The sequence below is a fragment of the Microbispora sp. ZYX-F-249 genome, from assembly GCF_039649665.1.
Taxonomy (GTDB): domain Bacteria; phylum Actinomycetota; class Actinomycetes; order Streptosporangiales; family Streptosporangiaceae; genus Microbispora; species Microbispora maris.
Map to the genome: position 1 here is coordinate 170,315 of NZ_JBDJAW010000005.1, position 112,625 is coordinate 282,939.

The following is a 112,625-nucleotide window of genomic DNA, read 5'->3' on the forward strand; positions in this document are numbered from 1 at the left end:
TCTACGAGAACCTGACCGCGATCCTGCCGTGGCGCGCGGCCGGCCTCGCCGTCTACGGCGGGTACGCGAACACGTTCAGGAACATCTACATCGCGGACACGCTGACCTACTCCGGGATCACCATCAGCTCGCTCGACTTCGGCTACCCGATGAACGGCTTCGGCGCGAGCCCGCCCACCGTGTTCGACAACATCTCGATCGTCCGCGCGGGCGGCCATTTCTGGGGCCAGCAGACCTTCCCGGCGATCTGGCTGTTCTCCGCCTCGAAGGTGTTCCAGGGCATCCGGGTCAGCAACGTGGACATCGTCGACCCGACGTACTCGGGGATCATGTTCCAGACCCAGTACCTCGGCGGCCGGCCGGTCAACCCGATCAAGGACACCGTCTTCACCAACGTCTCGATCTCCGGAGCGCGCAAGAGCGGCGACGCGTTCGACGCGAAGTCGGGCTTCGGCCTGTGGGCGAACGAGATGCCGGAGCCGGGCCAGGGCCCGGCGGTCGGGTCGGTGACCTTCGACAACCTGAGGCTCAGCGACAACTACCAGGACGTCAGGAACACGACGTCCACCTTCGCCATCGACATCAGACCCTGATCACATGAAAGGCGCCGCCGGAGAGACTCCTCTCCGGCGGCGCCTGCTTCGCGGAAACGCTTCTCAGGGATGTGTCACGAGCAGCGGGTGCCGTTCAGCGTGAAGCCGGTCGGGTTGCCGTTCGAGCCGTTCCAGGTGCCCTGGAAGCCGAACGAGACGTTGCCGCCCGCCGGGATCGAGCCGTTGTACGACAGGTTCCTCGCGGTCACCGTGGACCCGTTCTGGCTGACGTCGGCGCCCCAGTAGCCGGTGATCCTCTGCCCGTTCGGGAAGGAGAAGCCGACATTCCAGCCGTTCACCGCGCTGGAGGAGGTGTTGGTGACGGTCACGTTGCCGGTGAACCCGCCCTGCCACTCGTTCTTGCTGTAGCTCACCCGGCAGGCGCCGCTGCCGTTGCCGCCGGTCGGCGAGACGGCGGGGGACGGCGAGGGGTTCTGCACCACGCCGCCGATGCTGTAGGAGAAGTTGTTCACCGCGAGGCCGGCGCCGCCCACCCAGGGCTCGAATCCGGCCTGGACGCTGGTGAGGTACCACGACCGCTGGGCGTAGCCCCGGTTCACCATGTCGTCGAAGAAGGTGCGTACGGCGAAGCTGATGGAGTTCGTCGCTGAGGTGCGGACGTAGGAGACGACGTTCCAGCCGGTGTTGCCGTACCAGACGTCCCACGTCCCGCCCGCGAGGTTGACCGTGCCGACCTTCGAGCCGACGGGCTGGACCGAGCCGGTGTGGTTCAGCCAGACCATGAGCTCGGCGCCGGTGTTCTGGCCGTCCCGGCGCGCCGTGGGGTCGAACCAGATGTCGTACGCGGCGTCGTAGACCCCCGAACCCGGGTAGCTCATGCTGACGCTGGTCTGGACCGTGTTGAACTGGCTGTTGCTGACGGCGAGGGGCAGGCCGCTGCCGCTGGAGCAGTTGGCGTAGTGGCAGCCGGCGTAGATCGCCGGATAGGACGCCGGAGCGCCGTTCTGCGCCTTGTTGTGCCCCGCCTGCGTCACCGTGAAGCCGGTGTTGGTGACGTTGATGCACTGCTGGGCGTCGCTGCCCCAGACGTTGTTGATGACGACGTACTTGCCGCCCTGGATCGTGGTCGATCCGTACTTCTCGCAGATCGTGGTGTCCGCGTGCGCCGCCTGACCGACGACGAGCGACGCGGCGACGGAGGCCAGCATGGCGAGGCCCGCCGTGATCATTCGCATCCTCATGTTCCGGACCATAGACATCGGGCCAAGACGGGCGACATGGGACGTTTTAATCGACAACGCGGACGAAATCCCGACCAGCGACAACACCCTTACCGTGAGTGAAACTTTCACTTACACGTCTTGTCCGGCTGCCGGACGACCGGCGTACGCCGTCCCCCCGCTGGGGAGGATGGCCACAGGAGGAGGTGAGGCGATGGCCGTCACGGTCCGCCGCGTGTACGAGGACCCCGCGCCCGGGGACGGAACGAGGGTGCTGGTCGACCGGGTGTGGCCGCGCGGCCTCACCAAGGAGGCCGCTCATCTGGACGAATGGGTCAAGGACGTGGCGCCGTCCGGCGAGCTGCGCTCCTGGTACGGCCACGTCCCGGAGAGGTTCGCCGAGTTCCGCAGCCGCTACCTCGCCGAGCTCGGCGACCCCGAGCGGCGCGCCGCCCTCGACCGGCTGCGCGGGCTCATGGAGGACGGGCCGCTGACCCTGCTCACCGCGACCAGGGACGTCGAGCACAGCCAGGCCGCCGTCCTCGCCGAGGTCCTGTCCGAACCCGGCTGACCCGCCCCACCCGAGCTGGGGGAAGCCCTCCCGGGTTCAGTGGGTCGCGCGGGTCCGGTGGCCGCCGGTGAGGTGGAGCCGGACCATCGCGGGAAGGCGGCGCAGGCCGAGCGTGGTGCGCAGGTTCGGGACGGCCTCGTCGTGCAACCGCGTGACCAGGGCCCCGATGTCGGCCGGTTCGACGGCGGAGACACCCAGGTCGAGGCGTGGGTGATCGGACGGGCCGCGCAGCACGGCGTGCGCCCTGCGCACGTCCGGATAGGCGCTGACCTGCTCGGCGAGGGCCTCGCTCGCGGGATGCGCGTCGACCTCGGTGACCCCCGCCGTGCCGGACTCGAGGCGCAGTCTGCGCAGCCGGTCGACTCGCAGCAGCGCGAGCAGCCAGGCCAGTCCGATGAGCGCGAGCACGACGCCCACGGCGGCCAGGACCGGCCAGAACCACGGCGTCGTCGCGGCGAAGCTCCTGGTCCCGGCGTCCAGCACGGGCCGCCGCGCGGCGGCGCCACCGAAGGCGCCGAGCGCCCGCGCGAGCGCGAGGCCGCCCGCGACCAGCGGCACCAGCCCGCACAGAGCGAGCCCGATGCGGTTGCCCTTGCCCGATCTCGTCCTCACAGCCGATCTCCTCCAGCCTCTGCCCGCCGGAGTGCGCGGCGGGCCTCATGCGCCAGGGCGCGTGAGCGCTCCATCTGGGCCCATTGGGCCCTCGCGGTCAGGTCGGGCCGTGGACCCGGACATGCAGCGAGACGCGGTGGGCGGGGGAGAGCCGGGCCAGCTCGTCGCCGACGGCAGCCCGCACACGCTCCCCGATCGCGGCCGTGTCGCGCAGGTCGGTCCGGACCGAGACGTCCGCGTGCCAGCCGCGCATTCTCGCCCCGGCCGCGCGCACCCCGTCCACCGCGTTCGCCCTGGCTCTGAGCGCCCGCGCCAGCGTGCGCCGCGGCAGGCCGACCATCAGATCGGGGTCCCCGGTGCGCAGCGCGATCATCCGCCCCCGTCCGGGTACCGCCGCGATCAGCATCAGCACCAGGCCGATCAGGGCCAGCGCGGCGGCCACCGCGAGCGCCCGGTTGTCGTCCCAGGCCGTGGTCCTCGCCCAGCGCGCCCAATCCTCGTACGGCACGATCCTGATGGGACGCCCCAGCAGCGCGGAGACCACATGGGCGGCGGTCAGCCCGCCGATCCCCAGCAGCGCGAGCGCGGCGACCGCGGCGGGCAGCCCCCGGCTGGGCCGGAAGGCCCGGGCGGCCTTCGCGCCCTCGAACCCCCGCATCGGGACGAAGAGCGGGAGCTTCTCAGACGGGTCTCGTCCTTCGGTCATGCCCCCTCCTCGGCCCGGGCCTCTGTTCGGGCACCAGCTCCACGACCTCGATGTCCACGTTCTCCACGGCGATGCCGGTGAGCTCCCGCAACCGCCGCCGCACGTGGTCGCGGATCTCGGCGGCCAGCCGCGGCACCGGCGCCGGGTAGCGCACGGCCAGGTCGCAGTGCACCGCCGCGACCGCCCCGCTCACCGACGCCGACACGTGGGGCCGGCCGGTCACGTGCTCGTCCTCGCTCGCCAGTCTCTCCGCGATCTTCGTGAAGGCGCGGTCGGAGATCGTCGTCGTGCCGCGCGCCGCCGGCACGCTCACTGCCGCCTCGGGTGCATCTGCGGCATGTGCACGCCGCCTTCGAGCACCATGCCGACGAAGAACCCGACGATCCCGAGGACCAGGACGATGAGGAACGCGCTGAGGCCGCCGAAGGCCCCGACGACCCCCAGCACGACGCCGAACAGCAGTCCGACGAGGGCCCAGACCGGATACCCTTCCATGATCAATCATTCCTTCCACTGTCGTCAGTGACCACGTCGGCGATCGTCACGTCCACCCTGCGGCCGCCCGCGAGGCCGCCGATCGCGTCGCGGACCAGGTCGGCCACCTCCGGCAGCGGCCTGCCGTACCGGGCGACGACGTCGACCTCGATCGCGTCGTCCCGTACGGCGACGCCGGGGACCTGACCACCGGGCAGGTAGGTCGCGACCACCCCGAACGGTCCCCGGGACAGGCCGGCGACGTCGGGGCACGACAACACGCGGTCGGCGAGCCTCCGGGCGGACACCTCGCGTTCCTCGCCCTCCGGCGCCACGTCCGCCCTCTCCGGAACGGTGCTCACAGGACTCGCGGCTCCCCTTCGGACGGCTCCCGCGTCTCCTCCTGCCTCGGCAGGTGGACGTCGTCGACCGCGATGTTCACCTCGGTGACCTCCAGCCCGCACATGCGCTCCACCGCGCGGATGACGTGGCTCCGGACCGCCTGCGCGAGATCGGGGATCGCGACGCCGTACTCGACGATGAGGTGGATGTCCACGGCGGCCTGCCGCTCGCCGACCTCCACCGCCATGCCCCGGGTGACGCCGTCCTCGCCGCCGAACGCGCCCTTGATCGCGCCGAACGCGCGGGCCGTGCCGGTGCCGAAGTCGTGGACCCCGTCGATCTCGCGGGCCGCCATGCCGGCGATCTTCGCGACCACTCCGTCGGCGATCGTGGTGCGGCCCCGCTCGGTCACCAGGCCGGAACCGCCCTGCACCCCGAAGGATCGCCCGGACGCCTGCTCGACGGTCGCGGTCGACGTTCTGGTTTCGGTCATGTGACTCCCCCGCTTCGTATGCGCGGTTCGTGCCGCTTACCGCCGATACATGCCCGTGATACCCAATTTGCGCACAGTAACCAGCACAGGTAGGGCGAGGTTGGGTCAGCGGAACTCCTTGAACCTCCCAAGACGAGCGAGCCTTTGGCGAGACAGGGCCGATAGCCCTAACGCGGAGATCAAGCCGGACCAAAACTGCCCGGTATGTCCGAGATCGAGTTTTTCTGTGCCCGTCTAGGGCATTCATACCGTTCAGTCGGGTCGCAGCGCCGCGCGGCGAGCCGGGCGGTCGCCCGGAGCCGGCGCTTCGGGGGCGGGCCAGTAGGAGGCGCGATCATGAAAGACGGACTGAAGGTGGCTTTGGCGGTCATCGCGGGCTACTACCTCGGCCGGCACCAGAAGCTCCGTTTCGCGCTGATGCTGGCGCTGGCCATCCTCGCCGCCCGCCTGAAGGGAGAGGGAGCGGCCGGCGCCCTGCTGGAACAGGTCCCCAAGATCCTGGGTGGAGCCGCCCCCGACGTCGGCAAGATCACCGAACGCGTGCGCGGCGACCTGCTGGACATCGGCAAGGCGGCGGCCATGCGCGCCACCAGCAAGCAGATCGACAACCTGAGCGACAAGCTGCACGAACGCGCCGAGGCGCTGCGGCACCCCAAGGGCAAGGGCCGGGCCGCGGAGGAGGAAGAGGAAGAAGCGGAGGAGCGGCCGGAGGAGAGCCGCCGCCGCGCTCCCCGCCGCCGCCCGCCGCAGCGCGAACCCGAACCCGAAGAGGCCTACGACGAGGAAGAGGAGTACGAGGAGGAGCCCGACGAGGAGGAGGCCGAGGAGCCCGAACCCGAGGAGCGGCGCCGGCCCCGGATCCGTCCCACCCGTCCCGTGCTGCGGAGGAGGTGAGACCGATGACCGAACAGACGCGAGAGCACGACCAGGGCACACGGGCGCCGGACGAGGGGACGCTGCCCACCCAGCGGCTCGGGCAGGAGTTCCAGAACCTCGCCACCGCCGTCGCGGAGCGCGCCCTGTCCCGGGTCGCCGAGAAGATCGACGGCCTGGCCGGCCGTCTCACCGACTACGTGGAACACGGCGGCTCGGGGCTGCTCAGCGCACTCACCGGCAAGGAGGGCGGCGGACGGAACGCGCTCGGCGGAGTGCTCGGCGCCCTCACCGGCGGCCGGGACGCCCGGACACTGCTCAAGACGGTGACCGACCGGCTCGGCGCGACGGGCGGAGGCGGCCTGCTCAGCGCGCTCACCGAGGACGGCGGGGGCAGTCACCCCGTACGCGCGGCGCTCATGGCGTACGGCAAGGAGAAGATCAAGGGCCTGTTCGGCGGCGGCGGTGGCGGGGGCAAGGGCCGCAAGGGCAAGAAGCTCAAGGTCACCAACATCGTCGAGTCGCTCGACATCGGCGCGCCCATCCGCCTGGTCTACAACCAGTGGACGCAGTTCGAGGACTGGCCGAGCTTCATGAAGAAGGTCGAGACCGTCGAGCAGAAGTCCGACGAGAAGCTCGGATGGAAGGCTCAGGTCTTCTGGTCCCACCGCACGTGGGAGTCGACCATCATCGAGCAGGTCCCCGACAGCAGGATCGTCTGGCGCTCACAGGGGCCGAAGGGCTTCCCCGACGGCGGGGTGACCTTTCACGAGATCACTCCGGAACTGACCCGGGTGCTCCTCGTCGTCGAGTATCACCCGCAGGGTCTCTTCGAGCGCATCGGGAACCTGTGGCGCGCCCAGGGCCGCCGGGTCCGGCTCGAGTTCAAGCACTTCAGACGGCACGTCATGACCAACGCCCTGCTGAACGCCGACGGCATCGAGGGCTGGCGGGGCGAGATCCGCGACAGCCAGGTCGTCAAGGACCACGAGACGGCGCTGCGCGAGGAACGCGAGCGCGAGGAGGGCCCCGAGGAGTCCGAGGAATTCGAGGAGCACGAGGAGGAGCCCGAGGAGGAGCCCGAGGAGCAGGCCGAAGAGGAGGAGCCGTACGAGGAAGAGGAGGAGGAAGAAGAGGAGGAGGAAGAGCCCGGGCGGGCACGCAGGCCCGCCTACGCGGGCGCCTCGACCGGCGGGCAAGGCGGACCGGCCACCCGCAGGCGCGGGGCCGAATCCGGGGAGCGCGGCACGCGCGCACCGGACCGTCGGCGCGAAGCGGAGGCCGGGCAGGGCCGCGGCGACGAGCCCCGCAGGGGCGAGCAGACGCGCAGAACCGAGGAAGCCGAGGAAACCGAGGAGCCGCGCGGGCAGACGCGCGGGGACGAGGAAGCCGAGGAGACGGGCGAGCGGCGGAAGCAGGCGCGCCGTCCGCTGATCCGGCGCCGCCGGCCCTCTCAGTAGCGGACACGAGCGGCGGCGGAGGCGGCCAATGATCGCAGACATCACACAACCGAGGAGGGGAAACGCATGACGGTAGCCGTTCCACCAGCGGGTGGCGGCGGACTGCCGGGCCGGTCATCGGGATCGGGCCTGGCCGACGTCATTGACACGATCCTGGACAAGGGCCTCGTGATCGACGCCTACGTACGGGTCTCACTGGTCGGCATCGAGATTCTGACCATCGACGTACGCGTCGTCGTCGCGAGCGTCGACACCTACCTCCGTTTCGCCGAGGCGGTGAACCGGCTGGACCTGGCATCCCAGCAGCAGGGGCTGCCCGACCTCCTGTCGAGCGCGCCCCAGAGCATCGCCCGCGGGAAGTCCAAGGGCGTGGCCCAGGGCGTGCTGGAGGCGGCCGGGGAGAAGCTGCAGGACATGTTGGCGAGCTACGCGGAGGAGGAACCCGCCCCGCGTACCCGCCGTCGTCGACGGGAGGATGACTGAGATGTCGGGCTCCATCAAGCAGTCCGGGGCGGGTGACCGGGCCGAGGCCGCCCGGCCCAACACCGCGTGCTACGTCTACGGCATCCTCCCCGAGGACGTGGAGATCAGCGAGGACGCCGTCGGCGTGGGCGAGCCCCCCGGCCGGGTCACGATCATCCGCCACGGCGAGATCGCCGCCCTGGTGAGCGACGTGGACGTGGACCGTCCCCTCGGCCGCGCACAGGACCTGGTGGCCCACGAGCAGTTGCTCGACGATGCCGCGGCGGAGGTCCCCGTGCTCCCCCTGCGGTTCGGCGCGGTGATGACCACACCCGAGGCGGTCGTGGAGGAACTGCTGGCCCCGCACCACGACTCGTTCGCGGCCGCCCTCAAGCAGATCGAGGGGCGCACCCAGTTCGTCCTCAAGGCGCGGTACGCCGAGCAGCCGGTGCTGGTCGAGGTGCTGACGGAGAACGCCGAGGCCAGACAGTTGCGCGACCGGATCAGGCAGTTGCCGGAAGAGGTGACCCGCAACGAACGGATCCGGCTGGGCGAGCTGATCACGCAGATCATCGCCGCGAAGCGCGAGGCCGACACGCAGGCCGTCGTCGAACGCTTCGAGCCCTTCACCGCCGGTGTGGTCGTCCGCGACCCCAGTCACGAGCGGGACGCCGCGCACGTCGCGTTCCTCGTCGAGAACGACCGCCAGACCGACTTCGAACGCGCCGTCGGGGAGTTGCGCTCCGAGTGGGGCGACCGGGTCGAGGTCCGCCTGCTCGGGCCGATGGCGCCGTACGACTTCGTCACCACCTGACTCATGAGGGGAGGCCGTCGTGGGACTGATCAGTGCGTTGTTCACCTGGCCGCTCGCCCCGGTCCACGGCGTGATCCGGCTGGGCGAGCTGATCCAGAAGCAGGTCGAGCATGAGCTGAGGGACCCCGCGGCGGTCCGGCGGCGGCTGGAGGCCATCGAGGAGGCCAGGCGCTCGGGTCAGATCTCCGAAGAGGAGGAGGCCCAGGCCGTGGAGGAGATCCTCAGGCTCATGAGCGGCTCGCGGCGGGGGTGAGCATCCCATGCCTCCCCGGCGGAGAGCCCGCTACGACGAGGACGCCAGGCCGTACGGGCGGCGGGCCTCCTCCGGCGCGCCCGCCGGGGAGGACGGGCCGTACGACGAGTCCGCGGGCGACGACGAGGACGAGCGCAGGGGTGAGCGCGGGGCCGAGCCGCGCCGGCGCAGGGCCGCGCTGAACGCGGTGTCCGCCGGCCGGCTCGGCCTGCGTTACATCGCGGACCTGACTTCCAAGGACACCGAGGGGGTCACGTCGGTGGAACCCGTGGAGAACGGCTGGCTGGTGGACGTCGAGGTCGTCGAGGACCGCAGGATCCCGTCCACCAGCGACATGCTGTCGATCTACGAGTGCCAGGTGGACGACGAGGGCAACCTCACGTCCTACCGGCGCACCCGGACCTACCGGCGTGGCACCGGCGCCTACGGCGGTGGGCTATGACCGATCCCCGCTCGCGTCCCGTCCTGCGCGAGTCGTACGCGCCGCCGCCCGTGATGGGCCGGGAGTCGACCAACCTGGGCGACATCCTGGAGCGCGTCCTCGACCGGGGCATCGTGATCGCCGGCGACATCCGGGTGAACCTGCTGGAGATCGAACTGCTGACCATCAAGCTGCGGCTGGTCATCGCCTCGGTGGACACCGCGCGGGAGATCGGCATCGACTGGTGGGAGCGCGACCCCTGGCTCAGCGGCAAGGACCGCGAACTGGTCGAGGAGAACCGGCGGCTGCGCGAGCGCCTGAACGCGGTCGAGGAGCGCCTGCTCGCCTGGGAGGAGCGGACGGAACTCGAAGCGGGCGAAGGGGCGAGTGAACGTGCCGGCGAACGTGCGGGGGAACGGGGTGCGGGCGAGCGGCGGGGCGACCGCCAGGCGGAGGCCCGCGACCGGCGGCCCGGCCGTCCCCCCGGAACGGAGCCCGGCTATGAGTGAGAACCAGACGGACGCCCGCGGGCAGGGGGTCTACCTGTACGCGGTGACGCCGGGCGGTGAGCCCTCTCGTGACCTGCGTGGCGTGCTGGACGGGGTGGTCCGGCCCGTCTCCCACGGCGGGCTCGTGGCCCATGTCAGCGACGTGCCCCTCGACCGGTTCGGAGAGGAACCGCTGCGCCGCTCGCTTGAGGACCTCGACTGGGTGGAGGGAGTCGCCCGCGCCCACCACCGGGTCGTCGAGGCGCTGGCGGCGGCCGGGCCGACCGCCCCCGTGCGCCTCGTGACCGTCTACACCGGCGAGGAACAGGTCCGCGACCTGCTCGACCGGCGGCACGACGACTTCACCGCCATCCTGTCGCGGGTCGCGGGGCGGCGGGAGTGGGGCGTCAAGGCGTACCTGCGCAGGCAGACGCCGCAGCCCGCACCGGTGCCGCCCGCCACGACCCCGGCCACAACCACAGCCACAGCTCCGACCGGCGGCGACAGTCCCGGCATGGCGTACCTGCGCCGGAAGAAGGAGAACCTGCGCGGCAGGGAGGACCTGTGGCGCGCGGCGGCCGAGCGGGCCGAGCACCTCCACGCCGAGCTGGGACGGTTCGCGGTGGCGAGCCTCCGCCACCGCCCGCAGGATCCCCAGTTGTCCGGGCGGAGCGAGGCGATGGTGCTCAACGGCGCCTATCTGGTGGATCCGGCCCGCGAGGAGGAGTTCGCCGCCGTGCTCGACGGCTTCCGCGACCGGTTCCTGGATGTCGAGCTCACCGGCCCGTGGGCGCCGTACTCCTTCACGTCGGTCGACCTCGGGGCCGGCCGGGCCGGAGGTGCGCGATGACGCCCGGCGGCACCCCGGCGTTCCTGCCGGAACGGCAGAGACAGTCCTCCCTCGCCGCCGGAAGCCGCCTGCCGCCCGAGCGCGTGGCGCTCGTCGACCTGCTCGACCGGCTCCTCGCGGGCGGCGTGGTGATCACCGGTGACATCGTGCTGTCGATCGCCGACATCGACCTCGTCCGCATATCCCTGCGGGCGCTGCTCGGTTCCGTACGCGGCACCGAGCCGTTCGACCCGCTCGGCGAGCCGGACGCGGAGAGCGGGCGATATCGGCCCCGGCAGGAGGGAGAGCGAGGATGACCGGCGCCGGTGGTGGGACCGGGAACGGAGCGTGGGACACCGCGCGGGGACCGTGGCGGATGGGCGTGCCGGACGGCACGGAGGGCACGGAGGGCACGGAGGGCACAGACGGCACGAACGGCATGGACGACACGGAGACCGCGCGGGCGGGCCCCTGGCGCCTGAACACCGACCCGGATGCGGTGCGGCGCGACCTGAGCCGCCTGGTGCTGACGCTCGTCGAGCTGGTGCGCCAGCTCGTGGAACGGCAGGCCATCCGGCGGATGGACCAGGGAGACCTGTCGGACGAGCAGATCGAGACGCTGGGCGTGACGCTGATGCGCCTGGAGGAGGCCATGACCGAGCTGTGCGAGCGGTTCGACGTCTCGCCGTCCGAGCTCAACCTCGACCTGGGACCTCTCGGCACGCTGCTGCCCACCGACGCGCCGTGACCGGAGGCGTGTACGGCCAGGTGGCGGGGGTAAGCGGAGGAAACGACCGGGGGCGGAAACCATCGGGGCGGAAATCGATCGGGGCGGAGGAGTCGTCATGAGTGTCGTCGGCCGGGACGAGGTCCGTGCGCTGCTGGAGTCGCCGTCGCCCGACGCGACGCTGGTTCTGGTGGGCGGGCGGTGCGAGGTCGCGCCGGAGGAGCGGGCCGAGGGCCTGGTGATCGCCAGCCGGCGCGACCTGGAGAGCCTGGTGGGGGACGGACCGGTGGACGACCTGCGGCTCGGCGAGCTCGCGGACCGGCTCGACACGGTGGCCCGCGACCTGGGGGCGTGACCGGACCGCCGGGTGGCCCCCGTGACACAGGGGGGAACGTATGGGGGAGTTCGATGCGGCCGCGTACGGGCGGACCATCGCGGACATCTACGACGAGATGGTGGGGCACGTCCCCACCGGACCGGCGGTCGAGCGGGTCTTCCGGCTTGCGCAGGGAGGGCCCGTCCTGGAGTTCGGGATCGGCACCGGCAGGCTGGCGCTCCCTCTCGCCGCCCGCGGCCTGACCGTGGCGGGCGTCGACGGGTCTCCCGACATGGTGGCGATCCTGCGGGGCAAGCCCGGCGGAGACCGCATCCCGGTGACCGTGGGCGACTTCTCCGAAGTGAACGTCGAGGGACGGTTCGCGCTCGTCCTGCTGGCCTTCAACACCGTCTTCGCGCTGCCCTCCCAGGACGCCCAGGTGCGGTGCTTCCGCAACGCGGCGGCCCACCTGCGGCCCGGGGGACGTTTCGTGATCGAGACCTGGGTGCCGGACCCGGCGGCCTTCCGGGACCGGACGGCGCTGCGACTGCTGTCGCTCGGCGAGGACGAGGTCGTCGTCGAGGCCGCCCGGCTGAGCCCGGCCGAGCAGTTCATGCACACCACGAAACTGCGGATGACCACGGACGGCCTGCGGCTGTTGCCGGCCAACCACCGCTACGCCTGGCCGTGCGAGCTGGACCTCATGGCCCGCCTGGCCGGAATGGAGCGGGAGCACCGCTGGGCCGACTGGTCCTGCGCTCCGTTCACCGACGACAGCCGCGCCCACGTGTCCGTCTACCGCCTGCTGGAGAGCTGATGCAGTTGCCCGCGCCCCGAGGCCCGCTGACCGGGCGGCTCTTCACGGAGCTGGTCCGGCCGCCGCACGCTTTCGCCCCGCCGCCCACCGGCCCGTACGACGGCCCCTACGGCGGCCCGTTCGACGACGAGGACGCCCAGCTCGCGTTGTTCGCCTGTTACGAGCTGCACTACCAGGGCTTCGACGGCGTCGACGACCGCTGGGAGTGGAACCCGTCGGTGCTGGCCCTGCGCGAGCGCCTGGAACGCTGGTTCGGGCGCTGGCTGGCCCGGCGCGTGCCCCGCCCGCCCGCTCCGCCGCCGCGGGAGGTGCCCCGCGCCCTGGCGGCGCTGGTGGCGGCCGACGACGGCCCTTCGCTGTCGGCGTTCATGCGGGCCGGAGCTGACGCGGAGCAGTTCCGCGAGTTCGTGATCCACCGCTCGATCTACCAGCTCAAGGAGGCCGACCCGCACACCTGGGGCATCCCGCGCCTGCTCGGCCGGCCGAAGGCGGCGCTCGTGGAGATCCAGGCCGACGAGTACGGCGGGGGCAGGCCGGAACGCATGCACTCCGAACTGTTCCGCGCCACCATGCGGGGGCTCGGCCTGGACGACGCCTACGGCGCCTACCTGGGCAGCGTCCCCGGGGTGACGCTGGCGATCAGCAACGTCATGTCGCTGTTCGGGCTGCACCGCCGCCACCGGGCCGCCCTCCTCGGGCACCTCGCGGCGTTCGAGATGACCTCGTCGATCCCCAACCGCCGCTACAGCCAGGGCCTGCGGCGGCTCGGCGGGGACGCCGGGGTACGCCGCTACTACGACGAGCACGTGCAGGCCGACGCCGTACACGAGCAGATCGCCGCGCACGACATGTGCGGAGCCTTCGCCGCCGCGCATGCCGGCCTGACCGGGGACATCCTGTACGGCGCCGCCTGCGCGCTCACCCTCGACCGGCTCTTCGCGGAGCACCTTCTGGGCCGCTGGCGGGAGGGGCGCACCTCCCTGTGGCACGCGGACGCCGAGGTGACGACCCGATGACCACGCTCGGCCGCCAAGGCCACGTCCCGCCGGCCACACTCGGCCCCCGGGACGACGACCCGGCCGGCACGCTCGGCCACCCGACCGACGACCCGGCCGGCACGCTCGGCCGCCCTGGTGACGATCCGATGGACGGGCTCGGCCGCCTCCCGCCCGCGCCAGGCCGTCTTGCGCCGCCGTCCGCCTCCGCCACGGCCGAACCGGGCCGGGTCACGCCGGAGATCGATTACGTGCTGCCCTTGCGCTGGAACGACGACGCGGGGCTCGCGGAGCTGACCGGTTATCTGCGCGGCCTTGCCAGGCATGCCCGGATCGTGGTGATCGATGGTTCCCCGTCCCCGCTGTTCGAACGGCACGCGCGCGAGTGGCGCGGCATCGCCGAGCACGTGCGGCCCGACGACGACCTGACGGTCGCGAACGGCAAGGTCGCGGGGGTGCTGAGCGGCATGCGCCGCGCCCGGAACGAGCACGTCGTCATCGCCGACGACGACGTGCGCTACGACGCGGACGCACTGGCCAGGGTCCACGCCCTGCTCGGCCACGCCGACCTCGTCCGCCCGCAGAACCACTTCCACCCGCTCCCCTGGCACGCCCGCTGGGACAGCGCCCGCACCCTGCTCAACCGCGGCCTCGGCGCTGACTACCCGGGGACCTTCGGCGTGCGCCGCTCGGCGTTCGAGAAGATGGGCGGCTACGACGGCGACGTGCTGTTCGAGAACCTGGAGCTCATCCGCACCGTCCGCGCCCACGGCGGCCGCGAGGCCCGCCCGCTCGACCTCTACGTGCGGCGCCTGCCGCCCGACACCCGCCGGTTCTGGTCCCAGCGGATCCGGCAGGCGTACGACGACCTCGCACAACCCGCCCGGATGGCGGCCTTCCTCGCCGTCCTCCCCTGCGTGGGCGTGGCTCTGTGGCGACGCCGGCCCGAATCGATCGCAGCGGGCGCCGCTGCGGTGGTGGCCCTGGCCGAAATCGGACGCCGCCGCGCCGGCGGCCGCCGGGTCTTCCCCGCCACCTCCAGCCTTTTCGCCCCGGTCTGGGTCCTCGAACGCGCCACCTGTAGTTGGGCGGCCCTGACCGCCAGGTTCCTGCTCGGCGGCGTGCCGTACGCCGGACGACGCCTGCGCACCGCCGCCCACTCGACCCGCCGCCTCCGCCGCCGCGCCCTCGCGCTCGCTTCCGAACTCCCGACCGCCGTGCCCTCGCAGCCGAGTTGAGCGACATCGGCCTGATGGGCCACGGCTTCCGTCAGGCGGGCGGGTCGGGTTCGCTCGCCGCCCGGAAGCCGACCACCTTGTGAGAGCCGTCGCAGAACGGCTTGGTCGAGGACCGGCCGCAGCGGCACAGCGCGACCGTGGCCCTGCCCGGGTCGATGCGCCGCCCGTCCTGCGTCGTCAGCGTGAACGGCCCGCGCACCAGCAGCGGGCCGTCCTCGCAGGGCGTCACGGTTACTGCCGCCACCGTGCCCGGGTCCTCCGCCATGTGCTCCATGCGGAGCAGCCTGCCCGGGGACGGTGACGGCGTAACACCTGGTCAGCGATGATTGGTCACTCCCATCGCGCGCAGTGTGCGGAGGGACTGAAGGCCCAGCACCCGGCCCGGCCCACGGCCGGTTCCCGCGCCGCGAAAACCGCTCCGGCGAACGGCGCCCTGACCGCGCCGGGTACGCCCGACGGGCTGGGCACGTCCGCCTTGACACTCGGCGGGGCGAAGGCCCAGCGCGGCGTCGCCGTGCCGCCCGCCTGCTCGCCGCCGGGGACGGCGTGCGAGTGCCCGGACGTACGGCTCCGCCAGGGCGCCAGGCTCCAGCAGTCGGCGGTCCCGTCCTCCCCGCACCGGTCCTGCGTGTGGGCGACCAGCGGCGGCAGCGGCAGGTATCCCGGAATCACGAGGGGCGCGGCCGGCGGCTGTGCGGCCGCCGGAGGCGCCGCCACGGCACGACCGGTGAGCGACGGCACGGGAGTCACCCACGTCGAATCGTCCGGAGGCGCCGGAACGGCCGTGACATCCGTCGTCGGCGTCACGGCCGGGAAGGCCGTCCGCGCCGATGTCGCGGTGCCCGGTGCCGTATCCGGCGCTGTGGGAACGGCGGGCGGGGTGGTGGGCCGGCTGGTGGGCGGGGCGGCGGTGGGGAGCGCGGTCGAGGTGACGGCCGCGCTCGCCCTGGGCTGCGGCGGCTGCTGCTGCGGCGGCCTGTGTGCCGGCTTGGTCGTGGGCTTGGGTTGCGGCGTGGACTTGGCCGTCGGCTTCTGCGTCGGCTTGTCCGTGGGCTTCCCGGTCGGCTTGTCCGTGGGCTTGCCGGTCGGCTTGTCCGTGGGTTTGCCGGTCGGCTTGTCCGTGGGTTTGCCGGTCGGCTTGTCGGTGGCCGTGGGGCTCGGCTGGGTGCTCGCCGTGGCGCCCGGGTCGGGTGAGACGCTCACCGCGACGGTCGCCGCCGGGGTGGCCTGCGGCGTCGCCGCAGCGGTAGCCCCGCTCGGTGTGGGCGCGGGAGCGCCGCTCCCGGCCGGTGCGGGGGTCGCGGTCGCGGTGGGCCCGCTGCTCGCGGTGGGCGCCGGTGTCCCCTCACCGCTCTGGCCGGGAGTCGCCGTGGCTGCGCCGCCGGTCGTCGGCTGGGGAGTCGGGGCGGTGCCCGGCCCGCCGTTCGGCCCCGGCTTTGCCTGTCCGCTTGGCGACGGCTGGGCCTTCGTCAGAGGACCGCTGCCCGGCCGGTCGTCTCTGACGCGGCGATCGTCGCGGTTGTGATAGCGGGACGTCCGATCGCCCCTGTCGCGGCTGTGGCCGCCGGCGTCCCGATCGCGCGGCTCGTGGGCCGTCCGGTCCCGGGTGGAGGCGCCGGCAGAACCGGCGCCGGGGAGGACTCCGCCGGATCCGCCGGAGTCGTGCGACTTCCCTGACGTGCCGCCGGGACCGTCGGCGGAGTCATGGGCGGCGCCGGACGAGCCACCGGGAGAATCGGGGCCGGCCTTGTCCGTCGCTTGGGAGTCCGGCCCGGCGTCGTTCGGCGCGTTCGCACCGGCGCCGGGCCCGTCCTCGCCGTTCGATGCCTTCGCACCGTCACCCGGGGCGTTTCCGGCGCTGTCGGGTGTGTCGGCGGGGGTGTTGCCGGGGGTGTTCCCGGTGCCGTCCGAGGAGTCGTCGTGGGCCGTACCGGACGGGCCATCCGGACCACCGGACGAGTCCTGCGGCGTGTTCGGCACGCCAGTGGAGTCGCCCGACGAGTGATGGGCCGTACCCGGCGAATCGGGGCCTGCCTTGTTCACCGTCTGCGTGTCGGGCGCGGCCTGGTCCGGTGCGTTGCCGGAGCCGCCCGGGGAGGATTCCGACGCGGAATCCGATGAGGACGACGAGGACTCCGCGGAGCCGTCCGCGGAGCCGTCGGAGGTGGGCGCGGCAATGGGACCGGCGCCCTCTACCGGTGGAGGGGCGTCCCAGCCGGGCTCGGCCACGGCGGCCCAGGGCTGCGCGACCACGGCGCCGCCGGTGGCGGAGACCGCGGCCAGGAGCAGGCCGGAGACCAGGGTGGCGCGCCGGGTGGACATTCGGGGGGTCATTGAGAGGCTCTTCCTCGATCTAGGGAGTGGGCCGGGGACCGATGAGGGACTTCCAGCCCGCCGCGGCGAACTCGGGCGTCCCTGGGAGAGCGGCTGCGGGCACGGACGGAGGAGTCGGGTCGGGGATGTTGACCCAGTCGCCCTTGTCCGCGCCGCGCATATCGGGTTTCCACGCCATGAGCAGGCTCATGGCGTAGGGGCTGGAGTAGACGGGGCCGGTGGCGCCGGCGCCCGTGGTCGCCGTCACCTGGACCAGGACGGAAACCTGCACCTGGTCCTCGGAGCGGACCTTCCACTGGACGCCGATCGTCTGCGTCCGCAGCGCCGCCCCCGAGGGAAGGTCGCCTTCGGCGGGAAGGCCGAGGGTCTCCCGCCAGCCGCGTACGGCATCGCGCGCACCCTCGCGTGCCTCCTTGCGCTGGTCCGGCGGGGCGTACAGCGCGGCCGCCTGTTCGGCCTGGCCGACGTCGAGCGTCCAGGCGGCTTCCAACGCGGCGGCCGCGGCGGACGCCGCCCCGATCTCCGTGTGGGGGAAGCCGACGGGGTAGCCCCCGTCGCCCTCGTGCCCCGCGGGCGCCGCCAGCGCGACGGTCGGCGCCGCCACGCGCACCGGCGTGGACGGCGGCGCCTCCGCCTGGCGCGTCTGCAGCACGATCACCGCGACGGCGATCACGGTGACGACCCCCGCGATGGCGACGACCAGATGCCGGGGATCCCACCGGCGCGGTGGTCCCAGGTCCCAGTCGAGCGCCGGATCGGGGATTACCGGTCCCACTACTTGCTCCGGTCCGGCCGCTGCCCGAACGCCTGCCCGGCCGCCGCGGCGAGGCGCAGGTACGCGCCGCGGGTGGTGGGCCGCAGCCGGGCGAGGTCGACCTCCGCGCCCTCTTTCAGGTGCGGGTCGAACGGCACCCGCACCACCGTGCGGCAACGCCCGGCGAAGTGGCGTTCGAGCAGGTCGACGTCGACGTGCGACTTGGGCTCGACCGCGTTCAGCACGACGATGGCGTTCTTGACGAGATGGCCGTGGCCGTGGGCGGTGAGCCAGTCGAGGGTGGCGGCGGCCGAGCTCGCACCGTCCACCGCGACCATGGTGACCAGCACGATCTGGTCGGCGAGCTCCAGCGTGGCTCCCATGGCGCCGTGCAGGAGCCCGGTGCCGCAGTCGGTGATGCAGATGGAGTAGTAGCGCTCGATCAGATTGGCGACCGTACGGTAGTCCTCCGCGTTGAACGCCTCGCTGACTGCCGGGTCGGTGTCGGAGGCGAGCACCTCCAGCCGCGCGGACGACTGCGAGGTGAACGCGCGGGCGTCGGCGTACCGCACGATGTGCGGCGCCTCGGCCAGGAGGGTCCGGATGGTCGCCGCGGTCTCCGACTTGACCTTGATGCCGAGCGTCCCCCGGTCGGGGTTGGCGTCGATGGCGATCACCCGGTCGCCGCGCAGCGAGGCGAGCGTGTTGCCCAGCGCCGCCGTCGTCGTGGTCTTCCCCACCCCGCCCTTGAGGCTCATGACCGCGATCCTGTGGTGACCGCTGGCGACGGGCGTCTGGGCGTGCGCGATGAGCGTGCGGCGTTCCATCTCCGCCGCCGACTCCGAGGGGATGATCCGGCCGCCGGAGAGCTGGTAGACGAGCCGCCGCCAGCCTCCGGTGGGCTCCACACGGCGGTTGGTCAGCAGATGTTCGGCCGTGAGAGGCACGCTCTCCGGGAACTGCTCGGCGGGAGTAGGCACCGAAGTGTGGATCTCGGTCATGTCGGGTCCTTTCACCGAGGACGAGAGGATTCGGGGGCGGCGGTCAGCAGGTGCTCCATCGCACGGTGGCGGTGCCTTTCCTGCCCTTCGGGCCGTGCAGTTCGAGCGGCGCCGTCACGGGCGAGGGGACCCCGCACCAGTAGCGGACGCGCAGCGCGCGCACGGTGAGCACGTCGGTGTGCCCGGGCTTGAGCGTTCCGCTGGACGGCTCGACCACCAGGCCGGGCGCCGATATCCGCCATTTCACGGGCTTTCCGGAGGTTGTCGAGAGAGTGAGGGTGCCTCTCCCGAACGCGTCGAGGGTGATGACGGACGGCGTCTGAACGCCCCAGGCGCCCATCAGGAAGACGCCCGGGGAGGCGGGGGTGTCCTGAGCGGCGTTCTGGCCGCCGGGTTGCCCGGCGCCCGCGGTTCCGCCGTCTCCGCCGGGCTGTGCGGCGCTCCCCGCCGTGCTCTGGCCGCCGGGCTGCCCGGTGCTGCCCGCGGTGCTCTGGCCGCCGGGCTGCCCGGCGCTCCCCGCCGTGCTCTGGCCGCCGGATTGCGCGGCGTCTCCGGTCGCGGCGGTCGCTGTCACCGTGGTTTGCGGCGTGCCCGAGGCCGTACCCGCCCCGGCCCCGCCCGCCGCCGCGGCGCCGTCCGCCGCGCCGGCTGTCGAGGGGTTCGCGGCCGTTCCCGTCCCCGCTCCTGCGGGGTCGGCGGACGACCGCGCGATGTTCGCCTCCAGCGCCCCTCTCTGGGACTGGGGGGCGGGGGCGAAGAGGTTGATCCCCGTCACGGTTCCCGCCGCCCCCGCGACGACGACGATGACGATCCGCAGGGCGGTCGCCCGTAACAGCGAGCCGACCCGTGCCAGCACCTCGACGATCCTGATCTGCGCGCCGGCGAGCGGCCTGTCGGGAAACTCCACCTCCCCGGGCGCGTCCGCGACGTTGCCGGCGCCGGCGCGGTCCGCTGGGGCGCGGTCGGCGGGGGCGGGGACCGCCTCGGCGGCGCGTGCCAGGGCCTCCCTGGCCCTGATCTGCGAGAGCAGCGCGTTGTAGAGAGGCGTGTCCTGCCCCGGCGGCAGTTCGGCGGCCGGTCCGAGAGCCGGGTGCGGCTCGCCGGCCGTCCCAGTCCCAGGTCCAGGTCCAGTCCCAGTCCCAGTCCCAGTGGTTCTGGGCGTCCCCGTCGTCGCGGCCTCCGGCGACCCCGGCGAGCCGGCAGGACCCGCCCGCCCGGCGGGGCCGGGCGAGGCCGCTGACGTCGCCGGGCCCTGCGACTGCGGTGAACGCGTGAATCCGGCCGGACCGGCGGCGCCGGAGGAGCCGGGGGACGGCGCGGGCCGTTGCGCGGCGCGTGACTTCGACCCCCTCGACGGCCACGCCAGGCCCGGCTGGGTGTCCTCCTGGGAGATGGCCCGCACCGGACGCTCCGGCAGCTCGGGGCCGGCCGGAGCGCCGGAAGAGGCGCCGGAGGGAGCGTCGGCGGGACGTGCCGTTCCCGGCTGCGGGGGCGGGGCCGGGCGGGGCACGGCCGTCGACAGGCCGGAGTCGGGCGGCACCAGCGGCGGCACCGGTGGCGTCGGGGTCACCGGGGCGACCGTCCGGGGCGGCGGGACGGACGCCGACGGCGATTCCTGCCGCGCGGCCGGGGCGGGGGCGGTGTTCACGGGAGCGGCGAGCGGCATGCCGAACGACGAGGGGGGCCGGTGTGCCGGCCGCTGCGCCCGGGCGGTGGCCGCCCTGTTCAGCGCGTCCAGGAGTCGCTGCCTGGTCTCGGTCGTGAGGTCGGCCACCGGGGGACGGGAGAGGATCTGCGGAACGGTGTATCGGATGTTGATGGGCCGCTTGCAGACCACGCAGGTCACGATGTGCCGGAGCAGGGCCGTGCGTGCGGCCCCGAAGTCGGCCGCCTCGCCGTGCTCGTCGGGGAAGACGGCGGCGGCCAGCGGACCGAGCTCCGGGCAGATCGGACGGCCCCGGGCGAGGCCGTCCAGGCCGCTCACGAGGATCTCCACCACGTCCTGGGTACGCGCGATCAGCCTGCCGGCCTCCTTGACCGGCAGGGCGAGCACGTACACGAGATCCCGCAGCGGGAGTTCGTGGCGGTAGAGAAGGCGCAGCGCCTCGGCGCCCAGGGGATCCGCCAGGCTCCAGGCACGCCGTACCGCCCGGGGGTCGGGTCCGCCGGAACCGGGCCCGGGCAGGAATCCCCGTCCCGGGCCGGTGGCGCACTCACGGCGCAGCGCGGACAGCAGCCAGGCCCGGTCTGAAACGTTCCCGGGCAGTTCCCGGGCGGCGCACGACTCCAGCGCGGCGATCACCGCCGCGAGCATGGGGGCGGGCTCGAGGTGGCAGGAGGCGTAGTCGACGAGGTGGGCGCCGTGCTCGTCCACCCATGCCATCCCCCGGCCGGGGTCGAGCGTCACATCCCCGGCGGGCGGATTCATGCGCACCGGAACAGGGAGAGGGTGGCGACGGCGGCATGTTCGGCCAGAGCATCACTGTGACTTAGGCGTCGCACTTGCCTAACAGGAAATCTTGATGCATACCGATACATAGAACGAGATCTTAGACTGACTGCGATGTGTTGGGAAGGAAAAGAACCATAGAAATCACGAGTTGAGGATAAGCCGCAAATAACACCGATATGGTCATCCGAAAGGGACCCAGAAGAGGTGCCCGTTATCTTCTCTCCGCTTGTCTGGAGAAGTGCCGGATTCCATCTGGCCCGACCGTCCCGACAGCCGGTTGACCTGGTGTTTCATTCTGCTTTCACAACATCGGACGCGTCCGGTGGCGCACGGGTTCCCATGCCCGCCTTTCCCCGTCCACCCGATAGACACATCCGATGTGAATAGCCTTCATATACCCGGGGAATAACCAGCGTTCCGCACTTTTCCGACATTACAGCATGCGTACGACCGGTCTCGGGGTGAAGCAGCCCCGGCCGCCCGGCGAAACGATCTCGCGATTTACCCGGGAGGCGCAACCGCGGGCGTGATCGGCCGCGAAGAGGTACGCGTGGAGACCGTCGTCGTGCTGTTCAACCGGGACCTGCGAATTCACGATCACCCGGCGCTCTGCGAGGCGTCCGCCGTGGCCCGGCACGTCGTTCCGATGTTCGTGTTCGACTCCGCGATCGCGGCCCGGCACCGCCGCGACTTCCTCCACGCGTCGCTCCACGACCTGCGGTCGTCCCTGCGCTCGCTCGGCGGCGACCTCGTCGTGCGGCACGGCGATCCCGTGGCCCATGCCGTACGCGCGGCCGCGGCGGCGGGCGCGTCGGCGATCTGGGCGAGTGAGGACGTCAGCCCGCTGGCCCGGCGCCGGGAGCGGCGCCTCGCGGACGAGTGCCGGGCCCACCGGCTGGAGTTCCGCCTCTTCCCCGGCGTGACCGTGGTGCCCCCCGGCGCGCTGCGGCCCGGCGGCGGGAGCCACTACCGGGTCTTCTCGCCGTACTGGCGGGCCTGGTCGGGCACCGCGAGACGACCGGTCCTCGGCGCGCCCCACCGCATGCGCCTGCCGCCCGGCATCGACCCCGGCGTCCTCCCCGAGGCGTCCCCCGAGCCGTACGGGGTCGTGCGTGGCGGGGAGAGCGAGGCCCGGCGACGGCTGCTGCGGTGGGTGGGCGACGGGCTCGCCGCCTACGCCGAGACGCGCGACCGGATGGCGGGGCGCACCTCGATGCTCAGCGCCTATCTCCACTTCGGCTGCGTGTCGCCCCTGGAGGTGGTGGACCGCTCCTGCCGGCGGCCGGACGGCGAGGAGTACGTCAGGCAGCTGTGCTGGCGCGACTTCCACTACCAGGTGGTGAACGCCTTCCCCGAGATGGGCCGGCGCGACTACCGGCCGGGAGACGTGGAGTGGCGGCGCGACGAGGAGGCGGAGGCCGCCTGGCGGGAGGGCCTGACCGGGGTTCCCATCGTGGACGCGGGCATGCGCCAGCTTCTCGCCGAGGGCTGGATGCACAACCGGGTGCGCCTGGTGACCGGCTCCTACCTGACCAAGCGGCTCGGCATCGACTGGCGGGCCGGGCTCGAGCACTTCGCCGAATGGCTGCTCGACGGCGACATGCCCAACAACTGCGGCAACTGGCAATGGGTCGCCGGGACGGGCAACGACACCCGGCCCTACCGCAAACTCAACCCCCTCCGGCAGGCCAAGAAGTTCGACCCCGAGGGCGAGTACGTGCGGCGCTACGTCCCCGAACTGGCGTCCCTTCCCGGCGACCTGGTCCACGAGCCGTGGAGGGCCCGCGGCGGGGTCCCCGGCTACCCCGCCTCGCCCCTCGGCGGCGAGCTCAAAGCCTGACGCGCCGGGCCCGCGGATGCGGCGTAGAGACCGTCCTGTGCACGCGCCCGTCCGGTGGAGAGCGACGGCGCGCGACCCGAGGAGGTCTGCTCAGAAGACCAGGACGAGCTTGCCGGTGGTGTGGCCGGACTCGATCAGCGTGTGCGCCCGCGCCGCCTCCTCGACCGGGATCGCCTCCTGGATCCTCACCTTCAGGTCGCCCTTCTCGTACAACGCGGTCAGCCCACCGAGCCGGGCGGTCGAGCGCTCGGCGCCGAGCCGCTGGACGCCGATCCGATCGGCGGCGGGCTGGTAGGCGATGGTGCCGACGCGCGTGCGGTCGGCCACGAGTGCCGCCGAGACCTCCAGCGCCTCCACGGTCCCGGCCGCGTCGAGCGCGGCGTGCACGCCGTCCGGGGCGGCGGCCCGCACCCGCTCGGCCAGCCCCTCGCCGTACGCCACCGGGATCACGCCGAGGTCGCGCAGGTGGGAGTGGTTGCGTTCGCTCGCGGTGCCGACGACCGTCGCCCCGAGCGCCCGGGCGATCTGCACGGCGAACGTGCCGACCCCACCGGCCGCCGCGTGCACGAGGACGGTGTCCCCGGCGCCGACCCGCAGCTTCTCCAGCGCGGTGTCGGCGGTCTGCCCCGACGCGGACAGCACCCCGGCCTCCGGCCACGGCATCGACGCGGGCTTCGGCGCCACCTGGTCCGGCGGGACGACGACGTGCTCGGCGTACGACGCGAGCATCGCCCAGCCGAGGACCTCGTCGCCGACGGCCACACCGGTGACGCCCTCCCCGACGGCGTCGACCACGCCCGCGAACTCGTTGCCCAGCCGCTGCGGGAACGTCGCGGGCACATGGGCGTGGGCTCCCCCACCGCGGAACAGCGCGTCGAAGGGCTGCACGCCCGCCGCCCTCACGCGGACCCTGATCGTCCCCGCTCCGGGCTCGTCCGGCTCCAGGTCGACGATGTGCAGCACCTCCGGGCCGCCGTAGGCGGAGAACACGACCGTCCTGCTCATGAGCGTCTCCTCGTCATCGCGGCGAGCTGGCCGGCGACCCACTCGCGGTAGTCCTTCGACAGCGGATCGGCGCCGACGATCCCCTCGACCATCCGGGGCAGCGCGATGGGCGCGAAAGCCAGGGCGTAGGCGACCAGCAGGACGAACTCCGCGTCCAGCTCGCCGGTGATCTCGCCCTCCTCCTGGCGCCTGCGGGTCCGCTCGACGGCCTCGCGCAGCCGGGCCCGCTGCGCCTGCGCCCACTCGTCGTCGCTGTCGGCGCCCGGGCCGTCTCCCAGCGCCTGCCAGATGACCAGCCGGGACCAGTCCGGGTTGTCCAGCGTCGCGTCGAGGTGGGCCGCCACGCTCTCGGCGTACGTCGCGGCCGGCGGCGTCCTGCTTTCCTGCGCCCGCGCCCACCTGCGGCGCAGCTCTTCGACGAGCCCCTGCTTGCCGCCGAAGTAGTACGAGATGAGCTGCTGGTTGACCCCGGCCCCGGCCGCGATGGCGGCCGTCCGGGCCCCGGCGTAGCCCTTCGCGCCGAACTCCTCGACCGCCGCCTTCAGGATCCGCTCGCGGGTCTGTTCGGCCGCCTTCCCACGTTCCTGTGGCGCGCGCCGTGCTGAAGAAACCATGCGCCGGACTCTAGCCATTCAAGTGCTTGAGTGACAAACATCAATCAGCCACTTGATTATCATGAGGTCATGATCTTCACAGAGCGCGAAATCGAGTACCTCGACGGTCAGCGGATCGGGCGGCTCGCCACACTCCAGCCGGACGGCACGCTCCAGGTGAGTCCGGTCGGGTTCCGCTACAACCGTGAGCTGGGAACGATCGACATCGGCGGGCGCGACATGGCGGCCAGCCGCAAGTTCCGCAACGTGCTGGCCAACGGCAAGGTGGCGTTCGTCGTGGATGACGTCCCGTCCGTCGACCCCTGGCAGGTGCGCTGCCTGGAGATACGCGGGTACGGCGAGGCGCTCACCGACCCCGCCGACTCGAAGGCCCCGCTTTCCGGCCCGATCATCCGCGTGCATCCGCGGCGGATCATCAGCTTCGGTGTCGACCCCGGCAACCCCGCCGCCGGCAAGCGCGACGTCGCCTCACGATGACCTCGACCGGCGGTGGACCTCGTCCACCCGCTCGGTGAGGCCTCCGCGGTCGAGATGCTCAAGCAGCGGCACCGCGACCCGGCGGCTGGTGCCGAGCGCGCTCCTGGCCTGGCTGACCGTGAACGGCTGCGGCAGCCGGGCCAGCAGCGCCGCCGCCCGCGCGTCGGCCCCGGGCGCGAGGACCACTCCGTCGGCCACGCGCAGCAGCGCCCCGGCGCGTACGGCGGCGGCGAGCTCCCGCGGCCCGAGCCCCAGCTCGGCCAGCCGCCCGGCCTCCGGCGCCTTGAAGGGAGCCCCGGCCAGGTCGTCCAGCAGGGTCCGCACCGCGCGGGCGACCGGAGCGGGCAGCCCCGCCGCCCCCGCCGGGACGCGGCCCGTCGTGGTGATCCGCCCGTCGGCCACCGCCAGCGGCGGCCGTACGAGCGCCGCCACGAGCCTGCGGTCGGGCAGGCGGAGCTCGTGGCGGGCGGCCTCCACCGGCATCCCGGGCTCCAGCGGGTGATCGGCCGCGTACCGCCGTACGACCTCCGGGAGCCGGGCGGACAGCGCCGACCAGTGATCGGGGTCGACGTGCCAACCGGCGGCCACCGGCCGTCCCCCGGGCGGGCAGCCCATCGCGACCAGCTCGCCCTCGCGCAGCAGCAGGTGCGTACGCAGCAGGGAGGCGGCGTCCACCGACGCGTCCGCCAGCGCCCTGGCCCGCTCCCTGGCCGCCCCCCGGCGGCGCAGCTCCGGAGGTCGCACGTCGAGGACGGTCGCCCGCGCGAGCACCCGCAGCTCGCCGTGCCCGCGGCCCGGGTCCCGCAGCAGCAGCGCGTCTCCCAGGTGCAGGGGAAGCGGCCGGGCCAGGCGCAGCCGGGCCGCCGTCCCCTCGGCCTCGGCGGCGAGGGGCCGCACCTCGCACGGCACCGACGCCGAGCCGATGTGGGCGGTGAGCCGCGCGGGAAGCGGCCCGCGGGCGCCCACCGCCATCGTCACGCGCACGTCGACCAGGTCCGTCGCCGTCCAGGCGCCGGGCGTGACGAGGGCGCGGCCGCGTTCCGGCGCGACCCGCCCGCGCAGGTTGAGCGCCACCCTCGCGACCCCGGTGACCGACTCGACGTGCTCCTTCAGCGACTCCAGGGCGCGCACCCGCACCGGCTCCCCGTCCAGCTCCAGCTCGTCGCCGGCCTCGACGCGACCGGCGGGCAGCGTGCCGGTCACGACGGTCCCGCTGCCGCGCACGCTGAACACCCGGTCGATCCACAGCCGCACGGGAGCGTGCGGATCGGGCGCGGGCAGCGCCGCCACCAGCCGGTCGAGGGCGGCGCGCAGCCCGTCCAGGCCCTCGCCGGTGCGCCCGCTCACCGCCAGGGCCTCCACCGGGCCCAGCCCGGCCTCCGCCAGCCGATCCCGCGCGTCCTTCAGCGCGGGCGCGGGGTCACCGAGGTCCGCGCGGGTGACGGCGAGCAGGCCGTGCCGTACGCCGAGGGTGCGCAGCGCGACCAGGTGCTCCTCCGACTGGGGCATCCACCCCTCGTCGGCGGCGACGACGAACATCACGGCGGGCACCGGGCCGACCCCGGCGAGCATCGTGCCGAGAAACCGCTCGTGCCCGGGCACGTCGACGAACACCACCCGTTCCCCGGAGGGCAGCGCCGTCCAGGCGTAGCCCAGCTCGATCGTGAGGCCGCGCCGCCGCTCCTCCTCCAGCCGGTCGGGCTCCATCCCGGTCAGCGCACGCACCAGCGTCGACTTGCCGTGATCGACGTGCCCCGCCGTGGCCACGACGTGCATCAGCCGGCCGCCCTCAGGACGGCCTCCAGGACCTCGCCGTCCCGCTCCGGCGGCACGGCGCGCAGATCGAGCAGCAGGCGGCCGCCCTCGACCCGGCCGACGACCGGCGGCTCGCCCCGCCGCAGCGGTACGGCCAGCCGCTCCGGCAGGCTCACGGCCACGCTCGGCAGGCGCACGCCGGGGGCCCCGCCCCCGCCCACGGTCGCGTCCGCGGGCACGGCCGCCGCGTCCACGCGCGCCTGGCACATCGCCTTCGCCAGCGCCTCGGCCCGCTCGCCGAGGATGAGCGGATCGGCGTGGAGCGCCTGCCGTACGGGAGGCTCCGGGCCCCGCAGCGTCGCCTCGAGCGCGGCCAGCGTCAGCTTGTCCACCCGCAGCGCCCGCGCGAGCGGGTGCCGCCTGAGCCGTTCGACGAGGTCGCGGCGGCCGAGCAGGAGGCCCGCCTGCGGACCGCCGAGCAGCTTGTCGCCGCTCGCGGTGACCAGGTCGGCGCCGGCCCGCAGCACGCTCGTCGCGTCGGGCTCCTCGGGCAGCAGCGGATCACGGTCGAGCAGGCCGGACCCGATGTCGACGACCACGGGCACGCCCAGCCCGGTCAGCTCGGCCACCTCGACCGAGCCGGTGAAGCCCTCGACGCGGAAGTTCGACGGGTGGACCTTCAGCACGAACCCCGTGTGCGGCCCGATCACGTCCCGGTAATCGGCCAGGGCGGTGCGGTTGGTCGTGCCCACCTCGCGCAGGCGCGCGCCGGTGGACACGAGCAGGTCGGGGATGCGGAAACCGTCGCCGATCTCGACCAGCTCACCCCTGCTGATCACGATCTCCCGCCCGGCGGCGAGCGCGGTGGCGGCCAGCACGAGGGCGGCGGCGTTGTTGTTGACCACGTGCACGCCCTCGGCGGCGGGCACGGCCCGCGCGAGCGCCTCGACCGCGCCGCGCCCGCGGCGTGCCCGTGCCCCCGTGGCCAGGTCGAACTCCACGTCCGTCGCCCCCGCCGCCACCGTCACCGCCTCGACGGCGGCCGGGGACAGCGGCGCACGGCCCAGGTTCGTGTGGAGCAGCACGCCGGTCATGTTGAGCACGGGACGCAGGCTCGTGGCGTGACGTGGCAGCGCCGCAAGCGCGACGCCGGCGACGTCCTCCGGTTCGATCTCGCCCTGCCGTACCCGCTGCTGCGCCCGCGCGACCGCGTCCTTGACCACCGGGCGGCCGAGCCGCCCGATGGCGGCGGCCAGCCGCGGATCGGCCAGCACGGCGTCGGTGCGCGGCACCCGCCTCCGTGGATCCACACTTCAAATTACAGCGACGGCGCACGGCCCGCCCCGCAGGGCGGGCCGTGCGCGTCGGGCGCGCCGACCGGGGGCACGACGGCGCGCCGGCTTGTCGGCTCTGGCAGCGGACGGGAGACGTGGCCTGCACCGCCGGCTTGTCCGTCCGGCGCCCCTTTCGTCGTTCGTGAACGACGCGGTCATGCTGTCCGGTCCGGCTTGGAGATCGCTTGACATCGTCTTGCAACTCGGGCCACAGCACGTCATTGACACGACCCGAGGCGGATCTTACGGTGCTGATGTTCGCATGTGAGGAAGCAGTTCATATATGTGACCGATAGGAGTCCGCGATGTCGCCCCTGCCCCCCTTGATCGGCCGACGGCAGGCGCTGGCCGGCGCCGCCGCGATCCTCGGCCTCGTGGTCGCGTCACCCGCGCGCGCCGCGCACGTGCCCCCCTTCGGCCGGTACGGCTCGCCCCGCCGCCGGCTGAACGACCGGACCCTCTACGTGGACGGCCGGGGCCGGGGGGACCACACCACCGTCCAGGCCGCCGTCGACGCGACGCCGGACTCGCCGGCCGGGGGCTGGACACTGGTGATCGCGGCCGGGACGTACCGGGAGACGGTCCTCGTGCCGCAGGCCAAGACCGGCCTGTGCTTCCTCGGGGCGACCGGCGACGCGCGCGACGTCGTGATCGTCTACGGCAACGCGGCCGGCACGCCCAAACCGGAGGGCGGCACGTACGGCACCAGCGGCAGCGCCACCACCACGATCCAGGCCGACGGCTTCACCGCCGCCCACGTCACGTTCGCCAACGACTGGCTGCGGGCCGACCACCCGGAGATCACGGCCACCCAGGCGGTGGCGGCGAAGGTCATGGGCGACCGGTCGTACTTCGAAAGGTGCCGGTTCCTCGGCCACCAGGACACGTTGTACGCCGACACCCGCACCCTGGCGTCCTTCGCCCGGCAGTACTTCCGCGAGTGCCACATCGAGGGGGACGTCGACTTCGTCTTCGGCCGCGCGACCGCCGTCTTCGAGCGGTGCGAGCTGACCACTCTGGCCAGGGACGCGACGTTCCGTCCGTACGGCTTCGTGTTCGCGCCGAGCACGGCGGCCGCCAACCCCCACGGCTATCTGGCGGTGCACTGCGTGATCGACGGGACGGCGGCCGACGCGTCCTTCGGCCTGGCCCGGCCGTGGCGGCCAAGCAGCGACCCGACCGCCCTCCCGTCACTGGTCGTCCGCGAGACCCGGATGGGGCCCTCGATCGACGCGGCCACGCCGTACGTGGACATGAGCTCGGGCTACCACTGGCAGGACGCGCGGTTCGGCGAGTTCCACAACACCGGCCCGGGCGCCGCGGTCCCCGTCCCCGGGAACCGTCCCCAGCTCACTCCTCGGCAGGCCGCCGAGCACACCCCCCGCGCCTACCTCGGCGACTGGCGCCCCGGCCCCGCCCTGCTCCCCCGCCCGTCCGGACGCTGACCTCGCGCCGACGCGTCGGAGGGCGGCGACCCGTCACTTCGCTGTCAGCGCCCCCGGAGCGGCCCTCCGCTTATCGGCCGAGCGCCTCAGCCGTCGGACTGCTCGGACTCTCGCGGCTCGACGAACAGGTCGTCGGTACGGGTGACGGTCAGGGCGCGCCGCATCCATTCGTCGAGCAGAGCGAGGTCCGTGCACGTCTCGATGAAGACGCGGTCGTAGTCGGAGACGGCGATCCCCCGGGCTTCCAGGACGGTCAGCACCGCCCTCGCCTCGCCCTCTGCCCGTCCCCGTCTGCGACCTTCCTCGCGACCTTCCTCGCGCCCCTCCTCGCGACCGGCTTCGAGACCGGCTTCGAGGCCCTTCCCGTAATGCTGACGGGCGAAAGGGCTGTAGACCGGCCAAGTGGTGGTCTCCATGATTTTCTCCATGATGTGTCTGGCGGCCTGCGAAGCGAGTCGGTATTCGTATTCATAGTGTTGCGCAGCGTGATCGTCCGGCAGCTCGCGTCCGCTGCTTGCCCGAGTCCTCGCGCTGCTGGACCTCCACGATGATCGCGTGTAGAGGATCATGCTGGGCCCCTACCGTGATCACCGTGTCCGGATACAGATCGGTCGAGGGACGATCGTTCAATTCGTTGCCCACCAGCTGCACCGGCAGCCCACCCGGCAGATCAAGGTCCAGCCGGTCGCGAAGCATCTCCACCGCGAACTGCGGCCTGTGCCGGAACAGCGCGTTGAGTGTGTCATGCAGGGGGACGGCATGACACGGTATGTCATCAATCAATCACGAATAGTAAACACGGAACTAACCCGGCCGCCCCCGGGTGAACGCTCCGGCGGTGCCAGCGGAATCGGGCGAAGTGACGTGTCGAGGCCGGGGCGAGCGGAGGTGGACGGGAATCGAACCCGCCAGGCCGAGGACCTCGGCCTCGTCGGTTTTGAAGACCGCGGGGACCACCAGGCGCCCACACACCTCCAGGGAGAAACCTAGCCGCAACGGGGTAGGGAACCTCCCGACGCCCCCGGTGTGGCGCGGCGGACGAACGACGACCCGGAGCGGGGGCGGCATGACCGAGACGGCGGAGCGGGCCGAGATCCGGCTGACCCAGCAGGCGCACGGCGGCGGCTGCGCCTGCAAGATTCCGCCGGGCGAGCTGGAGAGCATCGTGGCCGGGCTCGTGGCTCCCGGCCCGTCCGCGTACGGGAACGAGCTGATCATCGGCTTGGACGACGGCGACGACGCGGCCGTGGTCAGGATCGAGGGCGGCCGGGCGGTCGTCGCCACAGCGGATTTCTTCACCCCCGTCGTGGACGACCCGTACGACTGGGGACGGATCGCGGCCGCCAACGCGCTCTCCGACGTGTACGCGGTGGGCGGCGAACCCGTCGTGGCGGTGAACCTGCTGGGGTGGCCCAGGGAGAAGCTGTCCATGGACCTCGCCGGGCAGGTGCTGCGCGGGGGCCTGGACGTGGCGCGGGCGGCGGGCTGCCACGTCGCGGGCGGTCACAGCGTGGACGACCCCGAGCCGAAGTACGGCATGGCGGTAACCGGCCTGGCCGACCCGGACCGGCTGCTGCGCATCGACGCCGGCCGGCCCGGCGTGCCGATCTCCCTCACCAAACCGCTCGGCGTCGGTGTGCTCAACACCAGGCACAAGGCGACCGGCGAGGTGTTCCCGCAGGCGATCGAGGTGATGACGACGCTCAACCGGGACGCCTCCCGGGCGGCGCTGGCGGCCGGGGCCCGGTGCGCGACCGACGTGACCGGCTTCGGTCTGCTCGGCCATCTGTACAAGCTGGCCAGGGCGAGCGGCGTCACGGCGGTGGTCGACGTGGCGGCCGTGCCCTACCTGGAGGGGGCGCGGCAGGCGGTGCACGACGGCTACGTCAGCGGCGGTACGCGCCGCAACCTGGAGTGGGTGCGTCCCCACCTCGACCCGGCCGGGTACGCGGAGGAGGATCTGCTCCTGCTGGCCGACGCCCAGACCTCGGGCGGCCTGCTGGTCGCCGGTGTGGTTCCCGGCGCGCCCGTCGTCGGCGAGCTCGTCCCGGCAGAGGCCACCGCGATCCGCCTCGCCTGACAGCTCCCGATGTCCGGGGCGGTGGTGAGGTGGTAGACCCGGGACATGCGACCTGAGCCCGGTGAGGTGCTGCATTTCTCCGAGGACCCCGGAATCACGCGGTTCGTCCCGCATGTGGCGGCCACCGCGCGGCAACCGGAGGCCTACGTCTGGGCGGTTCCGGCCGAGCGCTGCCCCGACTACTGGTTTCCCCGCCGATGTCCACGCGCCATGGCCTGGACGACCCCGGCGACCACGGACGACGACCGGGAACGCGTCATCGGCCCGGGCTGCGGCGAGCGGGTGCACGCCATCGAGTACGGCTGGCTGGAGGCGTTCCTGACCGTCCGCTTGTACGCCTACCGCTTCCCGGCGGAGCGGTTCGTCCCGTTCGGCGAGCCGGTGCCGAACGCGGTGGTCGCGACCGAGCCGGTCGAGCCGCTCGGGCCGCCGGAGCCCGTCGGCGACCTGCTGCGGCTGCACGAGGAGGCCGGCATCCAGCTCAGGCTGCTGGACAACCTGTGGCCGTTCTGGGACGCGGTGACCGGCGGTTCCCTGGGCTGGAGCGGCATCCGCCTCCGCAACGCCCGTCCCCGGCCCGCGTCACGCCGACCCGCCGGCTAGCGGCCGGGGACGGAGGCGGGGCGGCCGGCGTCCACCCGCTCACGCTGCGGGACGACGGTGTACCTGGGGTCCTCGGCGGAGGCCCGGCCCGCCTCCAGCACGCCGAACCGGGTGCACAGGGCCCCGGCCGTGATGGCGAGCCCGGACAGGGCGGTGAGGGCCCGGCTGCGCCCGGCGACCGTGGCGAGCAGGCCGCCGCCCAGCGTGAGCACGCGGGACGCCCGCATGAGCCTGCCCGCCCTGCCCCGCCGGTACGGCTCGCCGACGAGCCCGAGACGGCGCTCCAGCAGCCCGCCCGCGACGATCTCGGCCATCGCGCCCGCCGCCGCGGCCGCGCGGGCGGGCGCCGCCTGCGCCCGGGGTGTCGTCAGCATCAGGGCCGCGCCCGCGGAGGCGAGCGCGCTCCCCGAGAACAGGAACGGCAGCTCACGCCTCCCCTCGTGCCAGGCGGGAACGGCGGTGTCGGCCAGCAGGACGGCCGTGTAGGTGGCCATCGCCACGCCGCTCAGGCCGCTCGCCACCGACGCGGTGCCACCCGCGAGGGGCAGCAGGCCGGTCACCGCGGAGCCCACCGCGATGCCGGTCAGCCCACTGTGGGCGGCCAGCGTCCAGGACCCGACGCTCATCGGCGAGGTGAACTTGAACACCCGCAGCATGTTGAGGAAGCGCATGGGACGACCCAGCTCGGCCACCAGGAAGACGGTTCCGGCGCCCGCCCCGGCGAAGGCGGCCATCCGGGCGGCCAGTTCCAGCCGGTCCCGACCGGTGAGGCGGGCGGCCGCCGCCATCGCGCCCGCCGCGCCGGACAGCCCGCCCAGGTAGAGGTACGCCGGCATGTGCGGCTCGTGCCAGATGGGCCGCTTGACGACCGGCTGGCCGTAGTACGACCGGAACTCGGCGTCCGGCACCATCTCGTCCCGGCGCCTCGGCATCAGATCCTCCCCACTGAAGCGGTCACGTCCTTGTCCGTACGAAACAGGCGGCGACGCCGGCGGCGAGGGCGAGCGCCGCGCCGCCCGCCCAGCGCCACATCGCCGGCAGGTCGCGCGTGGTCACCACGGGATCCGGCGGCAGGCCGTACGTCTCCGGCTCGTCGAGCAGGAGGAAGAACGCGCCCGTGCCGCCCACCCCGTTGTCCGGGCTCTCGCCGTACAGCCGGGCCTCGGTCACGCCCTCGGCGTGCAGCCGCTCGACCCTCGCCTCGGCCCGCTCCCGCAGCTCGTCCAGCGGCCCGAACTGGATCGACTTCGTCGGGCACGCCTTGGCGCAGGCGGGCTCCATTCCGCCGCGCAGCCGGTCGTAGCAGAGCGTGCACTTCCAGGCCCTGCCGTCGTCCTGTCTGCGGTCGATCACGCCGTACGGGCAGGCGGGCACGCAGTAGCCGCAGCCGTTGCAGACGTCGGACTGGACGACGACGGTGTCGAACTCGGTGCGGAACAACGCGCCGGTCGGGCAGACGTCGAGGCAGGCGGCATGCGTGCAGTGCTTGCACACGTCCGACATCATCAGCCAGCGGCCGTCCTGCTCGACGAACGCGACGTGCCTCCAGGTGCTCGCGCCGAGCGCGCCCGTGTTGTCGTAGGAGGTGGCCCGGAACACGAACCCGTCGTCGGGCACGTCGTTCCACTCCTTGCACGCCACCTCGCAGGCCTTGCAGCCGATGCAGATGGACGTGTCGGTGAAGAACCCCACCCTCTCAGCCATCGCGATACCTCTCGATCAGGTCGAGCAGGGCCCTGCCCCGCGGACGGCGGCCCGGCAGGACGTCGCAGGTGCCGGCCTTGCTCTCCTGGATGTAGACGTTCGGGTCGAGCACGATCGACGACAGGTCGTTGACGACGTCCCCGGTGATCACGCCGCCGCTGCTGTACCCCCAGTGGTACGGCATGATCACCTGGTGGACGGCCTTCCCGTTCAGGCGCAGCGGGCGCACCCGGCCGGTCACGAGCACCCGCAGCTCGATCGCGGTCCGCGCGGTGACGATCGTCGCCCAGTCGCCGTTCTCCAGCCCGACCTCCTCGGCCATCTCCCGCGACACCTCGCAGAACGCCTCCGGCTGGAGCTCCGCGAGGTACGGCAGGGGCCTGCTCATGGCGCCCGTCGTGTGGTGCTCGGTGAGCCGGCTCGTGGTGTAGACGTACGGGAACCGGGGCGACAGCGCCGGGTTGTACGGGTTCTCCGGCCGGTCGACGGTCCGGCGGGCCGGGTTGGCCTGCTGCCCGTACAACGCGTTGCGCACCGGCGACTCGTGCGGCTCGTAGTGGGCGGGCAGCGGCCCGTCGGACAGACCGGACGGCACGTACAGCCAGCCCTTGCCGTCCGACTGCATGATGAACGGGTCGGTGCCGGCCAGCGCGTGCTCGGCCTTGGCCCCCTCCGGCGGCCGGTAGTCCGGCGCCTTGTCCTCCTCGAAGTCCGGCACGTCGGGTCCGGTCCACCGGCCCTTGTCCGCGTCCCAGTAGACGTACTTCTTCCGCTCGCTCCACGGGCGGCCCTGCGGGTCGGCCGAGGCGCGGTTGTAGAGGATGCGCCGGTTGGCCGGCCAGGCCCAGCCCCATTCGAGCGCGACCGGTCCCTGCTCGGTGTGCGGCGTGCGGCGCGCCGCCATGTTGACGCCGTCGGCGTACACCCCGCAGTAGATCCAGCAGCCGCAGCTCGTCGAGCCGTCGGGCTTCAGCTCGCGCAGCGACGCCAGCAGGCGGCCGTCGGCGGCCGTACCGTTGATCTCGCGCAGGACGGCCTCGGCGTCGGGATCGCGCTGCTCGCCGATCTCCGGGTAGTCCCAGGTCAGCTCCATCACCGGCCGGTCGATCTCGTCGCCGCCGAGGCGCTGCCTGATCCGCTTGCCGAGGTGGTGGTAGAACCACAGGTCGCTGCGGCAGTCGCCCGGCGGGTCGAGGGCCTTCTCCCGCCACTGCAGCAGCCGCTGCGTGTTGGTGAAGGTCCCCTCCTTCTCCACGTGGCTCGCGGCCGGCATGAAGAAGACCTCGGTGCCGATCTCCTCGGTGCGCAGCTCGCCCGTCTCGATCTCGGGCGCGTCCTTCCAGAACGTCGCGGTCTCCACCAGCATGAGATCGCGGACCACCAGCCAGTCGAGGTTGGCCAGGCCCAGCCGCTGCGCCTTGCCGTTGGCCGAGCCGACGGCCGGGTTCTCGCCCACGACGAAGTAGCCCTTGACCGTGCCGTCGATCTGGCCCATCACGGTCGCGTAGTGACCGTGGTCGCCGGTCAGGCGCGGCAGGTAGTCGAAGCAGTAGTCGTTGTCCTCGGTCGCCGCGTCGCCCCACCACGCCTTGAGCAGGCTCACCATGTACGCGCGGCGGTTGCCCCACCAGCCGGTGTCGGCGCCCTCCTGCTCCAGGTAGTGGTCGAGGCCGTCGTGCCGGTGGGCGTGCGGCATCGCGATGTAACCCGGCAGCAGGTTGAACAGCGTCGGGATGTCGGTGGAGCCCTGGATGCTGGCGTGGCCGCGCAGGGCCATGATCCCGCCGCCCGGCCGGCCCATGTTGCCCAGCAGGAGCTGCAGGATCGAGGCCGCCCTGATGTACTGCACGCCGACCGAGTGCTGCGTCCAGCCCACCGAGTAGACCCACGCCGTGGTCCGCTCCCGGCCCGAGTTGGCCGTGATCGCCTCGGCCAGCTCGTGGAACCGCTCCGGCGGGATGCCGCACAGTTCCTCGACCATCTCCGGTGTGTAGCGGGAGTAGTGCCGCTTGAGGATCTGGTAGACGCAGCGCGGATGGGTCAGCGTCGGGTCGCTCGGCGGAGACGCGCTCGCGCCCGCGCCGCGCGCGCCGTAGGAGTCGGACCCCGCCGCCTCCGCATGACGCTTGCCGCCCTCGGTCAGCTCCTTCTCCTCCGGCACGTCCCCCTCGTACGCCCAGGTCGACGGGTCGTACCTGCCGGTCTCCTCGTCGAAGCCGGAGAACAGGCCGTCGAGGTCCTCGGTGTCGCGGAAGTCCCGGTTCACCAGGGTCGCGGCGTTCGTGTACGCGAGGACGTACTCCCGGAAGTCGAGCCCGTTCGACAGCACGTAGTTGATCAGCGCGCCGAGCAGCACGATGTCGGTGCCGGCGCGGATCGCCAGGTACCTGTCCACGGTCGCGCTGGTCCGGCTGAAGCGCGGGTCGATGTGGAAGACCTTCGCGCCGCGCTCGCGTGCCTCCATCACCCACTGGTACCCCACCGGATGGCACTCGGCCATGTTGGAGCCCTGGATGACGATGCAGTCAGCGTTGGCCAGGTCCTGCTGGTACTGGGTCGCGCCGCCACGCCCGAAGCTGGTCCCCAGACCGGGGACGGTGGAGGAGTGTCATATGCGCGCCTGGTTCTCGACCTGGATCGCGCCGAGGGCGGTGTAGAGCTTCTTCATCAGGTAGTTCTCTTCGTTGTCGAGCGTCGCCCCGCCCAGGCTGGCGATGCCCAGAGTCCTCCTGACCTCGTGCCCCTCGTGCGTCTGCTGCCAGGTCTCCCGCCGGGTCCGCACGACCCGGTCGGCGATCATGTCCATCGCGGTCTCGAGGTCGAGCGGCTCCCACTCGGTGCCGTACGGCCGGCGGTAGAGGACCTTCGTCTGGCGGCCGGGATGGGTCACGAGCTGCTTGCTGGCCGATCCCTTCGGGCAGAGCCGCCCACGGGAGATCGGCGAGCCGGGGTCGCCCTCGATCTGGGTGACCTTGCCGTCCTTGACGTAGACGAGCTGGCCGCAGCCCACGGCGCAGTACGGGCAGACGGAACGCGCGACGGTCTCGGCGTCCTCGACCCGGGGCCGCAGGGCGTCCGTACGCGCCGAGCGCGCCGCCCGCCCCCTGCCGTCCTCTCCCTTGAGCTGCCGGATCACCGGCCAGCGGGAGAGCCATCCACCACCCACGACGGCTGTCCTGCCCCGGCCGCCGCGCCCTAATCACGGGAAATCGCCGGTTTGGCGAGTGGTGACCGCCCGCAGGTAGCCGCGGGCGAGGGCGCGCCGTCCCGACGAACGGTGCAGCTCTCCGAGCAGCCGGCGGGTGGCGGCCTCCCCGCTCCTGTCGCCGAGCTGCCGGAAGATCGCCAGCGAGCTCTCCAGCCGGGCCGAGCCGTGCCGCCAGTCGCCTCTGGCCGCCTGGAGCCCGCCCAGGCCCTGCATCGCGTACGCCGCGCAGTGCCGGTCGCCGAACCCCTCGAATATGGTCAGCGCGCGGCCCTGGGCGCGCATCGCCCGGCCGGTCTCGCCCGCGAGGTCGTGCAGGCGGCCCATCTGCAGCGACACGCAGCCCTCCCGGTGGGCGTCGCCGAGCTCCCGCGCCATGCGCAGCGCGCCGCCGAGCCAGTCCGCGGCGCCGGTCAGGTCGCCCGTGCTCAGGCAGGTGCGCCCGAGCGCCTGCCTCGCGTACGCCTCGCCCGACCGGTCGTCCAGCGACACGAACATCCCGAGGGCCCTGCGGAAGTGCCGGGACGCGGCGGCCGGATCGCCCCGGAACTGGCCGACCGCGCCCAGCCCGCAGACCGACACGGCCTCACCCCTGACGTCCCCGAGCGCGCGGAAGATCACCCGGGAGCGGCGGAACATGTTCGCCGCCTGGGCGTACCTGTCCCGGTAGAGGGCCACCTGGCCGAGCCCCCGCAGCATCGCGGCCTCACCCGCCCGGTCTCCGGCGGCGCGGGCGGCCTCCAGGGCGACGCGGTGGGTCTCCTCCCAGGCCCCGGGGTGACAGCGCAGGTCGAAATACGGCACGAGCGCCGCCGCCAGGCCCCAGGCGGCGCCGGCCAGCCCCGCGTCCGCGGCCAGCCGTACGGCCTCGACCAGGGTCTCGTGCTCGGCGCCGAACCAGGAGACCGGGTCGGCGGCGACCCGGCGCAGGGCGTCCTCGGGCAGCCGCCAGCGCCGGGCGGCGGGCGAGGCCAGGCGGAAGACCGTGGTGGGCAGCCGGGCCGTGGCGTGTTCGGCGGCGGCCGTCCAGCCCGCGAGCACGCGTGCCAGCGCGGGCATGTCCACCTCCCCCGCCTTGTCCCTGGCGCCGACGCGCAGCAGGTCGGGCAGCCGGTAGCGGGGCTGGCCGAGGGGGTCGGTCCCGACCGGGCGCAGCAGGTTCGCGTCGACCAGCTCGTCGGTCACGTCGTCGCTGCGGTGCCGGTCGAGCACGGCGTCGACCACCCAGCCGGGCAGCGGGCGGGTGCCGAGCAGGCCGAGCGCGCGGAACGTGCGCGCGGCGTCGTCCGGCAGCAGGCGGTAGCTGCGGTCGAAGGACTCCCGCACCTCCAGGTCGCCGGCGCGCAGCTCGGCGAGCCTGGCCGTCTCGTCGTCGAGCCGCTGGCGCAGCACGGCCGGGGACCAGCCGGGGCGGGCCGCCAGCCGGGCCCCGGCCACCCGGATCGCGAGCGGCAGCCGGCCGCAGGCCCGCACGATGGCGGCGGCCTCCTCCGGCTCCCGCCTCAGCCGCTCCGCGCCGACGATGGCCGTCAGCAGCCGCAGCCCCTCGGCCTGCGGCAGGACGTCCAGGTCGATCCGGGCGGCGCCGGGCAGTTCGGTGACGCGCCGCCTGCCGGTCACGACGACGGCACTGGCGCCGCCCGGCAGCAGCGGCCGCACCTGAGCGGCTCCGGCCGCGTCGTCGAGCACGACGAGCATCGGCCGTTCGGCGAGCAGCGTGCGGTAGAGCGCGGCGCGCTCGTGGACGGTGGGCGGCGGCGGCTCGGCCGCGCCCAGCGCGCGCAGCGCCTCGGCCAGCAGCTCCCCCGGCCCGGGCGGCGACCCGGCGGCGTCGTCGGGCGGCGCGGTGCCGCCCAGCGACAGGAAGAGCTGGCCGTGGGGATACGCCTCGCGGACGGCGTGCGCGCACCGCACCGCGAGCGCGGTCTTGCCGACGCCCGGCGGCCCGGTGACGACCGCGACCCCGCCGGGGGCGAGCGCCCGGGTCAGCGCCGCGACCTCGGCGGCCCGCCCGGTGAAGTCCACCAGGTCCGGCGGCAGCTGGCGCGGCACGACCAGGGCCCTGCCGTCCGGCGGGCCGGGGACCGCCGGCAGCACCGGGCCGGCGGGCGAACCGGCCTCGCCGGGAGACCACGTGGCGCCGGGAGAAGCCGGAGCGGCTGCGAGCGCGGGGGCGGTGAGGAAACCGGGCGGCGCGGGCGGGCGCGGGGGCGGCTCCCCGGCGAGCACGGCCTCGTGGGCGCGGCGCAGCTCGGGCCCCGGCTCGATGCCGAGCTCGTTCACGAGCTGCTCGCGGATCGCCGTGAAGGCGTGCAGCGCCTCGCCCTGCCGCCCCGACCAGTGCAGGGCCAGCATGAGCCGGCGCCACAGGTCCTCGCGGAACGGGTGGTCGGCGAGCAGTGCGCGCAGCTCCCCGGCCGCCTCGCCGTACTCCCCGGCCGCCATGCGCAGCTCGACCAGGTCCTCGGCGGCGCGCAGCCGGGCCTGGGCGAGCCGGTCGAGCCGGCGGTCCCACAGCGGGCTGCCGGGCAGGTCGGCCAGCGGGACGCCCTGCCACAGCGCGAGCGCCCGCGCCAGCAGTTCCGCCGCCTCGTCCGGCCGCCCCCGCGCCCGGCACTCCCGGGCGGCGGTCACCCGCTCCTCGAACAGCAGCAGGTCGAGCTCCTGCGGCGGCAGCTCGATGGCGTACCCCGCGCCGACGGCCCGGATGCGGGCCGGGGTCCTCGCGAGCTCGGCGCGCAGGGCGCTCGCGTACGTGCGGAGGTTGGCCGCCGTCGAGCGCGGCGGATGGTCCGGCCACAGCACCTCGGCGAGCTCGCCGCCGCCGACCGTGTGACCGGTGTGGAGGAGGAGGGTGGCCAGGAGCATGCGGGGTTTCCGGCCACCGAGCCGTGGTGACGCCCCCGGCAGGCGGACCTCCAGCGGACCGAGCACGCTGAACATGGGCTGATCGACTGTCATGACCGCGTTGCTCCTCGAAGGACCGGTTCGCCATGACTCGCCCACCCTTTGTACCGACTCTTGATGTTTTTTGTGCGGTGGATTCCGACTCTTTTGGGTCATGAGACTCAAATCGCTTGTCACGACGGGCCTCGCGGTGGTCCTCGGCCTCGCGTTCGGCGCCGCCACCGCCCCGGCGGCCTCCGCGGCGGGTCCGCGCCCGGACTTCCAGATGCCGTTCCCCTGCGGCCAGGTGTGGACCGGCAACTCCAGCGCCAGCAGCGCCCACCAGTCGTACGAGATCGACTTCAACCGGGGCGGCACGGCCGACGCGGACCTCGGCGACACGGTCGTGGCGGCGGCGGCCGGCACGGTCGTCATCTCGGCCCACCAGGGCTCGACCAACGGCTTCGGCAACCTCGTGAAGATCGACCACGGCGGCGGGTGGTCCACCTACTACGCCCACCTGCGCGTCCGTTCGGTGAGCCAGGGAGCGCACGTCTCCCAGGGCCAGAAGATCGGCGAGGTCGGCAACACCAGCAAGCCCGGCAACAACATCGCGCCGCACCTGCACTACGAGGTACGCACGACCGACACGTCCTACCCCGCCAACATCCAGAAGGCGGTCTTCAACGGGGTCACCTTCGGGTACCCCGCGCAGACCGTCACCTCGCACAACTGCGGCGGCGGCTCGGCCAACCCCTACACCCCGCAGGAGGTCTGCGGAAGCGGCTACTCGGTGATCGACTCGGCCGCCCTCGGCACGGCGGGCACGGTCTACCTGCTCTACAACTCCGGCAACGGCTACAACTGCGTGGTCACGCTGAAGAAGACCTCCCTCGGGACCGCCACCGCGACCAGCGCCTACCTGGAGGTCCAGGGCAGGAGCCGGGTGACCGACTCCGGCGACTACGGCTACTACGCCGGACCGGTCCGCGCCTCGGCCGCCGACACCTGCGTCAAGTGGGGCGGCAGGGCGGGCTCGGCCGGCTACGACAGCCCCTTCGAGCACTGCGGCTGACCGCCATGACCGAACCCCTGGTCGTCCGCGTGTCCCGACGCACGGCCCTGACCGCCGCCGGCGTCGTGACGTTCCTGCTGTGCCTTGCCGGGTTCGTTCCTGCCGGGTTCGTCCCGGCCGGGCCGGCCTCGGCCGCCGAGGGCCCGCTCGCCACCGCCTTCACGCGGGCGGCGGCGGACCACGGCGTCCCCCGCGACCTGCTCGTCGCGCTCGCCTACGCCGAGACCCACCTCGACGGCCACGACGGCAGGCCGAGCGCGAGCGGCGGGTACGGCGTGGCGCACCTGGTCAGCAACCCCACGCAGCACACCCTGGAGGAGGCGGCGCGGCTCACCGGCGTCCCGGTCGCCTCGCTGAGAACCGACGACGCGGCCAACGTCGCGGGCGCGGCGGCCGTCCTGCGGGCCAGGGCCGACGCCCTGGGCCTGGACGCCGCCGCCCGCGCCGACGCCGGACGTTGGTACACCGCCGTCGCGCGGTACGGCGGGGCGAGCGCGCCCGAGGTCGCCCGGTTGTACGCGGACGCCGTCTACGAACTGCTGTCGGCCGGGTTCACCGCGCGGACGCCGGCGGGTGAGACGATCACCGTCGCCGCCCGCCCGGTCGCCCCGGACCGGGGAGCCCTCGCGGGCGCCCGCGACCTGGACCGGCCGGACAACCGCACGCTCGCCACGGCGGCCGTCGACTACCCCGGCGCGACGTGGGTGGCGGCGAGCACCGCCAACTACGCGGTGTCCGACCGGCCGGCGAGCGACTCGATCGACCGCATCGTCATCCACGTCACTCAGGGCTCGTACGCCGGGACGATCTCCTGGTTCCAGAACCCCGCCGCGCAGGTGTCGGCGCACTACGTCGTACGGTCCTCCGACGGCGCGGTCACCCAGATGGTGCGGGAGAAGGACCGGGCCTGGCACGCGGGCAACTCCGACTACAACCACCACTCGGTCGGCATCGAGCACGAGGGCTACGTGGACGACGCGTCCTGGTTCACCGACGCGATGTACCGCTCCTCGGCCGCCCTCGTCCGCTCCATCGCCAATCGGTACGGCATCCCCAAGGACCGGTCGCACATCGTGGGACACAACCAGGTCCCCGGGAGCAACCACACCGATCCCGGGCCGCACTGGGACTGGAACACGTACATGCGGTACGTCACGGGCGGCGGCGGGACCGGCAACCCGTACACGCCGGAGCAGGTGTGCGGCGCGGGCTACTCCGTGATCGACTCGGCCGCCCTCGGCACGGCGGGCACGGTCTACCTGCTCTACAACTCCGGCAACGGCTACAACTGCGTGGTCACGCTGAAGAAGACGTCGCTGGGCACGGCCACCGCGACCAGCGCCTACCTGGAGGTCCAGGGCAGGAGCCGGGTGACCGACTCCGGCGACTACGGCTACTACGCCGGACCGGTCCGGGCGGCCGCGGCCGACAAGTGCGTGAAGTGGGGCGGCAAGGCCGGGTCGTCCGGCTACGACAGCCCCTTCGAGCACTGCGGCTGACCGCTTCCGGCGGCGTCCCGGGGCCCTCGCGCGCCGCACCGCGCGGGGGCCCTCCCGCATGGACTGGGAGATTTCTGAGAGCTTGGGCTCCGCGGGGTGTAGAGCCCGCAGGGCGGGCATTAAGGGCCTGATCCGGCACCTTCGTGGGCGGCTCATGCCCGCGGGGCCCACCCTCACCCAGAGGACATCGATGAGCGACCAGCCGCCCGAGTGGGCGAGAAATCTTGAGAAAGCGGCGATCGAGGCGGCCAGGGCCGTCGAACGCGCCGGCCGTGCCCTCGGTAAGGCGGTGGAGCAGGCACAGCGCACCGCCAAGGCCCAGGCGGCGATGGCGGCCGCCTACCAGGCGGACCTCGAGGCGCTGGAGAAGGTGCTTCGGGCCCTTCCCGCCGAGCAGGTCAGGGACATCTCGGCGGCCGCGGCGGTGGTGACGGCGACCGCCGACCAGGTGCTCACCCAGACGCCGAAGGACGACCGGTAGGGCGTACGGCCCGCAGGCGTTCTCGCGGAACCGGCGCCGGTTGTCCACAGCCTGTGGACGACCGTACGGCCCCTCGACCAGGCCCGCAGAGGTGGGCCGCCCCGGCGCGCGGGCCCGGTGGCGCACCTCACGCGGGTGGCCCTTCCGGCTTTTAGTGTCACTCCCATGAACACGCCAGAACTCGGAGGAATCGCCGGGTGGGCGATGGAGCTCACCGAAAGCCTGGGCGCGCCGGGCGCCGGTGTGGCGATCGCCCTGGAGAACCTGTTCCCGCCGCTGCCCAGCGAGATCATCCTGCCGCTGGCGGGGTTCACCGCGTCGCGCGGGGACATGAGCCTGGTCGCCGCCCTCCTGTGGACGACCGCGGGCTCCGTCGTGGGCGCGCTCGCGCTGTACTGCGTGGGCGCGCTGCTCGGCCGGGAACGCACGCTGGCCCTCGCGCGGCGCCTGCCGCTGGTCAAGACCGCCGACATCGAGAAGGCGGAGGCGTGGTTCGCCCGGCACGGTGTCAAGGCGGTGTTCTTCGGGCGCATGGTCCCGGTCGTCCGCAGCCTGATATCGGTCCCCGCCGGCGTGGAACGCATGCCGATCGGCACCTTCCTCCTGTTCACCACGCTCGGCAGCCTGATCTGGAACACCGTGTTCGTGCTGGCGGGTTACCTGCTCGGCGAGAACTGGCACCTCGTCGAGGAGTACATGGGCATCGTGTCCAAGGTGGTCGTGGCGGCCGTCGTGCTCGTCGTCGTCCGGTTCGTGGCCGTACGGCTGCGAGAACGGCGTGGCCGGCACCACGACGTCCGCTGACCGGCCGCTTCCCGCCCGGGGACGGGCCGGCGCGCCGGCCGGGCACGAGACTCGGCCGGCGCGGCGCGTCGGCGGGGTGTGCTAACCCAGGTGCCGTGCGAAGAACCGCAGCGAGCTGCCGGTCTCGAACTCGGGTATCTCCCCGTGCTTGCCGGGGTTGGCGTGCAGCGTCTTGCCTGCCGACCCCAGAGCGTCGAACAGTGCCAGGCCCCGGGCCCGGGGCACCTGGTCGTCGTCCCACTGGAGCAGGAACCGCACCGGGACGGTGACCCGGGCGGCGGCCTCTGCCAGCCCGTCCACGCCGAGCAGGCCCAGCACCGCCGCGCGGACCCGGGGCTCCGCGGCGACGAAGGGGAGACCGAGCCCGCAGCCCATCGACATGCCCCAGTAACCCACGGGGCCGGCGCCGACGACATCGAGTTCCCGCACCGCGGTCAGGACCGCCTGCCATTCCGGGACGGCCTGACCGGCCAGGAACGTGTGCATGGCGGCGAGGCGCGGAGCGACGTCCCCACCCTCGGCCATGGCGGCCCGCAGTTCGGCCAGGACCCGGATGAATTCCTCGGTCTTCGGCCGGTCGCCGTGGCCCGGCGCGTCCACCGCGACGACCGCGAAGCCGCCCTCGGTGACGAAGCGGTGCGCGCGGGCCACGATGCCCGGGGCTTTCTTGTGCTGCCCGCCGCCGTGACCCATCAGGATCAGGGGCCGAGCCCCGGCGGCGCCTTCCGGCGTCCACAGCACACCGGGGATCTCGCCGAGGATGAACAGCTGTTCGGTGACGCCGTCGGACGACGTCCGGGAGATGAAGCGCAAAGCGTTACACGCCTTTCGGGATGCCTTCTTCGGGCGCTCCCTAGACCATGCGACGGAGGGAGCCCCGACCTGTCACAGCGTTGATCGGTCTCACCTCCTCGGATCGCAGCGGCGCACGGCGACGCCGAACGTACCACCGGGCCTCGCGGATCTCCCAGTGATTTTCGGCCGGCCCGCGTACGGCTCCGGTGGTTCCCCTGCCGAGAGGGTCAGCGTCGCGGGGCGAGGTCCGCGCGCCCGGCCGCGGCGACCACCGAGACCCAGGCCATGGCGACCAGCACGCCGGCGCACAGGGTGAGGGAGCCGGCCCGGCCGCCGGACATGGCCCAGGCGTTGCCGAGCAGCAGAGCCAGGCCGCTGAGACGGGAGACGACGGCGTGCCCGCCACGCCCCGCGCGGGCGAAGTGCCGGCCGAGGACGAAGCAGGCCGCGATGAGCGCGGTGAAGGCCACCGATCCGGCCGCCATGTGCAGCATCGCGTGCCAGCTCATCCCGCCCGGGGCTCCCAGCGGGGTGCCCGCGGGGAAGCCGTCCCCCGGGTCCATGACGAAGACCCCGGCCGCCGCGAGCCCGGCGCCCTCGACGAGCAGCAGCCGTGGCGCCCAGGTCCCTCCGGGGGTGCCGCGCATGGCCCTGCGCAGTCCGATCGCCCCGGCGACCGTCAGCACGGCGGTGATCCAGAAGTTGCCGATCTGCAGCCAGCCGAGGTCACCGGTGCTCAGCATGCTCAGCGGGTGACGGAGCAGGTCGAACCCCTCCCGGGTCAACGCCTGCGCCAGCGAGACGATCCCGAAGACGGGCGTGCTGAGCACGGCGCAGGTGAGCAGCGCACGCGTCGACCTCGTCGAGGCCGGCGCGGCGCGCCGTGCGGCCGCCGTGCCCCCGTCGCCGCCGCGGGAATCCGGGCCCGCCGGCGCGGCGACGCCGCCGGTCGCCCCCACCCCGCGACGGCCGGTGGCGGTCGCGGCCCGGGCGGCGGTGGGCGGCGCGTCCGGCTGCGGCGTGGCCTGGAGCATGGGCTGAGCGGTGGGCTGCGCGGTGGGCTGAGCGGTGGGCTGCGCGGTGGGCTGAGCGGTGGGCTGCGCGGTGGGCTGCGCGGTGGGCTGCGCGGTGGTCATGGCCGTTCCCTTCGTCGGTGTCCGGTCCTCGTGCCGGCTCGGGTGTCCCGGCCGGTGTGTCGTCCGGCCTCGCTTACGCGTCGAACGGCCGCCGCGCGCTTCGACCACCTGCCGGATCCGCCTCCTGCTCTCCCCCGCCGACCTGCGGCGCGAGCGGGGGGACGCGCATTCCCTGTCACCTGCGCATTCCCTGTCACATCGCGGCGAAGGCCCTGGTCAGGGCGTGTCAGGATCGGAGTCCGTCGATCACTGCCCCTCCCGTACGACGTGTAGGTGACGGCGGGCACCGGCGACCGGCCCCCGCCGGCCACAGGATCAGGAAGAAGGAGAACGACCGATGCGGTTTCTGATGACCACCAAGGGCACCGACCCGAACCCGGACGCGGCGATGCTGGCCGAGATGGGCGCCTTCATCGAGGAGATGACCAGGGCCGGCGTGCTGCTGGCCACGGGCGGGCTGGAGCCGGGCGTGCGGATGGTCTCCTCGGCCGGAGAGGTCACCGTGACCGACGGCCCCTTCACCGAGGCCAAGGAGGCGATCGTCAGCTTCGCCCTGATCGAGGCGCGGTCCCGTGAGGAGGCCGTGGAGCTGGCCCGCCGCTTCTGGCGGATCGTCGGCGACGGCGAGGGCATGGTCCAGCAGGTGTTCGGCCCCGAGGACGTGCCCGGGCCCGGCCCCCGCTGACCTACGCGCCGGGTTGCGCGGCGGGCGGGCCGGTGCTGTCATCGACCGATGACGTCCCTGGACGCCCATCGCGTCGTGGACGCGGTCTGGAAGATGGAGTCCGCGAGGATCGTCGCTGGCCTCGTACGGATGGTCGGCGACGTGGGCCGGGCGGAGGAACTGGCCCAGGACGCGGTCCTCGCCGCACTGGAACAGTGGCCGGAGGCGGGCGTCCCGGACAACCCGGGCGCCTGGCTCATGGCCATCGCCAAGCGGCGCGCCGTCGACCACCTGCGCCGGGAGGAGCGGCGCGACCGCGGTCAGGAGCGGCTCGCCCACGATCTCGTCACCCACGCGGACGACGGCGCCCGGGACGTGGACGGCGTGCTGGGCGCGCTCGACGGCGAGGTCGGCGACGACGTCCTCCGGCTGATGTTCGTCTCCTGTCATCCGGTGCTGTCCACCGAGGCCCGGGTGGCGCTCACGCTGCGCCTGATCGGCGGTCTGCGGACCGACGAGATCGCGCGTGCCTTCCTCGTCGCCGAGAGCGCCGTCGCCCAGCGGATCGTGCGGGCCAAGCGGGCTCTCGCCGGCGCGCGGGTCCCCTTCGAGGTTCCGTCGGGGCCGGAACGGGCGGCCCGGCTGGCGTCGGTACTCGAAGTGATCTATCTGGTGTTCAACGAGGGATACGCGGCCACGGCGGGCGCCGACCTGATGCGGCCGTCCCTCTGCCTGGAGGCGCTGCGCCTGGGCCGCGTCCTGGCCGAGCTGACCCCGGGCGAGGCCGAGGTGCACGGCCTGGTCGCGCTGATGGAGTTGCAGCAGTCGCGCGCGGCCGCGCGCACCGGCCCGTCGGGAGAGCCAGTGCCGCTGCACGAGCAGAACCGCGGGCGCTGGGACCCGCTGCTCATCCGGCGCGGCTTCGCGGCGCTGCTGCGGGCCCGGGAGTCCGGCGGCCCCCTCGGCCCGTACGTGCTGCAGGCGGCCATCGCGGCCTGCCACGCGCGGGCCGCCACGCCGGAGGAGACCGACTGGCCGCAGGTCGCGGCGCTGTACGAGGCCCTCGTGAGGGTGCTGCCCACACCCGTCGTCCAGCTCAACCGCGCGGTCGCGCTCGCCATGGCCTACGGGCCGCGCGCCGGTCTCACGCTGGTGGAGACGCTGACCGGGGAGCCCGCGCTCAAGGGGTATCACCTGCTGCCCGCCGTACGCGGGGACCTGCTGGCCCGGCTCGGGCGGCACGGCGAGGCCCGGGCGGAGTTCGACCGCGCGGCGTCCCTCACCCGCAACGCCGCGGAACGGGCGGTGCTGCTGCGCCGGGCCGCGGCCTGCGCCGGGGACGCCGGACCTGCGGAGGCGGTAAAGGCCGGTCGGACCGGGCAGGCCGGCCCCGCGAGGACCGCGGACACCAGGGGCGCCGGAGAGGCCGGGGAGGTCGTGAAGGCCGGTCGGACCGGGCAGGCCGGCCCCGCGAGGACCGCGCGGGTCACCGCGGCCACGCCGGGCGGCCGGCGGTCGGCGGGTGCGGGAGTCACGCTCGGCGACGCCATGCGGCTTTTCCTCGCGCGCCCCGGCCTGAGCGCCGGCACCGTCCGCTCCTACGACCAGACCCTGTCACGGCTGTGCCGGCACCTCGGCGGGGAATTCCCGCTGCGGGACGTGACGTCCCACCTGGTCGCCGAGGTCTTCGCCGCCGCCTGGGGCACGGCGGCGGGCGCGACCTGGAACCGCCACCGCGCGGCGCTGCGGTCGTTCGCCTCGTGGGCGGCCGAGCACGGCTGGGCCGTCGCCGGCCTCGCCGCCGCGCTCGACCGGCGGCCCGAACCCCGCACCCGCACGCGCCCCATCGACCGGTCGCTGCTGCGGGCCCTGTGGGAGCGGCCGGAGACCCCGCTGCGCGAGCGCACGCTGTGGCTGCTGCTGTACGAGAGCGCGGCCCCGGCCGAATGGGCGCTCTCGCTCGACGTGGAGGACCTCGACCTGCCGGGCATGCGCGGCGAGGTGAGGGCCAGGGCACACCGGCTGCGCTGGCAGTCCGGGACGGCGGCGCTCCTGCCCCTCCTCGTCGGGGACCGCCGCCGGGGACCGTTGTTCCTCGCCGACCGCAGACCGGGGCCGGGCCGCATGCCGCCGGCGGCCGACCTCTGCCCGCACACCGGCCGGGGCCGCCTTTCGTACGAACGGGCGGAGTACCTGTTCAAACGGGCCACCAGGGACCTCGACCCGGAGAGCGGCGGCTACACGCTCCACCGCCTGCGCCACTCGCGCCTGGCGCATCTCGGCGAGGACGGCTGGTCCGCCCCGATGCTGATGTCCCTGTCCGGCCACACCGGCGCCCGGACCCTGCACGGGTTCGTCCGGGTGCCGCGACCTGCGGATACCGTTTCCTGAGTGGGGAGGAAAGCGGCATATCTCAAGGACGTCCTACTGTGGGCCGTCCTCGGTGTACCGGTGGTGTGGGCGGGCCTCACCCACACCCTGGCCGACGCCTACACCTGGCCGGAGGTGATCGCCGGGCTGGCGGTGATCGGCTCCGCCGTCGCGCTCGCCCGGCCCCGGCCGCTGGGGGCGATGCTCGTGACGGCCGCCCTGTGGGCGGGCTCGGTCGCCGTACGCGGCGACCCCACCGTCTTCTTCCCGGCCCTGGTGGTGATGAGCTACCTGGCGGGGGTGCGCATGCCCCGCGCCCGGCCCGCCCTGCTCGGCCTGTCCGCCGCCGCCGTGATCGCCGCCGCCGTCGTCCCGCTCCTGCGGTGGCTTCTCGCGGCCCAGTGGGACCTGGGCGCGTGGTTCTTCGCCGTCATGGGCATCGGGCTGTTCGGCCTCGTCCCCTGGCTCGCCGGCCACGCGCGGCACCAGAGCCTGGCCCTGACCAGGGCGGGCTGGGCACGCGCCGGGCATCTGGAGCGTGAGCGGCGCATGCTCGCCGAGCAGGCGAGGCTGCGCGAGCGGGCCGCCATCGCGAGGGACATGCACGACCTGCTCGGTCACGACCTGAGCCTGGTCGCGCTGCGGATCGGCGCTCTGGAGGTCGCCGCCGGCCTGCCCGAGACGCACCGCCGGGCGGCGGGCGAGGCCCGCGAGGCGGTCACGGCCGCGGCGGAGCGATTGCGCGACATCGTCGCCGTGCTCAGAGACGGCGACGGTCCCGGCCCGGCACACGCGGACCTCCCCCGCGAGAACACGGCATACGAGAACACGGCACACGCGGACACGACGCACGGGGACGCCGGGCGCGCGGGTCCGGGCGGAGAGAGCGTGGGCGACCTGGTCCGGCGCGCCTCGGCGGCCGGGATGCCGGTCACGCTCGACGGCGCGCAGGAGGAGGCGCGGATCCCCGCGCCCGTGCTCGTCACCGTGCGGCGGGTCGTCCGGGAGGGGCTCACCAACGCGGCCAAGCACGCGCCCGGCGCGCCGGTCACCGTACGGCTCGCGCACGCGCCGGGCGAGACGGTGGTGACCGTCGTGACGGCGGCGAACGAGGCCACGGAGCAGCCCGGACCGGGCGTCTCGGGCGGATACGGGCTGCGCGCGCTCGCGGAGCGAGTCCGCCTGCAGGGCGGGTCCCTGCGGAGCGGCCGCGCCGACGGCGGATTCGCGCTCACCGTCCGTCTGCCCCACGACGTGTCCTGTCGCGACGCCCCCTCGCGGACCGGCCTTCCGTCCGCCGGGCATGCTCCGGGTCCGTCGTCATGGTCGGCTTCCCCCGGGAGGCGGTCGCGTTTTCGCGGGAGGCGGTCGCGGCGGCCGAGGCCGGAACCGACGCCGTGGTGGTCCAGGGCCCCGGCGGCCGCCGTGGACGTCCCCGGAGCGAGCGACACCGGGGGAACCGGCCTCGCCGTCGCCGCGGGCAGGCCCGGCGGTGCGGACCCGGGTGTGCCGGACGACCTGCCGACGGAAGCGCGGCCAGTCGAGCTGGATCTGGCGCTGGCCCGGCGGCGGGTGCGCCGTACACGGCTGGCCGCGGCGCTGGTCGCCCTGGCCGCGGCGGCCGGCGTGGCGGCGTTCGTGCTGGGGTTCACGGTCTACGACGCGGCCACCTCGGTCCTGCCGCCGGCCGAGTTCGCGAAGCTGCGAACCGGTCAGGCCGAGTCCGAGGTCGCGGCGGTGCTGCCGGTCAGGACCCGGATCGACGACCCGTCCTGGCCCGAGCCGCCGATCCCTCCCGGCGCGCGGTGCCGCTACTACGGCACCAATCCCGACCCGTTCCGCGAGCTGGAGCTCTACCGGCTGTGCTTCGCCGCAGGCCGGCTGGTGAGCAAGGCGCACCTGCCCGCCTGAGCCCCGGCCGCGCCGGTGCCTCGAACGGCAGAACCAGGCCCGAAGGCGGAGCACCGCGGACGATCCCGGTGGCAGCGGTTCCGTAGCATCGGGGCGTGCACGTCATCCGGGTGGTCCTCGCCGACGACGAACCGGTGATCCGCGCCGGGGTCCGGGCGATCCTGGCGGCGGACCCGGGCATCGACGTGGTCGCCGAGGCCGCCGACGGGCATGAGCTGGTGGACGCCGTCCTGGCGCACCGGCCCGACGTCGCGCTGGTCGACATCCGGATGCCCGGCCTGGACGGGCTGGCCGCCGCGGCCGAGGTGCGCAGGACCGCCCCGGGCACGGCCGTACTGATCATGACGTCCTTCGGCGAGGACGCCTACGTCGCCCGGGCCCTGGGCGACGGCGCCGCGGGGTTCCTGCTGAAGACCGGGGATCCGCGCGAGTTCCCCCTCGGGGTGCGGGCGGCGGCCGAGGGCGGGGCGTACCTGTCGCCGCCGGTGGCCGCGCGGGTCATCCGGGGGCTCGCCGGAGACCGGCTGACGCGCTCGGCCGCGGCCCGCGAGCGCGTCGCGGCGCTGACGAACCGGGAGCGCGAGGTGCTCGCCCTGGTCGGCGAGGGCATGTCGAACGCGGGCATCGCCGCCCGCCTGCACCTCGCCGAGGGCAGCGTGAAGACCTACGTGAGCACGATCATGGCCAAGCTGGGCGTGCCCAACCGGGTGCGGGCGGCGGTCATCGCCCACGAGGCGGGGCTGGCGGGCGCGCCGTAGCGAGCAGCGCCGTCAGCGCGGGCCGCCGCCGCATCGCGGCGACCAGGGCGGTCGCCGGGTTCCGCAGGGCCAGCAGGACCACCGGCGCCGTCACCGCGCCGAGCAGCAGCCCCGCCGCCACGTCGTGGGGATAGTGGACGCCGACGAAGACCCGCGAGAACGCCTCCAGCAGCGCGAGCACGGGCGCCGCCACCGCCGTGCCGCGCCACAGGGCGACCAGCGCGACGGCCCCCGCCGCGGCGAAGGTCGCGTGGTTGCTCGGCAGCGACCAGTCGCCGTACGGCGGGCAGGGCGCCACCGTGACCACGTCGGCCAGGTCCCAGCAGGGGCGCCGCAGCCGCATCAGGCTCTTGATTCCCTCGCTCGTGAGGTACGCCACCACCACCGCGACCGGCGCGAGCAACGCGAGCGCCATCCGGCGGTCGTCCCCACGCCGCGCCCGCCACCACCCGAAGACGAGGAGAGCGAAGAGGATCGCGGGGACGGCGTCCGTCGCGACCTCCGCGGCGTCGCGCACCCACTCCGGGGTGTCCCGGGCGAACGCGGTGACCTCCCGGTACCACTCGGCGCTGATGTCCGGGACGTCCTCGATCTCGGTGCCCACCGTTTCCCCTCCGTGCCGTGTTCCGCCGGTCCGTCCGGCCCCTCGACCCTAGGGACCGGACGGATCGGCGCGCAGTCACGGAAAGTCGCCGGTGACCCTCCACTTTCGTCAATGGTCCGCCGGCACGGTCTCCTTCTCCCGGACCCCGGCGGGGACGGCCGCCTCCCGGCGGGTGAACCGCGCGTACGCCAGGGCGGCGCCGCCGACCAGCAGCGGCCAGACGAGGTAGACCCCCGACGCGGCGACGAGCAGGGCGACCGCCACGAGCGCGAGCAGAGCGGCGGCCCTGGCCCGGCCGCGCGGCAGCAGCCGGATGGCGGCCGCCACGCCGATCGCGTAGACCACCACGAACGACCCGTTGGTCATCAGCACCAGGGGACGGATGCCCGTGCCCGCCGCGTACACGACGGCGAGGGACAGGAAGGACAGCACGGCGACGACCCCGAGGCTGCGGCGGGGCACCTCCCCGGCGACGCTGCCGCGGGAGAGCCACGCGGGCAGGGCCCCGTCGCGGCCGAGGGCCGCGCCGAGCTTGGCCGCCCCGGCCCAGTACGCGTTCATCGCGCCGAGCGTCAGCAGCAGCGCGGCCACGGCGGCGAGCAGCCGGGCGTTGCCGCCGAGGCCGAGGGCCAGCAGGTCGCCGAGGGGCGCCCGCGCGGCTCCGGCGGCCGGTCCGAGGACGGCGACGGTGGCGAAGGCGACCGACAGGTACAGCACGCCGACCAGTACGACGGCGGCCGCGGCGGCCCGGGGCAGGTCCCTGGCGGGCCTGCGGAAGTCGGCGGCGAGGTGCGTGATCGCCTCCCAGCCGGCGAAGCTCCACACCAGCAGGGCCGCCGCCGGGGCGATGGCCGTCCAGCCGTGCGGGGCGAACGGCCGGAGGTTGGCCACATCGGCGTGCGGGAGCGACAGCGCGACGGCGACGACGAGCAGCGCGACGAGCAGCCCGGCCAGCCCGAGCTGGACCCGGCCGGTCACCCGGAGGCCGGAGGCGTTCGACACGGTCACGACCGCCATCAGCCCCGCCGCCGTCAGCGTCGCGGTGCCGGTTCCGCCGCCCACCGCCGCCGCGACGTACTCGCCGCCGAACAGCGCCGCGGCGGCGGCGCTGGGCGGTATCGCGAAGTAGAAGCACCAGCCGACGACGACGGCGGCCCGGTCCCCGAAGGCGAGACGGGCGTAGGTCGACACGCCCCCGGAGTCGGGGTGGCGGGCGCCGAGCGCGGCGAACGCCGCGGCCAGCGGGGCGGACAGCACGACCAGGCCGAGCCAGGCCAGCAGCGACGCCGGCCCGGCCGCCTGGGCCGCGAGCGCGGGCAGGGCGATGACGCCCGTGCCGAGCACCGCGCCGACGTACATGGCGGTGCCCTGCATCGCCGTGAGCCGGCCCGCCGGGGCGGCACCGGGCGTGACGGCACGGCTGACGGCACCGGGTGTGACGGCAGGGGTGACGCCGGATGTGACGCTCGTCCGAGCCATTCGCGTACACCTTCCAGTCGGGGAATCGTGACCGGTCAAGGGAGTCGTGACCGGTCAGGGAGACGGCCGGCCGGGCGGATACCGGCCGGCGTTGCGCTTCGCGGGACACCACGGGCCGGCCGGGGTGACCGGCCGGCCGGGGTGGTCACGCCCGTCTCAGCCGGAGGTGCTGAACTCGAGGCTGGCGGGCAGGTCGGACCGCCGGGTGACGTTGAGCTTGCGGTAGATCCGGGTCAGGTGCTGCTCGACCGTGCTGACCGTGATGTACAGCTTGTCGGCGATCTCGCGGTTGGTGTAGCCGACGGCGGCGAGCGAGGCCACCCTGCGCTCGGCCTCGCTCAGCGCCCCCGAGCCGCTCTCGGCCCTGGGCGGCTCGGCGGGCTGCCCGGGACCGCCCTGGGTGAGCGCGTTGACCAGCGGGACGGCCTCGCACTCCTCCGCGATCCGCTGTGCCTGCCTGGCGACCGTACGGGCGCGGCGCAGCTCCCCCACCGCCTGGTAGGCGTCGGCCAGGTCGACCAGGGCCCTGGCCAGCTCGTACTGGTCGCCGCTCGCCTGCAGCATGTCGGCGGCGCGGCGCAGCAGCGGGGGACGCTGCCGAGGCTCGCTCGCGGCGGCCGTCAGCCGCAGCCCGATCCCCCGGGCGCGGACCGGGCCGGGGGCGCAGCGGGTCACGTGCTCGTCCAGCAGCGGCCGGGCCCGTTCCGGGCGGCCCATGCCGATCAGCGCCTCGGCCGCGCCCGTCCGCCACGAGATGAGCCCCGGCGTGTCGAGGCTCCAGGAGCCCATCAGCTCGCCGCAGGTCTGGAAGTCGCGCAGGGCCATGCCGAGGTCGCCCGTCGCCAGGTGGTAGCGGCCCCGCGCGTGCAGGTAGTGCAGGCCGTACCTGGTCTGGAGCATGGCCTCGGGCACGGGCTGGTTGACCAGCTGCACGGCCTCGTCGAGCCGGCCCATCGCGGTCACCGACGTCAGCAGCACCGACAGCGGCCCGCCGATCGCGACCCCCCAACTCGTCGGCGGGATGAGCCGTACGGCCATCTGGGCGAGGCCCTCGGCGCCCTCCAGGTCGCCCTGCCGCAGGCTGATCTCGGCGCGCAGCGCCGCCAGGCGGGCCTGCCTGCTCGGGGCCCGCCGGCTGGCGGCCTCCTCGAAGAACAGGTCGCACCAGGGCGCCGCGAGGTCGGACCGCTCGCCGTAGATGAGCGCGAGCAGGGCGCACTCGACGGCGTCCATCGACATGTCGTCCAGGCGGGAGCCGCGCAGGATGCGTTCCACGTCGGCCAGCGTCTGCGGGTGCGGGCCCTTGGTCAGCACCGCCGCGAGCGCGGTGGCGGCCTCCAGCCGGCCGATGACCGGCGCGGACGGCGGCGCCTGCGTGCTCACGTCGGTGACCCTCGGGATGTGCGCCAGGAACGGCGTGTAGGAGCAGCGCAGCCACGGCCGGGCGGCGCGGATCTCGGCGACGGTCTCCGCGTCCATGATCGTGCCGATCCTGCCCAGGTGGTCGAGCACGTCGCGGGCGTCGTCGAAGCGGCCGTGCCACAGCAGCGCCTTTGCCAGCACGACCGCGTCGGAGCCGCGCAGGTGGCCGCGGTGCATGGCGTCGGTGAGCTCGTCGAGGTGGGCCGCGGGGGCGCTCGGGTTGAGCCGCCACTCCGCGCGCACCAGCGTCGTCTTGATGGTGGCCCGGCGCTGGTCGTCCGTGCACGCGCCGTCGGCCAGCCGCAGGTAGTCGACGGCGGGCTCGACGCGTCCCTCGCTGAGCGCCTGCCGGGCCGCCTCCTCCAGGATCGGTACGGCCCACGGGCCCCCGTTGTGCGAGGCGGCCAGCAGGTGCTCGGCGATCACGGCGGCCGGGGCGCCCTGGCCGTACGCCAGTTCCGCGGCCCTGCGGTGCAGGTCGGTCCGCTCGTGCCGTTCGAGGTCGGCGAGCACGGCGGCGCGCGCCTGGGGGTGGCGCAGGTGCAGGTCGGCGCCGACCAGCCCGGCGTTGTGCAGCGCGTTGAGCGCCTGGACGACGACGCCGGCGTCGAGGTCGAGCAGCCGGTCGAGGTGGCCGGGGTCGCCGGCCACCGCCAGGCCCCGCGCGACGCGGGCCGCGAGCGGGTGCCCGCGGCGCAGGCACGCCTGCACCGCCTGACGGTAGGCGTCGCCCGCGGCGATCTCGTCCGGATCCGCCACCGGGTCGCTGCCGGCCGGGGCGCCCGCGGTGCCGGTCGCGGTGTCGGCCGCCGCGAGGTGGTCCTCGATCAGCGCGCCCACGAGCAGCGGGTTGCCGCCGCTGACCGCGTGCCAGTCCGCGGTGAACCGCCGGGCGACCTCGTCGCCCACGATGTCGGCCGCCATGATCTCGACGCCCTCGCGGGACAGGGCCGACAGCGGCAGGCGGCGGCAGTGCGGCTGGCGCAGCAGCTCGGTCTGGAACAGCGACGGGGCGTTCCACGTCTCCTCGGACTGACTGAAGATCGCCAGGATGTGGGCGAAGCGCAGCCTGCGGGCGAGGTAGGCCAGGCAGAGCTGCGAGGCGCGGTCGGCGTGCTGGACGTCGTCCACCACGATCATCAGCGGATGCCGCTCGGCGAGTTCGAGCAGCACCATGCACAGGGCGTGCACGATGTGGGCGTCCACCTGGTCGACGTAGTCGGCCAGCGGGTCGGCCGACATGGCGCAGCGGGCGCCCTCGTGCAGCAGGTTGCGGGTCCGCTCCTCCTCCTCGGGCGTGAGCGGCGCGTTGTGCAGGATCTGCGACAGCACGGCCAGGGCCAGCCCCGACTCCGCCTGCGAGCAGGTGGCGGTCAGCGGCAGTGCGCCGTGCTCCAGCGCGTCCTCGACGAGCGTGTTGAGCAGTGCGGTCTTCCCCGTCGCGACGGGGCCTCCGACGATCGCGATCTTTCCTCTGCCGGTGACGGCGTCGGCCAGCATGTCCTCGAGGGAGGCCAACACCTCTTCCCGCTCCACCAGGGCCATAATGAGCCTCCCGAATTCCGTTCGATACGCGGCCGCGCGGCCGGATTCACAATTGCCGTGACTTTAGGTAAAGATCGTGCGTTGAGCGGCGTTCAGCCGACCAGTGACATTCGCGGGGAAACGGCGTCGCCGGCCCGCTCCTGCGCTCCGTCCGCGCTCGTTTCGCCCGAGCGGGCCAGCGCCGAGCGGACGGCCGCGAACGACGCGGTGACCACGTCGCGGTCGAGGCCCACGCCCCAGACCTGCCGCCCGTCGATCACGCACTCGGCGTAGACCGCCACCTCCCGGTCCCCCGCGCCGCCGGCGGCCTCGACGCCGGTGCGGTGGACCATCTGCACGTCCACGTTCCAGACCGCCAGACGGGCGCCGAGGGTGCGGATGGCGTCGGCCCGCGAACCCGCGATGTCGAAGCGGGCGCCGTCGACGTACAACGTGGTCTGCAGCGGCCGGCCGCCGAGCCCGAGGGGGACGGTGATCTCGGTCCGCGACAGGTACTCCTCGTCGAACAGGTCGCGGACGACCGCCGGGGTGATCTCCCCGCCGGAGCCGTCCGCGTGGGCCTGCACGACGCGGGCGAACTCCGCCTGCAGGGCCTTGGGCGGGTTCAGCCCGTGCCAGGCGCTCAGGATGTAGGCCACGCCGCCCTTGCCCGACTGGCTGTTGATGCGCACCACCGCCTCGTACGTGCGGCCGACGTCCTTGGGGTCGAGCGGCAGGTACGGCATGCGCCACGGCAGGTCGTCCACGCTGACGTCCGCCTCGGCGGCCTCCACGGCCAGGGCGTCGAAACCCTTCTTGATGGCGTCCTGGTGGGAGCCGGAGAAGGCGGTGTAGACGAGGTCGCCGCCGTACGGGTGGCGGGGGCTGACCTGCATCTCGTTGCAGTACTCGACGGTGCGGCGGATCTCGGTGATGTCGGAGAAGTCGATGCCGGGGTCGACGCCCTGGGTGTACATGTTCAGGCCGAGCGTGACCAGGCAGACGTTGCCGGCCCGCTCGCCGTTGCCGAACAGGCAGCCCTCGATCCGCTGGGCGCCGGCCAGCAGCGCCAGCTCGGAGGCGGCCACGCCGGTGCCGCGGTCGTTGTGCGGGTGGATCGACAGGCAGACGTGCTCCCGGTGGGACAGGTTGCGGTCGAGCCACTCGATCTGGTCGGCGAAGACGTGCGGGAGCGACCGCTCCACCGTGGTCGGGAAGTTGAGGATGATCTCCCGGCCCTCCTCCGGCTGCCACACGTCCATGACCGCCTCGCAGACCTCCAGCGCGAACTCGGGCTCGGTCTCGTTGAACAGCTCGGGCGAGTACTGGAACCCGAGGTCGCAGTCGCCCAGGGTCGCCTCGGCGTACTTCATCATCAGCCGGGTGCCCGCGACGGCGAGGTCCCGGCACTCGTCGCGGGTCATGCCGAAGACGACCCGGCGAAAGAGCGGTGCGGTCGCGTTGTAAAGGTGGATGTTGGCCCGGGGCGCGCCGGCCAGGCTCTCCACGGTCCGCCGGATCAGCTCGTCCCGCGCCTGGACGAGAACCGAGATCCGCACGTCGTCGGGGATCCGGTCCTCCTCGATGAGCATGCGCACGAAGTCGTGGTCGTCCTGGCTCGCCACCGGGAACCCGACCTCGATCTCCTTGTAACCCATCCGTACGAGCAGATCGAACATCGCGAGCTTGCGCTCCGGGCTCATCGGGTTGACCAGCGACTGGTTGCCGTCGCGCAGGTCGGTGGACAGCCATCGCGGTGCGGCCTCGATCGTCCGGTCCGGCCAGCGCCGGTCCGCCAGGCGGACGGGGGTGAAGGCCGAGTAACGGGAAGGAGAGCTGCTCATGAGGAATTCCTTTCTCATCGGCGACCATGTCACCGAATTCGCGACCGACCGTTTTCCGAGAAGCTGTCCGCGAATCGCGCCGACTACCTTCCGGAAGGCCGCCGAAATTCCTGGTGATTCGCTGACCGGTACGTTGCCGAAGCTACAAGCGCGCTGGTCAAGGGGCAAGAGACAAGCAACTAGAGTGCGGCCGGGATCACCCGGACGATCGGTAGGGGTATCGAAAGTTGTAGATCCGGTACAACCTCCCGGGCGGCCCCCTTAACGCCCCCCTGAATCGGACACATACTCCGGATCATGTCGATCAATAGAGCAGTATTCCCGGCTATTTCGATTTCGCCTTTCCGAATCCTCGGAATGTGCGTGACCGAGGCACGCCCGTCCGTTCTCGCCATCTTCTTCCTGCGGTTCGCCGCGGGAGCGGCGCTGGACGCCGGCCTCGCCCCCGCCGACCCGTTCCGCTTCGTGGCGGGGGCCGTGGTGTGGCAGTGCGCGATCTTCTTCGTCTACCTGTTCAACGGCGTGACGGACATGCGGGAGGACCGCGTGAACGGCTCACACCGGCCCATCGCCCGCGGCGACCTCGACGCCGGCCTGGCCCTGATCGTCGCCTGGACCGCCGCCGCGGCCGCCCTGCTCGGCGCGCTGCTGCTGGGCGGAGCGATGATCTGGCTGGTCACGGCGGTGCTCGTGCTGGGCTACCTCTACTCGGCGCCGCCCTTCCCGCTGAAGAGATGGTCGAGCGCCACCGTCGTGGTCGGCGGCGTTGCCGGTCTGCTCTCCTACTGCGCGGGCTACACCTCCTGCGGGACCGCCCCCACCGGGCGTGAGGCGATCGCGCTGCCCGCGTTCGCCCTCGCGGCCTCGCTGTGGATGGGGCTGGTCGGCACGCCGGCGAAGGACCTGCCCGACATCGCGGGAGACCGCTCCGCCGGACGGGCCTCGTTCGCGGTGAGCCACGGAGAATGGCCGGTCAGGCTGCTGTTGTCGGCCGTCGCCGCCTCCGTCGCGATCGCTTTCTGCGCGGTCGCGCTGCTAATGCGGGTGCCGCTCGGCATGGCGCCGGCCGCGATGCTCTCCGGCGCCACGCTGCTCGCCGTCGTCACCCTTACGCCGCTTTCCCGGGGGTCCCGGGTGCGCCGCCGCCTGCCCTACCGGGCGTTCATGACGACGCAATACGCTGTGCATTTGGCTGTTCTTCTCCCGCTGGTGTCACAATTCTTATTGTCTGGGCGTGCGGCTTAGTCCAGGATGGAGGCACTCGTCCGCTTCCTCTCGGAGGGTCCATTGGCGGGAGATGGAGAACTGGGACCGGAGGTCCCGGACTTCGAGGGTTTCCTCGAAGCGCATCGCTCCGAGATTCTGGAAGCGTACGCACGGAACCTGGCGGCACTGGACAGCCCGATCAGCCGCGACCCGACCGCCCTGCGGCAGGCGCTGGCGAACGCCGAGCAGATCCTCGACGACGTCGCGGAGACGCTGCGGTCCGGCAGCATCAGGGTGGGCGACTCCCACAAGATCATCGCCTGGGAGGTGGGGGCGACCAGGGCGGCGAACGGGGTCCACCCGGACGAGTCGCTCCGCGCGGCGTCGGTGTGGTTCCAGGCGGTCGTGACCTGCCTGCTGGAGCGCATGCCCGGCGACGGCGAGTCGATGCGGCTGCTCACGCTGGTCGTGCTGGGGCTGGAGCGCAGCATCACGTCACGGATCAGGGAGGCCTCGGCCAGCTACTCGAGCTTCCTGCTGGACAAGGTCCACGAGGCCCAGATCGAGGAGCGCCGCCGGATCGCCCGCGAACTGCACGACCGTATCGGGCACGGCCTCAGCGTCGCCAACAAGCAGCTCGAGCTGTACGACGTGCACCGGGCGAACAAGCCCGCGACGGCGACCGCCAAGGTGGAGACCGCCCAGCAGGCCATCCTGGAGACCATGCACAACCTGCGCGCGGTCACCAGCGAGCTGCACCCGCAGGAGCCGCTGAACAGCCTGGAGAAGGCCCTGCTGTACTACCTCGAGACCGTGGACATGGACGAGGTGGACATCCGCCTGCGGGTCAGCGGGGACGAGACGTGGGCCTCTCCGACCGTCCGCGACGAGTCCTTCCTCATCCTGCGCGAGGCGGCCAGGAACGCGCTCAGCCACGGCAACCCCAGCAAGGTGCTGATCCGGGTCGACTTCGCCCCGCACGAGCTGCGCGCGTCCGTGGACGACGACGGCCTCGGGTTCGCGGAGGGCTGCGGCCGGTCGGACGGCGTGGGCCTGCTGTCGATGCAGGAGCGCGCCGCGATCATCGGCGGGACGACCACCATCACGAGCAGGCCGGGCCACGGCACGCACGTCGAACTGTACGTGCCCTTCTCAGGGCTCACCGCATGACCCGATCGGGGACAACATGATCACTATCGCCGTCATCGACGACCACGCGCTCTTCCGCGAGGGCCTGCGCGAGATCCTGGAGGCCCAGGATGACTTCGAGGTCGTCGGCGAGGCGGGCGACTCGCACGGGGCCGTGGCCCTGGTCGAGCGGGAGCGGCCCGACGTGGTCCTCCTGGACGTCGAGATCCCCGGCGACGACGCCACGCAGACCGTGGCCCGCATGCGTCAGATCTCGCCCGAGTCGCAGATCATCATCCTCAGCATGTACGACGGCCCCCAGCTGCTCAGCCGCCTGCTGGCGGCGGGCATCCGCGGCTACCTGCTCAAGAGCGTGCACCGCCAGGAGCTGGTCTCGGCCGTCAGGAGCGTCAGGGACGAGCCCGACCGGCTCGTGCTCGCCGTCTCGCGCGACTCCTTCGCCCAGGTGCAGGGGGGCGGGTCGAAGGTGGTGCTGACCGACAGGGAGCGGGAGATCCTCGAGCTCGCCGCCCAGGCGCTGAGCAACTACCAGATCGCCACCCGGCTCACGCTCACCGAGGCGACGATCAAGCGGCACCTGCACAACATCTTCACCAAGCTCGGCGCCGTCTCCCGGATCGACGCGGTCAACAAGGCACTGGCCGCCTCGCTCATCACGCCGCGCCGCGACCAGCCGGCGCCCCGGCCCCGCCCCAACCCGGGCATGCGGGGGCAGCGGTCGTTCCCCTGACCCGCGGACGCCGGAGATCCTCAGTCGTCGTGCAGGGGAAACGTCCCGGCGAGGCGGGCCTTGACCGGCTCGGGCAGCAGGATGCCGGTCGCGGTGAGGTTCATCTCCAGGTGGACCAGGTCACGCGTGCTCGGCACCGGCACGATGTCGTCGCCCTGCGCCAGCAGCCAGGCGATGGCCAGCCGGCCCATGCCGACGTCCATGTCGGCCGCCACCCGCTGGGCGTCGCGCAGCCGCAGCAGCTCGGTCTCCAGGCTCTGCGGTGAGAAGCGCGGGTCGCGGCGGCGCACGTCTCCCGTGCCGAGCTGAACCGGCGAGGTGATCCTGCCGGTCAGGAAGCCCCGGCCGAGCGGCCGGCCGGCGATGACGCCCATCCCCAGCTCCCGCGCCACCGGCAGCAGCTCCCGCTCCGCCCGGCGCCGCCACAGGGAGTACTCCACCGCGACCGCGGCGACGGGGCGCGCCGCGTGCGCGCGCCGCAACCGCTTTCCGTCCAGCCCGCGGACGCCGATGTGCGCGATCTTCCCGGCGTCCTGGAGACGGCCGGCGGCCCCCATCGTCTCCTCGATCGGCGCGTCGCCGGCGCCGGGGTCCACCACGAACAGGTCGATCCGCTCGACGCCCAGGCGGGACAGCGAGGCGTCGCAGGCCCTGTCGAGGTCCTCGGGGCGGCAGAGGCGGCCGCTCGGGCCCGGACCGGGGCCGGTCGCGATCAGGGCCTCGTCACGCCGGTGCGCGACGGCCTTGCCCACCAGGCGCTCGGCCTCGCCTCCGCCGTCGGTCAGGTCAATCAGGGACACGCCGCCGTCGAGCGCGCGCCGGACGACCCGCATCGCCTCGTCGGGGTCGGCGGGGCCGTACGCGCCGGTCAGCGCGGTGCAGCCGAGCCCGAGGCTCGCGGCGACGAGTCCCTGCCCGCCGAGGCTCACGCTCCGCATGACGCCGCCCGCGACCGGCGTGGCCGTGACTGCTTGAAGGGCTTCGATATCGCTTCGTCATTCACGTGGACACCGCTGGAAGTAATGGAGGTATGAGAAACGCGAGGATGCACCCGATAACTCTCGGATCGCACGAGGCGGATTTTCCACCCCTATTTTTCCCCACCGCTACGACCGGTCGTGCTACAAATCCGGCAAATCATCGGTCAGATATGCCGGCATTCCGGCGACGGAACCGCCGAACACGACGAAGCGGCTGGCGAGGTGGCCCGAGTGGGGGTTGCGGGCGCCGTGCCGGACACCCGGCGGCGCGAAGACGCCGTCGCCCGGCCCCAGGTCCACCCAGCGGTCGTGCAGGTAGAACTGTCCCTCGCCCTCGAAGACGAAGTACACCGCCTCGTTCTCCTCGTGCGGGCGGACGCCGAGCGTCTCCCCCGGCTGCATGATGCCGCAGCGCAGGCAGAGTCCCGCACGGCCGGCCCCCGGCCGGAACAGGACGTTCGCGGCGGGCGGGGTCAGCCAGGTCTCGCCGTTCCACAGCGAGCGGAACGGGGCCGGGCCGGTGCCGGGCCGGACGGCGCCCGCCGTGCCGCCTCCCGACGGCACGGCGCTCCAGACGTAGACGGTCATCTCCCGGTCGCCGGCCGACAGGGAGTACGTGCTGCCGGCGGGCGAGTGCAGCGCCGAGGCGGCGCGCATCCGGCTGATCTCGTAGCCGACGGTGCCGACGCCCGCCCCGGCCAGCACGACCGCGATCTGCTCGGCGGCCGCCGCGCCGGGCGGTGACCACTGACGTCCCGCGGGGATGCGGACGGCGTCGACGGCGGCGTGCCGCGCGCCGGTGTGCGGGCCGGTCACCGGGCTCACGAAGCAGTCGCCGTGGCGCCGATACTCCAGCTCCGCGGCCCGCAGCACGGCGCCGGTCTTTTTCCTGGCGCCGGTCTCTTGCCTGGTCAGGTTCATCGGGCTCTCCCGGGTCACGCCCGCGCGAGTTCGGCGCGGGCGGCGGAGGGGGTGAGGATCGCGCGGTACTGCCAGATGATCACCAGGCCGAAGACCCCGTACAGCGCGGCCATGCCCCACGGCGGGAGGACCGAGCCGACCGTGATGCACAGCGACGCGACGACCAGGGCCACCCGGATGTTGAGGTTGTAGACCGCCATGTAGCGGGTGCGCGACGCGGCCGGGACCATGTCGGCGAGCAGCGCCTGCCTGACCGGCACGTCCATGAGCTCGCCCACGGTGAGCACCAGCGCGGCCACGAGCAGGACCCAGCCGGTGTCGCTGACGGCCAGCACCATGTATCCGGCCGTGAACAGCCCGGCACCGGCGTACATCCGGACGCGGTCCGGCACCCGGCGCAGCACCAGATGCGCGACGAGCGCGAGCGCCACGACGAGGACGGTGTTCTCCGCGCGGAGGATGCCGAGCATCTCCACCCCGTCCACCCGGACCGCCCAGGACCCGATCGCCAGCAGGTTCTGCTCCGGCAGGTCCCTGGCCAGCCGTACGCCGATGTAGTTGATCAGTTGCAGCTCGATGGACATGAACAGCGTGGCGGCCACCAGCAGCCGGCCGAAGGCCCGGTCCTGGAGCACCAGCCGGTAGCCGGAGGCGAAGTCCCGCAGGATGGAGCCGCGTGGCCGGGCCGGTGCGCCGCTTTCCTCCTCGGTCTGGTCCGGCTTGGTCTCCGCGATCAGGAAGTACGTGACCGCGGCGATCACGACCGTGCCCGCGGCGGCCAGGGCGAGCAGCAGCGTGAAGTGGCCGTTGTAGAGGAAACCGCCGAGCAACGCGCCGAAGGCCAGCGCGAGGTTGATCGACCAGTAGTTGATCGTGTAGACGAGCTTGCGGCTCTCGGGGGTCGTGACGTCGAGGATCATCGCGTCGTTGGCCGGCATCGCGAAGCTCGCGGCGAACTTGTTGACGAGGTAGCCGCAGTAGACGAGCGCCGGGCTGTGCCAGGCGGGCGAGTCGGCGACCGCCATCAGCGCGAACGTCAGGCAGACGCCGGTCTCGCCGAGCAGCAGCGTGCGCCGCCGCCCGCGGGTGTCGGACATGTGCCCGCCCGCCAGCGTGCCGACGACGCCGAGCACCATGACGGTCACGACCAGCACGCCCGCGACCGCCACGCCGTACTCGAAGGCGAGGTAGATGGCCATGAACGACATGACCATCGAGTCGAGCAGGCGCTGCAGGAACCCGACCGCGATGCGGATCCTCAGATTGGGATGGAGCCCGGCCAGGTTCACGACGGCACGCCCGCCCCGGCCGCGACGGGCTCGGCCACCTCGGCGCGTACGAGCGAGTGGACGTGCCGCGCCCGCGCGACGGCCTGCTCCTCGGTCTCCCCGGTCACCACGACGAAGCCGTGCCGGGTGCGCCAGTCGACCGTCTCCGGGATCCGGTCGCCGGGCCGGAAGGGGAACTCCAGCATGTCCACGAAGTCGAGCGCCCTGGCCTCCTCCACGCCCGCGACGGCGCGGACCTCGCCGGGGGTCAGGCTGAAGTAGGAGATGTGGGCGACCGCCCGGCGCTCCACCGTGCCCGGCGGCCTGCCGCCGAGGATCCGGAAGACGGCCCGCTCGATGTCGAGCCCGGTGGCGAGCTGCACCAGACGCGGGATCTGGTCGCCGCCGAGCCGCGCCTGCGACTCGACGATGCGGGGGCCGGCCGCGGTCCAGATGATCTCGGTGTGGGCCGGGCCGGTCTGGTATCCGGTCAGCCGCAGCATCTCGGCCGTCAGCTCGGCCATCGCCGCCGTGTCGGGCCCGGCCTGCGCGGGATGCACGTGCCCGGCCTCGACGAACAGCGGCGGCGGGCCGAGCACCTTGCGGGTGACGCCCACGATCTGGTGGCGGCCGTGGTCGCTGAGCGACTCCACGCTGTATTCGGGGCCGCGCAGATACTCCTCCACCAGGACCGGGCCGCGATAGCCGTAGGAGTCGAGCAGCGCGCCCCATTCGGCGACCTGGCCGGGCTCGCGCAGCAGGTACACGCCCCGGCTGCCGGCCAGCTCGGTCGGCTTGACGACCACGGGGAGCTCGAAGCCGCCGAGCAGGCCGGGCACGTCCTGCCAGCGCGCCGCGTGGGCGAACCGCACCGGGGACACGCCGTGCTCGGCGAGCAGCCGGCGCAGCTGGAGCTTGTCGTTGAGCAGTTCGACCGACCTGGCCGGGTTGACCGCCTTACCCAGGTCCTCCGCGATGCGGTAGGTGGCGAGCATGCTCTCCTCGGCCCCGATGTGGTAGACGAGGTCGGCGCCGAAGTCGCGCACGGCCTGCCGTACGGACCGGTCGAACGCGACGGGGTCGGCGAAGTCGGTCAGCACGAGGGCGTCGGCGAGGTCGGCGATGCCGGCCAGGTAGTCCGGCGTCTGCAGGGTGGGATCCCAGATCGCGCAGATCCGGTGCCCCTCCTCACGGGCCTTGATGACGAACGCCCGGTAGGGCATGACCATCACGAGGTCGCTCATCCGGGATCCTCCTCTCTTGCTGTGGCGGCGGTCGGGGTCAGTAGGGCAGCTCGCGGCCGGACGGCGTGCGGAGGTCGGGCGAGTTCGGCTGGGGTTTGCCTGCCGGCTTTCTCACGCGGATGCGACGTGTCATCGAAATCCCTCCGAATCCCCGTAGGAGCCTGTTTCGCCGGCCCTGTGACCAGCACGCTGGCACGCGTCCAGGGCCGCCACAACGGCCGCGCACCCTAATGACCGGGCCGGATGACGGAAGGGGCACACGGCCTACAACTTTGGTTACGCCGCAGTGCTACGAAAATGGTGCTGCGAAAATTCACACGCGCGCGTAGGCGAAGCTCGGCGCGTGGCTCGGCCCGCGCCGCAGGTAGGCCCACCACGTGAGCCCGGCGAGCAGCACGTAGGAGCCGATGAATATCCACAGGGCGGGCAGCGACCACCCCGCGTGCTCCTGGGCGACTCGGGCCGCGGCGGCGCCGGTCGCGCCCTTCATCGCGCTCGCCGCGTCGGTGCTCGCCAGGCGGAACACCTGCTGGATCAGGAACCCGCCGAACGCGCCGATCGCGCCGGCGATGCCGATCACGGCCGCGGCCCTGCGCTTGTAGTCCGGCGCGGTCAGCGCCGGGTCGAGGCCGCGTGCGGCCGCCTCCCTGCGCCCCAGCTCGCCGAAGATCACCGGGATCATCCGGTACGTCGAGCCGTTGCCCACGCCGGAGCAGGCGAAGACGACCAGGTAGGCGCAGAAGAACAGGCCGAAGTCGTGGCGGAGCACCCCGCCCGCCGCCGCGACCGTCGCCACCACCATTCCGGCGAAGACGGCCAGCGTGACCCGGGCCCCGCCGTACCGGTCGGACAGCCGGCCCCCGAGCGGCCGGGCGACCGACCCGGCCAGCGCCCCGACGAAGCCGAGCCCGGCGAGGTAGTCGCGCACGAACGCATGCTGGGCGAGGAACTCCGGGAACGTCGTCCTGATCACCAGCGGCAGCGCGAAGGAGAACCCGATGAACGAGCCGAACGTGCCGACGTAGAGCAGCGACACGATCCAGGTCTGCCCGTGCCGCAGCGCGGCGGCGTACGACCTGGGGTCGGCCCTGGCCTCGGCGAGGCCGTCCATGAACAGCCAGGCGCAGACCGCGGCCACCACGATGAACGGCATCCAGACCAGCCCGGCGTAGGCGAGGTGGACCCGCGTGCCCGACGCCGCCACCGGCACCCCGGCGACGACCACGAGCGGCACCAGGAGCTGGACGACCGCGACGCCGAGGTTGCCGCCCGCCGCGTTGAGGCCGAGCGCGAAGCCCTTGCGCCGCTCGGGATAGAAGAACGAGATGTTCGCCATCGAGGAGGAGAAGTTGCCGCCGCCGACGCCGGCCACGGCGGCGCAGGCGAGCAGGATCCAGAACCTCGTGTCGTGGTCCTGCGCGGCCAGCCAGCCGCTCGGCACGACGAACGCCAGCAGCGAGGACGGGACCAGCAGCAGGACCGCCGAGATCGTCGTCCACACCCGGCCGCCGAAGCGCGGCACCGCGAACGTGTACGGGATCCGGATCGCCGCGCCCACCAGGTTGGGCGCGGAGACGAGCCAGAACGACTCCGAAACGCTCATCGGCAGTCCCGCGGCGGGCAGGCTCAGCACCACCACCGACCACAGCACCCAGATCGCGAAGCCCAGGTGCTCGGTGAAGACCGACAGGATCAGGTTGCGCCGGGCCACCCGGCGTCCGGTGGTCTCCCAGAACTCCTCGTCCTCCGGGTTCCAGTGCTCGATCCAGCCGCGGCCGCGCCGGGCGGCCCTGGTTCGCGCGCTCATGTGCGTCTCCTCGTCAGGCGGTTCTCGGGAGCCGGGCGTTTACGGGTCAGGTGGTCATCGGGTCAGGCGTTTTCCGGGTCAGGCGTTTCTCGCTCAGGCGTTCTCGGACTCGGCGAGCCAGCGGGCGATGCCGCACACCGCGTCGGCGCAGGTGCCGCACCCCGTGGTCGCCCGGGTGGCCGAGGCGAGCGCGGTCACGTCGCGGGCTCCCGACCGCCACGCTGCGGCCAGGGCGTCCTTGCTGACCGCGTTGCAGCGGCACACCACGCTCGTGCCCGGCAGCGCCGCCGCGTTGCCGTCTCCGGGGGCGGCGCCCTCGCCGTACGGCATGGCCCGGCCGAGCAGCAACGCGAGCCGGTCGGGCGGCACGGGCAGGCCGCGGTCGTAGAACTGCGTGATCGCGGCGGCGGCGTCGGGCACGCCGATCGCGATGGCCCCCGCCACCCGCTCGTCGCGGACGACGAGCTTGGCGTAGCGGCCCCGGGCCGGTTCGCTCAGCCACAGCACCTCGGCGCGGGGGTCGTCCGGCGCGGCGTGCACGTCGCCCAGCGCCGCCAGGTCCACCCCGCTCGCCTTGAGCCGGGTGACCACCTTCGTGCCGCGGTACGGCGACCGCGTGCCGGTGAGCAGCGCGGCCAGCGCGGCGGCCTGCTCCCAGGCGGGCTGCACCAGGCCGGGCACCGTGCCGGGGTGCCGCGCGCAGTCGCCGATCGCGTGGATCAGCGGGTCGCTCGTGCGCAGGTCGTCGTCGACCAGCACCCCGCCGTCGACGGCGAGCCCGGCGGCGGACGCCTGCGCGGTCTGCGGGCGCACCCCGGCCGCCACGACGAGGAGGTCGGCGGCGACCAGCCGGCCGTCGTCCAGCTTGAGCCCGTCGCCCGGCAGGTAGCGGGCCGCCCGCGAGTTCAGCAGCACCCGCACGCCGAGGCCGCCCAGGACCCGGGCGAGCACCTGGCCCGCGCCGTAGTCGAGCTGGCGCTCCATGAGGTGGCCGGTGTGGTGGACGACGGTGACCGCGTTGCCGCGCGCCGCCAGGCCCCTGGCCGCCTCCAGGCCGAGCAGGCCGCCGCCGAGCACGGCCACCCGTACGCCGCCCCGCGCGCCGGCCGTGATCGCGGCGCAGTCGTCCAGCGTGCGGAACGTCGCCACGCCGGGGGCGAGACCCCCGTCGTCGCCGAGCAGGCCCTCCACCGGCGGCACCCACGCGCGGGCGCCGGTGGCCAGCACGAGCACGTCGTAGCCGACCCGTGTGCCGTCGTCGAGCACGACGCCGCGCCCGGCGCGGTCGATCGACACGACCTCGCGGCCCCGCCGCACCTCGACTCGGTGCCCGGCGCCCCAGCCCTCCTCCTGCAGCCGCACCGACTCGGCGGACATCGCGCCCGCCAGCACGTTCGACAGCAGGACCCGGTTGTACGGCGGGTGCGTCTCCTCCCCGATCGCGACGATCGCGACGCGCTCCCCCGCCGGGTCCCTGCGGCGGATCTCCTCCGCCAGCCGGGCGCCGGCCATGCCGTAGCCGGCGATCACGACCCTGGTTTTCACTGCGCCTCCCGTTCACCCGCCGGCGCCAGCCGTACGGCGCAGACCTTGAATTCGGGCATCCGGCTGACGGGGTCGAGCGCCGGATTGGTCACGAGGTTGGCGCGCTGGGCGCCCGGGAAGTGGAACGGCAGGAAGACCACGTCGGGCCGCATCGACGGCACGCAGCGCACCGTCGCGAGGGCCCGCCCGCGCCTGCCGACGACCTGCGCCGCCGCGCCGTCCCGCAGCCCGGCCCGCCGCGCCGTGTCCGGGTGCACCTCGACGTACGCCTCGGGCACGGCCGCGCGGAGCTCCTCCACGCGGCGGGTCTGCGCGCCCGACTGGTAGTGCTGGAGCACCCGGCCGGTGATCGCGTACAGGGGGAAGTCCTCGTCCGGCGGCTCGGCCGGCCCTTTGTGGTCCACGGCGGCGAACCTGGCCCGCCCGCCGGGATGGGCGAACCGGTCCAGGAACAGCCGCGGCGTCCCCCGATGTCCAGGCGTTCGCGGCACCGGCCAGTGGAGCCGCTCCCCGGCCCGCAGCCGGTCCCAGGTCACGCCCGAGTAGTCGGCGGGGCCGCCCTCCGAGGCCGCCCGCAGCTCGGTGAAGACCGTCTCCGGGTCGGCGGGGAAGCGCTCAGGCGGCTGCCCGAGCCGTACGGCGAGGTCGTGCAGGATCTCCAGGTCGGTGCGCACCCCGGGCGGCGGGGCGAGCGCACGGCGGCGCAGCAGCACGCGCCCTTCGAGGTTGGTCATCGTGCCGTCCTCCTCGGCCCACTGCGTGATCGGCAGCACCACGTCGGCGGCCCCGGCGGTCTCCGACAGCACGAGGTCGGCGACCACGAGGAGGTCGAGCGCGGCCAGCCGTCCGGCCACCCGGGCCGAATGCGGCGCCGACACCACCGGGTTGCTGCCGAAGACCAGCAGCGCGGACGGGCCGTCCGGCGTGCCGAGCGCGTCGAGCAGCTCGAACGCCGACCGCCCCGGGCCGGGCAGCGCGGACGGCTCGACCCCCCACACCCGCGCCACGTGCGCGCGGGCCGCCGGGTCGTCGATCCGCCGGTAGCCGGGGAGCTGGTCGGCCTTCTGCCCGTGCTCGCGCCCGCCCTGCCCGTTGCCCTGGCCGGTCAGGCAGCCCCAGCCCGAGCCCCGGCGGCCGGGCAGGCCCAGCGCGAGCGCCAGGTTGATCCAGGCCCCGACCGTGTCCACACCCGTGGCGTGCTGCTCGGTGCCGCGCCCGGTCAGCACGTACGCGCTCGCGGCCCCGGCCAGGATCGCGGCGGCCCTGCGCTGGTCGGCGGCGGCGACGCCGGTCACCCGCTCCACCCGCTCGGGCCACCAGCCGGCGGCCACCCGCCAGGCCTCCTCGAACCCCGTCGTACGGTCGCCGACGTACGCGTGGTCGAGGTGCCCGTCGGCCACGGCGGCGTGCAGGATGCCGAGCGCCAGCGCGAGGTCGGTGCCGGGGGCCGGCGCGAGGTGCAGCGCGGCGCGCTCGGCCGTGGGGGTGCGCCGGGGATCGACCACGATCAGCCCGCCGGCGTCCACGGCCCGGCGCAGGTGCGACAGGAAGGGCGGCATCGTCTCGGCCGGGTTGCCCCCGGCGAGCAGCACCGCGTCCGCGCCGTCCAGGTCGGCCAGGGGGAACGGCAGCCCCCGGTCGAGCCCGAAGGCGCGGTGCGCCGCGGCCGCCGCCGACGACATGCAGAACCTGCCGTTGTAGTCCACCTGGGAGGTGCCGAGCGCCACCCGGGCGAACTTGCCGAGCAGATAGGCCTTCTCGTTGGTGAGCCCGCCGCCGCCGAAGACCGCGACGGCGTCCGGCCCCCGCGCCGCGACGATCTCCTCGATCCTGCGGGCGACCAGGCCGAGGGCCTCGTCCCAGCTCGCCGGGCGCAGCGTCCCGCCGTCCCGGACGAGCGGCGTGGTGAGCCGGGCCGGCGAGCCGAGCAGGGCCGCGGCGGTCCAGCCCTTCTGGCACAGGCCGCCCGCGGACGGGTCGCGGGGCCGCACCCGGACCGAGGCGCGGCCCGCCGGGCTGAGGGTCATGCCGCACTGCAACGCGCAGTACGGGCAGTGAGTGTCGACGGCACCGACAGCGGCGTCCGCCGGGCGCGTGCTCGTCGCCGCGCGCATCGCTCCACCTCCTCGACCGGCACTCGTACGCAGCGGGACTAGACGACGTCGGGGGTGAGGGCGTCGTGGATCCCGGAGTAGTCGGCGGCCGGTGCGGGGGCCATCCGGCGGCCGACGCCGAGCGCCAGCATCTCCAGCCGGTTCATCAGCCGGGCGAAGTCCTCGGGCAGCAGCGCCTGCTTGCCGTCGCACAGCGCCTGCTCGGGCTGGACGTGCACGTCGACCAGCAGGGCGTCCGCGCCCGCGGCCACGGCGGCCAGCGTGAGCGGCTCGATGAGCTCGGGGATGCCGAGCGAGTGGCTGGGGTCGACCATCACCGGCAGGTGGGTGCGCCGCTTGAGCAGTGCCACCGCCGACAGGTCGAGGGTGAAGCGGGTGGCCCCCTCGAACGTCCTGATCCCCCGCTCGCACAGCACGACCTGGTCGTTGCCCTCGGCCAGGAGATACTCGGCCGCGGTGAGCAGTTCGTCGACCGTGCAGCCGAAGCCACGCTTGAGCACGACCGGCATGCCGCTGCGGCCCACCTCGATCAGCAGCTCGAAGTTCTGCATGTTGCGGGTGCCGATCTGGAAGCCGTCCACCACCTCGGCCATCCGGTCGACGTGCCGGGGGTCGACGACCTCGGTGAGGATCGGCAGGCCGGTCTCCTCCCTGGCCTTCGCCAGGAGCTCCAGACCCGCCCACTTGAGGCCCTGGAAGGAGTACGGCGTGGTGCGCGGCTTGAAGGCGCCGCCGCGCAGGCCGACCGCGCCGTGCCGGGCGACGGCGGCGGCCGTGGACATCATCTGCCCGGGGTTCTCCACCGCGCAGGGGCCGGCGAAGACCGCGATGTCCCCGTCCCCGATCAGGGTGGAACCGATGGACACGACCGTGCCCGAGGGGAACAGCTCGCGCCGGCCGAGCCGGAAGCCGCCGCCCGCCCGTACGGTCTGCCGCGGCTGGGGCAGGCCGGCCGGGGCGGGCAGCACCGTGGCGGGCCCCTGGGCCACTATCACGTCCGCCCCGCCCAGCCGGTAGGTCCTGGCGGTGGTTCCGGTGGAGTCGAAGTGCCGGGCCCACCCGGCGAAGCCGGACGGATCGATCGTCGAGTCGAACACCAGCAACAGCTCGGCGTCAGTCATGGGAATCCTCTCCACATCCGTGTGGTCGGGTCTGTCATGGGGGTCGGGCCGGCGGTCGCTTCCGCGTGCACGCCGCCGGGCCGGGCCTTGGGGGGGAACCTCCGGCCCGGCGGCGCGGATCAGGTGCGGATCGAATGCGGATCGCGTGCCGATCGCGTGCCGATCGCGTGCCGATCGCGGGATCGGGCGTCGGGTGGGTGCGGGGGGATCAGACGAAGACGTCGGTGAGGATGGTGCCGAGCGACTTGCCGCCGTTCTCGCGGATGTAGGTCGACAGCGAGCTGTACTTCTCCCGCAGCCGGCGCTTGAGGACCTTTCCGGTGACGCCGACCGGGAAGTCCTCGTCGGTGCGCGCGACCTCCAGCATGGTCAGCTCGGGGTGGCCGGCGGCCTTCAGCTTCTCGTTCGCCTCGTTGAGCAACCTCTGCGCGTCCGGCCTGGCGGCGCTGGACGTCACGACCGCCACCGGGACGGTGCGTCCGCGGTGGATGGCGGCCACCACGGCGCAGTCGAGGACCTCGGGCAGGTCGTTGAGCAGCAGCTCCTCCATGAAGACCGAGTAGCCGGTGCCGCTCGGGGTCTCGATGGCGTCCACCGCCCGGTCGACCTGGAAGTAGTTGCCCGCCTCGTCGCGGTAGGCCATGTCGCCGGTCAGCCAGTAGCCCGACAGCTTGCTGCGGTAGGTGGTGTCGGAGTCGCTCCAGTATCCGGCGGTGATCGCCGGGCCCTTCGCGCCGAGCAGCCCGACCTCGTTGACGTCGGCGACCGTGCCGTCCCTGCGCAGCACCGCGACCTCGGCGACGCCGACCGGCTTGCCCACGCACCGGTCGTTGCGCTCGTCGGCCAGCGTGCGGACCTTCAGCAGCACGCCCCAGCCCAGCTCGGTGGTGCCGAGGCGGTCGAAGAACGCGGCCGGCGGCAGCGACGGGTCGCGCATGGCCAGGATGCCCTTGATGTGCTTCTCGTGGACCGCGTCGCCGATGGAGATCCAGACGTTGACCGAGTCGATCGCCCCGGCCGGCAGGTCCGCGCCCGCCAGCTCGGCGTACGCGTGACCGAAGGCCATGACGGTCGTCGGGCGGTACTTCTCGACGGCCTTGGCCAGCTCGGGGCCGCTGGTGTCGAACCAGGGCACGAGGGGCGTGCCGCCCAGCACGGCGTACGTCGTGTAGGCGATGCAGCCGAGGTGCGACTGCGGCAGCGCGGTCATCATCACGGCGCCGGGCTGCTCGTGGTGGTCCACGAGGCGGAAGCGGGGCCCGGCCACACACGAGCGGTGGGTCTGGATGACCGGCTTGGGCCGCCCGGTGGTGCCGGAGGAGTGCAGGATCGAGACCGGGTCCTCGCCGACGTGGCGGAAGCGGGCCTCCTCGGGCAGCGCGGCGTGCGGCGGCGCCGGCAGTTCCTCGGCCACCTGCGTCCACCGCAGGCCGGGCAGCAGGTGGAACTCCTCGCCGAGGATCTCCAGGTGGGCGATGTCGGTGTACATGCCGACCGGGTTGGTCTGGCGGCACAGCTCGGTGGCGATGTACCGCGACGCCTTGCTGTTGACCAGCACCGCCACCGCGCCGATCTGGGCCAGCGCGTAGAAGTGCAGGGAGTAGGCGAAGGAGTCCTCCAGGTAGATGGCCACGCGGTCGCGGGGGCGTACGCCCTGGCGCAGGTACCACACCGACCAGCTCTGGGCCAGCTCGTCCAGCTCCAGCAGGCTGAACTCGGTCTGCTGCTCACCCCGGGTGTTGGTCAGCGGCCGGCCCAGGTGGATGAACGGCAGCTCCGGGTGCGGGTTCGCCTCGATGGCCTTCGTCAGCAGGTTGCCGCCGCCGAGGTCCGGGTCCGCGGCGAACCTGGCGCGCTGCTCCGGCGTGAGGACGGTCTCGTGGGAGATGGTCATCGGTCTCACCTTTCATTCGTGACGGGGCGTGACGTGCTCGTAGAGGGGTCGGGCTGGTACGGGCCCGGGGCGTGCTCAGGGGGGCGCAGTGCGCCGAACATCTCGGCGCAGGTGTCGCGGTAGAAGCCGAGATCGGGACCGAGGAGATCGCGCAGCCCGCCCAGGGCCGCCGCGAACTCCGCCTCCCCGTCCGACGGGCCGTCCGCCGGGCCGTCGAGGAGGGCGGCGAGTGTGCGTACGCCTTCCGCGAGCGCCGCGCGGGCGGCGGCGGCCTGCGGGTTGGCCGACTGGACGTCCCAGTAGACCTCCGGGGTGCCCGAGGCGATCCGGGCCAGCAGCGCGAGCAGCGTGGCGTGCGGCGGCGGGGCGACGGCGGCCAGTTCGGCGACCCCGACGCCGAGGCGGGCCAGCGCGAAGCCGAACGACAGCACCGCCGCGTGGGTGAGCGCCTGCGTCGCCGCGGCCAGCCGGTCGTGCTCGTGCGCGCCGAGCCGTACGGCACGGCCGCCCCAGCTGTCGACCAGCCGCAGCAGCGCCCGGGTCCGGGGGCCGTCGTGGACCACGACGGCGGCGACCGGCCGCCCGGCGAAGCCGAGCGAGGGGGCGAACATCGGGTTGAGACCGGCCGCCTCGACGTCCCCGGCGTGCGCCCGGACCGCCTCGGCGATCGGGCCCTTGACCGAGAGCGTGTCGGCGAGCAGCGCGCCCGGGCGCATCGCGGCGGCGACCTGTTTCACCGCCGCCAGGGCCACCGGCTCGGGCACCGCGAGCAGGACGAGGTCGGCCCGCCCGATCTCCTCGGCGAGATCGGGCCCGATGTCCGTGATGTCGCCGCGCAGGAACCTCGGCCCCCCGGCACTGGGCTGGTCGGCACTGGGCTGGTCGGCGCTGGGCCGGCCGGCGCTGGGTGCGGGGTCGACGACGACCACCTCGGCGCCGGACCGCAGCAGGTGCCCGGCGAACAGGCCGCCCACCGCGCCCGCGCCGCCCACGACGACACAGCGCCGCAGCAGGTCCGTCTCCCCGCGGGTCATGGTCAGGCCCCCACGGTCTGGGCCGCGGTGGCCAGCACCGCGGTGATCATGGCGCGGGACTTGACGACGGTCTCCTCGAACTCCTCCTCGGGGTCCGACAGGGCGACGATCGCGCCGCCGACGCCGAAGCTGACCCGGTCCCGGGTGGCGACGAGGGTGCGGATGATGATGCTGAGGTCGGCGGCCCCGCCCAGGGAGAACCAGCCGAGCGCGCCGGAGTAGGCGCCGCGCGGGCCCTCCTCCAGCCGGTCGATGATCTCCATGGTGCGGATCTTGGGCGCGCCGGTCATCGACCCGCCGGGGAAGGCGGCCCGCACGCAGCTCACCACCGACTCCTCCGGCCGCAGCGTGCCGCGGATGGTGGAGACGAGCTGGTGGACCGGCGCGTACGTCTCGACGTGGAACAGCCGGGGCACGTGCACCGACCCGACCTCGCAGACCGTGTTGAGGTCGTTGCGGATCAAGTCGACGATCATGAGGTTCTCCGCGCGGTCCTTCTCGCGGCTGAGCAGGTCGTGGCGGAGCGCCTCGTCCTCCTCGGGCGTCGCGCCGCGCGGCCGGGTGCCCTTGATCGGCTTGGACTCGGCGACCCGGTCCGGGCCGATCGTCAGGAACCGCTCGGGCGAGGCGCTCAGCACCGCGACGTCGGGGAAGTCGAGCAGCGCGCCGTACGGCACCGGGCTGATCGTGCGCAGGTGGCTGTAGGTCCGCAGCGGGTCGATCTCGGCGCGGACGGTGACGGCGTTGGTCAGGCAGATCTCGTAGGACTCGCCGTGGTAGATCTCCTCCAGGCAGTCGCCGATCCGGCTGAGGTAGCCCTGCTTGTCGTGCCGCAGCTCCACCGCGTCCGCGATGGCCGGGTCGGTCATGCCGACCCCGGCGAAGGCGGCCGGCTCGGACGGCTCACGCCTGGGCAGGGAGAACAGCCGGGCGCCCGTCTCGTCCAGCCAGGCGAGCGCGTCGCCGGCGTCCGGCCCCCCGTCCTTGGTGAGCGCGAGCAGGTAGCTGACGCCCTCCACGTCGTCGAGCACGAGCATCCGGTCGGCGAACAGCAGCGCCGCGTCGGGCTCCTCGGCGCGGTGCGCGGCCTGGCCGCCCGCCTCCGCCTTGAGCTCGTAGCCCAGGTAGCCGACGTACCCGAGGTTGAAGTCGAACGGCAGGCCCTCGCCCGCGGGCACCGCGCGCTCGCGCAGCCGCTCGTCCAGGTAGTCGAAGAACGGCTGCTCGACGCGCTGCACGGACCCGCCGGGCCGCCTGACGGTGACCGCTCCCTCCGCCACCCGGTAGGTGACGTACTCGGCGAGCGGCCCGGAGCCGTCGCCCATGAACGAGAACCGCGACAGCCCCTCGATCACCGAGCTGCTGTCGAGCCAGAAGCCGTGCTCCTTGCCCGCGAACAGCTCGCGGTAGGCGGTCTCCGCGTCCGGCAGCAGCGGCAGCCTGCGCACGTGCACCCGGTACGGCGAGCGGGCGGCCTCGGCGGCCTCCCGCCTGGCCCGGCCGTGGGCCAGCGCGAGGTCGCGGAAGTTCGCCAGCAGCTCGCGGCCGTGCTCGCTGCTGATCGACTCGGGGTGGAACTGCACGCCCCAGACGGGCTCGGTGCGGTGCCGGACCCCCATGACCACGCCGTCGTCGGTCCAGGCCACGGCCTCCAGCTCGTCCGGCAGGTCGGTGGCCGCCAGCGAGTGGTAGCGCACGACCGAGAACGGCGAGGGCAGGCCCGCGAAGATGTCGGCCCCGGTGTGGCGCACCTGTGATACGCGGCCGTGCATCGGCTCCGGCGCGTGGGTGACGGTCCCGCCGAACAGATGGCAGATGCCCTGGTGACCGAGGCAGACGCCGAGCACGGGCAGCCCGCTCTCCCGGATGGCCCGCGCGCTGACGCCGAAGTCGCGGGCCCGCTCGGGCCGGCCGGGCCCGGGGGAGATCACGACGCTGTCGAACTCGTGGATCGGCACCTGCGACCAGTCGGCGTCGTTGCGCACCACCACCGGGGGCTGCCCGTTCACCTCGCCCAGGAGCTGATAGAGGTTGTAGGTGAACGAGTCGTAATTGTCGATCAGGATCGTTCTCATTCCGGGGTTCCTCCAAGCCGTGTCGGAATAGCCGGGTGAGCCGCCGGCGCCGCGCTCACCGAGCGGCGACATCGCCGATCACCAGGTCCTCGACCCTGCAGGTCTCCGCGATGACGAGTTCGTAGAGCCGGCGCAGGAAGTCGGGGTCGATCCCGTGGTCCTGCGCATATCGGGCGGCCCGCCGCTGCACGATGCCGATGCGGTGGGGCTGCATCATCGGGACGTGGTGCTCGCGCTTGAAATGCGCGATTTCGACGCAGCACTCGATACGCCTGCGCAGCGTGTCGAGCAGCGACTCGTCGATACGGTCGAGCGAGGCCCGCAGCGTCTCCAGACCGTCTTCTCCGGTGCCGTTGCCAGCCATGTGAACAGCCCTCCAATCGGGGGTGCACGGGATGTTCCGGCCCTGTCGGGCTAATTCAGGATTCGATCCGGCGGGCATTTCTCACAACCCCTAACGCCCCCACAGCGCGGCCGGGAGATCCGGGGTGACCTCGGACTTCTCGATGCCCCCGGTCCGCCGAGGCGGACGAGTCGCCGGCGACCCCGGTTCACCCCTATCGGGAAACGACTCGTCCCGAATTATCGGGAAATTTTATTGACCGGTCCGAAACGCCGGAACTAGCCTCCGGTCGCGTGAACATGTGAGAGAAACGGCGGTGGCGAAAGTGAAACCTCGGGCATTCGTTCTTACCGGATCATTCCTGGTGATCTGCCGGGCCCCTCTTTATCTGCGCGAACTGTCCCGCCGGGGGCTGCGGATCCTCGTGGTCACACCGGCGTCCTGGCGGGAGCAGGCGCTGGCCCAGATGCGCGACCCCGCGCATCCGGCCTCGGTCATCGAGGAGATCGCCTTCACCGACGGCGACGTCAACACGGAGAACTCGTTCACCGCGGGCGTGATCTCCGGCGTCCGGGCCTGGCGGGACCGCTACGACATCACCGGCGTCTACGCGCTCGGCGAGACGCTGGTCGAGCCGACCGGCCTGCTCGCCGACGCCCTGGGGCTGCCCTCCCCCGGCCTGCGGGCCACCCGCGCCTGCCGCAGCAAGTATCTGCAGCGGTGGTACCTGCCGGAGTTCAGCCCGGCCTCGGCGGTCGTCCCGCCGGCCGCGCGCGCCGCGTTCGCCGCGGACGGCGTGTCGTTCCCCGCCGTGGTCAAGCCCACCGGCCGCCACTCCAGCTCCGGCGTGGAGACCGTGCGCGACGCGGCCGAGCTGCGCGCCCAGCTCGACACGTACCTGCCGCACGAGACGGTGCTGGTGGAGGAGAAGGTGGCGGGCCAGGAGTTCTCCGTGGAGAGCCTCGTGCAGGACGGCCGGATCGTCTTCGCCTCGGTGACCCGCAAGGAGACCACAGAGTCGGGCGCCCGCACCTTCGTCGAGCTGTCCCACTCGGTCCCGAACGAGCTCGACGGCGTGGACGGCGTCATCCTCGACGCCAACCGGCGCATGCTCGAACGGCTGGCCTTCGCATGCGGCATCGCGCACGCCGAGTGGCGGGTGGACGGCACGGGCCGGCCGTACCTGATGGAGGTCGCCGCGCGCACCCCCGGTGACGGCCTGTCGATCCTCTACTCGCTCGCGACCGGCACCCCGATGGAGCCGGAGATCGTCCGCATCGCCCTCGGGGAGCCCGCGGCCTACCCCGCACCGCGCCGGTACGCACGGCAGGTCTACCTGGAGCACGAGCCCGGCCGGCTCGGCGACGTGACGGTGGAGTGGCCGGGGATCTCGCCGGCCTGGGTGGGCGAGGGCGGCCTGTGGCCCGAGATCGCGCCCGGCGCCCCGGACGACCCGCCCACGCTGCGGGCCGTGCTCGTGCTGAAGGACCGCGGCGCGGAGCTCGGGCCGCTGCACAGCTCCGACGACCGTGCGGTGACGTTCCTCATCGACGCGCCCACCCCGGCCGAGCTGGACGAGCTCGAGATGCGCGTACGGCACGCCCTGCGGATCCACACGCTCGCGCCCGAGCCCACCGGCGTGCGGATGTGAGCCCGGCGAACGCGCGGCTTTTCCGGGGATACGGGGCGCGGCGGGAGGCGATGAGCCTCCCGCCGCGCTCGGCTTTTCCGGGGGTGTGGACCGTCAGGGGTAGCTGACGACGTTGACCGGGACGGTGGCCGTGCCCTGGGCCGGGCCGCCCGTGTCGTTGATGACGTGGGCGATCGTGCCGACGCCGCCCAGCGACACCGTGAGCAGGTCGTGGAATCTCACGCCCGGCCTGTTGGGGGCCTCGAAGCCGCGCTCGGCCACGATCGAGGGATCGGTGCTGAAGTTGCAGTAGCTGCCCAGCCCCCAGGCCTCGTGGCTGGTGACGGAGTCGGCCACCTTGTAGGCGGCGTAGCCCCGGGTCGAGCCGTTCATCCAGGACGCCTGGTTCGGCGGGTCGTACGGCAGCTCGTTCTGGAAGAAGATCGTCTTGCCGCCCTGGCCGTTCCAGATCACCTCGTACTTCTTGTAGTGCTCGACGAACAGGCCGTACGCCGTCACGTTGTCGCCGTTGACGATCAGGCCGGTGTCGGCCGGGTTGGTGTTCCAGCCCACGCCCGCGCCGTGGTCGGCCCGCCACGCCCAGATGTGGTCGATGATCGTGTTGTCGCTGTTCACGACCAGGCTGGTGGTGGCCGAGCCGGGGCCCGCGCCGCCGATCCGGAAGAACACGTCCTGGATCGAGATGGGGTTGGCGGTGTGGCTCGCCGAGGCGTTGTCGGGGCCGACCCGCATCAGCACCGGCGAGTTGACCGTGCCGGCGTCGAGGAGCAGGCCGGCGATCTTCACGCCGTCGACGTCGGCGACGTTCACCGCGACGACGCCGTTGTCCGGGATCAGCGTGGCGTAGCCGAGCCCGAGGACCACCGTGTCGGGCCGGGTCACGTGGAGCGTCTGGTTGAGGTGGTAGACGCCCGGCGTGAACAGCAGGTTGAGGCCCTGGCTCAGCGCCTGGTCGAGCGTGGCGGCGCTGTCGGACGGCTTGGCGACGTAGAACTGCGTGAGCGGGATCGACGTGCCGGGGGTCGCGCCGCTCGCCCAGCTCACGCCGCTGGAGTTCGTCCGGAGCGACGGGACGAAGACGCGGTAGGCGCCGCCCGAGTCCACGTACAGGTACGGCTTCTCCCGGGTGACCGGGCTGGTCGCGAGCGTCGTGTACGGCGGGTTCGGGAAGCTCTGCGCCGGGGCGCCGACGACGCCGGAGAACACCATGTTCCAGACGCCGTTGGTCCAGCCGCCGATGGTGCTGTCGCGGGTGAACCACTGCTGCTGCGAGTACGGGCCCACCGTGCCGTCGATCTTGCTGTCGGCGATGTAGCCGCCGCTGGCCCAGCCGTACCCGTTGGGGGCGAGGTTCAGCCCGCCGCGGACGTGGATCCGCCGGAACGGCGCGGCCTGGGCCACCGCCCACCGGTCGGTGCCGTTGACCGGGACCACGGCCAGGTTCTCGGCCGAGCGCCAGAAGTTCTGGGTCGCGTTGCCGTTGAACCACCCGGCGTCGACGGTGATGTCACCGTTGATCGTGACGTTGTCGGGCGACTGACCGAGGCCGGCGATCGAGGTGTAGAAGCCGATCTGCGCGTTGAGGCCGCTGTAGGTGCCCGGCTTGAACAGCAGCGCGTACCGCTGGCTGCCGAACTGGTTCGACTCCTGCTGCCTGAAGATGGTGTCGATCGTGCTCTGGATGCTCGCGCTCGACATGGAGGGGTCGAAGACCCTCACGTTCGGCCCGAGGTCGCCGCCGCCCGGAAGGGTGGGGCCGTCGTCACCGCCACCCGTGGTGTTGACGGCGAACTCCCAGAGCGAGTAGCCGTACGCCGTGGCCCGGGTGAGGCCGGACATCCGGACGTACCGGCCCGTCGCGGTCAGGTCGAGCGACTGGGTTCCGCTCACGCCGTTCACCGTCGCGGTGGCATCCGACCAGGCGGAGCCGTCGGCCGACACCTGGATTTTGAAGGTCCTGGCGTAGGCGGCCTCCCAGTTCAGGACCACCTTGCAGATCTGCTGCGCGCTGCCGAGGTCGACCTGGATCCACTGCGGGTCGCTGAACGCGCTCGACCACCGGGTGCCGGTGTCGCCGTCGAACGCCGCCGACGCCGGGGACGCCGCGTTCTCCGTCGAGGATGCCGAGGCGGGCCTGCCCTGCGCGACGTCGGTAGTGCCGCAAGTGGTCCCGCCGCCGGAGGCGACGTTGACGGCGAACTCCCAGAGCGAGTAGCCGTACGCCGTGGCCCGGGTGAGGCCGGACATCCGGACGTACCGGCCGGTGGCCGACACGTCGAGCGCCTGTGTCCCGCTCACGCCGTTCACCGTGGCGGTCGCGTCCGACCAGGCGGAGCCGTCGGCCGACACCTGGATCTTGAAGGTCTGGGCGCGGGCGGCCTCCCAGTTGAGCACCACCTTGCAGATCTGCTGCGCGCTGCCGAGGTCGACCTGGATCCACTGCGGGTCGCTGAACGCGCTCGACCACCGGGTGGAGGTGTCGCCGTCGAACGCCGCCGACGCCGGGGTTCCGGCGTTCTCCGTCGAGGATGCCGACGCCGGCCTGCCCTGCGCGACGTTCGCGGTGCCGCAGGCCGCCGCCGCGGCGCTGTAGGTGGAGGGGACGACGCCGGCCACGGCCGCGAAGGTCGACAGGGCGGCGAACCCGGCGGCGACCAGGCCGGTCCGCCGGCGCCGGGGCCGGAATTGAGGCCATGAGGATGGAGGCATGCACGTCTCCTTGGGTGCGGAGCCCCTCGGGCGAGGGTTGGGGGGATGAGAGAGGTCCAGCGGACCGAGAGTGCGCCCGTTCACCCGCTTATGTCAATGCTTAGTTCACAACGCGAAATATGTGTTGACTCAAATGGACATCCGGGTGCTACTCTCCGGGAGAGCGCTCTCCAATCCGGTCCCCGACCGATTCGCAGGGAGGTGCACAGATCGAGGGAATGCAGGCCGGGGCGTCAGCCGGCCGCCGTGATCCTCGCCACCTGGGGCGCGTTGAGGAACTCCTCCAGGACGAGCGTGGCGGCCCCCAGCGCGACCGCGTCGGGGCCGAGGCGGCCCAGGACGATCGACGTCGCGGCGTACGGCTCGGCCAGCGAGTTGGCCGCGGTCGCGCGCCGGATGCCGGGCAGCAGGCTCTCGCCGAGCTGGACCCCCACCCAGCCGCCGATCACGATCTTCTCGGGGTTGACCAGGTTGACGAGATTGGCCAGGCCGACGCCCAGGTAGGTGACGGTCTCCTCCACCACCGGCGACTTCGACGCGAGCACCCGGGCGAGGTCCTCCTCCCAGTCGCCCCCGGAGGTGACTCCGGCCCGGTCGAGGATGGCCTCGATCCCGATGTAGGCCTCCAGGCAGCCGCGTCCGCCGCAGCGGCAGGGCCGGCCGTTCGCCACGATCTTCGTGTGCCCCCACTCGCCGGCGCTGCTGCTGACCCCGCGGAACGTGGTGCCGTCGGCCACGATCGTCGCGCCCACCCCCACGCCGAGCAGCACGATGACGGCGTCCGAGGCGCCCCGGCCCGAGCCGAACCACAGCTCGGCCTGGCCCATCGTCTTGGCGCCGTTGTCCACGTACAGCGGGAGCGAGGTGCCGCGGCGCAGGAGCGCTCCAAGCGGGACGCCGTCCCAGCCGAAGGTCTTGGCGTGGATGACGCCGTCCGCGCCCGGCTCGACGATGCCGGGGACGCCCACGCCGATGCCGAGCACCTGCTCGGGGGACACACCCGCGTCGGAAAGCACGACCTCGACGCCCGAAAGGATGTGCCGGGCGACCAGCTCGGGATCGTGCCGGGCCGGGCGGAGCATGTAGTCCACCTTGGCCCGCTCGGTCATCTCCAGGTCGAACAACCCCACCCGGACGTGCGTCTCGGCGACGTCGACGCCCACCGCGAAGCCGTACTCGGGATTGACGCGCAGCAGCACCCGGGGGCGGCCGCCGTCCGACTCCACCTGGCCCGCCTCGACGACGATGTTCTCGCCCAGCAGGTCGGCGGTCATCGTGCTGACCGTGGCGGCGCTCAGGCCGGTGCGCGCGGTGAGGTCGTTGCGGCTGGTCGGGCCGGAGAAGTAGAGCGTGCGCAGCAACACGGCCCGGTTGCCTCTGCGGATGTCCCGCACCGTTCTGCGCTGAGGCCTCGCCATGACCAACCTCCCCGTCGACACGGTCATCTTAGTTCAGAGGCGAAAACAAGCACCCGTGCCCTCCGCCGGCCTCATCACCGTGGCATCTCCCGGTTACCCGCCCATTACGCCACCGTGTCGTCCCCACCCTTCTTCAGGCCGTGAACCAATCCCCGCTCGCGCTCCTCCCCCGCTGGTCTGATGCGGCGATTGCGGGCGGCCGCGAGTTCCTCCGTGAGGGTTTCGACGAGGGCGGCGGCCGGGAGGTCGCGGGAGCGGCGGTACCCCTCGCCGCACCACAACGCCATCGCCTCGGGGTCGCCGTGCTCGGCCGCCGCGCGGCGCAGGCCCTTCGTCAGGTGGTGTACCTGGGGATAGCACGCGGGCGCCGACGCCTCGTGCTCGGCCATGAACCGGTTGGCCAGGCCGCGTGCCGTACGTCCGGAGAAGGCCCGGGTGAACGCGGTGCGGATGAACCGGGGATCGGCGAGGGCGGCCTTGTGCACGGGGTGCGCCCCGCTCTCCGGGGTGCGCAGGAAGGCGGTGCCCAGTTGCGCGGCGACCGCGCCCGCGGCGAGGACGGCGGCGACGTCCGCGCCGTCCATGATCCCCCCGGCGGCCACGAGCGGCACGCCGGTCGCCTCCCGGACGAGACCCACGAGCTCCGGCAGGTCATCGGGCGTCCTCCACGAGGGAGGCCCGGGCAGGAAGGCCGCCTGGTGGCCGCCCGCGCCGGGGCCCTGGACCACCACCGCGTCGGCTCCGGCGTCTGCCGCCGCGACCGCCTCCCACGGGGTGTTCACCATGACCATGACGACGCTCCCGGCGTCGTGGAGGCGGGCCGTCACCTCGGGCGGCGGGCAGCCGAAGGTGAACCCGGCCACCGGCACCCGTTCGTCCACCAGCAGGTCGAGTTTGGCGTCCCACTCGTCGTCGTCCCAGCCGGGCGCCTCGGGCAGCGTCACGCCGTACCGCCCGGCCTCCGGGGCGAGCTCGTCGCGGTACCGGGCCACCGCCGCGTCGTCACCGGGCGCCTGCCGCGCGGCCTCGAAATCGGGGACGAAGACGTTCACCCCGAACGGCCGGTCCGTCCGCTCGCGCACCGCCGCGATCTCCCGGCGCACGTCCTGCGCCGTGCGGTAGCCCGCCGCGAGGAACCCGAGGCCCCCCGCTCCGGACACCGCCGCCGCCAGAGCCGGCGTGGACGCGCCGCCCGCCATGGGCGCCTGGATGATCGGGCTCGACGGCCCGAAGGGAAGGGCGCGACCGGTCACGGAACCTCCTCATTCGTCTGGACAGCAGCGTAGAACGCGGTCGACGAGCGCCCCGGCGGCCCCGGTGTACCCGCCGGGGTCGAGCAGCCCGGCAAGGTCCAGCCCCTCGGGCACGGACGTGAGCTCACTCAGCACCTCGGCCACGGGACGTCCCGACGCGGCGGCGACCGCGGACGCCTCCCCGAGCAGCCGCTTGGCGGCGGCCTTCCCCAGGACCGGCGCGAGCACGGCGGCCGCCCGTTCCGTGACGGTCAGGCTGCCGGTGAGCGCGAGGTTGGCCCGCATGCGCTCGGGGAACGCGACCAGTCCCCCGGCCAGTTCGGCCGTCACGGCGGCGGCGCCGCCGACCAGCCGCAGGCACTCGCGCAGCGGCTGCCACTCCGCGTGCCAGGCGCCCGCGGGGCGTTCGTCCTCCGCCAGCAGGCAGTGGCCGAGGGCCGCGGCGAGCGCGGGAACCTGGATCGCGGCCGACCGGACGAGGGTGGCGAGGACCGGGTTGCGCTTGTGGGGCATGGCCGACGAGACGCCCCTGCCGGGCGCGGCCGGCTCCACGACCTCGGCCACCTCGGTCCGCGACAGCGACTGCACGTCGACGGCGATCTTCCCGAGCACCCCGGAGGTGAGCGCCAGCGCCCCGGCGAGGTCGGCGACCGGGATCCGCAGGACATGCCAGGGGACCACCGGCTCGGCCAGCCCCACCTCGGCGGCGAAGGCCGCGATCAGCCGCTCCGGGTACGCCTCGGGGTCGGGCACCCCGGCGATCCGCGCGTACTCCACGTAGCCCGCCAGCGTGCCGGCCGCGCCGCCGAGCTCTGCGGGCAGATCGGCGCGCACCCGCCGCAGCCGCGCCACCGCCTCGCGTACGGCGTGCAGCCACCCGGCCGCCTTCAGCCCGAACGTCGTGGGCACCGCCTGCTGCGTCAGCGTGCGGCCCGGCATCAGCGTGTCGCGGTGCGCCGCCGCGAGCCCCGCGAGCGCGGTCGCGGTCCGGTCCAGGTCGGCGGTGATCAGGTCGAGGGTCCGGGCGGCCACCAGCATGGCGGCCGTGTCCATGATGTCCTGGCTCGTGGAGCCCCGGTGCACGTATTCGGCCGCGGCCGGGTCCACCGCCGCCACGGCGGCCGTCAGGTCCTCGACCAGGGCCACGACGGGGTTGGCCGCCTCGCGGGCGCGCAGCGCCAGGGCCGCCGGGTCGAGGCCACCCCCCTCCGCCACCTTGCCGATCACCGTGCCGATCGTCTCCGCGGCCTCCATCGGGACGACCCCCAGCCGGGCCTGCGCGCGGACCAGGGCGGCCTCCGCGTCGAGCATCGCGCGCAGCCACGCGCCGTCCCCGGTCGCCCGCTCCGCCGCCGTGCCCACCCGGACCGGGGACAGCAGGCCCACATCCAGGTCACCGCCGAGGTCACCGTCGAGGCCGTTCACCGGACACCCGCCCGGGTGGCGCCGCAGGAGGCGGCCAGAGCCGTACGCGGTCCGCCGGCCGCACGGGCGACCCTGCGACCCCCCGCGAGGGCCCGCGCCCGCGTCAGCGTCAGCACGCTGCGGGCGATGGCGTCGGAGTCCCCCAGGATCACGGAGTTCACCCCCGGCCGCACCCCCGCCGCGGTCACCCAGTGGACCGACTCGGTCGGCACGCCGTACGCGAACCGGCGCGGGTGGGCCCGCCCGTCCGCGTCCAGCAGCCGGTACGGCCGGCGCGTCACCGCGAGACCGCCCGTCTCGTGGCCGTCCTCGCCGCGCCGCCCGCCGATCACGTACGCCCGGCACTGGCCGGTCCTGAGCAGGTGGCGCAGCAGGGGGTCGGCCGTGCGCCGCAGGTCGATCTCGGGCAGCCGCGCCTCGACGAGCACCCTCGCCCGTACGACGGACCCCGGCACGGCGGCCGACTCGGCCTCGAAGACGCCGTCGCGGGCGTGGACGCGCATGCCGGGGCCGATAACGGTGAGCACGCCCGCCTCGATGAGCGCGATCATCTGCTCGACCCGCTCGGCCGGCGGCCCGATGGACAGGAACGCGTTGAGCGGCGTGTACCACCGGTCGAGGTCGTCGCGGTGCGAGCGCCCGGTGAGCCCGCCGTGGTCGACCACCTGCCTGACCTCGTTGCGCAGGTCGCGCAGCACGTCGAGGGCGGCCTTCAGCGGCCCGCGCACGTTGCCCGCGCGGGCCTGGGCCAGGTCGGTGCGCAGATGGGCGGTCAGCCACTCGCGCCAGTCGTCCGGGCCGTTGAAGCCGATCCCCCGGTACGGCTCGGCCACGCTCTCCCAGTCCCAGCGGACCGCCGGGCCGATGCCGAAGGCGTCCAGCACCAGGGCCTCCGCGGGGTCGCCCCAGGGGTGGGCGAGGTAGGCGGCGCGGAAGCGGGCGGCGACGCACTCGCACTCCCGCCGCGCGAGGAGGGTGGCGTAGTAGACGGTCTCCACCTCCTTGGCGATCAGCGGCCACAGGTCGGCGCGGAAGTCGAGCCCGCCGCGGGCGGCCGAGCGCGCGGCCAGCGACGCGATCCTGCCCGGCGTGAGCAGCAGCGGTTCGTGCCTGCCCTCGACGCCCTTCTCGTTCTCGCCCCGGGACTGGTAGGGGATGCCGCGGCGCGACCCGGCGTACAGGCGGGGCTCGCGGCCGGAGGGCCGGTAGACGAGGCGGCCCGCCTCGTCCCGCTCGAACCGGCCGCCGCGCCCGAGCGTCAGCAGGGCCATGTGGTCGAAGAAGTTGAGCCCGAGGCCGCGCAGCAGCACCGCCTCCCCCGGCCGTACGTCGCTCAGGCCGGCGTCGGCGGGGTTGGCGGGCGGCACGTGGACCAGGCCGTGGGCGGCGGCGTACGCGGCGGCCTCCCGCTCGGCGTCTGTGGGCTCGACCGGCAGGTGCCCCTGCGCCAGGACCACCGCGTCGAGCGAGCCGAGCACGGTGCCGTCCTGCAGCACCACCCGCTGCGCGCCGGTGCCGGGCACGTCGTCGAGCGCGGTCGCCCGGGTGGCGTGCACCCGCACCTCCACCTGCCGGGGCGCCCGCGCGATCACCCGCTCGAACACCCAGCGCAGGTAGCGGCCGTAGAAGGCGCGGCTGGGATAGGTGTCGGGCCCGAGCCGCCGCGCCTCGGCGAGCACGTCCTCCTCGACGCCGTCGGGGAAGAGCACCAGGTGGCGCGCCCACTCGTACAGGATGGGGCCGGTCTCCAGCGGCCCGCGGATGTCGACGCTGGGGTCGGTGAAGAGCGTGACCTGCGAGGCGACGGTGTTCATCAGCAGCTGGCCGGGCTGGTCGGTGCGCCACACCTGGCCGGCCCCCGGCGGGTACGGATCCACGATGTGCAGCAGGACCCGTGCCCGCGGCGGCAACCGGCGCGCGTTGGCGCACAGCCGCTCGACCACCGACATGCCGCGCGGCCCCGCTCCGATCACGCACACCTCGAACGGCCGGGTCGATCGTGTTGTGGACATCCGCTCCTCCAGTTCCCGTCTGGTCGTGAGTCGAGAATGCGGGACCGGAGTCTTCGTGAGGTATGTCACATTTGACGAGGCGGTGTTAAGCATTGCTTCATGCACGATGTCACGCGCCTGGCGGCGCTGGTGGCGGTCGCCGAGGCGGGCTCGATCACCCGGGCGGCCGCCCGTCTCGGCTACACGCCGCCCGCGTTGTCGCAGCAGATGGCCAAGCTGGAGCGGGAGGCGGGAGCCGTGCTGGTGATCCGGCACCGCCGCGGCGCCACGCTCACGGCGGCGGGCGAACTGCTCGTGGAGCACGCCCGGCGGGTGCTCGACGAGCTGGAACGGGCCCGCCACGGCCTGGCCGCGCTCGCCGGCCTGTCCGGCGGGCACATCACGATCGGCACGTTCACAACCGCGGGCATCCACCTGTTACCGCCGGTCCTCGCGGCGTTCCGGCGGGCTCACCCCGCCGTAGAGGTGAATGTGAGGGAGTACGAACCGCCGTCCGGGCTGCCCGCGCTGGCCACGGGCGAGGCGGATCTCGTGCTCACGCACACCTACGAGCATCAGCCCGATCCCGCGCTGCCCTCGGGGGTCACCGTCGAGGCGCTGCTGGTGGAGGAGCTGGTGCTGGTGGCCGCCCCCGGGCACGCGCTCACCGACGCGGCCGAGCCGCTGCCGTGGCCGGAGCTCGCCGGGCGGCCGCTGATCAGCGGCTCGCGGGGGCTGGCCAACCGGGAGGCGCTGGAGGCGTTGTTCCGCCGCGAGGGGCTGGCGCCGCCCGTCGTGGCGTACGAGACGGGCAACTACGGCATGTCGTGCGCTCTGGCCAGCGGGGGGATGGGCCTCGCCCTCGTGCCGAGGACCGTGGCCGAGCTGGCGGAAAACCCCCTCGGCGTACGGCGGCTCGCCCCGCCGGGCCTGCACCGCACGATCAGCCTGGCCAGGCGGTCCGACGACAGGTCCCCCGCGCTGGCGACCATGCGTTCGCTGTTCAGGAGCACGGGCAAGGCGGCGCCCCGGCGGCCCCCGGAGGAACCGCCGAGGTGAGCGCCCCTCAGCCCGGACTGTGTCAGTCGAATTCGGGGTCGGTGGTGCGGCTGCGCTTCATCTCGTAGAAGTACGGGAACTTCGCCATGGCGAGGGCGCCGTCGAAGATGCGGGCGGCCTCCTCACCGCGCGGGACGCGCGTCATCACCGGGCCGAAGAACGCCACGCCGTCGATGTGGATCGTGGGCGTGCCGACCTCGTCGCCGACCGGGTCCATGCCCTCGTGGTGCATGCGGCGCAGGGCCTCGTCGTACTCGTCGGTGCCGGCGGCGTCGGCCAGCTCGACCGGCAGCCCGACCTCGGCGAGGGCCTCCTTGGCCACGACGCCGTAGTCCTTGTTGTCCTGGTTGTGAATGCGGGTGCCCATCGCGGTGTAGAGGTCGCGCAGCACGGCCTCCCCGTGGTGCTGGGCGGCGGCGACGCACACCCGGACCGGGCCGCGCCACCTGGGCACCGCCTCACGGTAGAAGTCGGACAGGTCTTCCTTGCCCTCGTTCAACACGGACAGGCTCATCACGCGGAACCGCAGGTCGATGTCGCGCTGCTTCTCGACCTCCAGGATCCACCGCGACGTGACCCACGCGAACGGGCAGACGGGGTCGAAGTAGAAGTCCACCCTGGGACGGCTGTCCGCCCCGGCCTGGTCGGCAGCGCTGTCGATGTCGCTCATGAAACTCTCCTGACGGGACTGGTCGGGGGATCGGGGGGCCGGTTCCGCGAGCGTATCCGAGGACGCCGCGCGGACGTCACCGCACTCGACCCCTCAATCCGGCGGCGATCTCCCCTCTTCAGCCGGTACACGGGTGGCGTTCTCACCGGCCGGGGTGTCTAGGGTGTCCTCATGGCTGAGATCCACGAGAAGGCGGCGGTCCTGCGCGCGCTCCACGTGCCCGGCGACCCCGTCGTGCTGCCCAACGCCTGGGACGCCGCGTCGGCGCGCGCCGTCGAGGCGGCCGGGTTCCCCGCCGTCGCCACCGGCAGCGAATCCGTCGCGACCTCCCTGGGCTACGAGGACGGGCACGACACCCCCGTGGACGAGATGTTCGCGGCCGTGGCCCGCATCACCCGGGTCGTGGCCGTCCCCGTCACCGCCGACGTGGAGCGCGGCTACGGCCTGAAGCCCGCCGAGCTCGTCGAACGGCTGGCCGCGGCGGGCGCCGTGGGCTGCAACCTGGAGGACTCCGACCCGGCGACCGGGGCGATGATCGACGCCACCGAGCAGGCGGACTTCCTCGCCGCCGTGCGGGCGGCGGCGGCCGAGGCCGGGACCGGCCTCGTGATCAACGCCCGGGTGGACACCTTCATCCACGGTGCCGGAACCCCCGGCGAGAGGCTCGCGGAGGCGATCGACCGGGGCCGCCGCTACCTCGCGGCCGGCGCCGACTGCGCCTACCCGATCCTCGCGAGCGATCCCGAGGCGATCGGCGCGCTGGTCAGGGAGATCGGCGGCCCGATCAACGTGCTGATGCGGCCCGGAGTGCCGGCCGTCCGCGACCTCGCGGCCCTCGGCGTGGCCAGGATCAGCTTCGGCCCCGGCGTCCACCGCGCGACCCAGGCGTTCACCGCGCGCATGCTGGACACGATCACCCGGGGCGACGACCCCTTCCCGCCCGCCTGACGGTGCCAGGGCGCTGGTGCCCGGGGAGCGGTCAGCCGTCCGTCATCACGTGCACCGGCCCGGCCCGGTGGCGTTGTTCATCCGGGTCATCCGGGTCATCCGGGTTCATCCGGTTCATCCGGTCACGCGCTTTCATTCCGTCGGCGCATACGACCAGCCCGACCAGCGTTCGACCCGGACAACGATCGCGGGCCCGGCCGGGGGACGCTCGCGATACTGGGCGTACTTGCGCGCCAGCGACGCCACGGCCCGCTCACGCTCGGCGCCGCCCTCCACGACGCGGGCCCGCCCGTCGGCGCGCACCCACCACAGCCGTTCCCAGTCGTCCTCGTAGTGGTCGGCCAGCAGGCAGACGCGGGGATTGTCGTGGACATCGCGCAGCCGCCGCAGGTCGGCGGTGGTCTTCGGCTTGTGGTCCACGGCCGTCACCACCACGCCCTTCTCGCCCTCCCGCAGCACCGCGAACGTGACCGGGACGAGCCGCGGCGCGCCCTCGGCACCGGCGGTCGCGAGGCGGGCCACACGGGCCGCCGAGAACAGGGCGCGGGCCCGCTCCTCGGGCATCCTCACCAGGCCAGCCTACGCACCGTGGTCGCGCTTGATCGTCTTTGTACGGCGGCCTATGGTGTCCGCCATGGAGGCATCTGAGTTACTCGAGCGGGCCCGCTCGAGCGCACGCGACCCCGAAGATCCCCTGGAAATCCTGTCCGCCGCGATCACCCTGATTCCCGGCCTGGGCGGCGAGGCGGACGCCCTGCTCGACCTCGCGGTGCGCCGTGCCCGTGAGGCCGGCGCGTCCTGGACCGCCATCGGTGAGCGGTTCGGCTACATCAGGCGGAGCGCGCGCAGGCGGCGCTTCACTCCCGCCTTCGCCCACCGCCACCTGGTCAACCGCCGCATGAAGCGCGAGGCCGCCTGCTCCTTCTGCCGCAGGCCGCCCGGCCCGCGCGTCCACATGGTCCACGGCGAGGGCGGGCGCATCTGCGACCGCTGCGTGGCGCTGGCCGGAGACATCGTCGCCGGGCTGGCCCGCCGCCGCCGTTGACGCACGTCAGGTGACCGTGAGCCGTCGCGCGTAGCGCTCGTCCCGCCACAGCTCCTCGCCCAGCACCTCGGCCAGCGTGGCCGCCGCGTCGTACACGTCGACGTAGCGCAGGTACAGCGGCGCGAAGCCGAAACGGACGAAGTCCGGCTCGCGGTAGTCGCCCATCACACCCCGGTCCGCGAGCGCGCGCACCACGGGGTAGCCCTGCGGGTGACGGTAGCTGACCTGGCTCCCCCGCCGCTCCGGGTCGCGCGGGGTGGCCAGGACGAGCCCGAGACCCGGGTCGACGAGGTCGTCGAGCAGCTCGACGAACAGCGAGGTCAGGGCCAGGCTCTTGGCTCTGACCTCGTCGAGGTCCACCCGCTCCCAGATGTCGAGCGACGCGTTCAGCGCGGCGTACGACAGGATCGGCGGGCTGCCCGTGGCGAAGCGCCGCACACCGGCCGCGGGGCGGTAGTGAGGTTCGAAGTCGAAGGGCGCGGCGTGCCCGTGCCAGCCCGACAGCACGTTGTGGACGGCGTCCTGGTGGCGCGGCGCCACGTACAGGTACGCGGGGGCGCCGGGCCCGCCGTTCAGGTACTTGTACGTGCAGCCGACGGCGAAGTCCGCCTCGCCCACCCGCACGGGCAGCGCCCCGGCGCTGTGGCACAGATCCCAGATCATGAGCGCCCCGGCCGCCCGGACCCGCTCGGTCACCGCCGCCATGTCCCTGGCCGCGCCCGTCCGGTAGTCCACGTGGGACAGCAGCACGAGCGCGACGTCGTCGCCGAGGGCGTCCTCCAGCGAACGGCCGCCCTCGCCGATGTCCCTGATCTCGTACGCGCCGAGCGCCCTGGCGGCGCCCTCCACGACGTACCGGTCCGTCGGGAAGTTGTCGAGGTCGGAGACGATCACACGGCGGCCGGGCCGCAGCGCAAGCGCGGCCGTGACCAGCTTGAAGATGTTCACCGAGGTGGAGTCGCCGGCCAGCACGCCGCCGGGACGCGCGCCGATCAGGGGCGCGATGCGGTCGCCGGTGCTCTGCGGCATGTCCCACCAGCCGGCCGTGTTCCAGCTGGCCCCGAGATGCACCCCCCACTCGGTCTCGACCGTGTGTGCCACCCGTTCCGGCGTCCGCCTGGGCAGCGCGCCGAGCGAGTTGCCCAGCAGGTAGACGACTCCGGGAGGCAGCGAGAACTCGTCGCGGAACTCCCGAAGCGGGTCCTTGGCGTCGAGGTCCTGGCATTCGGCACGGCTGAGAACCATCGGCAACTCCTTCGTCACCGCATTATGTACCGAAATATCCGTTGTTGTCGTGATGGCGATGACGGAGCGTTCCCGGTACCGGCAATACCGGAACGGACCGTTCCACGGATGCGGACGGCTATAACCCCCAGGGATCGCCACACCGGCACGATCAGCGCAAAGTAAGCACAAGACGCACCCAAAGCTCTGTGCGATCGTGGACAAGACGGGGCAAGTTCTCTGGAGACGCCAAACCCCCGTTGGTGACAGAGGGTGATCAAACGTGACGGAATCCCCGTCGGTGCATCACGAGGCCCCGATCTATCGCCGCATCGCCGACAGGCTGCGCGATCAGATCCTGTCCGGAGCGCTCGGTGACGGCGACCGGCTACCGGGCGAGAACGCGCTCATGAAGGAGCACGGCGTCGCCCGGGCCACGGCGCGGCAGGCACTCGCCGTGCTGATCAACGAAGGGCTCGCCGTGCCGAAGCGGGGATCAGGCGTCTACGTGCGGCTGTTCCGCCCGATCCGCCGCCACGGGTCCCGCCGGCTCTCCCGCGAGCAGTGGGCCCGGGGCCTGGCCATCTGGGACTCCGACACCCGTGGCCGGTCGTACGTCGTGGACGAGGTGAGCATCCTGCGCGAGCCGGCGAGCGAGCAGGTCGCACGCGTGCTCGGTGCGGGCGAGGTGTGGGTGCGGCGGCGCCGGTACTCCGTGGACGGCCGCCCCGTGCAGCTCGCGGCCTCCAGCTTTCCCGCCGATCTCGTGGAGGGCACGGCGATCGTCCTGCCCGACACCGGTCCCGGCGGGGTGTACGCCCGGCTGGGTGAGCTCGGCCGGGCTCCCGTCCATTTCAGCGAGGAGGTGCGGGCGCGGATGCCGCTGCCCGGCGAGGCCGAGTCGCTGAGCCTTCCCGCCGGCACGCCGGTGATCTCCGTGACCCGGGTGGCCTTCGCGGAGGGAGGCATGCCGGTCGAGGTCAACGAGATGATCCTGGACGCGGCGTCCTATGTACTCCAGTACGACTTCGACGCCTAGGTCAAGAGGCAACGTTGACCTGACCATCCCGATCATTGATTTCTCTAGAGATGTCCCGCACCTTGAGGAGGAGACGTCAAGAACACCGGGCACACGGCGAGGGAAGGTGTACGGATGTCCTTTGACCGACGCCTCGCCGAGATCGCCCGGGAGTTTCCGGAGTGGACGATCTGGCGGAGCGACGCGGGCCGGTGGTGGGCGACCCGGCACCACCCGCTCACCTCGGCCCAGCGGGCGGCGGGATGCGCGATGACCATCGACGCCGACGAGGCCGACGGGCTGCGTGAGCTGCTGCGCGAGCAGGAGACCCGCACCGCCGATCCATGAGCGCGGAAGCCCCCGACCCGATCGGGGGCGGGGGCTTCCGCTACCAGTTCCGCACCTGCTCGGTCCGGAGCGGGGGGACCTGCACACCGGTCCCGCACCCGGCCCGACGCATCGTCACACGATCACGCCGTCACACGATCACGGCTTCACACGATCACGCCGTCCACAACCACACGGTCACACAACCACACGGCACCCGGCCCAGGTCGCACGGCCCAGGTCGCACGGCTCAGTTGCCGGCGACCGACTGCCCGTCCGGCAGGGCACGCCGTACGCGGCCGAGGTTGACGTCGGTGTCCTCGGGCGAGGGCGCCACGGCGTGACCGTCCTGGTGGCGTCCGTCGTCCACGATCAGAACCGCGTCGTCCTCGTCGTCCGTCCGTCCCCGGCCGGCGGCGTCCTCGGGGTGCGCCTCCTGCCCGGACGGCGCGGCCTCCAGAGCCTGCCGCGGGTCGTCACCCGGCTCGTGCCGCTGGTCGTACTGCTGGTCGTGCTGCTGGTCGTGCTGCTGGTTCGGCGCGCCCGCGGCGATGGCGTGCACCTGCGGCGGCGGCAGCACGGCGGCCTCGTCGATCACCGGCCCCGCCGCGGTCTCCCGCTGCATCAGGTCGCCGAGCACCGAGCCGATCTCGTTGAGCCGCCGCACGACCTCCGCGTGCGTGTCGGTGAGATACGCCACCCGGCGGCCGGTGTGCTCGTCCAGCGCGTTCACGCGCTGCTGCGCCGCCGCCAGCATGGCCTCGGCCTGCCCGCGCGCCTCGGAGAGCATCCGCTCCGCCTCCATCCGGGCGGCGGTGAGCTGCCGCTCCCCCTCGGCGCGGGCGGCGCGCAGGACCTCCTCCGCCTCCGCGCGTGCCGTGCCCAGCGTCTCCTCCGCGTTCGCGCCCGCCTGCGCCAGCAGCCGGTCCGCCGTGGAGGTGGCGTCGGCGACGCGGCGCTCGGCCTCGTCCTGGGCGGCGGTCCTGATCGCCTCGGCCTGCTCGCGCGCCGACGTCACCAGCCGCTCGGCCTCGGCCGCCGAGGTCTCGCGCAGCCTCCTGGCCTCCGCCTCGGACGCCTCCTTGTTGGCGGCCGCCTCCTCCTGCGCCAGCTTGAGTATCTGGCTGAGCCGCTCGCCCAGCTCGTCGGGGTTCTGCGGCGACTCCGCCATCCTCCGCCGCGCCTCGGCCAGCTCCAGCCGGCTCTGCTCCGCCTGGTCGATCGTGCGCGCGAGCCGTTCCTCCAGGTCCCGGATCTGGTTGCGGGTCCGGATCATGTAGTCGTGGACCTGCCTGCGGCTGTACCCACGCATCACGACTTCGAAGGAGTCGTCACTCATGAGGTCGGGGAAGTTGTCGGTCTGATTCGTCATGAGAAACCCTGGGGTTGGAGATAACGACGGTAACGCAGCCAGGACACGACTTTCCTGCTATCCGTCGCACATCGCAACCTGAACGCCACAGGCGCCGGGCGGAACACGGGGCGTCGCATCGAACCCGGCACGGGCCGCATGGGATCATGACGGCATGCCGTACATAGCGGACCTGGACGACGACGCCGCGCCGATCATCCATCCCGAGGCATGGGTGGCCCCGGGGGCGGTGGTCGTCGGGAGAGTGCGGCTCGGGCGCGGCGCCAACGTCTGGTACGGATCGGTGCTGCGCGGTGACGACGAACGCATCGAGGTCGGCGACGAGGTCAACATCCAGGACCTGTGCTGTCTGCACGCCGACCCCGGCGAGCCGGCCATCCTGGAGGACCGGGTGAGCCTCGGCCACCGGGCGATGGTGCACGGCGCGCACGTGGAGACCGGCGCGCTCGTGGGCATCGGCGCGGTCGTGCTCGGCGGGGCGGTCGTCGGGGCCGGTTCCCTGATCGCCGCGGGGGCCGTCGTGCCGCCCGGCCGCCGCGTCCCTGCGGGCGTGCTGGTCGCGGGCGTGCCGGGCAAGGTCGTCCGTGAGCTCACCGACGACGATCGCGCCTCCTTCGCGCGTACGCCGGACAACTACCTCGCCAAGGCCCGCCGTCACGCCGCGGCCTCGGTTCGGTCCCGATGAGCGTGCCGGCCAGCGCCAGGTGGTCCGACAGCTCCGGGTCGGTCCTGATGACCTCGGCTCCGCCCGGCCGGTAGTCGGCCTCGGTCGCGAAGATGTAGTCGATCTTCCGGCCGCCGCGCGTCGTCGGTTCGCCGCCCCGGCGCGCGAGCCCGCACGACTCGGCGTCGGCCTCGACGTAGCCGCCGTCGCCCAGGCCCATGCCGTACACGCCGCTGAGCTGGTCGTGGCCGGGCTCGCGGTTGAAGTCGCCGGTGAGGATGACCGGCGCGCCGCCGGCGTACCGCGCCACCAGTCCGGTGACCTGCCGCGGGGTCTCGGTGTCGGAGATGTGGGTCACGCAGCAGACCGAGCGGCGCGGGCCGACCCGTCCCGTGGCGCACAGCAGGCCGCGGGGGTGGATCGTCTCGCCGGGCACGGCCGGGGCGTGGTCGGCGCGCAGCAGCCGCCGCAGCGGCGGGCCCTCGGCGCCGTTCTTCAGCGCGAGCGCCACGCCGAAGGTCTTGCCGTCCGGCGGCGCCGTGTCCGGGGTGAGGTCGCTCCACAACGTGCGGCACCGGTCCTCACGGCCCGGCCCGCCGCCTTTGGCGTAGCCGTACCAGACCAGGCGGTAGCCGGGCAGCTCACGCCGGAGCAGGCCCACCTGGGCGTAGCACATCTCGGTGAAGGAGGCGACGTCCACGTCCCTCGACCGGATCAGCGCCGAGACCTGGCCGGCCCAGGTTCTGCGGCGCTGCGGCGTCAGGTCGCGTACGCAGGTGCCGGCGCTGTTGCCCGCGGCACAGACGTTGTAGGTGAGCACGCTCACCCGGTAGGTGTCGGCGGCCGGCGGAAGACCCGCGACCACGAGCGCCACAAATGCCGCTCCTGCCACATATGCCCCCATACATGGAGAAGCTAGTCAGCAGCGATCACCCCACCCAGGCACCTGTGGTGAAATTTCCGACATTGATTGCCATCACAGGCGCGGCGACCGCGATGTAGGCCATGAAGGCCCAGGGCCTCCGGCTGCCGACGACGCCGACGGAGATGTAGAGCGGCCACCACAGCAGCGACGCCCGGCCCACCGACATGTAGAACGACGACATCGCCAGCAGCGCCACCGCCTGCGGCGCCAGATAGGCGAAGTCGGCCCAGTTGCGCCGCACCAGCCGTGCGACGATCAGCACGACCAGCACGATGGCCGAGATGATCTCCTCGCGATACGACGTCGTCAGAGCGGGCTCGTCGAACGACCGGTGCCAGGTGTTGATGAAGACGTTCCAGGGCGCCTCGGGGTAGCGGCCCCAGTACTGCGCCTCCGCCGCCTTCCAGGCCATGAGGTCGCCGGTGCGGTGCCAGAGATAGATCATGTACGCCAGCACCGGCACGCCCGGCAGCAGCAGCCACGGCGCCTTCCGCCACCCCTTCGGGGCACGCAGCCCGTTGCGCGCGACGAGGAACTGCACGACCAGCCCGAGGACGAGGAAGAGCCCGGAGATGCGGATGGACGAGGCGAAGGCGGCGCAGACGGCGGCGGCCTCCCACCGGCCCTGGCGTGCCAGCAGCCACGCGGGGATGGCCAGCGCGAGGAACAGCGCCTCCGTGTAGCCGGCGAGCAGGAACACCGCGAACGGGCTGCAGAAGAACGCCAGCACGGTCCAGTGGCCGCTGCCCTCCCGGTACGACTCGCTCAGCCGCGACAGCGCCACCGCCACGACGGCGCTCGCGACGAACGAGATCAGGACGAGGGCGAGCCTCAGGTCCGGGATGACCACCTGCACGGCGCGCAGCAGCAGCGGCAGGCCCGGGAAGAACGCGACGAGCCGCGGCGAGTCATGGTCCTCCGGCCGGCCGTCGTAGCCGTACCGCGCGATGTCCATGAAGTTGTAGGAGTCGTACCGGTTGAACCGGTCGAGGATCGGGTCCTCCGTGCGGCCGGGCGCCGCGAGTATCAGATAGATGTAGCAGGCGATCTGCCAGAAGAACCAGATCAGCAGGGCCGTGCGGTCGCTCGGCCGGCCGAGCCACCACACCGCCCGCCATGTCCGGCCCGAGTGCGGCCCCGCCTGCTCGCCGGTCGCCGTGCCGCCAGAGCTGTCCACGGACGTCATCTTCTCCGACGCCTCGTCCGCGCCCTGCTCCCGGGCGGTCCCGGCCTGCTGGATCTCCGTCACGAGCACCTATGGAATACGCCACGGCAGTTCATGCCAAGTGGCGAGCGCCCCCGGGATACGTCCCGATGCCTGGAAATACGGATATGCGCTGCTCAGCGCCTCCCGGCCCGTGAAACTTTCACCGACGGCCTCCCGGGCGCCACGGGCTTCCGCCGCCTGTCGGACCGGCCAGCTACCATCGGATCCAGCGAGGGGACCGCCGGAGATCGTCCCGGCGATCGGGTGCCCCCGGAGGGCATCGGCCGGGGTTCGGCCGTCGCCCACTCCGGCCGCCCGACCGGCCGGACAGGCGAGAAGCCGTCCTCTCCAGAGGACGGAGGAGTCACTGCCGCGTGTACTGGGACGGGTTCACTGCGATGGAGCGCGACGTGCGCGCCGTCGTCGGCGACCCCCGGTGGACGCTGCTCCCCCCGCTCGCACGGGCGCACACCCTGGCCCAGCGGGCGCTGGTCACCTCGGACGGCGCGTGGTGGCTGTTCGGCGCGCACGCCCGCTGGTATCGCCTGGACCGCGTCGACGGCCGCTGGCACCTGTCGGCGCCGCCGCTGCACCCGGCCGTACGCACCGCCGCCCGGCCGCACCCGCCGGACGTCGCGATCCCGCCGGCGCTGATCCCCGCCGGGCCCGACTTCGCCTACGACCGCGGGTCCACCCAGGCGTTCGTCGGCCCGGACGTGCCGCACGAGATCACCGAACGGCTCCGCGCGCTGCTCCTGGCCCACCGCGGGCTGCGGCGGGAGGACTTCCCCCTCGGCGACAGCGTCTACCGCGAGATCTTCGCCCGCGACGTGGCCGCGACGGTGGCGGCCGTGTGGGGCACGATCATGTGGTGCGCCTACGCGCCCGCCTTCGACGGCAACGAGGTCATGCTGTCGATGTTCGGCGAGTTCCTGGCCCGGCCCCTGCCCGGGGACGACTGGGTGCGCTGGCTGCCCATGGGGTCGCTCGACGCGCTCGTGGCCCTGTACGCCGAGCGGATGCGCTCCGGCGCCGGGGACGCCGGCCTGCGCCTCGCCGGGCTGATGGCCGAGACGGCCACGGTGCTGCGCGCCGACCCCCGGTTCCGGCCGCGGGCCGACGCGCTGATCGCGATGGCCGAGCCGCTGCTCACCAGCCCCTGGCTGGACCAGCACGCCTTGCCCGGCGGCGCCGTGCGGCAGGCCTGGCTGGCGCGCTGCCCCCCGCACCTCGTCTCCGCCACGCTCCCGGAGTGGGCGCCGGGCGAGCACTTCCGGCACACCCTGTACGACCTCGTCGAGGCCCTGGGCTACACGGCCGCCCGGGGGATGGATCCACGGGCCGTGGCGGCCGCGCTGCTCGCCGCCGACGTGGCCGGCGTGTGCGGCGTGTCCGAGCCCGCCTGGGCGGCGCCGGGCAGTTCACAGACCGCGCAGGTGGTCACCGCGCTGTATCCGTGGATGGACGACGAACTCCGGCAGGCCCTCTATCTCGCGCTCACCGATCCCGCCCATCCGCTGCGGGGCTGCTGGCCGGCCGGCGGCGAACTCCCTCCGGGGCTGGTCCCGCCGGACCGGGAGACGGCCGCCGCCCTGCTCGGCTCCGCGTACGCGACCGGGCTGGCCTGGTGCGCCCTGACGGGCACACCCGCGCCCACCGTGGGTTTCCCGGTGTGCGCCGCGGTCGTGCAGTGCCTGATCCACCAGCGCGACGATCCGCGCCCGCAGGAGGCGGCGGAGCACGGGCGCGACCTGGAGGAGTCCGGGAGCTGGCTGTTCGAAACTTCTAATTCGGATATTTCGTCCTTACCTCCGCTTTAGCAATCCCTTCCCCTCATCACCGTCTTTTTCATCGAATCGTGATCTCGGTATCGGGGAAATGGTCCCGGAGGGACGAGGGACGACGGCCGGAATGGTCACGATGGGCCATGTCGCGGGAAGGTACCCGGACGTAACCTCGTGATGGGTGTGGGCTGCGGAAGGAAGGACGACGCGGTGGGGCACGACGACCTGGACTCTCGGGTCCACGACCGTGTCGCGTTGGACGAGATCGCGCTCTACGCCGAGGTGCTGGAGGCCGTGAACATCACGGAGAACCGACTGACCTTGGAAGAGCTCGACAACGCGCTCGGATTGCGGACTTCGGCGAGCCGCTGAAGGCATTGAGAGCACGGACCGTCCCGGGTACCCGATGGGGCCCGGGACGGTTGCTCAACCGGAAGATCCGTTCAACTGACAGGGATCACGACCTGACGAGCCGGGCGATGGCCGCCGAGGCCTCCTTCACCTTCTCGCCCGCCTCCGGGCCTCCGCTCTTGACCGCGTCGGCGACGCAGTGGGCGATGTGGTCCTCCAGCAGGCCGAGCGCCACCGCCTGGAGAGCGCGGGTGGCCGCCGAGACCTGGGTGAGGATGTCGATGCAGTAGGCCTCCTCGTCCACCATCCGCTGCAGCCCCCGGATCTGTCCCTCGATCCGGCGCAGGCGGGTGAGGTAGGCCTGTTTGTCCCCGCTGTACCCGTGCATCCTTCAACGATACCCGTTACCGGTATTCAGCGGGCGCCGCTCCGATCCGGCGGGTAGGGCGGGTGCTCCAGGGAATGCCTCCATGGACCGGCTCATAGCGACCCTGGAGTCGCGATGGGAACACAGGCTGTCCTCCGTACGCTGCCGTTCGCCGCCATGGCGGCGGTGGTGGTCCTCGACCTGCTCGCCGGGCCCACCCTGGGCCTGCTGCCGTTGCTGACCCTCGGGCCCGCGTTCGCCGCGGTGACGGGCGGCACGCGCCACACTCTGCTGGCCGGGCTGGTCGCGCTCGTCCTGGCCGTGCCGATCGCCTACTACGATCGTCTGCTCGGCGGCCCGGTGATCACGATCACGCTCGTCGCGATCGTCGGGGTGACCGCGGCCGCCGTACTGGCGTGCCGGCTCCGGGCCGAGGGCGAGCGCACGCTGGCGAACGTCCGCCTCGTCGCCGAGGCGGTCCAGCGCGTGCTGCTGCGCCCGGTGCCCCGCCACGCGGGCGATCTGCGCATCGCCCTGTCCTACACGTCCGCCACGGCGGAGGCCCGCATCGGCGGCGACCTGTACGACATCACCAGGGGACCCGGCGGTGTCCGGCTGATCGTCGGCGACGTGCAGGGCAAGGGCCTGGAGGCCGTGGAGACGGCGGCCTCGGTGGTCGGCGCCTTCCGGGAGGCCGCCTACGACGAGCCGACGCTCGCCGCCGTCGGCCAATGCCTGGAGGACCACCTCGCGCGGCGGCTCGGCGGGGAGAAGTTCGTCACCGCCGTGCTCGCGGAGGTGCACGAGGACGAGATCGAACTGCTCAACTACGGCCACCCGCCGCCTCTGCTGCTGACGGGCGACGGCCGCAGCCGCCGGCTCGAACCACGCGAGGAGACGCCGCCGCTCGGCCTTGTCGCGCTCGCCCCCACCGGGCCGCGGCCGTACGGGTGCGCGTTCCGCCAGGGCGACCGGATCCTCTTCTACACCGACGGCGTGATCGAGGCGCGGGGCCGGGACGGCGCCTTCTATCCCCTGGAGGACCGGGCGCCCCGCCTGCTCCGGGGCGGCGACGACCCGCAGATCACGCTCGACCTGCTGGAACACGACCTGGTCGCACACGTCGGCGGGCCCCTCACCGATGACGCCGCCATGCTGCTCGTCCGCAGGGAACACCCCTGACGGCCTGGCCGGGGCATCGTTTGCCATGTGCAATCATTGACGGACAGTTCTGGCCCCAGCCGTACGGCGACGGCCGGATCGCAGGGCCAGGTGGGCAGGGGCGAGCACGAGTGGAACCGGGAAGGCACGGACAGCCCGACAGCTTCTCCATGCTCACTGTTCTGGACGAGAACGTCGTGATCATCAGGATGTTCGGCGACCTGGATCTGGTCGCCGCCCCCTCGCTGCGTGCCTGCCTGGCCGAGGCGGTCGGGTTGCGCACCCCGCCCCGCATCGTGGTCGACGCCGAAGGGCTCAGATTCTGCGACTCGACCGGGCTGAGCGTCCTCATGGGGGCCCTGAGCGCCGTCAGGGCGGCCGGCGGGCGCCTGGCGCTCAGCGGCGCCCACGGGCGCTTCGCCCGGATGCTCCGGATCACCGGCCTCGACTCGGAGCTGCCGATCCACGACACCCCCACCGACGCCGCCGCCCACCTCGCCCGGCCCGGCGGCGCCTAGTTGACGCAGTCCTGGGTCTTGAGGCTCAGGGCCAGCTGGTAGACCTTGCCGCCGCGCGACAGCAGGAAGACGTAGTCGGCCCTGCGGTTGCCGGGGACCGTTGTGACGGGGTAACCGCTGGCGGCCGTCCTGAGATGCGGATAGGCCTTCTCCACCTGCCTGCGGGTGGAGCCGATCCCGATGCCCTCGGGGGTCCTGACGCCCCTGGGCGCGAAGATCACGGCGACGCCGCGCTTCTTCGAGATGAACAGGCCGGCCCCGTCCGCGCCGGTCGGGTGCGCCCTCAGGTCCCAGCCCGAGCAGCCGCCCCCGCCGCCGAACTTCTTGACGACCCTGCGGGTCTTCTGGGCCTGCTTGGCGCTCATCCCCAGCGTCACGCCGCCGTAGCCGTACGGCCCCAGCCTGCCGGCGGCGCCGCCGGAGGCGCTCCCAGCGGCATTCACCGCGGCGCTCACGGGGGCGCTCGGCGCCGCACTCGCGGACGTGGCGCCGACCGGCGCGACGCCCATGGCGAGGACCGCCACCGCCACCGCCACCGGGCGCCCCAGACGCGCAGCCGTGTTCGTCATCCCGCTTTCCTCCCGATCCCCCTGGTCGTCGTCCGCCCTAGCATCACGCCGGGCTCTTGCGGCCCGGTTGCGGCCCACTGGGGAGCGGCGGCGCGATCAGGTCATGCGGAAGACCGGGCCGCGCGGGATGAACGGCAGGAAGGCCCCGGCCGGGATGAGGAACGCGTGCTCGCGGCGGATCCGGACCACGTCGCACTCGCCGTCGGTGATGACCAGGATCGGGCCGTCCCCGGGAAAGTCCTCGGCCCGTTCGAGCAGGTCGACGCCCGGCTGGAGGATCGTCCCGCCGCGCCCCCGCACGCGTACCCGGCCGGCGATGTCCTCCACGAGCAGGTAGCCCGCGTCGTAGGCGACGGCGTCGCAGAACACGACCCGGGCGCGCGCCACGTCCCGCGCGGTCGCGTACGAGGCGACCGCGCCCAGCGCCTTGCCCAGCAGCCGCACCTTCATGGACCCCGAGGTGTCGAGCACGACCCCGAACGTGGCGCGGCGCACCGCCTCCTCGGGCCGCAGCCAGCCGGGGCGGGGGATGCCGGGCGTCGCGGACTGGCGGCGGGAGGCCCGGGCGTAGGACCTGCGCCGTTCGACGGCGGGCACGTGCTCCTCGAACCAGCGCGCGAGCGCGGCGTCCCAGGGCAGCGGCGGGTGGTCGAGGGCCCGGATCTCCTGCTCCAGCCCGGCCGGCAGCAGGCCCCTGCCCCCGTTGTGGTGGTAGGCGAGCCCGGTGACGAGGGCGTTGCGGTAGTACTCGTCGAGGTCCACGTAGCGTCCGGGGACGCCGGGACGCGGCAGCGGCTCGCCGATCACGTCGCCCAGACCGCGCCCGCGCAACGTGGCGAGCTTGCGCAGGCGACGCCCGTCGCGCACGATCCGGTCGTAGACGGCCTCGCAGGACAGCCCGTGCAGCGCCGGATCGTGGAGCAGCCCCTCGGGCATCTCGCCCACACCCATCTCGACCAGCCAGCCGTTGACCACGAAGTCGCAGGCGACGTTCCACACGTAGGGGTCGCGCGGGCCCGCCCGCTCGCCGTGGCGCAGCGCCGCGTGGAGCATCTCGTGGGCCAGCACGAACCGCCACTCCTCGGTGGTCATCGAGACCAGCGGGTTGACGTAGATCTCGGCGGCCTCGGCGTTGACCGCGGCCACCGAGATGTCCCAGCCCCGGGCGAGGTCGACGTCCGCCACGATCGTCATGCCCGCCGCGAGCGCGCCCAGCAGGGGGTACGACGACACGAACCAGCCGAGGGCGTGGTCCCACGGCTTCTTCACCGGGCTCGCGGCCGAGGGGCGCACGCCTCCGGCCACCTCGATCGCCGTCGTCGCCGCGGCGGAGACTCCGACCGCGAACGCCCCCTGATGGTCGCTCTTGTCGGCCGTCTCGGCACTGCCGACGAAGAAGTCGGGGAAGACCGGCACGTCGAACTCCGCGGGCACCCCTGATGTGCGCCACATCGCGGCCAGCGTCCGTTCGTCTTGGGGCGGGAAGACCGGCGGCAGCGGCTCCGGCGCGCGGCCGATCTTGAGGGTGGCGAGGAACCGGTCGACGCCCAGGCAGCAGGCGGCCAGGTACGGATGACGGGGAGCGCGCCGCGGCGGCCCTCCGCGTGGGCTCTCCTCCCTGTCCAGGTCGTCGGGCTCGGCCTCGCGGGGATCCAGGTGCCCGAACCCCGCGTGCAGCAGGCAGTGCGCGAACACCCACGCCCACTCACCCGGCTCGGCCCGCACGCGCGGATGGTGACGCACGCCGCCGCCCGGCGTGATGCAGGCCCACCGGTCGTGCGGCAGCTCGCCGTCCTCCGCCGTGTACAGGTATCCGCCGAGGGGACGGAACAGCGGGTGGGAGCGCACCTGCTCCCAGCCCTTCTCGACGGCGTCGCGCCAGGGGTCTGACTTCTGCTTCCTGCGTGCCACGGCGGCCCGGACCCGTCAGCTCCGCGCGGCGGCCAGGCGCGGCAGGTCGCGGCCGACCTCGACCAGGAACCACGACGGCAGCACCGGCGCGCCGTCGTCGCCCGCCGCGATGACGAGCTGCGCGCATTCGAGCGAGATCTCCGCCAGCTCGACGAGCAGGCTCTTGGTGCGGAAGGCGAGCTGCCGTCCGGCGGGCGAGGCGTGGTTCTTCGACTGCGGCAGCTCCTTGACCAGCCGGGCGCGGAAGGTCTCGGACAGGAAGTACAGCAGGTCGCGGTCCTCCGGCCGGCGCGGCCACCCCGCGTCTCCCTTGATCACGGCGTCGAGGTCGTACGCGTGCCGCACCGTCTTGACGTACGCCCGGAAGCCCGAGGCGTGCGCGACCGAGAGCGCGCCGTAGGCCAGCACGCCCAGCGTCTCGTCGTCCAGCCGGTCGCCGTAGGAGTGCATGGCGTCGGACAGCATGTGCCAGCCGCGGGGGGAGGAGAACGGCTCCTCGGTCTTCGGCGGCGCGCTCCACAGGTGGTCGGGGCGCTGCACGAGATAGTCCACGACCCACCGGTGGATGCCGTTCGCGGCCGCCCAGCTCAGCCAGTCGTCGGCCGAGGCCCGGAGGTGCACGTGGATCATGCGGTTGACCAGCGCGGACGGCATGGGCCTGGCCAGCGCGTTGTCGACCGCGCGGTTTCCGGCGCCGATCACCACCGAGCCCGCCGGCAGTTCGTACGCCCCGATGCGCCGGTCGAGGATGAGCGAGTAGAACGCCTTCTGGACCTCCGGGGACGAGGCGTTGAGCTCGTCGAGGAACAGGCAGTACGGCTCGTCCCGCGCGATCGTCTCCGGCGGGGCGAACCGGCTGCGGTCGCCGACGATCTGCGGCACGCCGATCAGGTCTTCCGGGGCCAGTTGCGTGCCGAGGAGCGTCACGCACTCGAGGCCGAGAGAGTCGGCGAACGACCGGACGAGCGAACTCTTGCCGATGCCCGGCGCACCCCAGAGGAAGACCGGTCGCACGACGGCGACGTGCAGCAGCACCTCCGGCAGCTGCGCGGGAGTAACGGTCAGGGTCGCCTGCATGCCCCAAGATTCGCAAAACGCGCACAGCCGCCGCATCTGATTAAGGCCGCGGGCGCTCCCCCGTCCGGAGCGGTTGGCCGGCTCCCGACGGTGACGCGCCGGGACCCCGTTCAGGAGTGCGCCCTCGTCAGGGGCGGGAGCGCAGGCCGTACATGAGCTCTTCCCAGCGGACCGCGACGGCGGGCGCGGCGTGCGCGGACGCGCTCTCCAGCGCCCCGGCCGCCAGCTTCATGCGGCGGCGTTCGTCGTCGACGAGCGCGAGCAGCGCGCAGGCGAACGACTCGGCGTCGCCGCCCTCCCCCTCCTGTACGAGCACGCTGTCGCGGTCCGGGCGGAGGAACTCGGCGGGCCCGCGGGACCCGGCGAAGCCCACGACCGGCACTCCACAGCTCAGCGCCTCGAGGACGGTCATGCCCAGCACCTCGTGCCGGGACGGCACCGCGACGATGGACGCCTTGGCGAACTCGCCGGGCAGGTCGGGGGTGACGCCCATGAAATACACGTGGTTGTGCAGGTCGAGGTCGCGGACGAGGGCGCGCAGCCGCCGCTCCTCGGGGCCCCCGCCGTACAACCGCAGCCGCCAGTCGGGCCGCTTGTCCGCGACGATCGCGAAGGCCCGCACGAGCTGGTCGTACGACTTGCCGGCCACGAGCCTGCCCCCGGCGCTGACGATCCGGTTGTCCATGCGGGAGCGCGGCCAGGGCCCGGCGGGCAGGGCGTCGGGGATGGCGTGGACCGACAGGTCGTCGTCGAGCAGCCGTACCCACTCGTCCCGCCGGGCGGCGGTGCTCGCGACCACGGCGTCGAGGCGGGGATAGAAGCGGCGCACCGGGGCGGGCACCGACGGCCTGCCCCACTCCCTGGCGATGCGGACGACGTCTCGCGGTGCGTACCGTGCGGCCTGGACGCTCAGCGACGGGCGGGTGGTGACCAGGACGTCGGCGCGCAGGCCGCGCAGCATCCGCCAGAGCGCCACCTCGGTGCGCACCTGCCCGCGAGGCAGCAGGTGGTGGACACCGGGCCGGGCGTCCACGAGCCAGCGCAGCGTCACCCGGCGGTCGACCGGGAAGAAGGGGTTCTCCCGGGTGCGCCGGACGCTCACGACCTCCACCTCGTGCCGTGAGGCCAGCCCTCCTGCCAGGTTCAGCATCGCCCGCACGTCGCCGCGCATGCCGTACGCCGAGGGAAGCAGGAAGGCGATCCTCACGCTCCCACCTCCAGCAGCAGTTCGTCGCCGGAGGTGAAGCTGGGCCGGATCGGCACGCCGTCCACGAGCGTCCGGGGATAGTGGACGCGGCGGCGTTTTCCCTCGACGTCGTCGAGCCGGGCGCCCAGCGGCAGGGCGCCGTCGACGCCGTCGACCTCCAGATAAGGCTCCCAGGAGCCCTGCGAATCGGGGGTGGCCTCCACCACGTCGCACAGCGAGAGCGCGGCATGGAAACGGACCCCCTGGACGGTGGCAGCGACCCGCACGGTCGTGGCCGGATCGCTGTGCCCGCGATCGCCGTGACCCCGATCGCCGTGACCCCGAGCGCCGTGACCCGAATCGCTGTGGCGCAGCGCGAGAGTGGCGTGGCGGTGCTGGTCGTCGTCGTCCAGGCCGGTGTAGGCCAGCAGCCCGGTCACCTCGAAGCGCCCCTCGCGGAACCACACCGCGCGGACGTCGGCGACGGGCTCCGCCGGGTCTATCTTCAACGCCAGAAAGCCGTTGCGCGTGCGGTAGGCCCGGTAGGCCAGCGTCCGACGCCCCAGCGCGTACGCGTCGAGGCGGTCGAGCGAGAAGCCGGGATCGACGCTCTGGATACGGACGCGCACGCCGTCCTGTTCGAGGTAGGCGTCCCAGCGTCCCGGACCGAGGTCGAGGGGCGCGAGGGAGACCGCGACGCTGGCGTCCCCGGTGCGCCCGCCGGTCGCGCCGAGGGTCACCTGCCGTTCCTCACCCGCGCCCCGACGGCGCAGGACCAGGCGGGCGCCGTCCGCCAGGGGCTCGGCGATGGCCAGACGCAGGGAGAGGACGTCGGCCAGGGTGACCTCCGCATCGGTGACGACCACACCCACCGTCCAGCCCCCTCCCCGTCGATTGAGCCAACGTTGAGGTTACCGTGATTTTCCTGTTATGTGGAGAAAGCCTTTGTCACTCTTTCGTGAAACACGGTTCATTCCATCGCCTTGACCATAGATTTCGACAAATAGTTCACACCCATGGCAAAGAAGGCTTTACCCCTGCTTGATGGATTTGATCAGAAGCTGGGCGACGTCGACGACCTCGAGCGACTCCTTGGCCTGACCCGCGTTCTTCTTCTCGTTGATCGCGTCGCCGAGCATCACCAGACAGAACGGGCAGGCGGTCGAGACGGTGTCGGGATCGGTGGTCAGCGCCTCGTCCACGCGCTCGGTGTTGATGCGCTTTCCGATCCGCTCTTCCATCCACATCCGCGCGCCGCCGGCGCCGCAGCAGAAACCACGGTCCTTGCAGCGGTGCATCTCCTGGGTCTGGACGCCGGGCACCTTGGCCATGATGTCGCGCGGCTGGGCGTAGACCTTGTTGTGCCGGCCGAGGAAGCACGGGTCGTGGTAGGTGATCTTCTCCTCGATCGGGGTGATCGGGGTGAGCTTGCCCTCCTCTACCAGGTGCGCCAGCAGCTGCGTGTGGTGCACGACCTCGTAGGTGCCGCCGAGCTGCGGATACTCGTTGGCCAGGGTGTTGAAGCAGTGCGGGCAGGTGGCCACGATCTTCTTGACCCCGGCCTCGTTGAGGGTCTCGATGTTCTGCTGGGCGAGCATGTTGAAGAGGAACTCCATGCCCAGGCGGCGGGCCGGGTCACCGGTGCAGGCCTCCATCGGGCCGAGCACGCCGAACTTCACCCCGGCGATGTGCAGCAGCTCCGCGACGGCCTTGGTGGTCTTCTTGGCCCGGTCCTCCAGCGCGCCGGCGCAGCCGACCCAGAACAGGTACTCCACGTCCTCGGGCATCTTCTCGTCCACGATGGGGACGTCGAAGTCGAGTTCCTCGATCCACTCGGCGCGCTTCATCTCGGACATGCCCCAGGGGTTGCCCTTGTTCTCCAGGTTCTTGAGCATCACCCCGGCCTCGGACGGGAACGACGACTCGATCATCACCTGGTAGCGGCGCATGTCGAGGATGTGGTCGATGTGCTCGATGTCGACCGGGCACTGCTCCACGCACGCGCCGCAGTTGGTGCACGACCACAGCACGTCGGGGTGGATGACCCCGTCCTCGCCCACGAGGGGCTTGTCCAGCAGGGCCAGCACGTCCTCGGAGAAGCTCTCCTTCTCCTTCTCCCCGGCCAGCAGGTACGGCGCGACCGCGAACGCGTGGTCACGCTGGTCCAGGATGAGCATCTTGGGCGACAGCGGCTTGTCGGTGTTCCACGCCGGGCACTGCGACTGGCAGCGGCCGCACTCGGTGCAGGTGTAGAAGTCGAGGAAGCCCTTCCAGCTCGTGTCGGTGATCTTGCCGCGGCCGAACACGTCCGTCTCGGGGTCGGCCTCCTCGAAGTCGAGCACCTTGCCGTCGCTGCGCATCGGCTGGGCCGGGCCGAGGCCGTCGGGGCGGCGGGAGAACAGCACGTTCAGCGGCGCGGTGAAGATGTGCAGGTGCTTGGAGTTCACCACGAAGACCAGGAACACCAGCATGACGCCGATGTGCAGCAGCAGGCCGATCTCCTCCAGCACCTCGCTGGAGGGCAGGATCTTCGCCACCGCCTCGGAGGCGAACGCCCCCGAGGAGTAGGGGAGGTTGCCGGTGTTGACCGCCGCGCCGCGGAACAGGAACATCGTCCAGATCACGTTGAAGATCATGAAGAGCGTGAACCACGCCCCGCCCAGGTGCGACCCGGAGAAGCGGGAACCGCGGCCCAGCTTCTTGGGCGAGTTCTTGATCCGGATCGCGGTGAAGGCGATCAGGCCGAGCAGCGCGGCCACCGCGATGAAGTCCTGCAGGAAACCCAGCACCGGCCAGGTCCCGATCAGCGGGATGTGGAAGTCCGGCTTACCGGTGATCGCGCCCTGGATGAGCGCGCCGTAGGCCTCCAGGTAGACCGTGGCCAGGATGAAGAACGCCCACATCACGAAGAAGTGCGCGGTGCCCGACGGCGTCCACTTCAGCAGCTTGCGCTGGCCGAAGACCTCGACCAGCTGCGCCTTGGCCTCGGCGCCGGCGTTCTCCCTGGCGTGCTCGATCCGCTCCGGGGCCGGCTGGCCGCTGCGGGCGAGCCGGTAGAGGAACAGCACGCGACGGCCCGCCAGCGCGACCGCCACCGCGGTCGCGACGAGGCCCACTATCGCTACCCAGAGCACGAGTCCCTCCCAAGTCGAACGTCGGCGGCCAGCCTAGGGGCGCGGCGCTTCGCGGGGGCGGCCGAATCCCGCCCTGTGGATAACGCCTACGCTTCCCGAATGGTACCGGCGAGTAACTTATCCTGCGTCACACTCGGCGAGTGGTTCTGGTCACCGCGGTTCCCGCCGACGGCACGATACTAGAACAAAGCTCTATAAGAGGGTATGCGAGGGATGTCCCAACCTATCCGGCCAGGTAACGCTGCACGGTCGGGGCCAGCAGCGCGACGAGCTCCTCGAGGTCGGCGGAGGCCATCGGTTCGAACCTGAGGATGTACCGCGTCATCACCACGCCGAACAGCTGCGCGAAGGCGGCCTGCATCCGCAGCGGCGGAACGTCCAGCGCCTCGCCCACCCGGCCGAGGACGGCCGTCGTGAAAAACTCCCGCACCATGCCGACGGCCTGCTCGTTCACCATCGCCGTCCGCACCAGCCCCAGCAGCGGCTCTCTGGCCGCCGGGTCGGCCGTCATCGTCAGGATGAAGCGGACGAGGCGCTCGCCGACCTCCTCACGCGGTCCCGACAGGATGAGGGGAAGCGCCGACGAGGGGTCCATCGGCAGCCGCATGGCCGCGACGAACACCCCTTCCTTGCTGTCGAAGTAGTGGTGGACGAGGGCCGGGTCCACACCGGCCTCGCGGGCGATGCCGCGAATCGTGGCTTTGTCGAACCCCTTCTCGGCGAAGACCCGGCGCGCCGAGGCCAGGATCTCGCCACGCGTGTCCGCCGCACCCGGGCGCCGCCCGGGCCGCCGCCCAGGTCGCCGCGTGCCGCCCGAGACCTCCGGCACCTCTGTCGTCACATCGCTCCCCGCCGGCCCCTACGGCCCACCACGAGATACACACGCATGGGAACGGTCAGTCGCCCGTCGGGGAAGACCCGGCCGAGCTCGGCGCGCTCCCGGGCGAGCAGTTCCGTCGCCACACCGCCCTCCATGCTCGCGATGTACGAGTGCGAGCGCAGGTCGGTCAGGAAGTCCTCCAGCGGCACCGATCTGGTCCAGTCGACCCAGGTCTCGGCGACGGACAGACCCGCGTCGGACATCGCCGCGGCCATCGGCGGCATGCTCCATCCGGGCAGCACGGGCCCGATGTAACCGGGGCACGATTCGGCGAGCCGCACCTGGTTGGCCGCCAGCCAGTCCGCCTTGCCGGGGTCCACCGTGTTCCACCAGCCCGCGACCGCGCCGCCGTCGCCCACCACCCGTACGGCCTCGGCCACCGACAGCGCGGGGTCCAGCCAGTGCCACGACTGGGCGTACGTCACCAGGTCGGCCGCGCCCGCCCGCAGGGGCAGGTCGTTCCCGTCGGCCAGCAGCGCCGGGCAGTCCGTACGGACACGCAGGCGCGCCAGCATCAGCTCCCCGCGGTCCACGGCGACGACACGGGCGCCGCGGTCGAGCAGGCCGCGGGTCGAGATGCCCGTGCCCGCTCCGACGTCGATCACGGTCGCCCCGGCGAGCCGGATCCCCGACAGGGTCTCCAGCGCGAGGTAGAGGGCCTCCGGGTAGTGCGGCCTGGCCGCGTCGTACTCCTGGGAGACGCGGTCGAAGACCCGGTGGCTGTCGGCGAGCCGTTCGTTCATGAGGCCGTCGACGAGGCGGCGAAGTGGAGCCTCGCGAAGGCGAGCGCCTCGGTCAGGTCCTCGATGCGCTCGGAGCGGCTCGTGGCC

104 protein-coding genes and 1 tRNA gene (2 of these 105 running past the window's edge) are annotated in these 112,625 nt (G+C 73.1%); 43 read left to right on the plus strand and 62 right to left on the minus strand.

What is annotated here, in order from left to right; all coding sequences use genetic code 11:
- Positions 1 to 593, plus strand: the 3' portion of a protein-coding gene (locus tag AAH991_RS09045) for a galactose-binding domain-containing protein (RefSeq protein WP_346225303.1). The gene continues 3,019 nt to the left of window position 1, outside the view; the window shows 593 of its 3,612 coding nt (coding positions 3,020-3,612); its start codon lies off the left edge, out of view; the stop codon is at positions 591 to 593.
- Positions 594 to 667: 74 nt separating this feature from the next.
- Here AAH991_RS09045 and AAH991_RS09050 read toward each other — a convergent pair whose 3' ends face one another.
- Complete coding sequence (locus AAH991_RS09050) at positions 668 to 1,795, minus strand: glycoside hydrolase family 12 protein (RefSeq protein WP_346225304.1); 1,128 nt, start codon at positions 1,793 to 1,795, stop codon at positions 668 to 670.
- Positions 1,796 to 1,988: 193 nt separating this feature from the next.
- On the opposite strand from AAH991_RS09050, the gene AAH991_RS09055 reads away from it, so the two are divergent.
- Positions 1,989 to 2,345 (plus strand): DUF488 domain-containing protein, encoded by a 357-nt coding sequence (locus tag AAH991_RS09055; RefSeq protein WP_346225305.1) that lies wholly within the window; start codon positions 1,989 to 1,991, stop codon positions 2,343 to 2,345.
- 36 nt (positions 2,346 to 2,381) lie between these two features.
- On the opposite strand, the gene AAH991_RS09060 is transcribed toward AAH991_RS09055, so the two are convergent.
- The 6 genes from AAH991_RS09060 to AAH991_RS09085 form a co-directional block, all read right to left on the minus strand.
- Entirely contained in the window at positions 2,382 to 2,957 is a 576-nt protein-coding gene (locus tag AAH991_RS09060) for an Asp23/Gls24 family envelope stress response protein (protein WP_346225306.1), read from the minus strand.
- Positions 2,958 to 3,054: 97 nt separating this feature from the next.
- The gene (locus tag AAH991_RS09065; protein WP_346225307.1) at positions 3,055 to 3,663 is read right to left on the minus strand and encodes a DUF6286 domain-containing protein; all 609 of its coding nucleotides are present in this window, start codon (positions 3,661 to 3,663) and stop codon (positions 3,055 to 3,057) included.
- Complete coding sequence (locus AAH991_RS09070) at positions 3,638 to 3,976, minus strand: Asp23/Gls24 family envelope stress response protein (RefSeq protein ID WP_346225308.1); 339 nt, start codon at positions 3,974 to 3,976, stop codon at positions 3,638 to 3,640. The genes AAH991_RS09065 and AAH991_RS09070 overlap by 26 nt, the downstream gene beginning before the upstream one ends.
- Positions 3,973 to 4,158, minus strand: coding sequence for a hypothetical protein (locus AAH991_RS09075; protein ID WP_346225309.1), 186 nt, complete (start codon positions 4,156 to 4,158; stop codon positions 3,973 to 3,975). The genes AAH991_RS09070 and AAH991_RS09075 overlap by 4 nt, the downstream gene beginning before the upstream one ends.
- Positions 4,159 to 4,160: 2 nt before the next feature.
- Complete coding sequence (locus AAH991_RS09080) at positions 4,161 to 4,499, minus strand: Asp23/Gls24 family envelope stress response protein (RefSeq protein WP_346225310.1); 339 nt, start codon at positions 4,497 to 4,499, stop codon at positions 4,161 to 4,163.
- Positions 4,496 to 4,972, minus strand: a complete 477-nt coding sequence (locus tag AAH991_RS09085; RefSeq protein ID WP_346225311.1) for an Asp23/Gls24 family envelope stress response protein — start codon at positions 4,970 to 4,972, stop codon at positions 4,496 to 4,498. The genes AAH991_RS09080 and AAH991_RS09085 overlap by 4 nt, the downstream gene beginning before the upstream one ends.
- Before the next feature lie 336 nt (positions 4,973 to 5,308).
- Between AAH991_RS09085 and AAH991_RS09090 the strand changes: the two genes are divergently transcribed.
- From AAH991_RS09090 to AAH991_RS09155, 14 genes are all read left to right on the plus strand, one after another.
- Positions 5,309 to 5,866: a hypothetical protein gene (locus AAH991_RS09090; RefSeq protein ID WP_346225312.1), complete on the plus strand. Its 558-nt coding sequence runs from the start codon at positions 5,309 to 5,311 to the stop codon at positions 5,864 to 5,866.
- Between the two features lie 5 nt (positions 5,867 to 5,871).
- Positions 5,872 to 7,305, plus strand: a complete 1,434-nt coding sequence (locus AAH991_RS09095; RefSeq protein ID WP_346225313.1) for an SRPBCC family protein — start codon at positions 5,872 to 5,874, stop codon at positions 7,303 to 7,305.
- A gap of 66 nt (positions 7,306 to 7,371) precedes the next feature.
- On the plus strand, positions 7,372 to 7,788 hold the full coding sequence (gene gvpJ, locus AAH991_RS09100) for a gas vesicle protein GvpJ (RefSeq protein ID WP_346225314.1): 417 nt from the start codon (positions 7,372 to 7,374) through the stop codon (positions 7,786 to 7,788).
- A gap of 1 nt (position 7,789) precedes the next feature.
- Positions 7,790 to 8,581, plus strand: a complete 792-nt coding sequence (locus tag AAH991_RS09105) for a GvpL/GvpF family gas vesicle protein (protein WP_346225315.1) — start codon at positions 7,790 to 7,792, stop codon at positions 8,579 to 8,581.
- Between the two features lie 19 nt (positions 8,582 to 8,600).
- The gene (locus AAH991_RS09110) at positions 8,601 to 8,834 is read left to right on the plus strand and encodes a gas vesicle protein GvpG (RefSeq protein ID WP_346225316.1); all 234 of its coding nucleotides are present in this window, start codon (positions 8,601 to 8,603) and stop codon (positions 8,832 to 8,834) included.
- Positions 8,835 to 8,841: 7 nt separating this feature from the next.
- Entirely contained in the window at positions 8,842 to 9,276 is a 435-nt protein-coding gene (gene gvpO, locus AAH991_RS09115; protein ID WP_346225317.1) for a gas vesicle protein GvpO, read from the plus strand.
- Positions 9,273 to 9,764 carry a gas vesicle protein gene (locus tag AAH991_RS09120; RefSeq protein WP_346225318.1) on the plus strand — a complete coding sequence of 164 codons (492 nt, stop codon included), beginning with the start codon at positions 9,273 to 9,275 and terminating at the stop codon, positions 9,762 to 9,764. The genes gvpO and AAH991_RS09120 overlap by 4 nt, the downstream gene beginning before the upstream one ends.
- A complete protein-coding gene (locus AAH991_RS09125; protein WP_346225319.1) occupies positions 9,757 to 10,593 on the plus strand; it encodes a GvpL/GvpF family gas vesicle protein in 837 nt (278 codons plus the stop codon). The genes AAH991_RS09120 and AAH991_RS09125 overlap by 8 nt, the downstream gene beginning before the upstream one ends.
- The gene (locus AAH991_RS09130) at positions 10,590 to 10,889 is read left to right on the plus strand and encodes a gas vesicle protein (protein WP_346225320.1); all 300 of its coding nucleotides are present in this window, start codon (positions 10,590 to 10,592) and stop codon (positions 10,887 to 10,889) included. The genes AAH991_RS09125 and AAH991_RS09130 overlap by 4 nt, the downstream gene beginning before the upstream one ends.
- On the plus strand, positions 10,886 to 11,320 hold the full coding sequence (locus tag AAH991_RS09135; protein ID WP_346225321.1) for a gas vesicle protein K: 435 nt from the start codon (positions 10,886 to 10,888) through the stop codon (positions 11,318 to 11,320). Before AAH991_RS09130 ends, AAH991_RS09135 begins: the two co-directional genes overlap by 4 nt.
- Before the next feature lie 97 nt (positions 11,321 to 11,417).
- A complete protein-coding gene (locus AAH991_RS09140) occupies positions 11,418 to 11,654 on the plus strand; it encodes a hypothetical protein (RefSeq protein ID WP_346225322.1) in 237 nt (78 codons plus the stop codon).
- A gap of 40 nt (positions 11,655 to 11,694) precedes the next feature.
- Positions 11,695 to 12,432 carry a class I SAM-dependent DNA methyltransferase gene (locus AAH991_RS09145; RefSeq protein ID WP_346225323.1) on the plus strand — a complete coding sequence of 246 codons (738 nt, stop codon included), beginning with the start codon at positions 11,695 to 11,697 and terminating at the stop codon, positions 12,430 to 12,432.
- Positions 12,432 to 13,448 (plus strand): iron-containing redox enzyme family protein, encoded by a 1,017-nt coding sequence (locus AAH991_RS09150; protein ID WP_346225324.1) that lies wholly within the window; start codon positions 12,432 to 12,434, stop codon positions 13,446 to 13,448. Before AAH991_RS09145 ends, AAH991_RS09150 begins: the two co-directional genes overlap by 1 nt.
- A complete protein-coding gene (locus AAH991_RS09155; RefSeq protein ID WP_346225325.1) occupies positions 13,445 to 14,665 on the plus strand; it encodes a glycosyltransferase family 2 protein in 1,221 nt (406 codons plus the stop codon). Before AAH991_RS09150 ends, AAH991_RS09155 begins: the two co-directional genes overlap by 4 nt.
- A 31-nt stretch (positions 14,666 to 14,696) precedes the next feature.
- On the opposite strand, the gene AAH991_RS09160 is transcribed toward AAH991_RS09155, so the two are convergent.
- The 5 genes from AAH991_RS09160 to AAH991_RS09180 are packed head-to-tail and all read right to left on the minus strand — an operon-like array spanning position 14,697 to position 21,188.
- Positions 14,697 to 14,939, minus strand: a complete 243-nt coding sequence (locus AAH991_RS09160) for a CDGSH iron-sulfur domain-containing protein (RefSeq protein WP_346225326.1) — start codon at positions 14,937 to 14,939, stop codon at positions 14,697 to 14,699.
- 56 nt (positions 14,940 to 14,995) lie between these two features.
- Positions 14,996 to 16,999 (minus strand): hypothetical protein, encoded by a 2,004-nt coding sequence (locus AAH991_RS09165; RefSeq protein ID WP_346225327.1) that lies wholly within the window; start codon positions 16,997 to 16,999, stop codon positions 14,996 to 14,998.
- A gap of 19 nt (positions 17,000 to 17,018) precedes the next feature.
- Positions 17,019 to 17,774: a hypothetical protein gene (locus AAH991_RS09170; protein ID WP_346225328.1), complete on the minus strand. Its 756-nt coding sequence runs from the start codon at positions 17,772 to 17,774 to the stop codon at positions 17,019 to 17,021.
- Entirely contained in the window at positions 17,774 to 18,754 is a 981-nt protein-coding gene (locus AAH991_RS09175) for a MinD/ParA family ATP-binding protein (protein ID WP_169981617.1), read from the minus strand. Before AAH991_RS09175 ends, AAH991_RS09170 begins: the two co-directional genes overlap by 1 nt.
- A 43-nt stretch (positions 18,755 to 18,797) precedes the next feature.
- Positions 18,798 to 21,188, minus strand: coding sequence for a hypothetical protein (locus AAH991_RS09180; RefSeq protein ID WP_346225329.1), 2,391 nt, complete (start codon positions 21,186 to 21,188; stop codon positions 18,798 to 18,800).
- A gap of 544 nt (positions 21,189 to 21,732) precedes the next feature.
- On the opposite strand from AAH991_RS09180, the gene AAH991_RS09185 reads away from it, so the two are divergent.
- Complete coding sequence (locus AAH991_RS09185; RefSeq protein ID WP_346225330.1) at positions 21,733 to 23,046, plus strand: cryptochrome/photolyase family protein; 1,314 nt, start codon at positions 21,733 to 21,735, stop codon at positions 23,044 to 23,046.
- Positions 23,047 to 23,136: 90 nt separating this feature from the next.
- On the opposite strand, the gene AAH991_RS09190 is transcribed toward AAH991_RS09185, so the two are convergent.
- Entirely contained in the window at positions 23,137 to 24,051 is a 915-nt protein-coding gene (locus AAH991_RS09190) for an NADP-dependent oxidoreductase (protein WP_346225331.1), read from the minus strand.
- On the minus strand, positions 24,048 to 24,665 hold the full coding sequence (locus tag AAH991_RS09195; RefSeq protein WP_346225332.1) for a TetR/AcrR family transcriptional regulator: 618 nt from the start codon (positions 24,663 to 24,665) through the stop codon (positions 24,048 to 24,050). Before AAH991_RS09195 ends, AAH991_RS09190 begins: the two co-directional genes overlap by 4 nt.
- 69 nt (positions 24,666 to 24,734) lie before the next feature.
- Between AAH991_RS09195 and AAH991_RS09200 the strand changes: the two genes are divergently transcribed.
- A complete protein-coding gene (locus AAH991_RS09200; protein ID WP_346225333.1) occupies positions 24,735 to 25,142 on the plus strand; it encodes a PPOX class F420-dependent oxidoreductase in 408 nt (135 codons plus the stop codon).
- Here the strand turns inward: AAH991_RS09200 and selB are convergent.
- Together selB and selA are read right to left on the minus strand one after the other, a co-directional pair.
- Positions 25,134 to 26,918, minus strand: coding sequence for a selenocysteine-specific translation elongation factor (selB, locus tag AAH991_RS09205; protein WP_346225334.1), 1,785 nt, complete (start codon positions 26,916 to 26,918; stop codon positions 25,134 to 25,136). The genes AAH991_RS09200 and selB overlap by 9 nt on opposite strands.
- On the minus strand, positions 26,918 to 28,207 hold the full coding sequence (gene selA / locus AAH991_RS09210) for an L-seryl-tRNA(Sec) selenium transferase (RefSeq protein WP_346225335.1): 1,290 nt from the start codon (positions 28,205 to 28,207) through the stop codon (positions 26,918 to 26,920). The genes selB and selA overlap by 1 nt, the downstream gene beginning before the upstream one ends.
- Before the next feature lie 329 nt (positions 28,208 to 28,536).
- On the opposite strand from selA, the gene AAH991_RS09215 reads away from it, so the two are divergent.
- Positions 28,537 to 29,676, plus strand: a complete 1,140-nt coding sequence (locus tag AAH991_RS09215) for a pectinesterase family protein (RefSeq protein WP_346225336.1) — start codon at positions 28,537 to 28,539, stop codon at positions 29,674 to 29,676.
- 86 nt (positions 29,677 to 29,762) lie between these two features.
- Here the strand turns inward: AAH991_RS09215 and AAH991_RS09220 are convergent, their stop codons facing one another.
- From AAH991_RS09220 to AAH991_RS09230, 3 genes are all read right to left on the minus strand, one after another.
- Entirely contained in the window at positions 29,763 to 30,092 is a 330-nt protein-coding gene (locus tag AAH991_RS09220; protein ID WP_346225337.1) for a hypothetical protein, read from the minus strand.
- A 52-nt stretch (positions 30,093 to 30,144) separates the two neighbouring features.
- Positions 30,145 to 30,459 carry a hypothetical protein gene (locus tag AAH991_RS09225; RefSeq protein ID WP_346225338.1) on the minus strand — a complete coding sequence of 105 codons (315 nt, stop codon included), beginning with the start codon at positions 30,457 to 30,459 and terminating at the stop codon, positions 30,145 to 30,147.
- 100 nt (positions 30,460 to 30,559) lie between these two features.
- Positions 30,560 to 30,652, minus strand: a tRNA-Sec gene (locus tag AAH991_RS09230).
- A 90-nt stretch (positions 30,653 to 30,742) separates the two neighbouring features.
- Between AAH991_RS09230 and selD the strand changes: the two genes are divergently transcribed.
- Complete coding sequence (gene selD / locus AAH991_RS09235) at positions 30,743 to 31,756, plus strand: selenide, water dikinase SelD (RefSeq protein WP_346225339.1); 1,014 nt, start codon at positions 30,743 to 30,745, stop codon at positions 31,754 to 31,756.
- Positions 31,757 to 31,801: 45 nt separating this feature from the next.
- On the plus strand, positions 31,802 to 32,359 hold the full coding sequence (locus AAH991_RS09240) for a DUF6886 family protein (protein WP_346225340.1): 558 nt from the start codon (positions 31,802 to 31,804) through the stop codon (positions 32,357 to 32,359).
- Here AAH991_RS09240 and nrfD read toward each other — a convergent pair.
- Genes nrfD through AAH991_RS09260 form a run of 4 tightly spaced genes read right to left on the minus strand, consistent with a single transcriptional unit; the run spans position 32,356 to position 40,229 of the window.
- Positions 32,356 to 33,291 carry an NrfD/PsrC family molybdoenzyme membrane anchor subunit gene (nrfD, locus tag AAH991_RS09245; RefSeq protein ID WP_346225341.1) on the minus strand — a complete coding sequence of 312 codons (936 nt, stop codon included), beginning with the start codon at positions 33,289 to 33,291 and terminating at the stop codon, positions 32,356 to 32,358. The genes AAH991_RS09240 and nrfD overlap by 4 nt on opposite strands.
- Before the next feature lie 22 nt (positions 33,292 to 33,313).
- A complete protein-coding gene (locus tag AAH991_RS09250) occupies positions 33,314 to 34,063 on the minus strand; it encodes a 4Fe-4S dicluster domain-containing protein (protein ID WP_346225342.1) in 750 nt (249 codons plus the stop codon).
- On the minus strand, positions 34,056 to 37,229 hold the full coding sequence (gene fdh, locus AAH991_RS09255; protein WP_346225343.1) for a formate dehydrogenase: 3,174 nt from the start codon (positions 37,227 to 37,229) through the stop codon (positions 34,056 to 34,058). Before fdh ends, AAH991_RS09250 begins: the two co-directional genes overlap by 8 nt.
- 33 nt (positions 37,230 to 37,262) lie before the next feature.
- On the minus strand, positions 37,263 to 40,229 hold the full coding sequence (locus tag AAH991_RS09260; RefSeq protein WP_346225344.1) for an AfsR/SARP family transcriptional regulator: 2,967 nt from the start codon (positions 40,227 to 40,229) through the stop codon (positions 37,263 to 37,265).
- Between the two features lie 100 nt (positions 40,230 to 40,329).
- Between AAH991_RS09260 and AAH991_RS09265 the strand changes: the two genes are divergently transcribed.
- The 4 genes from AAH991_RS09265 to AAH991_RS09280 all read left to right on the plus strand — a co-directional run bounded on the left by AAH991_RS09265 (position 40,330) and on the right by AAH991_RS09280 (position 44,013).
- Positions 40,330 to 41,229 carry a M23 family metallopeptidase gene (locus AAH991_RS09265; protein ID WP_346225345.1) on the plus strand — a complete coding sequence of 300 codons (900 nt, stop codon included), beginning with the start codon at positions 40,330 to 40,332 and terminating at the stop codon, positions 41,227 to 41,229.
- Positions 41,230 to 41,234: 5 nt separating this feature from the next.
- Positions 41,235 to 42,728 (plus strand): N-acetylmuramoyl-L-alanine amidase, encoded by a 1,494-nt coding sequence (locus AAH991_RS09270; protein ID WP_346225346.1) that lies wholly within the window; start codon positions 41,235 to 41,237, stop codon positions 42,726 to 42,728.
- 190 nt (positions 42,729 to 42,918) lie between these two features.
- The gene (locus AAH991_RS09275; RefSeq protein ID WP_346225347.1) at positions 42,919 to 43,209 is read left to right on the plus strand and encodes a hypothetical protein; all 291 of its coding nucleotides are present in this window, start codon (positions 42,919 to 42,921) and stop codon (positions 43,207 to 43,209) included.
- Positions 43,210 to 43,374: 165 nt separating this feature from the next.
- Positions 43,375 to 44,013 carry a DedA family protein gene (locus AAH991_RS09280; RefSeq protein WP_346225348.1) on the plus strand — a complete coding sequence of 213 codons (639 nt, stop codon included), beginning with the start codon at positions 43,375 to 43,377 and terminating at the stop codon, positions 44,011 to 44,013.
- 81 nt (positions 44,014 to 44,094) lie between these two features.
- On the opposite strand, the gene AAH991_RS09285 is transcribed toward AAH991_RS09280, so the two are convergent.
- Positions 44,095 to 44,826, minus strand: coding sequence for a dienelactone hydrolase family protein (locus AAH991_RS09285; RefSeq protein ID WP_346225349.1), 732 nt, complete (start codon positions 44,824 to 44,826; stop codon positions 44,095 to 44,097).
- Between the two features lie 209 nt (positions 44,827 to 45,035).
- Positions 45,036 to 45,944, minus strand: a complete 909-nt coding sequence (locus tag AAH991_RS09290; RefSeq protein ID WP_346225350.1) for a DUF998 domain-containing protein — start codon at positions 45,942 to 45,944, stop codon at positions 45,036 to 45,038.
- Between the two features lie 337 nt (positions 45,945 to 46,281).
- Here AAH991_RS09290 and AAH991_RS09295 point away from each other — a divergent pair, with 337 nt between their 5' ends.
- From AAH991_RS09295 to AAH991_RS09310, 4 genes are all read left to right on the plus strand, one after another.
- Entirely contained in the window at positions 46,282 to 46,629 is a 348-nt protein-coding gene (locus AAH991_RS09295) for a YciI family protein (protein ID WP_346225351.1), read from the plus strand.
- 48 nt (positions 46,630 to 46,677) lie between these two features.
- Positions 46,678 to 48,999: a DUF6596 domain-containing protein gene (locus tag AAH991_RS09300; RefSeq protein WP_346225352.1), complete on the plus strand. Its 2,322-nt coding sequence runs from the start codon at positions 46,678 to 46,680 to the stop codon at positions 48,997 to 48,999.
- The gene (locus AAH991_RS09305) at positions 49,000 to 50,889 is read left to right on the plus strand and encodes a sensor histidine kinase (RefSeq protein ID WP_346225353.1); all 1,890 of its coding nucleotides are present in this window, start codon (positions 49,000 to 49,002) and stop codon (positions 50,887 to 50,889) included.
- A gap of 95 nt (positions 50,890 to 50,984) precedes the next feature.
- A complete protein-coding gene (locus AAH991_RS09310; protein ID WP_346225354.1) occupies positions 50,985 to 51,647 on the plus strand; it encodes a response regulator transcription factor in 663 nt (220 codons plus the stop codon).
- On the opposite strand, the gene AAH991_RS09315 is transcribed toward AAH991_RS09310, so the two are convergent.
- From AAH991_RS09315 to leuA, 4 genes are all read right to left on the minus strand, one after another.
- The gene (locus AAH991_RS09315) at positions 51,610 to 52,251 is read right to left on the minus strand and encodes a phosphatase PAP2 family protein (protein ID WP_346225355.1); all 642 of its coding nucleotides are present in this window, start codon (positions 52,249 to 52,251) and stop codon (positions 51,610 to 51,612) included. The two genes, AAH991_RS09310 and AAH991_RS09315, sit on opposite strands and share 38 nt — an antisense overlap.
- Positions 52,252 to 52,359: 108 nt before the next feature.
- Entirely contained in the window at positions 52,360 to 53,730 is a 1,371-nt protein-coding gene (locus AAH991_RS09320; protein ID WP_346225356.1) for an APC family permease, read from the minus strand.
- Between the two features lie 156 nt (positions 53,731 to 53,886).
- Positions 53,887 to 56,697 (minus strand): helix-turn-helix transcriptional regulator, encoded by a 2,811-nt coding sequence (locus AAH991_RS09325; RefSeq protein ID WP_346225357.1) that lies wholly within the window; start codon positions 56,695 to 56,697, stop codon positions 53,887 to 53,889.
- Positions 56,698 to 56,789: 92 nt separating this feature from the next.
- Entirely contained in the window at positions 56,790 to 58,520 is a 1,731-nt protein-coding gene (gene leuA, locus AAH991_RS09330) for a 2-isopropylmalate synthase (RefSeq protein WP_346225358.1), read from the minus strand.
- A 363-nt stretch (positions 58,521 to 58,883) separates the two neighbouring features.
- Between leuA and AAH991_RS09335 the strand changes: the two genes are divergently transcribed.
- The 3 genes from AAH991_RS09335 to AAH991_RS09345 are packed head-to-tail and all read left to right on the plus strand — an operon-like array spanning position 58,884 to position 61,605.
- A complete protein-coding gene (locus AAH991_RS09335; RefSeq protein ID WP_346225359.1) occupies positions 58,884 to 59,765 on the plus strand; it encodes a UbiA family prenyltransferase in 882 nt (293 codons plus the stop codon).
- A gap of 42 nt (positions 59,766 to 59,807) precedes the next feature.
- Positions 59,808 to 60,896, plus strand: coding sequence for a sensor histidine kinase (locus AAH991_RS09340; RefSeq protein WP_346225360.1), 1,089 nt, complete (start codon positions 59,808 to 59,810; stop codon positions 60,894 to 60,896).
- A 16-nt stretch (positions 60,897 to 60,912) separates the two neighbouring features.
- On the plus strand, positions 60,913 to 61,605 hold the full coding sequence (locus AAH991_RS09345; RefSeq protein ID WP_346225361.1) for a response regulator transcription factor: 693 nt from the start codon (positions 60,913 to 60,915) through the stop codon (positions 61,603 to 61,605).
- A gap of 20 nt (positions 61,606 to 61,625) precedes the next feature.
- Here the strand turns inward: AAH991_RS09345 and AAH991_RS09350 are convergent, their stop codons facing one another.
- The 12 genes from AAH991_RS09350 to AAH991_RS09405 form a co-directional block, all read right to left on the minus strand.
- The gene (locus AAH991_RS09350; RefSeq protein ID WP_346225362.1) at positions 61,626 to 62,543 is read right to left on the minus strand and encodes an aldo/keto reductase; all 918 of its coding nucleotides are present in this window, start codon (positions 62,541 to 62,543) and stop codon (positions 61,626 to 61,628) included.
- A gap of 183 nt (positions 62,544 to 62,726) precedes the next feature.
- Positions 62,727 to 63,506: a cupin domain-containing protein gene (locus tag AAH991_RS09355; RefSeq protein ID WP_346225363.1), complete on the minus strand. Its 780-nt coding sequence runs from the start codon at positions 63,504 to 63,506 to the stop codon at positions 62,727 to 62,729.
- A gap of 14 nt (positions 63,507 to 63,520) precedes the next feature.
- Complete coding sequence (locus AAH991_RS09360; protein WP_346225364.1) at positions 63,521 to 64,795, minus strand: MFS transporter; 1,275 nt, start codon at positions 64,793 to 64,795, stop codon at positions 63,521 to 63,523.
- Positions 64,792 to 66,018, minus strand: a complete 1,227-nt coding sequence (locus tag AAH991_RS09365) for an ATP-grasp domain-containing protein (protein ID WP_346225365.1) — start codon at positions 66,016 to 66,018, stop codon at positions 64,792 to 64,794. The genes AAH991_RS09360 and AAH991_RS09365 overlap by 4 nt, the downstream gene beginning before the upstream one ends.
- 313 nt (positions 66,019 to 66,331) lie before the next feature.
- Positions 66,332 to 67,825 carry an MFS transporter gene (locus AAH991_RS09370; protein ID WP_346225366.1) on the minus strand — a complete coding sequence of 498 codons (1,494 nt, stop codon included), beginning with the start codon at positions 67,823 to 67,825 and terminating at the stop codon, positions 66,332 to 66,334.
- A gap of 93 nt (positions 67,826 to 67,918) precedes the next feature.
- On the minus strand, positions 67,919 to 69,370 hold the full coding sequence (locus AAH991_RS09375; protein WP_346225367.1) for an FAD-dependent oxidoreductase: 1,452 nt from the start codon (positions 69,368 to 69,370) through the stop codon (positions 67,919 to 67,921).
- Positions 69,367 to 71,484, minus strand: a complete 2,118-nt coding sequence (locus AAH991_RS09380; protein WP_346225368.1) for a molybdopterin oxidoreductase family protein — start codon at positions 71,482 to 71,484, stop codon at positions 69,367 to 69,369. Before AAH991_RS09380 ends, AAH991_RS09375 begins: the two co-directional genes overlap by 4 nt.
- Positions 71,485 to 71,522: 38 nt before the next feature.
- Entirely contained in the window at positions 71,523 to 72,605 is a 1,083-nt protein-coding gene (aroF, locus tag AAH991_RS09385; protein WP_346225369.1) for a 3-deoxy-7-phosphoheptulonate synthase, read from the minus strand.
- 208 nt (positions 72,606 to 72,813) lie between these two features.
- Positions 72,814 to 74,499 (minus strand): class I adenylate-forming enzyme family protein, encoded by a 1,686-nt coding sequence (locus AAH991_RS09390; protein ID WP_346225370.1) that lies wholly within the window; start codon positions 74,497 to 74,499, stop codon positions 72,814 to 72,816.
- Between the two features lie 5 nt (positions 74,500 to 74,504).
- Positions 74,505 to 75,533 carry a prephenate dehydrogenase/arogenate dehydrogenase family protein gene (locus tag AAH991_RS09395; RefSeq protein WP_346225371.1) on the minus strand — a complete coding sequence of 343 codons (1,029 nt, stop codon included), beginning with the start codon at positions 75,531 to 75,533 and terminating at the stop codon, positions 74,505 to 74,507.
- 2 nt (positions 75,534 to 75,535) lie between these two features.
- A complete protein-coding gene (gene pabB / locus AAH991_RS09400) occupies positions 75,536 to 77,608 on the minus strand; it encodes an aminodeoxychorismate synthase component I (protein WP_346225372.1) in 2,073 nt (690 codons plus the stop codon).
- Between the two features lie 55 nt (positions 77,609 to 77,663).
- On the minus strand, positions 77,664 to 77,972 hold the full coding sequence (locus tag AAH991_RS09405) for a chorismate mutase family protein (protein ID WP_346225373.1): 309 nt from the start codon (positions 77,970 to 77,972) through the stop codon (positions 77,664 to 77,666).
- A gap of 343 nt (positions 77,973 to 78,315) precedes the next feature.
- Here AAH991_RS09405 and AAH991_RS09410 point away from each other — a divergent pair, with 343 nt between their 5' ends.
- Positions 78,316 to 79,602 (plus strand): ATP-grasp domain-containing protein, encoded by a 1,287-nt coding sequence (locus AAH991_RS09410; RefSeq protein WP_346225374.1) that lies wholly within the window; start codon positions 78,316 to 78,318, stop codon positions 79,600 to 79,602.
- A 93-nt stretch (positions 79,603 to 79,695) separates the two neighbouring features.
- Here AAH991_RS09410 and AAH991_RS09415 read toward each other — a convergent pair whose 3' ends face one another.
- From AAH991_RS09415 to AAH991_RS09435, 5 genes are all read right to left on the minus strand, one after another.
- Positions 79,696 to 82,311: a pectate lyase-like domain-containing protein gene (locus AAH991_RS09415; RefSeq protein ID WP_346225375.1), complete on the minus strand. Its 2,616-nt coding sequence runs from the start codon at positions 82,309 to 82,311 to the stop codon at positions 79,696 to 79,698.
- Between the two features lie 233 nt (positions 82,312 to 82,544).
- On the minus strand, positions 82,545 to 83,729 hold the full coding sequence (locus tag AAH991_RS09420) for an ROK family transcriptional regulator (RefSeq protein ID WP_346225376.1): 1,185 nt from the start codon (positions 83,727 to 83,729) through the stop codon (positions 82,545 to 82,547).
- A 104-nt stretch (positions 83,730 to 83,833) separates the two neighbouring features.
- Entirely contained in the window at positions 83,834 to 84,982 is a 1,149-nt protein-coding gene (locus tag AAH991_RS09425) for a nitronate monooxygenase (protein WP_346225377.1), read from the minus strand.
- A gap of 9 nt (positions 84,983 to 84,991) precedes the next feature.
- Positions 84,992 to 86,407: a nitrosuccinate lyase gene (locus tag AAH991_RS09430; RefSeq protein WP_346225378.1), complete on the minus strand. Its 1,416-nt coding sequence runs from the start codon at positions 86,405 to 86,407 to the stop codon at positions 84,992 to 84,994.
- Positions 86,404 to 88,419, minus strand: a complete 2,016-nt coding sequence (locus AAH991_RS09435) for an FAD/NAD(P)-binding protein (protein WP_346225379.1) — start codon at positions 88,417 to 88,419, stop codon at positions 86,404 to 86,406. The genes AAH991_RS09430 and AAH991_RS09435 overlap by 4 nt, the downstream gene beginning before the upstream one ends.
- A 99-nt stretch (positions 88,420 to 88,518) precedes the next feature.
- On the opposite strand from AAH991_RS09435, the gene AAH991_RS09440 reads away from it, so the two are divergent.
- A complete protein-coding gene (locus AAH991_RS09440; RefSeq protein WP_346225380.1) occupies positions 88,519 to 89,457 on the plus strand; it encodes a LysR family transcriptional regulator in 939 nt (312 codons plus the stop codon).
- Between the two features lie 22 nt (positions 89,458 to 89,479).
- Here the strand turns inward: AAH991_RS09440 and AAH991_RS09445 are convergent, their stop codons facing one another.
- Complete coding sequence (locus tag AAH991_RS09445) at positions 89,480 to 90,127, minus strand: mycothiol-dependent nitroreductase Rv2466c family protein (RefSeq protein ID WP_346225381.1); 648 nt, start codon at positions 90,125 to 90,127, stop codon at positions 89,480 to 89,482.
- A 171-nt stretch (positions 90,128 to 90,298) separates the two neighbouring features.
- Between AAH991_RS09445 and AAH991_RS09450 the strand changes: the two genes are divergently transcribed.
- Positions 90,299 to 91,075, plus strand: coding sequence for an isocitrate lyase/PEP mutase family protein (locus tag AAH991_RS09450; protein WP_346225382.1), 777 nt, complete (start codon positions 90,299 to 90,301; stop codon positions 91,073 to 91,075).
- Positions 91,076 to 91,207: 132 nt separating this feature from the next.
- Here AAH991_RS09450 and AAH991_RS09455 read toward each other — a convergent pair whose 3' ends face one another.
- On the minus strand, positions 91,208 to 91,639 hold the full coding sequence (locus AAH991_RS09455) for a TIGR03668 family PPOX class F420-dependent oxidoreductase (protein ID WP_346225415.1): 432 nt from the start codon (positions 91,637 to 91,639) through the stop codon (positions 91,208 to 91,210).
- Between the two features lie 70 nt (positions 91,640 to 91,709).
- Between AAH991_RS09455 and AAH991_RS09460 the strand changes: the two genes are divergently transcribed.
- Positions 91,710 to 92,120 carry a ClpX C4-type zinc finger protein gene (locus AAH991_RS09460; RefSeq protein ID WP_346225383.1) on the plus strand — a complete coding sequence of 137 codons (411 nt, stop codon included), beginning with the start codon at positions 91,710 to 91,712 and terminating at the stop codon, positions 92,118 to 92,120.
- Between the two features lie 6 nt (positions 92,121 to 92,126).
- Here AAH991_RS09460 and kynU read toward each other — a convergent pair whose 3' ends face one another.
- Positions 92,127 to 93,365, minus strand: coding sequence for a kynureninase (gene kynU / locus AAH991_RS09465; protein ID WP_346225384.1), 1,239 nt, complete (start codon positions 93,363 to 93,365; stop codon positions 92,127 to 92,129).
- A gap of 262 nt (positions 93,366 to 93,627) precedes the next feature.
- On the opposite strand from kynU, the gene AAH991_RS09470 reads away from it, so the two are divergent.
- A complete protein-coding gene (locus AAH991_RS09470) occupies positions 93,628 to 94,383 on the plus strand; it encodes a GntR family transcriptional regulator (RefSeq protein WP_346225385.1) in 756 nt (251 codons plus the stop codon).
- Between the two features lie 114 nt (positions 94,384 to 94,497).
- The gene (locus AAH991_RS09475) at positions 94,498 to 94,710 is read left to right on the plus strand and encodes a hypothetical protein (RefSeq protein WP_346225386.1); all 213 of its coding nucleotides are present in this window, start codon (positions 94,498 to 94,500) and stop codon (positions 94,708 to 94,710) included.
- A 229-nt stretch (positions 94,711 to 94,939) separates the two neighbouring features.
- Here AAH991_RS09475 and AAH991_RS09480 read toward each other — a convergent pair whose 3' ends face one another.
- Entirely contained in the window at positions 94,940 to 96,061 is a 1,122-nt protein-coding gene (locus AAH991_RS09480; protein ID WP_346225387.1) for a coiled-coil domain-containing protein, read from the minus strand.
- Positions 96,062 to 96,215: 154 nt separating this feature from the next.
- Between AAH991_RS09480 and AAH991_RS09485 the strand changes: the two genes are divergently transcribed.
- Positions 96,216 to 96,746: a gamma carbonic anhydrase family protein gene (locus AAH991_RS09485; protein ID WP_346225388.1), complete on the plus strand. Its 531-nt coding sequence runs from the start codon at positions 96,216 to 96,218 to the stop codon at positions 96,744 to 96,746.
- Here AAH991_RS09485 and AAH991_RS09490 read toward each other — a convergent pair.
- Both AAH991_RS09490 and AAH991_RS09495 read right to left on the minus strand, forming a co-directional pair.
- Positions 96,652 to 97,599: an endonuclease/exonuclease/phosphatase family protein gene (locus AAH991_RS09490; RefSeq protein ID WP_346225389.1), complete on the minus strand. Its 948-nt coding sequence runs from the start codon at positions 97,597 to 97,599 to the stop codon at positions 96,652 to 96,654. The genes AAH991_RS09485 and AAH991_RS09490 overlap by 95 nt on opposite strands.
- Positions 97,600 to 97,654: 55 nt before the next feature.
- On the minus strand, positions 97,655 to 98,899 hold the full coding sequence (locus AAH991_RS09495) for a mannosyltransferase family protein (protein ID WP_346225390.1): 1,245 nt from the start codon (positions 98,897 to 98,899) through the stop codon (positions 97,655 to 97,657).
- Between the two features lie 332 nt (positions 98,900 to 99,231).
- Here AAH991_RS09495 and AAH991_RS09500 point away from each other — a divergent pair, with 332 nt between their 5' ends.
- Together AAH991_RS09500 and AAH991_RS09505 are read left to right on the plus strand one after the other, a co-directional pair.
- Positions 99,232 to 100,677: a hypothetical protein gene (locus AAH991_RS09500; RefSeq protein WP_346225391.1), complete on the plus strand. Its 1,446-nt coding sequence runs from the start codon at positions 99,232 to 99,234 to the stop codon at positions 100,675 to 100,677.
- Positions 100,678 to 100,851: 174 nt separating this feature from the next.
- Positions 100,852 to 101,013, plus strand: a complete 162-nt coding sequence (locus AAH991_RS09505; protein ID WP_167538777.1) for a hypothetical protein — start codon at positions 100,852 to 100,854, stop codon at positions 101,011 to 101,013.
- 85 nt (positions 101,014 to 101,098) lie between these two features.
- Here the strand turns inward: AAH991_RS09505 and AAH991_RS09510 are convergent, their stop codons facing one another.
- Positions 101,099 to 101,380 carry a metal-sensitive transcriptional regulator gene (locus tag AAH991_RS09510; protein ID WP_079314359.1) on the minus strand — a complete coding sequence of 94 codons (282 nt, stop codon included), beginning with the start codon at positions 101,378 to 101,380 and terminating at the stop codon, positions 101,099 to 101,101.
- A gap of 114 nt (positions 101,381 to 101,494) precedes the next feature.
- Between AAH991_RS09510 and AAH991_RS09515 the strand changes: the two genes are divergently transcribed.
- Positions 101,495 to 102,541 carry a PP2C family protein-serine/threonine phosphatase gene (locus AAH991_RS09515; protein WP_346225392.1) on the plus strand — a complete coding sequence of 349 codons (1,047 nt, stop codon included), beginning with the start codon at positions 101,495 to 101,497 and terminating at the stop codon, positions 102,539 to 102,541.
- Positions 102,542 to 102,690: 149 nt separating this feature from the next.
- Positions 102,691 to 103,038, plus strand: coding sequence for an anti-sigma factor antagonist (locus AAH991_RS09520; protein WP_346225393.1), 348 nt, complete (start codon positions 102,691 to 102,693; stop codon positions 103,036 to 103,038).
- Here the strand turns inward: AAH991_RS09520 and AAH991_RS09525 are convergent.
- The 9 genes from AAH991_RS09525 to AAH991_RS09565 form a co-directional block, all read right to left on the minus strand.
- Positions 103,035 to 103,607 (minus strand): hypothetical protein, encoded by a 573-nt coding sequence (locus AAH991_RS09525; protein WP_346225394.1) that lies wholly within the window; start codon positions 103,605 to 103,607, stop codon positions 103,035 to 103,037. The two genes, AAH991_RS09520 and AAH991_RS09525, sit on opposite strands and share 4 nt — an antisense overlap.
- Positions 103,608 to 103,703: 96 nt before the next feature.
- Complete coding sequence (locus AAH991_RS09530) at positions 103,704 to 105,518, minus strand: vWA domain-containing protein (protein WP_346225395.1); 1,815 nt, start codon at positions 105,516 to 105,518, stop codon at positions 103,704 to 103,706.
- Between the two features lie 15 nt (positions 105,519 to 105,533).
- Positions 105,534 to 106,595 (minus strand): AAA family ATPase, encoded by a 1,062-nt coding sequence (locus AAH991_RS09535; protein ID WP_346225396.1) that lies wholly within the window; start codon positions 106,593 to 106,595, stop codon positions 105,534 to 105,536.
- A gap of 127 nt (positions 106,596 to 106,722) precedes the next feature.
- Complete coding sequence (locus tag AAH991_RS09540) at positions 106,723 to 107,802, minus strand: glycosyltransferase (RefSeq protein WP_346225397.1); 1,080 nt, start codon at positions 107,800 to 107,802, stop codon at positions 106,723 to 106,725.
- A complete protein-coding gene (locus tag AAH991_RS09545; protein ID WP_346225398.1) occupies positions 107,799 to 108,653 on the minus strand; it encodes a hypothetical protein in 855 nt (284 codons plus the stop codon). Before AAH991_RS09545 ends, AAH991_RS09540 begins: the two co-directional genes overlap by 4 nt.
- A gap of 159 nt (positions 108,654 to 108,812) precedes the next feature.
- On the minus strand, positions 108,813 to 110,915 hold the full coding sequence (locus AAH991_RS09550; RefSeq protein ID WP_346225399.1) for a (Fe-S)-binding protein: 2,103 nt from the start codon (positions 110,913 to 110,915) through the stop codon (positions 108,813 to 108,815).
- A gap of 223 nt (positions 110,916 to 111,138) precedes the next feature.
- Positions 111,139 to 111,756, minus strand: a complete 618-nt coding sequence (locus AAH991_RS09555) for a TetR/AcrR family transcriptional regulator (protein WP_346225400.1) — start codon at positions 111,754 to 111,756, stop codon at positions 111,139 to 111,141.
- Positions 111,753 to 112,538, minus strand: a complete 786-nt coding sequence (locus AAH991_RS09560; RefSeq protein ID WP_346225401.1) for a class I SAM-dependent methyltransferase — start codon at positions 112,536 to 112,538, stop codon at positions 111,753 to 111,755. Before AAH991_RS09560 ends, AAH991_RS09555 begins: the two co-directional genes overlap by 4 nt.
- On the minus strand, positions 112,535 to 112,625 hold the 3' portion of the coding sequence (locus AAH991_RS09565) for a sugar phosphate isomerase/epimerase family protein (RefSeq protein ID WP_346225402.1). Its footprint extends 725 nt past the window's final position; the window shows 91 of its 816 coding nt (coding positions 726-816); its start codon lies off the right edge, out of view; it ends in the stop codon at positions 112,535 to 112,537. Before AAH991_RS09565 ends, AAH991_RS09560 begins: the two co-directional genes overlap by 4 nt.

Excerpts from the sequence above, each read along its gene's own strand:
- AAH991_RS09050 (WP_346225304.1), bottom strand. The coding sequence starts at position 1,795 with ATGAGGATGCGAATGATCACGGCGGGCCTCGCCATGCTGGCCTCCGTC.
- AAH991_RS09055 (WP_346225305.1), top strand. The coding sequence starts at position 1,989 with ATGGCCGTCACGGTCCGCCGCGTGTACGAGGACCCCGCGCCCGGGGAC.
- AAH991_RS09065 (WP_346225307.1), bottom strand. The coding sequence starts at position 3,663 with ATGACCGAAGGACGAGACCCGTCTGAGAAGCTCCCGCTCTTCGTCCCG.
- AAH991_RS09075 (WP_346225309.1), bottom strand. The coding sequence starts at position 4,158 with ATGGAAGGGTATCCGGTCTGGGCCCTCGTCGGACTGCTGTTCGGCGTC.
- AAH991_RS09085 (WP_346225311.1), bottom strand. The coding sequence starts at position 4,972 with ATGACCGAAACCAGAACGTCGACCGCGACCGTCGAGCAGGCGTCCGGG.
- AAH991_RS09090 (WP_346225312.1), top strand. The coding sequence starts at position 5,309 with ATGAAAGACGGACTGAAGGTGGCTTTGGCGGTCATCGCGGGCTACTAC.
- AAH991_RS09095 (WP_346225313.1), top strand. The coding sequence starts at position 5,872 with ATGACCGAACAGACGCGAGAGCACGACCAGGGCACACGGGCGCCGGAC.
- gvpJ (WP_346225314.1), top strand. The coding sequence starts at position 7,372 with ATGACGGTAGCCGTTCCACCAGCGGGTGGCGGCGGACTGCCGGGCCGG.
- AAH991_RS09105 (WP_346225315.1), top strand. The coding sequence starts at position 7,790 with ATGTCGGGCTCCATCAAGCAGTCCGGGGCGGGTGACCGGGCCGAGGCC.
- gvpO (WP_346225317.1), top strand. The coding sequence starts at position 8,842 with ATGCCTCCCCGGCGGAGAGCCCGCTACGACGAGGACGCCAGGCCGTAC.
- AAH991_RS09120 (WP_346225318.1), top strand. The coding sequence starts at position 9,273 with ATGACCGATCCCCGCTCGCGTCCCGTCCTGCGCGAGTCGTACGCGCCG.
- AAH991_RS09125 (WP_346225319.1), top strand. The coding sequence starts at position 9,757 with ATGAGTGAGAACCAGACGGACGCCCGCGGGCAGGGGGTCTACCTGTAC.
- AAH991_RS09130 (WP_346225320.1), top strand. The coding sequence starts at position 10,590 with ATGACGCCCGGCGGCACCCCGGCGTTCCTGCCGGAACGGCAGAGACAG.
- AAH991_RS09135 (WP_346225321.1), top strand. The coding sequence starts at position 10,886 with ATGACCGGCGCCGGTGGTGGGACCGGGAACGGAGCGTGGGACACCGCG.
- AAH991_RS09140 (WP_346225322.1), top strand. The coding sequence starts at position 11,418 with ATGAGTGTCGTCGGCCGGGACGAGGTCCGTGCGCTGCTGGAGTCGCCG.
- AAH991_RS09145 (WP_346225323.1), top strand. The coding sequence starts at position 11,695 with ATGGGGGAGTTCGATGCGGCCGCGTACGGGCGGACCATCGCGGACATC.
- AAH991_RS09150 (WP_346225324.1), top strand. The coding sequence starts at position 12,432 with ATGCAGTTGCCCGCGCCCCGAGGCCCGCTGACCGGGCGGCTCTTCACG.
- AAH991_RS09155 (WP_346225325.1), top strand. The coding sequence starts at position 13,445 with ATGACCACGCTCGGCCGCCAAGGCCACGTCCCGCCGGCCACACTCGGC.
- AAH991_RS09160 (WP_346225326.1), bottom strand. The coding sequence starts at position 14,939 with ATGGAGCACATGGCGGAGGACCCGGGCACGGTGGCGGCAGTAACCGTG.
- AAH991_RS09165 (WP_346225327.1), bottom strand. The coding sequence starts at position 16,999 with ATGACCCCCCGAATGTCCACCCGGCGCGCCACCCTGGTCTCCGGCCTG.
- AAH991_RS09175 (WP_169981617.1), bottom strand. The coding sequence starts at position 18,754 with ATGACCGAGATCCACACTTCGGTGCCTACTCCCGCCGAGCAGTTCCCG.
- AAH991_RS09190 (WP_346225331.1), bottom strand. The coding sequence starts at position 24,051 with ATGAGCAGGACGGTCGTGTTCTCCGCCTACGGCGGCCCGGAGGTGCTG.
- AAH991_RS09195 (WP_346225332.1), bottom strand. The coding sequence starts at position 24,665 with ATGGTTTCTTCAGCACGGCGCGCGCCACAGGAACGTGGGAAGGCGGCC.
- AAH991_RS09200 (WP_346225333.1), top strand. The coding sequence starts at position 24,735 with ATGATCTTCACAGAGCGCGAAATCGAGTACCTCGACGGTCAGCGGATC.
- selB (WP_346225334.1), bottom strand. The coding sequence starts at position 26,918 with ATGCACGTCGTGGCCACGGCGGGGCACGTCGATCACGGCAAGTCGACG.
- AAH991_RS09215 (WP_346225336.1), top strand. The coding sequence starts at position 28,537 with ATGTCGCCCCTGCCCCCCTTGATCGGCCGACGGCAGGCGCTGGCCGGC.
- AAH991_RS09220 (WP_346225337.1), bottom strand. The coding sequence starts at position 30,092 with ATGGAGACCACCACTTGGCCGGTCTACAGCCCTTTCGCCCGTCAGCAT.
- selD (WP_346225339.1), top strand. The coding sequence starts at position 30,743 with ATGACCGAGACGGCGGAGCGGGCCGAGATCCGGCTGACCCAGCAGGCG.
- AAH991_RS09240 (WP_346225340.1), top strand. The coding sequence starts at position 31,802 with ATGCGACCTGAGCCCGGTGAGGTGCTGCATTTCTCCGAGGACCCCGGA.
- nrfD (WP_346225341.1), bottom strand. The coding sequence starts at position 33,291 with ATGCCGAGGCGCCGGGACGAGATGGTGCCGGACGCCGAGTTCCGGTCG.
- AAH991_RS09250 (WP_346225342.1), bottom strand. The coding sequence starts at position 34,063 with ATGGCTGAGAGGGTGGGGTTCTTCACCGACACGTCCATCTGCATCGGC.
- AAH991_RS09260 (WP_346225344.1), bottom strand. The coding sequence starts at position 40,229 with ATGACAGTCGATCAGCCCATGTTCAGCGTGCTCGGTCCGCTGGAGGTC.
- AAH991_RS09265 (WP_346225345.1), top strand. The coding sequence starts at position 40,330 with ATGAGACTCAAATCGCTTGTCACGACGGGCCTCGCGGTGGTCCTCGGC.
- AAH991_RS09270 (WP_346225346.1), top strand. The coding sequence starts at position 41,235 with ATGACCGAACCCCTGGTCGTCCGCGTGTCCCGACGCACGGCCCTGACC.
- AAH991_RS09275 (WP_346225347.1), top strand. The coding sequence starts at position 42,919 with ATGAGCGACCAGCCGCCCGAGTGGGCGAGAAATCTTGAGAAAGCGGCG.
- AAH991_RS09280 (WP_346225348.1), top strand. The coding sequence starts at position 43,375 with ATGAACACGCCAGAACTCGGAGGAATCGCCGGGTGGGCGATGGAGCTC.
- AAH991_RS09290 (WP_346225350.1), bottom strand. The coding sequence starts at position 45,944 with ATGACCACCGCGCAGCCCACCGCGCAGCCCACCGCGCAGCCCACCGCT.
- AAH991_RS09295 (WP_346225351.1), top strand. The coding sequence starts at position 46,282 with ATGCGGTTTCTGATGACCACCAAGGGCACCGACCCGAACCCGGACGCG.
- AAH991_RS09300 (WP_346225352.1), top strand. The coding sequence starts at position 46,678 with ATGACGTCCCTGGACGCCCATCGCGTCGTGGACGCGGTCTGGAAGATG.
- AAH991_RS09320 (WP_346225356.1), bottom strand. The coding sequence starts at position 53,730 with ATGGCTCGGACGAGCGTCACATCCGGCGTCACCCCTGCCGTCACACCC.
- AAH991_RS09325 (WP_346225357.1), bottom strand. The coding sequence starts at position 56,697 with ATGGCCCTGGTGGAGCGGGAAGAGGTGTTGGCCTCCCTCGAGGACATG.
- leuA (WP_346225358.1), bottom strand. The coding sequence starts at position 58,520 with ATGAGCAGCTCTCCTTCCCGTTACTCGGCCTTCACCCCCGTCCGCCTG.
- AAH991_RS09345 (WP_346225361.1), top strand. The coding sequence starts at position 60,913 with ATGATCACTATCGCCGTCATCGACGACCACGCGCTCTTCCGCGAGGGC.
- AAH991_RS09350 (WP_346225362.1), bottom strand. The coding sequence starts at position 62,543 with ATGCGGAGCGTGAGCCTCGGCGGGCAGGGACTCGTCGCCGCGAGCCTC.
- AAH991_RS09355 (WP_346225363.1), bottom strand. The coding sequence starts at position 63,506 with ATGAACCTGACCAGGCAAGAGACCGGCGCCAGGAAAAAGACCGGCGCC.
- AAH991_RS09365 (WP_346225365.1), bottom strand. The coding sequence starts at position 66,018 with ATGAGCGACCTCGTGATGGTCATGCCCTACCGGGCGTTCGTCATCAAG.
- AAH991_RS09370 (WP_346225366.1), bottom strand. The coding sequence starts at position 67,825 with ATGAGCGCGCGAACCAGGGCCGCCCGGCGCGGCCGCGGCTGGATCGAG.
- AAH991_RS09380 (WP_346225368.1), bottom strand. The coding sequence starts at position 71,484 with ATGCGCGCGGCGACGAGCACGCGCCCGGCGGACGCCGCTGTCGGTGCC.
- aroF (WP_346225369.1), bottom strand. The coding sequence starts at position 72,605 with ATGACTGACGCCGAGCTGTTGCTGGTGTTCGACTCGACGATCGATCCG.
- AAH991_RS09390 (WP_346225370.1), bottom strand. The coding sequence starts at position 74,499 with ATGACCATCTCCCACGAGACCGTCCTCACGCCGGAGCAGCGCGCCAGG.
- AAH991_RS09395 (WP_346225371.1), bottom strand. The coding sequence starts at position 75,533 with ATGACCCGCGGGGAGACGGACCTGCTGCGGCGCTGTGTCGTCGTGGGC.
- pabB (WP_346225372.1), bottom strand. The coding sequence starts at position 77,608 with ATGAGAACGATCCTGATCGACAATTACGACTCGTTCACCTACAACCTC.
- AAH991_RS09405 (WP_346225373.1), bottom strand. The coding sequence starts at position 77,972 with ATGGCTGGCAACGGCACCGGAGAAGACGGTCTGGAGACGCTGCGGGCC.
- AAH991_RS09415 (WP_346225375.1), bottom strand. The coding sequence starts at position 82,311 with ATGCCTCCATCCTCATGGCCTCAATTCCGGCCCCGGCGCCGGCGGACC.
- AAH991_RS09420 (WP_346225376.1), bottom strand. The coding sequence starts at position 83,729 with ATGGCGAGGCCTCAGCGCAGAACGGTGCGGGACATCCGCAGAGGCAAC.
- AAH991_RS09435 (WP_346225379.1), bottom strand. The coding sequence starts at position 88,419 with ATGTCCACAACACGATCGACCCGGCCGTTCGAGGTGTGCGTGATCGGA.
- AAH991_RS09440 (WP_346225380.1), top strand. The coding sequence starts at position 88,519 with ATGCACGATGTCACGCGCCTGGCGGCGCTGGTGGCGGTCGCCGAGGCG.
- AAH991_RS09445 (WP_346225381.1), bottom strand. The coding sequence starts at position 90,127 with ATGAGCGACATCGACAGCGCTGCCGACCAGGCCGGGGCGGACAGCCGT.
- AAH991_RS09450 (WP_346225382.1), top strand. The coding sequence starts at position 90,299 with ATGGCTGAGATCCACGAGAAGGCGGCGGTCCTGCGCGCGCTCCACGTG.
- AAH991_RS09455 (WP_346225415.1), bottom strand. The coding sequence starts at position 91,639 with ATGCCCGAGGAGCGGGCCCGCGCCCTGTTCTCGGCGGCCCGTGTGGCC.
- AAH991_RS09460 (WP_346225383.1), top strand. The coding sequence starts at position 91,710 with ATGGAGGCATCTGAGTTACTCGAGCGGGCCCGCTCGAGCGCACGCGAC.
- kynU (WP_346225384.1), bottom strand. The coding sequence starts at position 93,365 with ATGGTTCTCAGCCGTGCCGAATGCCAGGACCTCGACGCCAAGGACCCG.
- AAH991_RS09475 (WP_346225386.1), top strand. The coding sequence starts at position 94,498 with ATGTCCTTTGACCGACGCCTCGCCGAGATCGCCCGGGAGTTTCCGGAG.
- AAH991_RS09480 (WP_346225387.1), bottom strand. The coding sequence starts at position 96,061 with ATGACGAATCAGACCGACAACTTCCCCGACCTCATGAGTGACGACTCC.
- AAH991_RS09485 (WP_346225388.1), top strand. The coding sequence starts at position 96,216 with ATGCCGTACATAGCGGACCTGGACGACGACGCCGCGCCGATCATCCAT.
- AAH991_RS09510 (WP_079314359.1), bottom strand. The coding sequence starts at position 101,380 with ATGCACGGGTACAGCGGGGACAAACAGGCCTACCTCACCCGCCTGCGC.
- AAH991_RS09515 (WP_346225392.1), top strand. The coding sequence starts at position 101,495 with ATGGGAACACAGGCTGTCCTCCGTACGCTGCCGTTCGCCGCCATGGCG.
- AAH991_RS09520 (WP_346225393.1), top strand. The coding sequence starts at position 102,691 with ATGCTCACTGTTCTGGACGAGAACGTCGTGATCATCAGGATGTTCGGC.
- AAH991_RS09525 (WP_346225394.1), bottom strand. The coding sequence starts at position 103,607 with ATGACGAACACGGCTGCGCGTCTGGGGCGCCCGGTGGCGGTGGCGGTG.
- AAH991_RS09535 (WP_346225396.1), bottom strand. The coding sequence starts at position 106,595 with ATGCAGGCGACCCTGACCGTTACTCCCGCGCAGCTGCCGGAGGTGCTG.
- AAH991_RS09560 (WP_346225401.1), bottom strand. The coding sequence starts at position 112,538 with ATGAACGAACGGCTCGCCGACAGCCACCGGGTCTTCGACCGCGTCTCC.